Origin of the sequence: Pseudonocardia sp. ICBG1142 (assembly GCF_020496255.1) — a bacterium.
Taxonomy (GTDB): Bacteria; Actinomycetota; Actinomycetes; order Mycobacteriales; family Pseudonocardiaceae; genus Pseudonocardia.
This window is the reverse complement of record NZ_JAHLJC010000030.1, coordinates 848,128-962,374: the sequence shown is the minus strand read 5'-3', so window position 1 is coordinate 962,374 and position 114,247 is coordinate 848,128. Positions and strand designations below refer to the sequence as shown.

The 114,247-nt window shown below is 72.8% G+C and carries 104 protein-coding genes, 1 tRNA gene and 1 pseudogene (2 of these 106 running past the window's edge); 41 read left to right on the top strand and 65 right to left on the bottom strand.

The genetic code is table 11. The features are described 5' to 3' along the window. A protein-coding gene (locus tag KPL59_RS18715; protein WP_226361539.1) for an MFS transporter crosses the window boundary here: on the top strand, window positions 1-1,267 show its 3' portion. 32 nt of this gene lie to the left of the window's left edge; the window shows 1,267 of its 1,299 coding nt (coding positions 33-1,299); its start codon lies beyond the left edge, outside the window; its stop codon occupies window positions 1,265-1,267. A gap of 96 nt (window positions 1,268-1,363) precedes the next feature. Here the strand turns inward: KPL59_RS18715 and KPL59_RS18710 are convergent, their stop codons facing one another. The 4 genes from KPL59_RS18710 to dnaK all read right to left on the bottom strand — a co-directional run bounded on the left by KPL59_RS18710 (window position 1,364) and on the right by dnaK (window position 5,742). After that, window positions 1,364-1,819 carry a heat shock protein transcriptional repressor HspR gene (locus tag KPL59_RS18710; protein ID WP_283160292.1) on the bottom strand — a complete coding sequence of 152 codons (456 nt, stop codon included), beginning with the start codon at window positions 1,817-1,819 and terminating at the stop codon, window positions 1,364-1,366. A 5-nt stretch (window positions 1,820-1,824) separates the two neighbouring features. Beyond that, window positions 1,825-3,057, bottom strand: coding sequence for a molecular chaperone DnaJ (gene dnaJ, locus KPL59_RS18705; protein ID WP_075334008.1), 1,233 nt, complete (start codon window positions 3,055-3,057; stop codon window positions 1,825-1,827). 88 nt (window positions 3,058-3,145) lie between these two features. Next, on the bottom strand, window positions 3,146-3,832 hold the full coding sequence (gene grpE, locus KPL59_RS18700) for a nucleotide exchange factor GrpE (protein WP_226361538.1): 687 nt from the start codon (window positions 3,830-3,832) through the stop codon (window positions 3,146-3,148). Window positions 3,833-3,870: 38 nt separating this feature from the next. Beyond that, complete coding sequence (gene dnaK, locus KPL59_RS18695) at window positions 3,871-5,742, bottom strand: molecular chaperone DnaK (protein ID WP_149665327.1); 1,872 nt, start codon at window positions 5,740-5,742, stop codon at window positions 3,871-3,873. A 206-nt stretch (window positions 5,743-5,948) separates the two neighbouring features. Here dnaK and KPL59_RS18690 point away from each other — a divergent pair, with 206 nt between their 5' ends. From KPL59_RS18690 to KPL59_RS18680, 5 genes and pseudogenes are all read left to right on the top strand, one after another. Continuing rightward, window positions 5,949-6,548, top strand: coding sequence for a DUF3558 family protein (locus KPL59_RS18690; RefSeq protein WP_308187911.1), 600 nt, complete (start codon window positions 5,949-5,951; stop codon window positions 6,546-6,548). An 83-nt stretch (window positions 6,549-6,631) separates the two neighbouring features. After that, on the top strand, window positions 6,632-6,988 hold the full coding sequence (locus tag KPL59_RS18685) for a hypothetical protein (RefSeq protein WP_226361537.1): 357 nt from the start codon (window positions 6,632-6,634) through the stop codon (window positions 6,986-6,988). After that, window positions 6,988-7,305: pseudogene (locus KPL59_RS37745) on the top strand (PPE domain-containing protein); the annotation flags it as partial. The gene KPL59_RS18685 and the pseudogene KPL59_RS37745, both read left to right, overlap by 1 nt. 935 nt (window positions 7,306-8,240) lie before the next feature. After that, a complete protein-coding gene (locus KPL59_RS35830; protein WP_255677190.1) occupies window positions 8,241-8,372 on the top strand; it encodes a hypothetical protein in 132 nt (43 codons plus the stop codon). Then, window positions 8,369-9,190: an ESX secretion-associated protein EspG gene (locus KPL59_RS18680; RefSeq protein ID WP_226351146.1), complete on the top strand. Its 822-nt coding sequence runs from the start codon at window positions 8,369-8,371 to the stop codon at window positions 9,188-9,190. The genes KPL59_RS35830 and KPL59_RS18680 overlap by 4 nt, the downstream gene beginning before the upstream one ends. Before the next feature lie 303 nt (window positions 9,191-9,493). On the opposite strand, the gene KPL59_RS18675 is transcribed toward KPL59_RS18680, so the two are convergent. Genes KPL59_RS18675 through KPL59_RS18645 form a run of 7 tightly spaced genes read right to left on the bottom strand, consistent with a single transcriptional unit; the run spans window position 9,494 to window position 17,525 of the window. Then, a complete protein-coding gene (locus KPL59_RS18675; RefSeq protein WP_226361536.1) occupies window positions 9,494-9,889 on the bottom strand; it encodes a hypothetical protein in 396 nt (131 codons plus the stop codon). A 28-nt stretch (window positions 9,890-9,917) separates the two neighbouring features. Continuing rightward, entirely contained in the window at window positions 9,918-10,943 is a 1,026-nt protein-coding gene (locus tag KPL59_RS18670) for a C40 family peptidase (protein WP_226361535.1), read from the bottom strand. Further along, window positions 10,940-11,542: a hypothetical protein gene (locus KPL59_RS18665; RefSeq protein WP_226351227.1), complete on the bottom strand. Its 603-nt coding sequence runs from the start codon at window positions 11,540-11,542 to the stop codon at window positions 10,940-10,942. Before KPL59_RS18665 ends, KPL59_RS18670 begins: the two co-directional genes overlap by 4 nt. Continuing rightward, on the bottom strand, window positions 11,526-13,436 hold the full coding sequence (locus tag KPL59_RS18660; protein WP_226361534.1) for a hypothetical protein: 1,911 nt from the start codon (window positions 13,434-13,436) through the stop codon (window positions 11,526-11,528). Before KPL59_RS18660 ends, KPL59_RS18665 begins: the two co-directional genes overlap by 17 nt. After that, entirely contained in the window at window positions 13,433-16,573 is a 3,141-nt protein-coding gene (locus KPL59_RS18655) for an ATP-binding protein (RefSeq protein ID WP_374111639.1), read from the bottom strand. The genes KPL59_RS18660 and KPL59_RS18655 overlap by 4 nt, the downstream gene beginning before the upstream one ends. Further along, window positions 16,551-17,243, bottom strand: coding sequence for a hypothetical protein (locus KPL59_RS18650; RefSeq protein ID WP_226361532.1), 693 nt, complete (start codon window positions 17,241-17,243; stop codon window positions 16,551-16,553). The genes KPL59_RS18655 and KPL59_RS18650 overlap by 23 nt, the downstream gene beginning before the upstream one ends. 3 nt (window positions 17,244-17,246) lie before the next feature. Next, window positions 17,247-17,525, bottom strand: a complete 279-nt coding sequence (locus tag KPL59_RS18645; protein WP_020622502.1) for a hypothetical protein — start codon at window positions 17,523-17,525, stop codon at window positions 17,247-17,249. Between the two features lie 512 nt (window positions 17,526-18,037). On the opposite strand from KPL59_RS18645, the gene KPL59_RS18640 reads away from it, so the two are divergent. Then, entirely contained in the window at window positions 18,038-20,521 is a 2,484-nt protein-coding gene (locus KPL59_RS18640; RefSeq protein WP_226361531.1) for a (Fe-S)-binding protein, read from the top strand. 63 nt (window positions 20,522-20,584) lie between these two features. On the opposite strand, the gene KPL59_RS18635 is transcribed toward KPL59_RS18640, so the two are convergent. From KPL59_RS18635 to KPL59_RS18625, 3 genes are all read right to left on the bottom strand, one after another. Further along, window positions 20,585-21,754: a hypothetical protein gene (locus KPL59_RS18635; RefSeq protein WP_226361530.1), complete on the bottom strand. Its 1,170-nt coding sequence runs from the start codon at window positions 21,752-21,754 to the stop codon at window positions 20,585-20,587. A 31-nt stretch (window positions 21,755-21,785) separates the two neighbouring features. Beyond that, window positions 21,786-22,166, bottom strand: coding sequence for a nuclear transport factor 2 family protein (locus KPL59_RS18630; RefSeq protein WP_226361529.1), 381 nt, complete (start codon window positions 22,164-22,166; stop codon window positions 21,786-21,788). 168 nt (window positions 22,167-22,334) lie between these two features. Beyond that, a complete protein-coding gene (locus tag KPL59_RS18625) occupies window positions 22,335-23,099 on the bottom strand; it encodes a transposase (RefSeq protein WP_226359656.1) in 765 nt (254 codons plus the stop codon). A 120-nt stretch (window positions 23,100-23,219) separates the two neighbouring features. Here KPL59_RS18625 and KPL59_RS18620 point away from each other — a divergent pair, with 120 nt between their 5' ends. Beyond that, complete coding sequence (locus KPL59_RS18620; RefSeq protein WP_226361528.1) at window positions 23,220-23,477, top strand: helix-turn-helix domain-containing protein; 258 nt, start codon at window positions 23,220-23,222, stop codon at window positions 23,475-23,477. Between the two features lie 2 nt (window positions 23,478-23,479). On the opposite strand, the gene dcd is transcribed toward KPL59_RS18620, so the two are convergent. Together dcd and KPL59_RS18610 are read right to left on the bottom strand one after the other, a co-directional pair. Continuing rightward, complete coding sequence (gene dcd, locus KPL59_RS18615) at window positions 23,480-24,064, bottom strand: dCTP deaminase (protein ID WP_020621988.1); 585 nt, start codon at window positions 24,062-24,064, stop codon at window positions 23,480-23,482. Between the two features lie 26 nt (window positions 24,065-24,090). Next, window positions 24,091-25,272, bottom strand: a complete 1,182-nt coding sequence (locus KPL59_RS18610; protein WP_226361527.1) for a UDP-N-acetylglucosamine 2-epimerase — start codon at window positions 25,270-25,272, stop codon at window positions 24,091-24,093. Between the two features lie 163 nt (window positions 25,273-25,435). Here KPL59_RS18610 and KPL59_RS18605 point away from each other — a divergent pair. Beyond that, a tRNA-Gly gene (locus KPL59_RS18605) sits at window positions 25,436-25,509 on the top strand. A 92-nt stretch (window positions 25,510-25,601) separates the two neighbouring features. On the opposite strand, the gene KPL59_RS18600 is transcribed toward KPL59_RS18605, so the two are convergent. The 6 genes from KPL59_RS18600 to KPL59_RS18575 all read right to left on the bottom strand — a co-directional run bounded on the left by KPL59_RS18600 (window position 25,602) and on the right by KPL59_RS18575 (window position 31,371). Beyond that, on the bottom strand, window positions 25,602-26,636 hold the full coding sequence (locus KPL59_RS18600; RefSeq protein ID WP_226361526.1) for a tyrosine-type recombinase/integrase: 1,035 nt from the start codon (window positions 26,634-26,636) through the stop codon (window positions 25,602-25,604). A gap of 150 nt (window positions 26,637-26,786) precedes the next feature. Continuing rightward, window positions 26,787-27,002 carry a helix-turn-helix domain-containing protein gene (locus tag KPL59_RS18595; RefSeq protein ID WP_226361525.1) on the bottom strand — a complete coding sequence of 72 codons (216 nt, stop codon included), beginning with the start codon at window positions 27,000-27,002 and terminating at the stop codon, window positions 26,787-26,789. A gap of 12 nt (window positions 27,003-27,014) precedes the next feature. Further along, window positions 27,015-28,694, bottom strand: a complete 1,680-nt coding sequence (locus KPL59_RS18590) for a helitron helicase-like domain-containing protein (protein ID WP_226361524.1) — start codon at window positions 28,692-28,694, stop codon at window positions 27,015-27,017. Next, complete coding sequence (locus KPL59_RS18585) at window positions 28,691-30,280, bottom strand: FtsK/SpoIIIE domain-containing protein (RefSeq protein WP_226361523.1); 1,590 nt, start codon at window positions 30,278-30,280, stop codon at window positions 28,691-28,693. The genes KPL59_RS18590 and KPL59_RS18585 overlap by 4 nt, the downstream gene beginning before the upstream one ends. Before the next feature lie 214 nt (window positions 30,281-30,494). Continuing rightward, complete coding sequence (locus KPL59_RS18580; RefSeq protein WP_226361522.1) at window positions 30,495-30,830, bottom strand: WhiB family transcriptional regulator; 336 nt, start codon at window positions 30,828-30,830, stop codon at window positions 30,495-30,497. Window positions 30,831-30,948: 118 nt separating this feature from the next. Next, window positions 30,949-31,371 (bottom strand): plasmid replication, integration and excision activator, encoded by a 423-nt coding sequence (locus KPL59_RS18575; RefSeq protein WP_226361521.1) that lies wholly within the window; start codon window positions 31,369-31,371, stop codon window positions 30,949-30,951. 114 nt (window positions 31,372-31,485) lie between these two features. Between KPL59_RS18575 and KPL59_RS18570 the strand changes: the two genes are divergently transcribed. The 3 genes from KPL59_RS18570 (at window position 31,486) to KPL59_RS18560 (ending at window position 35,100) form a co-directional block, all read left to right on the top strand. After that, window positions 31,486-31,827: a GntR family transcriptional regulator gene (locus KPL59_RS18570; protein WP_226352839.1), complete on the top strand. Its 342-nt coding sequence runs from the start codon at window positions 31,486-31,488 to the stop codon at window positions 31,825-31,827. A 441-nt stretch (window positions 31,828-32,268) separates the two neighbouring features. After that, window positions 32,269-33,216, top strand: a complete 948-nt coding sequence (locus KPL59_RS18565; protein WP_226361520.1) for a hypothetical protein — start codon at window positions 32,269-32,271, stop codon at window positions 33,214-33,216. A 1,167-nt stretch (window positions 33,217-34,383) separates the two neighbouring features. Beyond that, the gene (locus tag KPL59_RS18560) at window positions 34,384-35,100 is read left to right on the top strand and encodes a transposase (protein ID WP_226361519.1); all 717 of its coding nucleotides are present in this window, start codon (window positions 34,384-34,386) and stop codon (window positions 35,098-35,100) included. Here KPL59_RS18560 and KPL59_RS18555 read toward each other — a convergent pair. Continuing rightward, the gene (locus tag KPL59_RS18555; RefSeq protein WP_226351754.1) at window positions 35,097-36,320 is read right to left on the bottom strand and encodes an ISAs1 family transposase; all 1,224 of its coding nucleotides are present in this window, start codon (window positions 36,318-36,320) and stop codon (window positions 35,097-35,099) included. The two genes, KPL59_RS18560 and KPL59_RS18555, sit on opposite strands and share 4 nt — an antisense overlap. 608 nt (window positions 36,321-36,928) lie before the next feature. Here KPL59_RS18555 and KPL59_RS18550 point away from each other — a divergent pair. The 3 genes from KPL59_RS18550 to KPL59_RS18540 all read left to right on the top strand — a co-directional run bounded on the left by KPL59_RS18550 (window position 36,929) and on the right by KPL59_RS18540 (window position 39,443). Further along, the gene (locus tag KPL59_RS18550; RefSeq protein ID WP_226361518.1) at window positions 36,929-37,393 is read left to right on the top strand and encodes a nuclear transport factor 2 family protein; all 465 of its coding nucleotides are present in this window, start codon (window positions 36,929-36,931) and stop codon (window positions 37,391-37,393) included. Between the two features lie 65 nt (window positions 37,394-37,458). Beyond that, the gene (locus KPL59_RS18545; RefSeq protein WP_226361517.1) at window positions 37,459-37,998 is read left to right on the top strand and encodes a TetR/AcrR family transcriptional regulator; all 540 of its coding nucleotides are present in this window, start codon (window positions 37,459-37,461) and stop codon (window positions 37,996-37,998) included. A 728-nt stretch (window positions 37,999-38,726) separates the two neighbouring features. Continuing rightward, window positions 38,727-39,443, top strand: a complete 717-nt coding sequence (locus KPL59_RS18540; protein WP_226361516.1) for a protein phosphatase 2C domain-containing protein — start codon at window positions 38,727-38,729, stop codon at window positions 39,441-39,443. A gap of 62 nt (window positions 39,444-39,505) precedes the next feature. On the opposite strand, the gene KPL59_RS18535 is transcribed toward KPL59_RS18540, so the two are convergent. Together KPL59_RS18535 and KPL59_RS18530 are read right to left on the bottom strand one after the other, a co-directional pair. Then, window positions 39,506-39,907 carry an NUDIX hydrolase gene (locus KPL59_RS18535; protein WP_226351217.1) on the bottom strand — a complete coding sequence of 134 codons (402 nt, stop codon included), beginning with the start codon at window positions 39,905-39,907 and terminating at the stop codon, window positions 39,506-39,508. Between the two features lie 586 nt (window positions 39,908-40,493). Then, on the bottom strand, window positions 40,494-41,735 hold the full coding sequence (locus KPL59_RS18530) for an epoxide hydrolase family protein (RefSeq protein ID WP_226361515.1): 1,242 nt from the start codon (window positions 41,733-41,735) through the stop codon (window positions 40,494-40,496). A gap of 94 nt (window positions 41,736-41,829) precedes the next feature. On the opposite strand from KPL59_RS18530, the gene KPL59_RS18525 reads away from it, so the two are divergent. Together KPL59_RS18525 and KPL59_RS18520 are read left to right on the top strand one after the other, a co-directional pair. Next, the gene (locus KPL59_RS18525) at window positions 41,830-42,474 is read left to right on the top strand and encodes a TetR/AcrR family transcriptional regulator (protein WP_226351214.1); all 645 of its coding nucleotides are present in this window, start codon (window positions 41,830-41,832) and stop codon (window positions 42,472-42,474) included. After that, the gene (locus KPL59_RS18520; protein WP_226351213.1) at window positions 42,471-42,911 is read left to right on the top strand and encodes a TIGR03618 family F420-dependent PPOX class oxidoreductase; all 441 of its coding nucleotides are present in this window, start codon (window positions 42,471-42,473) and stop codon (window positions 42,909-42,911) included. Before KPL59_RS18525 ends, KPL59_RS18520 begins: the two co-directional genes overlap by 4 nt. Before the next feature lie 67 nt (window positions 42,912-42,978). Here the strand turns inward: KPL59_RS18520 and KPL59_RS18515 are convergent, their stop codons facing one another. The 9 genes from KPL59_RS18515 to KPL59_RS18475 form a co-directional block, all read right to left on the bottom strand. After that, window positions 42,979-44,037, bottom strand: coding sequence for a serine/threonine protein phosphatase (locus KPL59_RS18515; RefSeq protein WP_226351212.1), 1,059 nt, complete (start codon window positions 44,035-44,037; stop codon window positions 42,979-42,981). Between the two features lie 197 nt (window positions 44,038-44,234). After that, complete coding sequence (locus tag KPL59_RS18510) at window positions 44,235-44,609, bottom strand: hypothetical protein (protein ID WP_226351211.1); 375 nt, start codon at window positions 44,607-44,609, stop codon at window positions 44,235-44,237. A 54-nt stretch (window positions 44,610-44,663) separates the two neighbouring features. Beyond that, window positions 44,664-45,296, bottom strand: a complete 633-nt coding sequence (locus tag KPL59_RS18505; RefSeq protein ID WP_075309397.1) for a pyridoxamine 5'-phosphate oxidase family protein — start codon at window positions 45,294-45,296, stop codon at window positions 44,664-44,666. A 77-nt stretch (window positions 45,297-45,373) separates the two neighbouring features. Beyond that, window positions 45,374-46,021, bottom strand: a complete 648-nt coding sequence (locus tag KPL59_RS18500) for a maleylpyruvate isomerase N-terminal domain-containing protein (RefSeq protein WP_226361514.1) — start codon at window positions 46,019-46,021, stop codon at window positions 45,374-45,376. After that, entirely contained in the window at window positions 46,018-46,971 is a 954-nt protein-coding gene (locus KPL59_RS18495) for a ketopantoate reductase family protein (RefSeq protein WP_226361513.1), read from the bottom strand. The genes KPL59_RS18500 and KPL59_RS18495 overlap by 4 nt, the downstream gene beginning before the upstream one ends. A 77-nt stretch (window positions 46,972-47,048) precedes the next feature. Next, window positions 47,049-47,771 (bottom strand): alpha/beta fold hydrolase, encoded by a 723-nt coding sequence (locus KPL59_RS18490; protein ID WP_226361512.1) that lies wholly within the window; start codon window positions 47,769-47,771, stop codon window positions 47,049-47,051. 9 nt (window positions 47,772-47,780) lie between these two features. Next, a complete protein-coding gene (locus KPL59_RS18485) occupies window positions 47,781-48,605 on the bottom strand; it encodes a DMT family transporter (protein WP_226361511.1) in 825 nt (274 codons plus the stop codon). Between the two features lie 67 nt (window positions 48,606-48,672). Continuing rightward, window positions 48,673-49,008, bottom strand: coding sequence for a hypothetical protein (locus KPL59_RS18480; RefSeq protein ID WP_226361510.1), 336 nt, complete (start codon window positions 49,006-49,008; stop codon window positions 48,673-48,675). 284 nt (window positions 49,009-49,292) lie between these two features. Continuing rightward, on the bottom strand, window positions 49,293-51,395 hold the full coding sequence (locus tag KPL59_RS18475) for an Hsp70 family protein (protein ID WP_226361509.1): 2,103 nt from the start codon (window positions 51,393-51,395) through the stop codon (window positions 49,293-49,295). A gap of 242 nt (window positions 51,396-51,637) precedes the next feature. Between KPL59_RS18475 and KPL59_RS18470 the strand changes: the two genes are divergently transcribed. The 4 genes from KPL59_RS18470 to KPL59_RS18455 all read left to right on the top strand — a co-directional run bounded on the left by KPL59_RS18470 (window position 51,638) and on the right by KPL59_RS18455 (window position 56,842). After that, window positions 51,638-52,444 carry a hypothetical protein gene (locus KPL59_RS18470; RefSeq protein WP_075309387.1) on the top strand — a complete coding sequence of 269 codons (807 nt, stop codon included), beginning with the start codon at window positions 51,638-51,640 and terminating at the stop codon, window positions 52,442-52,444. Between the two features lie 123 nt (window positions 52,445-52,567). Further along, entirely contained in the window at window positions 52,568-53,362 is a 795-nt protein-coding gene (locus KPL59_RS18465) for an IniB N-terminal domain-containing protein (protein ID WP_226361508.1), read from the top strand. 175 nt (window positions 53,363-53,537) lie between these two features. After that, entirely contained in the window at window positions 53,538-55,367 is a 1,830-nt protein-coding gene (locus tag KPL59_RS18460; RefSeq protein ID WP_226351204.1) for a dynamin family protein, read from the top strand. Further along, on the top strand, window positions 55,364-56,842 hold the full coding sequence (locus tag KPL59_RS18455) for a dynamin family protein (protein WP_226361507.1): 1,479 nt from the start codon (window positions 55,364-55,366) through the stop codon (window positions 56,840-56,842). The genes KPL59_RS18460 and KPL59_RS18455 overlap by 4 nt, the downstream gene beginning before the upstream one ends. A gap of 7 nt (window positions 56,843-56,849) precedes the next feature. On the opposite strand, the gene KPL59_RS18450 is transcribed toward KPL59_RS18455, so the two are convergent. Continuing rightward, window positions 56,850-57,299, bottom strand: coding sequence for a MarR family winged helix-turn-helix transcriptional regulator (locus KPL59_RS18450; RefSeq protein ID WP_075309379.1), 450 nt, complete (start codon window positions 57,297-57,299; stop codon window positions 56,850-56,852). A gap of 141 nt (window positions 57,300-57,440) precedes the next feature. Here KPL59_RS18450 and KPL59_RS18445 point away from each other — a divergent pair, with 141 nt between their 5' ends. Next, window positions 57,441-58,232: an SDR family NAD(P)-dependent oxidoreductase gene (locus KPL59_RS18445; RefSeq protein WP_226361506.1), complete on the top strand. Its 792-nt coding sequence runs from the start codon at window positions 57,441-57,443 to the stop codon at window positions 58,230-58,232. A 10-nt stretch (window positions 58,233-58,242) separates the two neighbouring features. On the opposite strand, the gene KPL59_RS18440 is transcribed toward KPL59_RS18445, so the two are convergent. Continuing rightward, the gene (locus KPL59_RS18440) at window positions 58,243-60,846 is read right to left on the bottom strand and encodes a helix-turn-helix transcriptional regulator (RefSeq protein WP_226361505.1); all 2,604 of its coding nucleotides are present in this window, start codon (window positions 60,844-60,846) and stop codon (window positions 58,243-58,245) included. Between the two features lie 106 nt (window positions 60,847-60,952). Here KPL59_RS18440 and KPL59_RS18435 point away from each other — a divergent pair, with 106 nt between their 5' ends. Beyond that, on the top strand, window positions 60,953-61,585 hold the full coding sequence (locus KPL59_RS18435; protein ID WP_226351200.1) for a 2-C-methyl-D-erythritol 4-phosphate cytidylyltransferase: 633 nt from the start codon (window positions 60,953-60,955) through the stop codon (window positions 61,583-61,585). Here KPL59_RS18435 and KPL59_RS18430 read toward each other — a convergent pair. After that, the gene (locus KPL59_RS18430; RefSeq protein ID WP_226361504.1) at window positions 61,578-63,224 is read right to left on the bottom strand and encodes a GMC oxidoreductase; all 1,647 of its coding nucleotides are present in this window, start codon (window positions 63,222-63,224) and stop codon (window positions 61,578-61,580) included. The genes KPL59_RS18435 and KPL59_RS18430 overlap by 8 nt on opposite strands. 117 nt (window positions 63,225-63,341) lie before the next feature. On the opposite strand from KPL59_RS18430, the gene KPL59_RS18425 reads away from it, so the two are divergent. Further along, window positions 63,342-63,908 (top strand): TetR/AcrR family transcriptional regulator, encoded by a 567-nt coding sequence (locus KPL59_RS18425; protein ID WP_226361503.1) that lies wholly within the window; start codon window positions 63,342-63,344, stop codon window positions 63,906-63,908. A gap of 7 nt (window positions 63,909-63,915) precedes the next feature. Here the strand turns inward: KPL59_RS18425 and KPL59_RS18420 are convergent, their stop codons facing one another. Continuing rightward, window positions 63,916-65,103, bottom strand: a complete 1,188-nt coding sequence (locus tag KPL59_RS18420; protein ID WP_226361502.1) for a class I SAM-dependent methyltransferase — start codon at window positions 65,101-65,103, stop codon at window positions 63,916-63,918. A 74-nt stretch (window positions 65,104-65,177) separates the two neighbouring features. Continuing rightward, window positions 65,178-66,143 carry an N-acetylmuramoyl-L-alanine amidase gene (locus KPL59_RS18415; protein WP_226361501.1) on the bottom strand — a complete coding sequence of 322 codons (966 nt, stop codon included), beginning with the start codon at window positions 66,141-66,143 and terminating at the stop codon, window positions 65,178-65,180. 475 nt (window positions 66,144-66,618) lie between these two features. On the opposite strand from KPL59_RS18415, the gene KPL59_RS18410 reads away from it, so the two are divergent. Further along, window positions 66,619-68,457, top strand: a complete 1,839-nt coding sequence (locus tag KPL59_RS18410) for an acyl-CoA dehydrogenase (RefSeq protein ID WP_226361500.1) — start codon at window positions 66,619-66,621, stop codon at window positions 68,455-68,457. Between the two features lie 66 nt (window positions 68,458-68,523). On the opposite strand, the gene KPL59_RS18405 is transcribed toward KPL59_RS18410, so the two are convergent. The 4 genes from KPL59_RS18405 to KPL59_RS18390 form a co-directional block, all read right to left on the bottom strand. After that, window positions 68,524-68,949 carry a CBS domain-containing protein gene (locus tag KPL59_RS18405; RefSeq protein ID WP_226351193.1) on the bottom strand — a complete coding sequence of 142 codons (426 nt, stop codon included), beginning with the start codon at window positions 68,947-68,949 and terminating at the stop codon, window positions 68,524-68,526. 97 nt (window positions 68,950-69,046) lie between these two features. Then, entirely contained in the window at window positions 69,047-71,611 is a 2,565-nt protein-coding gene (locus KPL59_RS36570; protein WP_305080554.1) for a VanW family protein, read from the bottom strand. 126 nt (window positions 71,612-71,737) lie between these two features. After that, on the bottom strand, window positions 71,738-72,058 hold the full coding sequence (locus KPL59_RS18395; protein WP_043276256.1) for a co-chaperone GroES: 321 nt from the start codon (window positions 72,056-72,058) through the stop codon (window positions 71,738-71,740). A gap of 196 nt (window positions 72,059-72,254) precedes the next feature. After that, complete coding sequence (locus tag KPL59_RS18390) at window positions 72,255-73,445, bottom strand: ATP-binding protein (RefSeq protein ID WP_226361499.1); 1,191 nt, start codon at window positions 73,443-73,445, stop codon at window positions 72,255-72,257. Between the two features lie 308 nt (window positions 73,446-73,753). Here KPL59_RS18390 and KPL59_RS35825 point away from each other — a divergent pair, with 308 nt between their 5' ends. Beyond that, window positions 73,754-73,888, top strand: a complete 135-nt coding sequence (locus KPL59_RS35825) for a hypothetical protein (RefSeq protein ID WP_255677183.1) — start codon at window positions 73,754-73,756, stop codon at window positions 73,886-73,888. A 164-nt stretch (window positions 73,889-74,052) separates the two neighbouring features. On the opposite strand, the gene KPL59_RS18385 is transcribed toward KPL59_RS35825, so the two are convergent. The 5 genes from KPL59_RS18385 to KPL59_RS37010 form a co-directional block, all read right to left on the bottom strand. Continuing rightward, a complete protein-coding gene (locus KPL59_RS18385) occupies window positions 74,053-74,583 on the bottom strand; it encodes an FxsA family protein (protein WP_226361498.1) in 531 nt (176 codons plus the stop codon). 70 nt (window positions 74,584-74,653) lie between these two features. Continuing rightward, on the bottom strand, window positions 74,654-76,528 hold the full coding sequence (locus KPL59_RS37740) for a dihydrolipoamide acetyltransferase family protein (protein WP_374111638.1): 1,875 nt from the start codon (window positions 76,526-76,528) through the stop codon (window positions 74,654-74,656). Between the two features lie 10 nt (window positions 76,529-76,538). Further along, window positions 76,539-77,507 carry an alpha-ketoacid dehydrogenase subunit beta gene (locus KPL59_RS18370; protein ID WP_051050475.1) on the bottom strand — a complete coding sequence of 323 codons (969 nt, stop codon included), beginning with the start codon at window positions 77,505-77,507 and terminating at the stop codon, window positions 76,539-76,541. A gap of 15 nt (window positions 77,508-77,522) precedes the next feature. Next, window positions 77,523-78,764, bottom strand: coding sequence for a pyruvate dehydrogenase (acetyl-transferring) E1 component subunit alpha (gene pdhA, locus KPL59_RS18365; RefSeq protein ID WP_226361497.1), 1,242 nt, complete (start codon window positions 78,762-78,764; stop codon window positions 77,523-77,525). A gap of 226 nt (window positions 78,765-78,990) precedes the next feature. Continuing rightward, window positions 78,991-79,356, bottom strand: coding sequence for an antitoxin (locus tag KPL59_RS37010; protein WP_308187909.1), 366 nt, complete (start codon window positions 79,354-79,356; stop codon window positions 78,991-78,993). 208 nt (window positions 79,357-79,564) lie between these two features. On the opposite strand from KPL59_RS37010, the gene KPL59_RS18355 reads away from it, so the two are divergent. Genes KPL59_RS18355 through KPL59_RS18340 form a run of 4 tightly spaced genes read left to right on the top strand, consistent with a single transcriptional unit; the run spans window position 79,565 to window position 83,176 of the window. Next, window positions 79,565-80,500, top strand: a complete 936-nt coding sequence (locus tag KPL59_RS18355) for an ABC transporter substrate-binding protein (protein WP_226361496.1) — start codon at window positions 79,565-79,567, stop codon at window positions 80,498-80,500. Continuing rightward, a complete protein-coding gene (locus KPL59_RS18350; RefSeq protein WP_020627782.1) occupies window positions 80,493-81,413 on the top strand; it encodes an amino acid ABC transporter permease in 921 nt (306 codons plus the stop codon). The genes KPL59_RS18355 and KPL59_RS18350 overlap by 8 nt, the downstream gene beginning before the upstream one ends. A gap of 5 nt (window positions 81,414-81,418) precedes the next feature. Continuing rightward, window positions 81,419-82,171: an amino acid ABC transporter ATP-binding protein gene (locus KPL59_RS18345; RefSeq protein ID WP_043282125.1), complete on the top strand. Its 753-nt coding sequence runs from the start codon at window positions 81,419-81,421 to the stop codon at window positions 82,169-82,171. A 39-nt stretch (window positions 82,172-82,210) separates the two neighbouring features. Beyond that, complete coding sequence (locus KPL59_RS18340; protein WP_226361495.1) at window positions 82,211-83,176, top strand: helix-turn-helix domain-containing protein; 966 nt, start codon at window positions 82,211-82,213, stop codon at window positions 83,174-83,176. On the opposite strand, the gene KPL59_RS18335 is transcribed toward KPL59_RS18340, so the two are convergent. The 6 genes from KPL59_RS18335 to KPL59_RS18310 form a co-directional block, all read right to left on the bottom strand. Beyond that, window positions 83,100-83,654, bottom strand: a complete 555-nt coding sequence (locus KPL59_RS18335; protein ID WP_226359215.1) for an SCO family protein — start codon at window positions 83,652-83,654, stop codon at window positions 83,100-83,102. The genes KPL59_RS18340 and KPL59_RS18335 overlap by 77 nt on opposite strands. Next, complete coding sequence (locus tag KPL59_RS18330) at window positions 83,651-85,114, bottom strand: hypothetical protein (RefSeq protein WP_226361494.1); 1,464 nt, start codon at window positions 85,112-85,114, stop codon at window positions 83,651-83,653. Before KPL59_RS18330 ends, KPL59_RS18335 begins: the two co-directional genes overlap by 4 nt. Window positions 85,115-85,241: 127 nt before the next feature. Continuing rightward, on the bottom strand, window positions 85,242-85,823 hold the full coding sequence (locus KPL59_RS18325; RefSeq protein ID WP_226361493.1) for a peroxidase-related enzyme: 582 nt from the start codon (window positions 85,821-85,823) through the stop codon (window positions 85,242-85,244). Window positions 85,824-85,833: 10 nt separating this feature from the next. Then, on the bottom strand, window positions 85,834-86,499 hold the full coding sequence (locus tag KPL59_RS18320) for a response regulator transcription factor (RefSeq protein WP_226361492.1): 666 nt from the start codon (window positions 86,497-86,499) through the stop codon (window positions 85,834-85,836). Then, complete coding sequence (locus KPL59_RS18315; RefSeq protein ID WP_226361491.1) at window positions 86,496-87,809, bottom strand: sensor histidine kinase; 1,314 nt, start codon at window positions 87,807-87,809, stop codon at window positions 86,496-86,498. Before KPL59_RS18315 ends, KPL59_RS18320 begins: the two co-directional genes overlap by 4 nt. Window positions 87,810-87,844: 35 nt before the next feature. Continuing rightward, entirely contained in the window at window positions 87,845-89,824 is a 1,980-nt protein-coding gene (locus KPL59_RS18310; RefSeq protein ID WP_226359218.1) for a serine hydrolase domain-containing protein, read from the bottom strand. Between the two features lie 122 nt (window positions 89,825-89,946). Between KPL59_RS18310 and KPL59_RS18305 the strand changes: the two genes are divergently transcribed. Beyond that, on the top strand, window positions 89,947-90,285 hold the full coding sequence (locus tag KPL59_RS18305; RefSeq protein ID WP_075309341.1) for a hypothetical protein: 339 nt from the start codon (window positions 89,947-89,949) through the stop codon (window positions 90,283-90,285). A 3-nt stretch (window positions 90,286-90,288) separates the two neighbouring features. On the opposite strand, the gene KPL59_RS18300 is transcribed toward KPL59_RS18305, so the two are convergent. From KPL59_RS18300 to KPL59_RS18275, 6 genes are all read right to left on the bottom strand, one after another. Beyond that, window positions 90,289-92,382 carry a hypothetical protein gene (locus KPL59_RS18300; RefSeq protein ID WP_226361490.1) on the bottom strand — a complete coding sequence of 698 codons (2,094 nt, stop codon included), beginning with the start codon at window positions 92,380-92,382 and terminating at the stop codon, window positions 90,289-90,291. 347 nt (window positions 92,383-92,729) lie between these two features. Then, the gene (locus KPL59_RS18295) at window positions 92,730-92,909 is read right to left on the bottom strand and encodes a YbdD/YjiX family protein (protein ID WP_226359220.1); all 180 of its coding nucleotides are present in this window, start codon (window positions 92,907-92,909) and stop codon (window positions 92,730-92,732) included. After that, window positions 92,906-95,089, bottom strand: a complete 2,184-nt coding sequence (locus KPL59_RS18290; RefSeq protein ID WP_226361489.1) for a carbon starvation CstA family protein — start codon at window positions 95,087-95,089, stop codon at window positions 92,906-92,908. Before KPL59_RS18290 ends, KPL59_RS18295 begins: the two co-directional genes overlap by 4 nt. Window positions 95,090-95,337: 248 nt before the next feature. Next, window positions 95,338-97,164, bottom strand: a complete 1,827-nt coding sequence (locus KPL59_RS18285) for a phosphoenolpyruvate carboxykinase (GTP) (protein WP_226361488.1) — start codon at window positions 97,162-97,164, stop codon at window positions 95,338-95,340. Window positions 97,165-97,550: 386 nt separating this feature from the next. Then, window positions 97,551-97,898 carry a hypothetical protein gene (locus KPL59_RS18280; protein ID WP_226361487.1) on the bottom strand — a complete coding sequence of 116 codons (348 nt, stop codon included), beginning with the start codon at window positions 97,896-97,898 and terminating at the stop codon, window positions 97,551-97,553. A 217-nt stretch (window positions 97,899-98,115) separates the two neighbouring features. Beyond that, window positions 98,116-99,735 carry an MFS transporter gene (locus tag KPL59_RS18275; protein ID WP_226361486.1) on the bottom strand — a complete coding sequence of 540 codons (1,620 nt, stop codon included), beginning with the start codon at window positions 99,733-99,735 and terminating at the stop codon, window positions 98,116-98,118. Between the two features lie 148 nt (window positions 99,736-99,883). Here KPL59_RS18275 and KPL59_RS18270 point away from each other — a divergent pair, with 148 nt between their 5' ends. Next, window positions 99,884-100,477: a TetR/AcrR family transcriptional regulator gene (locus KPL59_RS18270; protein WP_020622343.1), complete on the top strand. Its 594-nt coding sequence runs from the start codon at window positions 99,884-99,886 to the stop codon at window positions 100,475-100,477. A gap of 79 nt (window positions 100,478-100,556) precedes the next feature. After that, a complete protein-coding gene (locus KPL59_RS18265) occupies window positions 100,557-101,009 on the top strand; it encodes a hypothetical protein (RefSeq protein ID WP_020622344.1) in 453 nt (150 codons plus the stop codon). A 17-nt stretch (window positions 101,010-101,026) separates the two neighbouring features. Here KPL59_RS18265 and KPL59_RS18260 read toward each other — a convergent pair whose 3' ends face one another. Next, the gene (locus KPL59_RS18260) at window positions 101,027-101,377 is read right to left on the bottom strand and encodes a DUF6802 family protein (RefSeq protein ID WP_226361485.1); all 351 of its coding nucleotides are present in this window, start codon (window positions 101,375-101,377) and stop codon (window positions 101,027-101,029) included. Continuing rightward, the gene (locus tag KPL59_RS18255; protein ID WP_226361484.1) at window positions 101,367-102,056 is read right to left on the bottom strand and encodes a hypothetical protein; all 690 of its coding nucleotides are present in this window, start codon (window positions 102,054-102,056) and stop codon (window positions 101,367-101,369) included. Before KPL59_RS18255 ends, KPL59_RS18260 begins: the two co-directional genes overlap by 11 nt. 252 nt (window positions 102,057-102,308) lie before the next feature. Between KPL59_RS18255 and KPL59_RS18250 the strand changes: the two genes are divergently transcribed. Genes KPL59_RS18250 through KPL59_RS18235 form a run of 4 tightly spaced genes read left to right on the top strand, consistent with a single transcriptional unit; the run spans window position 102,309 to window position 106,830 of the window. Beyond that, window positions 102,309-103,274 carry a glycosyltransferase family 2 protein gene (locus tag KPL59_RS18250; protein ID WP_226361483.1) on the top strand — a complete coding sequence of 322 codons (966 nt, stop codon included), beginning with the start codon at window positions 102,309-102,311 and terminating at the stop codon, window positions 103,272-103,274. Window positions 103,275-103,330: 56 nt separating this feature from the next. Then, a complete protein-coding gene (locus KPL59_RS18245; protein WP_226361482.1) occupies window positions 103,331-104,329 on the top strand; it encodes a glycosyltransferase family 2 protein in 999 nt (332 codons plus the stop codon). Continuing rightward, window positions 104,322-105,134 carry a tRNA (guanosine(46)-N7)-methyltransferase TrmB gene (gene trmB, locus KPL59_RS18240; protein ID WP_226361481.1) on the top strand — a complete coding sequence of 271 codons (813 nt, stop codon included), beginning with the start codon at window positions 104,322-104,324 and terminating at the stop codon, window positions 105,132-105,134. Before KPL59_RS18245 ends, trmB begins: the two co-directional genes overlap by 8 nt. Before the next feature lie 16 nt (window positions 105,135-105,150). Continuing rightward, window positions 105,151-106,830, top strand: coding sequence for a nitric oxide synthase oxygenase (locus tag KPL59_RS18235; protein ID WP_374111637.1), 1,680 nt, complete (start codon window positions 105,151-105,153; stop codon window positions 106,828-106,830). A gap of 21 nt (window positions 106,831-106,851) precedes the next feature. Here KPL59_RS18235 and paaI read toward each other — a convergent pair whose 3' ends face one another. After that, on the bottom strand, window positions 106,852-107,310 hold the full coding sequence (paaI, locus tag KPL59_RS18230) for a hydroxyphenylacetyl-CoA thioesterase PaaI (protein ID WP_226361480.1): 459 nt from the start codon (window positions 107,308-107,310) through the stop codon (window positions 106,852-106,854). A gap of 67 nt (window positions 107,311-107,377) precedes the next feature. Between paaI and KPL59_RS18225 the strand changes: the two genes are divergently transcribed. Both KPL59_RS18225 and KPL59_RS18220 read left to right on the top strand, forming a co-directional pair. Continuing rightward, window positions 107,378-108,022, top strand: coding sequence for an NYN domain-containing protein (locus KPL59_RS18225; RefSeq protein ID WP_043277127.1), 645 nt, complete (start codon window positions 107,378-107,380; stop codon window positions 108,020-108,022). 17 nt (window positions 108,023-108,039) lie between these two features. Beyond that, on the top strand, window positions 108,040-109,365 hold the full coding sequence (locus KPL59_RS18220) for an amidohydrolase family protein (protein WP_226361479.1): 1,326 nt from the start codon (window positions 108,040-108,042) through the stop codon (window positions 109,363-109,365). Window positions 109,366-109,380: 15 nt separating this feature from the next. Here KPL59_RS18220 and KPL59_RS18215 read toward each other — a convergent pair whose 3' ends face one another. Together KPL59_RS18215 and KPL59_RS18210 are read right to left on the bottom strand one after the other, a co-directional pair. Beyond that, on the bottom strand, window positions 109,381-110,616 hold the full coding sequence (locus KPL59_RS18215) for an FAD-binding protein (RefSeq protein ID WP_226361478.1): 1,236 nt from the start codon (window positions 110,614-110,616) through the stop codon (window positions 109,381-109,383). Window positions 110,617-111,296: 680 nt separating this feature from the next. Then, the gene (locus tag KPL59_RS18210) at window positions 111,297-111,773 is read right to left on the bottom strand and encodes a hypothetical protein (protein ID WP_226361477.1); all 477 of its coding nucleotides are present in this window, start codon (window positions 111,771-111,773) and stop codon (window positions 111,297-111,299) included. A gap of 543 nt (window positions 111,774-112,316) precedes the next feature. On the opposite strand from KPL59_RS18210, the gene KPL59_RS18205 reads away from it, so the two are divergent. Further along, window positions 112,317-113,630: an AI-2E family transporter gene (locus KPL59_RS18205; protein WP_226350956.1), complete on the top strand. Its 1,314-nt coding sequence runs from the start codon at window positions 112,317-112,319 to the stop codon at window positions 113,628-113,630. Between the two features lie 45 nt (window positions 113,631-113,675). Further along, window positions 113,676-114,247, top strand: the beginning of a protein-coding gene (locus KPL59_RS18200; protein ID WP_226350955.1) for an SDR family oxidoreductase. The gene runs 1,048 nt beyond the window's last position; 572 of the gene's 1,620 nt are visible here — the first part of the coding sequence; its start codon is at window positions 113,676-113,678; its stop codon lies off the right edge, out of view.

Below are 114,247 nucleotides of genomic sequence, written 5' to 3'. Positions count from 1 at the left end.
TCCCGAGTCGGACCCGCGTCCCCCGACGCCGCTCCGACCGGGCCGGTGGGCCCAGTTCCGCGGGCTCCCCCCGGTCATGAAGCTGCTGATCAGCACCCAGATGGCCTTCAACGTGGGCTTTTACATGGTGCTGCCCTACCTGGCGACGCACCTGGCCGAGGACCTCGGGCTCGCCGCGGCGGCCGTCGGGCTGGTGCTGGGGCTGCGGACGTTCAGCCAGCAGGGACTGTTCGTGATCGGCGGGACCCTGACCGACCGGTTCGGTGCGAAGCCGGTCGTGCTCGTCGGGTGCTCGCTGCGCGTGATCGGTTTCATCCTCCTCGGCGCGGCCGGGTCGCTGCCCGCGGTCATCGGTGGGGCGCTGCTGACCGGGTTCGCGGCGGCCCTGTTCTCGCCGGCGGTCGAGTCGTCGCTGGCGCGGGAGGCCGGGGAGCGGGAGCGCGCCGGTGAGGGCCCGGCGCGGACCGAGGTGTTCTCGATGTTCGCCGTCGCCGGTCAGGTCGGGACCGTCACCGGGCCGCTGGTCGGCACCGCGCTCATGGTGGTCGACTTCCAGCTCGCCTGCCTGGTCGCCGCCGCCGGCTTCGTGCTGGTGGGTCTGGCGCACTGGCGGTGGCTGCCGTGGCGCGAGCCCGAGCAGGCCGGGCAGCCGATGCTCGCCGGCTGGGGCGAGGTGCTGGGGAACCGACGCTTCCTGCTGTTCGCGGTCGGCTACTCGGGTTGGCTGCTCTGCTACAACCAGCTCTACCTGGCCCTGCCCGACGAGCTGGAGCGCGTCGGGCGCACCGCCGCGCTCGGCTTCCTGTTCGTGATGATGTCGGTGCTGGTGATCTGTCTGCAGATGCGGGTGACGGCCTGGGGGAGCCGGATGGGGGCGGGCCGCGCGGTGGTGCTGGGGTTCTGCCTGATGGCCGCGTCGTTCACCGTCGTCGCGGTGGCCCGGCTGCTGCCGGACCTGCCGGGGTGGTGGGCCCTCACTCCCGCGGTGCTGATGGTGCTCCTGCTGACCTTCGGTGAGATGTTCGCCGTGCCGGTCGCGCAGGATCTCGTCCCGCGGCTGGCCGGGGAACGCAGGCTGGGTGCCCACTTCGGGGTGCTCGCCTCGTTCGGCGGGCTGATGGTGCTCGTCGGCTCGACGGGGGTCGGGGCGCTGCTCGACCCCGCGTTCCCGCCCGCCCTGCCGTTCCTGGTCCTGGCGGCGGTGCCGCTGGCCGGAGCCGTGATGCTGGGCCTGCTGGCCCGGCGCGGAGCGCTGACGGCCGCCTGACCGGCTCGTGCACGGGCACGACGGTCGTCGCCGCGCGAGGCCCGGTCCCGCACCCCGGTTCCGACGGAGGACGCCGGGGTGCGCGACGGAGCGGGTTCAGCCGTCGTCGGCCGGGCGCCAGCGCACGACGGCCTGACGCCGGTCCACCGGCACGAGGTCGCGCCGGTAGGAGCGGTGCACCGCCGCGGTGGCCTGCGCAGCGGCGGCGCGGACCGCGTCCAGCTCGGCGGTCACCTCCTCGAGGCGCGCCGAGAGCTGGTCGACCATCTGCTCCAGTTCGATGATCCGCTTGACGCCCGCGAGGTTCACGCCCTCCTCCTGGGAGAGCCGCTGCACCTCGCGGAGCAGGGCGATGTCGCGCTGGGAGTAGCGACGTCCGCCGCCCGCGGACCGGCCCGGGCTGACCAGGCCGATCCGGTCGTAGCTGCGCAGGGTCTGGGCGTGCAGGCCGGACAGCTGCGCGGCGACCGAGATGACGAACACCGGGCTGTCGTGTGCCACGTCGACCGTCGGCGGTTCCTCCCCGTCACGGGGGGTGCGTCGTCCGGACACCGCCATCACCTCCTGGCGCTACCGAGCAGGTCGGCCCGCGGGTCGAACGACGACGTCGCCTCGGCGTAGGCCTCCAGCGCGCTCCTCGCCGCCTCGTCCAGCTTCTGCGGCACCGCCACCTCGACGGTGACCAGCAGGTTGCCCTTCTTCCCGTTCTTGCGTTCGACCCCACGCCCCGACACCCGGAACGTGCGGCCGCTGGTGGTGCCCGGCGGGATCCGCAGCGAGACGGTGCCGTCGAGTGTGGGCACCGTCAGGGTCGCCCCCAGAGCGAGCTCGGGGAAGGTCACCGGCACGGTGAGGGTCAGGTCGTCGGGGTTCTTCGACGACCGCCCGAAGATCCGGTGCGGGGTCACGCTCACGGTCACGTAGAGATCCCCGGCGGGGGCCCCGCCCCGCCCGGGCTCGCCCTGTCCGGGGAGCCGGATCTTCTGACCGTCGTCGACGCCCGCGGGGACCCGGATGGACAGCGACCGGGTCCGGGTGGACACGCCGTCGCCGTGGCACTCGGGGCACGGGTCGTCGATGATGCGCCCGGTCCCGCGGCAGTCGCGGCACGGCTCGGAGAACGAGAACGCGCCCTGGCTGCGGTTCACCAGGCCCTGACCGGCGCAGGTGGGGCAGGTGCGCGGGGTGCTGCCGGGCCGGGACCCGGTGCCGCCGCAGCGCTCGCACCGCCCGGGCGAGGACAGCTTGATGGGCACCGTCGCGCCGCGCACCGCGTCCTCGAAGGAGATGGTCAGGCTGCTCTCGACGTCCTGGCCGCGGCGGGCACCGGCCGTGCCGTACCCGCCCGCACCGCCGGCGCTGTTGCGCGCGGCGCGGCCGAAGATGTCGCCCAGGATGTCGCTGAAGTCGCCCGCACCGGCCCCGGCGCCGCCCGCGCGGCCGGCCTGGCCGAACAGGTCGTTGATGTCGAAGCCCCCCTGGCCGGCGCCACCGGGTCGCGCGCCGCCGGGGAAGCCACCGCCGGTGCCGAACCCGCCGAAGCCGCCGCCACCGGCGAACATCGCGCGGGTCTCGTCGTACTCCTTGCGCTTGGACTCGTCGCCCAGCACGCCGTAGGCCTCGGAGACCGCCTTGAAGCGGGCCTCGGCCTTCTCGTCGCCGGGGTTCGCGTCCGGGTGCAGCTCACGGGCGAGCTTGCGGTACGCCTTCTTGATCTCGTCCTGGGACGCCGTCGAGGAGACGCCCAGCTCGCGGTAGTAGTCCTTCTCGATCCAGTCGCGCTGGGTCACTCCGCCTCCTTTCCGTTCACGCCCGCGACGCGGCGGGAGACCTGTCGTCTCCCGCCGCACCGCGTGGTCACGTCCCTACCCGTCCTGGTCAGGCCGGGTTCTGCGGCTCGCCGTCGCCGGCGTCCGCGCCGCCCGCGGCGTCGGTCTCGGCCTCTGCCTCGGCCTCCGCCTCGGGGCGGTCCTGCACGGTCACCATCGCCGGCCGGAGGACCCGGTCGGAGATGCGGTAGCCACGACGCAGCACCGTCGACAGCACGGTGACCGTGGGGCCGGAGCCCTCGGCCGGCTCGTGCTGCACGGCCTCGTGGAGCTGCGGGTCGAAGGGCTCGCCCTCGGTCCCGAACGGCTCGAGACCGAGCTTCGTCAGCACCGCGGTGACCTTGTCCGCAGCGGCCTTGAAGGGTCCCGTGAGGTCGCCGTGCTGGGCGGCGCGCTCGAAGTCGTCGAGCACGACCAGCAGGTCGTTCGCGAACGAGACCTTCGCGTCCACCTTCGTCTGCTCACGGTCCCGGTCGGCCCGACGCCGGTAGTTGGCGTACTCGGCGCTGACCCGCTGCAGGTCCGCGGTGCGCTCGGCGACCTCGGCCCGCAGCTTCTCGACCTCCGGGTCCTCCCCGTCGGCCGGGCCCGCGACCTGCTCACCGTCCCCGGCCGGGGCCGCCGTGTCGGCGGCCCCGGTCGCGTCGGCGTCGGGACGGACCTCGCCGGTCTCCGGGTCCACCTTGCGGCGGTCCCGGAACGTCACCGGCTCCTCCTGCTTCTGTTCGTCTGCCATGTCGACCGTCCTGTCGTCCCGTGGATGGCCGCCGGCCGTCACTTGCCGCCCTTGGCGTCCTTGTCGTCGTCCACGATCTCGGCGTCGACGACGTCGTCCTGCGCGTCGGAGGCACCGGCCGCACCGGCACCACCCTCGGCACCGGCACCCGCGGCGCCCTCGGCACCGGGCTGCGAGTACAGGGCGGACCCCATCTTCTGGGACTCGGTGGCGAGCTTCTCCATCGAGGACTTGATCGCCTCGTGGTCGGTGCCCTTCAGCGCCTCCTGGGTCTCACCCAGGGCGGCGTTGACCGAGTCCTTGACGTCGGAGGGGAGCTTGTCGTCGTTCTCCTTGACGAACTTCTCCGTCTGGTAGACGAGGGTCTCCGCCTGGTTGCGGGTCTCCGCCTCCTCGCGACGCTTGGCGTCCTCCTCGGCGTGCGCCTCGGCCTCCTTGACCATGCGGTCGATGTCGTCCTTGGACAGCGCCGACCCGCCGGTGATCGTCATCTCCTGGCTCTTGCCGGTGCCCATGTCCTTGGCGGACACGTTGACGATGCCGTTGGCGTCGATGTCGAAGGAGACCTCGATCTGCGGGACGCCGCGCGGGGCCGGCGCGATGCCGGTCAGCTCGAACATGCCGAGCTTCTTGTTGTACGCGGCGATCTCGCGCTCGCCCTGGTAGACCTGGATCTGCACCGACGGCTGGTTGTCGTCCGCGGTGGAGAAGATCTCCGAGCGCTTGGTCGGGATCGTGGTGTTCTTCTCGATCAGCTTGGTCATGACGCCGCCCTTGGTCTCGATGCCCAGGGACAGCGGGGTGACGTCCAGCAGCAGGACGTCCTTGACCTCACCGCGGAGCACACCGGCCTGCAGCGCGGCACCGGCGGCGACGACCTCGTCCGGGTTGACGCCCTTGTTGGGCTCCTTGCCGCCGGTCAGCTCCTTGACGAGCTCGGTGACGGCGGGCATCCGGGTGGAGCCACCGACGAGCACGACGTGGTCGATCTGGTTCACCGAGATGCCGGCGTCCTTGATGACCTGGTTGAACGGCTGACGGGTGCGGTCCAGGAGGTCCTGGGTGATCCGCTGGAACTCCGCGCGGGACAGCGTCTCGTCCAGGAACAGCGGGTTCTTCTCGGAGTCGACCGTGATGTAGGGCAGGTTGATGCTGGTCGAGGACGAGCTGGACAGCTCGATCTTCGCCTTCTCCGCGGCCTCGCGGAGCCGCTGCATCGCCATCTTGTCCTTGGTCAGGTCGATGCCCTGGGAGGACTTGAACTTGTCGACGAGCCAGGTGACGATCCGCTCGTCCCAGTCGTCACCACCGAGGTGGTTGTCGCCGTTGGTCGCCTTGACCTCGACGACGCCCTCGGCGATCTCCAGCAGGGACACGTCGAACGTGCCGCCACCCAGGTCGAAGACCAGGATGGTCTGCTCCTTGTCGCCCTTGTCCAGGCCGTAGGCCAGCGCGGCCGCGGTCGGCTCGTTGACGATGCGGAGCACGTTCAGGCCGGCGATCTGACCGGCCTCCTTGGTCGCCTGGCGCTGCGCGTCCTCGAAGTAGGCCGGCACCGTGATGACGGCGTCGGTGACCTCGTCGCCCAGGTAGGACTCGGCGTCCCGCTTGAGCTTCTGCAGGACGCGGGCGCTGATCTCCTGCGCCGCGTAGGTCTTGCCGTCGATCTCCGGCGTCTTCCAGTCGGTGCCGATGTGGCGCTTGACCGAGCGGAAGGTGCGGTCGGAGTTGGTGACGGCCTGGTTCTTCGCCGACTGGCCGACGAGGACCTCACCGTTGCGCGCGAACGCGACGATCGACGGAGTGGTGCGGGCACCCTCCGAGTTCGCGATCACCGTCGGCTCGCCACCCTCGAGGACGGCGACGACGGAGTTGGTGGTCCCGAGGTCGATACCGACCGTACGAGCCATGGTGACTGCCTCCGAGATGTGTGGGGTATGAGTGCGTCCGGCTCAAGTTGTACCAAACCGGGGAGCAGCTCGCGCATCGCCCTTGAGTGGGCTCTGCTCAACTTGCTCTCGTGGGGGTCAACGGACCACCCGGGAGACTTGTTCCCGGGGGACTCAACTTTTATCCGCGACGTTCACGTGTGCAGGTCCGTGGCGCGGGCTAGCCTGTGGCCGGTCGATCGGCGACGGAGGATCACGTGCTCAGACCCGCTCTCCGTGGAGCACGCGTTGCCGTCCTGCTCGTCGGCCTCGCTCTCCCGCTCGCGGGGTGCCCGTCGGCCCCGAGTACTGCCTCCCCGATCTCCGCGACGCCTTTCCCTCCCCGCCCGGCCACGGTGGACGTGACCGGACGCCATCCGTGCGACCTTCTGGACGCCACACGGCGTGCCGAGTTCGGCTTGGACAACGGGCGCCCCGGCGAGGTGACGGTCGACGGCAGGCGTTCGCCCACCTGTATCTACCTCGGACGGACCGCGAAGATCGACTCCAGTGTTCAGTTCCTGCCGGTGCCCGCAGCCGACCTGGCCAGGGCACCCGGAGCCGAACTCGAAACGTTGGCCGGGTACGGGGTGGTGCGGTCGTCGGATTCCTCCGACACCCTCCCGGCTTGCGACATCGTCGTGGACATCGGCGATGACGTCTCGCTGCGAACCCAGTCCCAAGCTCTATCGACGAATCTCCGTAGCGCGGGCCTGACAGACGACGCCCTGTGCGGCCGTTCCCGTGATCTGGCCAACGCAGTTCTGGCGGAACTCACCCGGCGCTGATCACGTACGTCCGGAGTTCGCTCGTGCGAACACCCTTCGTGGGAAGCGCCGTCGCGGATCGACGACTTCCCTAGCGTTCAGGCATGTCCATCGGCCCGTCCGACTCCTCCTCGGCCACTGATCCCGGTCTGCTGAGCCAGGTCTCTCCCACGACCGTGCTGCAGGTCGGGGAGGCCCTGAAGCATCAGATCGACGACATGCGGTCAGCGCTCATCAGTGCGCGCACGCGGCGGGTCGACCGTTGCGGAGCCGATCCCATATCTGACCTCGCCACTCCGGCGTTCGACCGGAAGTACCAGCAGCTTCTCGAGGTCTACGCAGCCCACCAGGACGAGCTCGAGCGGGCGGTCCGAGACCTCCGAGTCGTCGCCGAGTCCTTTCAGCTGAACGAATCCGACATCGAGAAGACGTTCGGTGCGACGGACCCGGGCCAGTCCTGATGGCATTTCCCCACTACTTCAACTTTGCGGCCAGGACCCTGCAGGAGAAGTACCAGTGGGTCGTCGGCGAACCCGGTTCGCAGGCTGTCGTCGACGCCGCAGACGCGCTCAGGGCCGTCGACAACGACCTCCGCCGTGCCTCCGACGACGCCCGCAGACGCATGGCGGAGCTCGGCATCTCCTGGCAGGGCCCCGCCGCGGCCGCCGCCCAGCAGTCCCTCGACGGCATCACCACCTCGATGACGTGCACCGCCCCCGTCACCGCGAACGGCGCGACCCAGCTGGACGCCTACGGACAGTCGTTCGACCGCACCCAGGCCGCCATCGCCGCTCTGGACCCCACCCCGCCCGGCATCTTCACCAGCGGCGTCCGCAACGCCCACCTGCTGGCGGGCGCCCCGTTGACCGGTCTGGGCGCCACCGTCGCCGACTACGTCACCTCGCTCGAACGCGACCAGCGGCACAGCGAGGAGGCCGACCGTGTGCTGCAGGAGCACCTCGACACCGCGTCGGCGATCGACGACCGCTTCCTCACCGTCGACCCGGCATCGGCCGCGGCGCCCACCGGTGCCGGAGGTCCGCCGCCGAGCTCGAACGGGGCCGGCGGGTTCGGCCCGGCCGCCGTCGGGGACGGCGGCGGAGCCACCCGTGTCGGCGGCGGGGGACCGGGCGGCGGTACACCGGGTCAACCGGGTCCACCGGGTCCACCGGGTGTCGGGCCCCGGCCCGGACCGGGCGGCATCGAGGCTCCCGGCGGGCGGGGAGTCGGCGGGCGGGGGAGCGGTGGGTCGGGAGGTTCGGGTCCCGGCACGCCGGACGTCGGGCGACCCGCTGGCCCCGGCGGGCCCGGGAACAGCGGGGATGGCACCGACCGGGACCGCACCGGGCTGCCCGGACCGGCCGACGTCGTCGCACCCCAGCGCCTCGACCCACCGACGACGCCTGCCCCGGACCCGTACCGGCCCGCGCCACCCCAGGGCGCGTACCCCACGTCGACGGCACCGGGCCCCGATCCGTTCGGCACCCGCGTCGACCTCGGGCGCCGGTTCGGCGAGCGGACCCGGGCGCAGCCGCTCCTCCCGCCGTCGGCCCGTGGCCCCGGGTACGGCGAGCGACTCCCCGTGGGACGGGATCCGGTGGCGGACGGCCGTTCGAGCCGTTCGGTCCCGGCGCCCGGTCCACCGAGCCGGCCTGGTCCGCCCGCCCCGGCGAGGCCACCGGACGGGGCACCGGCCCGAGCGGCTACGGCTCGATGGCCGGCGGCGCGGGCGGCCGCGACGCCCAGGACCACCGCAACCGCTATGTCGTCCCCACCGACGAGGTGTTCGACATCGAGATCGCCGCGACCGACGCCGTCCTGGCCCCCGAGGAGCCCCACCGATGATCGACTGGAACCGCGCCACCGTCCTCACCGCCGCCGAGTTCGACGTCGCCCGGGACCTCCTCGACCTCGGTCGCAACCCCGCGGTCCTGGAGCTGCTCAGCCCCGGGTTCACCGACGTCGAGCGGACCCGCGTCGTACGGGGGTGCCTCGACACCCTGGCGGCGCGGGGCCTGTTCACCGGCACCACGTTCGAGCCGAGCCTGGTCGACGACCTGCGCACGGTCGTCGCACCGGAGTTCCAGCACGACCTCGTGGTCGCACCCCCGTCGTGGCAGCGTGCGCTGGTCGCGCGGCGGGCCGGGCGCGCGGTGCTGGCCACCCGGATCGACGACGACGTCGCGCTCGTGCGCGTCCGGCCCGACGACGCGTCCACCGTCCTGGTCGAGCTGCTCGGCGAGGTCGTCCCGGGCCCCGGTGTCGGGGTGCAGATCCCCGTCGCGGTGCTGGGGGACGCCGTCGAGCGCGCCGACGGCGACGCCGACCGGCTCGTCCACGAGCTCCTCCGGCGGGGCTGCACCGCGGCCGAGGCCGAAGTGCTGCGGCGGATGGGACGGACCGAGGGCGTCGCCCAGCTCGGTGCCGGGCGCAAGGGACCCGACCCGTGCCGCGCGCCGGGTGTCCTGCTGGTGCACGCCACCCCGGACGGCTGCTACGTCCAACGGCGCCCGACCCCGGACGTCGTCGGCGGCCCGCTGCCCGACGACGCCGTGGTGCACGCCGGACCGGCCGACGCGACGTACCTGGTCCGTGAGCTGGACCGGCTCGCCGACGCGGCCCGGCGCCGTCGCGCACCGGTCGGGGCGCACCGGACCTGGTGACGGGCAGCCCGGAACTCGCTTACCGGGTAAGCGAATTCGGCAGGGAAGGTATCCCTGTCGCACCGCGAGATGCAGCTCAGCGGGCCGTGGGGATCGACGATTCCCGCTGAGGTGCATCTCGCCGTCGCCCGGCCACGGACCGCGCAGATCCGCCGGAACCGACCGGCGCAAGCAGCGTGATCGGCACTGCGGCGTGATCGGCACTGCGGCGTGATCGGCACTGCGGCGTGATCGGCACTGCGGCGTGATCGGCACTGCGGCGTGATCGGCTCAGCGGCGTGAGCGCAGCGGGGTCCCGTGAAGTCAGCGCAGGACGACGGTCCCCCGCGGCACCTGCCCCGCCGACGCCGGCGGCACCGTGTCCGGCACCTCCACCCGGACCGGCAGCGACCCGGGGACCACGCGGTCGTCCACGTCGCGGTACTCGAGATCCCCGTCGGGACCCAGCTCGGTGACGTAGCCGTGTGTCGCGAGCTGGGCGTCGTCGAGCTCGGTCAGGGGCTCGGCGCGCACCGCGGACACCGCGTACTCGGGCCAGACGACATCGGGGTAGGCCTCGTGCAGGTCGGTGAGCAGCCCGACGAAGACCTGCTGCCAGCGAAGCGGCATCGACTGGGCCAGTGAGCGCGGCACGACGAGGTGGTCCGGGCAGGCACCGGGCACCGCGGAGTCGAGGTAGTCCGAGAGCGGGGAGCGCATGCCGCCCATGATGGCGCCTCGACCCCGTTCAGGCCGGGTTCGGCGTGGTCCCCGGCCGGGTGGCGAGCGGCACGAGGTCGGCGAAGTCCCACGGGACCGGCTGCACCCGGACGGGGAACTTGCGGTTGGGCGCCTCGACCATCTTCCCGTCGCCGATGTACATCGTGACGTGGTAGATCGTGCTCGGATCCGACGGGTCGTGGGCGTAGAACAGGAAGTCGCCCGGCGCGACGTCGCGCACCGGCAGGTGCCCGCCGGACTTGTACTGGTCGCGCGAGACCCGCGGGATCGTGAGCCCGGCGGCCTCGTAGGCACGCATGAGCAGGCCGGAGCAGTCGTAGGCGTCCGGGCCGGTCGCGCCCCACACGTAGGGCTTGCCGAGCTCGCCGAGCGCGAACCCGATTGCGGCGCCGGCGACGCCCGGGGGCAGCGCGCCGGTCGTGCCGGGGGCGCAGCCGGTCGGGTTGGCGACGTCGCCGATGTTCTGGACCAGCGACGCGGCCAGGCCCTCCCACTTGGCATAGGCGTCCGGGAAACCGGAGCGCTGGACTCTCTGAGCTGCCACTGTCACCGGCAGCGAGTCCCAGCCGGGCACCTCCATCAGCCGCTCGTAGAAGATCCGGCTGCTGTAGGCGGGGTCGGTGACCTGAGCGGGGGTCCCCCACCCCTGCGACGGACGCTGCTGGAACAGCCCGAGCGAGTCCCGGTCGCCGTAGTTGATGTTGCGGAGCGTCGACTCCTGCATCGCCGTGGCCAGCGCGATGAGCCAGGCCTTCGGCGGGAGCTGCATGTCCTTGGCGACCGAGATGATCGCGGCGGCGTTCTGCTTCTGCTCGTCGGACAGCGTCTCGAAGGTGGCTCCCCCGCCGCCGCGGCCGACCGTCGCCGTCGAGATGCCGGTGTCGCACCAGGCCGCGTTCGACCGGCCGCCACCGAGGTTGGGGCTGAACGCGAGGAAGCCGACCGTCAGGAACAGCACCAGCGCCATCCCGATCGCGACGAACGGCAGCAGCAGCCGCAACGGCCGCAGCGCACGCGTCAGCGGGGTGCTCATGCCCGGTCGTAGCGGGACACCTTCCAGCCCGCCTCGGTGTCGACGATCAGGATCCGCAGGGTCAGCGTGTCGGTCGGCACGGTGACCTCGATGCTCTTCGGCGCGACCCGGGTCGGGGTGGCCGGCCCGGTGACCCGGGAGGCGGGCACGTTCGACGGGTCGACGCTCGCGAGCACGCCGAGGAACTCGTCGGTCGTGTACGGCCGCAGCCCGGCGACCCACTGCTGGGAGGTCATGCCGTCGGGGTGGTTCACCCAGGCCGACGCCCACACCCGGGCCGTCTCGAGGGCCTCCTGCGGTGCCTGCGACACCGGCAGTGCCTCGGGGGACAGCTCGGGCACCGGCGGCAGCAGCGTCGGGGTGGGCGTCGCGGAGACCCCGGACGAGCCGCTGTCCCACCGGTTGCCGCCGGAGCCTCCCCCGGCGACGAGCCCCCCGGACGCCGCACCGCCGGAACCTCCGAGCGAGACCAGCCCGAACACGAGTCCGCCCAGGACCACCACCGTCACGGCGAGCCGGACAGGAGAGCGCAGCGGCCACTGCCACACCGCGCGGTAGGCGCCGGCACGGCCGCGGGAGGACCTAATCGGCACGGTCACCGCCGGTGTGCGCCGCTCGCGGGCGGTAGATCTTGTAGACGGGCACGCCGTCGACGAGCTCCGGGGTCACCGGGGCCGGGTCACCGGGGCGGCGGGGGCCCGTGTCGTCGCGGCGGTAGATGGAGCGGTCGTCGACCTCGCCGGGGTCGACCCGCGTCGCGAACCCGGTGTCGGGCCGCCCGGACACCCCGACCGGCAGCGCACCGCGGCGTGGCTCGGCGATCCGGGCCGCCTGGGGGGAGGGCACGTCCGTCGCCGCGCGACGACGGACCCGGGCCCCCGGCCCGGCAGCGGTCTCGGCCTCCGGGCGCACCGCACCCGGGTCGCCGGACCCGCCGTGGCCGCCGCGCTCGGACCACCAGCGGGACTGGCGCTCGTCGGCGTCGTTCGGGCCACGCATCCGGTTCCAGACGCGCGACACCGGGCCGCCGTTGATGCCGGGGACGATCCCGCCGAACTGCTCGCGGGTGAGCGTCACCATCGACACCAGCCGCCGGAACGGTCGCGCGACGGCCCACAGCACGAGCGTGACCACACCGGTGACCAGCAGCGCGAGCCACAGATCGACCCCGGATCCGGGTGCGAACAGCGACACGACCAGCAGCGCGTGCAGCCCGGCCAGCGCCCCGACGACCAGTGTGTTCACGATCGCGGCGCCGCCGATGCGCAGGATCGCCGGGATGACGTCCGGTTTCAGCAGCGCGACGACGGCGATCGCCGGCGCCGTCACCACCATCAGCCGGATGATCAGCAACGCGACCAGCACCAGGACCTTGGACAGCAGCTGGAACAGCGCGATGCACGCGGCCTGGATCAGCGCGAGCGTCCCGGCTCCGATCCGGCTGCCGGACGCCCCGGTGAAGTACGGGTAGCGGTCGCCCATGCGGTCGGCGATCGCGGCGTACTCGCTCTTCTTGCGCTCGGCCGTCTCGCTGGTGTCCTCGCCGCGGTCGATCTCGTCGATGGTGAACGCCTGGGCCCGCAGCAGGTCCCGGCCCAGCTCCTGGGCCTGCGGGACGTCCGGTGCGCCGAACGTCCCGCGCAGCCAGTTCTGGTAGGCCACCTGGTCGACGAGCACCGTGGGGAGGGTGTCGCGGGTGCCGAGCCCGACCTGCCCGAGGAAGCCCTCCTGCATCTGCGTGACGCCGTCGAGCAGCAGGTTGTCCGCCGCGCGGGACCAGTCCACCGGTGCGAGATAGGCGGCGGAGCCGATCATCAGCGCCAGCACCGCGATGCCGGTGCGCTGGGCCTGGCGCGCGAGCTCGCCGCGCATCGCCAGCAGCAACACGATGATCGCGAACCCGAGCAGGCCGAGGCCCACCCAGGTGGTGAACACCGTCTCGTACATCGCCCGGGTCGCGGTGGTGATGACCTGGTCGAGCGGTTCGAACAGCGACCCGCCGTCGGCGATCAGGTAGTGCGCCCAGTTCACCCCGCCGACGGTCAGCTTCGCCAGGTTGAAGACCTGGTTGCCCAGCCAGGTGTCGGTGGTGACCGAGGGGTTCAGCACGCCCGACGCGGCGCAGCCCAGGTCGTAGTTGTGCCAGACGAGACCGGCGTAGCCGACCTCCTCGTAGACGCTGCCTGCCTCCCCGTGCAGCGCCGAGGGTCGGTCGAGCGAGCCGACCAGCCCGGTGCCGGGGCGGTCCGGCTCCGGCGGGGTCTTGCAGTCCAGCGCCTGCGCCATCGCGGGCGAGCCGAGCAGCAGTGTGCCGCCGGCGATCGCGGTGACCACCAGGATCGCCGTCCGCCGGCGACGACGCCGGGTGGTTCCCGGGGGGTCCGGCCGGCGTGCGCGGCGCGTCCTGCGCACCGACACGACGACGGCCGCGAGCAGCACACCCAGGACGACCCAGATCCCTGCGCCGCCGGACGGGTCGAGCCCCGCCGTCACCGTCCGTCCCCGTCGGGGGGCGTGGGCGGGGTGTGGCCGTTCGTGGGAGCAGCCCCGTCCGAGGGCGCGCCGTGCGGAGCCGCGCCGTTCGGGGCCGCGCCGTTCGGGGCCGCGCCGTTCGGGGCACCACCGTTCGGGGGCGTCCCGTTCGAGGGCGCCGCGTTCGGGGGCGTCGCGGCGGGCTCGTCGACGATCCAGTCGTCGTCGAGCTCGTCGAGCAGGTCGAGCTGCTCGTCGTCGTAGAGCTCCGCACGTCCGACGGCGGCGTCGGTCGCGGCGACCGACACGACCTGCACACCACCGGCGCGGATCCCGCCGGCCAGGACCGGGTCGGCCTCGCCGGGGCCGATCCGGGTGTCGGTGGTCAGGTCGATCTCGTCGCCGTCGAGGTCGGGCACCGCCACCGGGGCCGGGGCGCGGCGCGCGGGCAGTGGGCTCGGCTCGTCGGGTGCGGTCATCTCGGGGCTCCCCGGCCCGGTGAGCGCCGGTCCGCCGGGCGGGCGCGGGGCGACGACCCGGGCGGCGTCGGGGTTGGTGTCGAGCGCCTCGCGGACATGTTCCAGGTGCGGCGCCTCCAGGTCGATGCGCACCTTCTCCACACCGCCGTGACCGTCGGCGAATACGAACTGGCGGGGCGCGTCGTCGGGCCGGTCGTCGTGGCGGGGGCGCGGGGACAGCGTCCCGAGCATCTCCTCGTAGCCGACACCGGTGGGCACGCGCAGCAGCCGCAGCGCCTCGGACTGGGCCTCCTCGTCGTCGGTCCGGCCGACGAACACCGCGTTGACCAGCGACGCGAAGCCCGACACCCGCAGCAGGTCGCCGGCCAGCTGGGAGGCGAACAGGGCGCGGACGTTGAACTTGCGGGAGTCGCGGGCGAGCCGGTCGATGAGGACCTTGCCGGTCGGCACCTGGGACAGGAAGTGCGTCTCGTCGAGCGCGACGCCCTTGCGGAGGTTGCGGTCGGCGTCGTAGATCGTGCGCTGGGTCAGCCAGGAGGCCAGGTTCAGCAGCTCGACGCCGAGCGACTCGTTGTCGGTCCACTCCTCGCGCGGGCTGCCCGGGCGCGGCAGCGACAGGCCCTGCATCGTCAGCACGGTGAGCCGGTAGTCGCGGTCGGCCTGCCAGGGGTCCGCCCGGGTCTCGTCGGGGAACAGCAGCGCGGCCTGCGGCAGCTCGCGCCGCTCGTCGAGGAAGTCCGCGACGACGCCGGCGTGGTCCTCGCTCTCGGTGGCGTGCCTGCGCAGCGCGTCGATGACCATGCCGGGGTGCCGGTCGGGCGAGCCGCCGACCTCGCGCACCGCCCGGAGCAGCACGATCCGGGTGTGCGGCTGGCGGGCGATCTCGTAGGGCAGCAGGCCCGACAGCACGTCGAGCACCAGGCGGCGACGGGTGGCCGCGGCCAGCGAGCGCTCCCGCTTCCAGGCGCGCTCGGGGTCCTCGTCGTCGAGGAAGTGGTCAGGGCGCGGCTCGGCGACCACCCGGTACGGGTTGAGGATGCCGGGGTCGGCGCGGAGCAGGTTGATGTGCCGGGAGAACGGCGCCAGCTCCGGCAGCCGGGTCAGCTCCGCGAGCGGGCCGGACGGGTCGAGCACCGTCCAGCGGGCCCCGGCACGCAGCGTCTTGTAGACGACCAGCCCGGTGAGGAACGACTTGCCCGAGCCCAGGCCACCGACGATCGCGGTCAGGCCGGACGCGCGTCGGACCTCCTGGGCCAGCCACGGGTCCCAGGCGACCGGGCGCCGGGTCGCGGTGCAGGTCTCGCCGAGCATGATCCCGCGCCGGTCGCCGACGCTGGCCGTCGCGGCCGGGACCGCCGCCGCGGCCCAGGTGACCGAGCCGCGTCGGCGGTAGGCCGTCGCGGCCAGCGGCTCGCCGGGGATGAACTCGCGGGCGTAGCGGTACTGGGCCTCGGGGTGCTCGATCTGCACCTTGGGCCGGTACAGGTCGACGACCTGCTGGGCACGGGTGGTGGCCTCGGCCTCGTCGCGGCCGGAGACCGCGATCCGCCACCAGCCGTAGAGCCGGGTGTTGAGCTGGGTCAGCCCGGTGGTGAGCTCGTCCTCGACCTCCAGGACCCGGTCGGCCTGGCGCGCCAGCGACATCGGCGGGTCGAGGTCGTGGTCGTGGGTGTAGTGCCGGATCTGGCTGCGCACCTTGCCCATCTGGCGCTGCAGCTCACCGGTGACGTCCTCCGGGCGGCGCACGTAGATCCGCGCGGACCACTCGACCGGGAACGGCAGCCGGTCGGAGTGCTGCATCCACGGGTCGTCGATCTCGGGGATGCGCAGTCCCTCCATCAGCCCGACGCTCAGCACCGCGACGTTGCGGGTGACGGTCTGGCTGCGCATCCGCCCGACAACCTGCACGGTCGGCGCGTACGGCTCCTGGTGGAGGTCGACGCCCTCGGTGAACGCGGCCAGGTCCTCCGGCTCCCAGGTCGACACCCCACGCGGCACCGAGGACAGCCCGCGCGGCGCGGGCAGACCGAGCGCGACGGAGCGGTGCATCAGCCAGGCCATGTCCTCGGCGCTGGCCGGGACGGCGTCGAGCCCGGACCCGGCGACGAGCACGTCGAGGTGGTTCACCTCGGACTCCAGCGCGGCGAGCTCGGCCCGGACCGCGGACGGCACGAGCCGGTCCAGGACGGGCGCGGCGCGCTCCACCCAGCGGTCGATCAGCCCGCGGCCGGAGACCTCGATGCCGAGGAAGACCTCCTTGTCGGCCATCGACAGCCCCATGAGGTGGCGCTGTTCGCCCTCCAGGAAACCGTCCCAGCCGAGCGCGCCGGGCACGTCGGGCATCCGGCCGATCGCGTTCTGGTCGAACGACTCGGCCCACATGTGCACCGGGTACGGCCGGGTGGTGACGCGCAGGTGCAGCCAGCGCCCCTGCAGCTCGCCGAGCTGCGCGGCGATCTGGCGGATCAGCACCTCGCGCTGGTTGTCGCTGCGGAAGCTCCACGCCTGCGCGGCGAGCCGGTACCAGGCCATGACCTGGCCGTTGGTCCGCGTGATGTGGCCGTCGATCGAGCGCAGCGCGATCGACGGGGTGTAGTCCGAACCGCCCTCGCCGGCACGGGCCCGGCCACGCCGAGCCCTCCGGCGGGGGGTCCGCTCAGGTGCGGCCACGGTGGCCACTCCGGCGCCACGGGTCGGGACGGCCGGTGCGCGCGGGGAGGCTCGCCCCACGACCGCTGCCGCTGCCGCGGGCCCGGCGGAAACGGCTGCGCCGCGGCGCGCTCCCCGGCTCCGGCAACGGCGGGACCACGCGCGTGGGTGCCGCGACCGGGGCCTCGAACCCCGGGACCACCGAGCCGGCGGTGTCGGGGACCGACTCCACGAGGGTGCCGGACGCGGGGCGCGGCGTGGCGTCCGCCGCGGTCAACGAGGAGCGGCGGGGGGCACCGAGTGCGCGGGCCCGGCCGCCCGAGGAGGGGGTGCCCGGGTGGGCTCGGGTGGTGTGGACACGCACGTGGGACGCGCGCACCGAGCCGCCCGCGGCCTTGCGCCCGGCCCGCGGACCGGTCACCTCGGCCCAGAACTGGGCGAGCACCCGGCCCAGCGGCCGCTCGTAGTCGATCTTCTTGCCGAGCAGGCGGGTGATCGCGATCGTGCCGACGAGCGCCCAGGCCACGGAGAAGAAGTCCAGCCCGATGCCGAGCCGGCGCTGGACGAACATGATCAGCATCATGACGAGGAGACCCACGCCGTAGCTGACGTAGCGGGCGCGCCAGGGGAACGTGGCACGCGGCGGCCCGAGCCAGACGGCGTCGACGCGGTAGACCTCGTCGTCCGTGCGAACGAGCACGGGTCAGCCCGGGGTCACGAGCAGGTTGGCCAGCGCCTGTCCGATGGCCGGACCGCTGCCGGTCACGGCGATGCCCAGTGCGATCAGACCCACCAGCAGTCCGATGCTCCGCCGGGCCACGCCGGCGTTGTCACCACGACCACCGATCCACAGCAGGATGACGGCGATCGCGAGCAGGATCAGCGGCACGATGTTGTTCGTGATCCAGTCGCGGAGGTTGACCGTGGTCAGCTGTCCGCCCTGGGCGAGTACCAGCTGGATCGCCTCGTACGAGGTCTTCACAGCTCCTCCTTGCGGCAGTCCATTTGTCCCGGTCGCTCCCGCAGGCGAGTAGACCACGAGACCCGTACGTGATCCTAGGGGCTGAGCCACCCGGCCCACGCGTGCGCCACGCTGCGCGATCGGGTCGACACGGTCGGAGCAGTGTCGATCGGGCGTGACTCGTATCTCCCCGGCGCCCCGCCCCCGGCCCGAGATGTCATGGTCGGCCTTGTCTACTGTTCGGTAACAAGTATGGCCCGACCGTGACGGGGTCGGGCGACCCACGGCCGGGCGCACTACCCTTCGCCCGACCGTCGTCGCACCCCACCACACCAGTGCGACGACGAGGTCCGAGGAGGCACTGCGATGACGAGGCCCGTCCGGTCCCGGCGGCACGGTACGCCGTGCGCGCACGACCGCACCCCCGCCTCCGCACGCCCCAGGACCGGTTCACCGTTTCCCGTCCCGATCCGTCACGGCAGCACCACGCTCCGGCAGGGACCGCTGGGTGTTCTACAGGGAGGTTCCTCCAGATGACCTGGGTGCAGTACACGCTCGGCATCATCACGGTGCTGTCGGCAGTGGTCGCCGTCGCGCTCGTGTCCATGACCGTGACCCGGATGGTCCGGATCATCCGGCTCGGTCAGTCCGACCCGACGCGCAACGGCCCGTTCGGGCCGCGGCTCGTGACCATGCTCAAGGAGACCCTGGGCCACACCAGGATGCTCAAGTGGACCAAGATCGGCATCCTGCACTGGCTGGTCATGGTCGGCTTCCTGGGCCTGATCCTGGCGTTGGTCGAGGCGTTCGTGGAGGTCTGGAACCCGACCTTCCACCTGCCGCTGATCGGCGTGTGGTCGGTGTACTCGATCTACGTCGAGTTCCTCGGCGTCGCCACCGTCGTGGGCATCGCCGCGCTGATCGTCATCCGGCAGCTGAACAACCCGCGCTCGCAGGGCCGGATGTCGCGGTTCTACGGGTCGAACATGGGCCGGGCGTACTTCGTCGAGGGCGTCGTGTTCCTCGAGGGCCTGGGCATCCTGGTGGTGCGGGCCGCGAAGATCTCGCTGAACGCCTTCGACGTGCCGGTGTGGTCGGCTCCGGTGTCCTACGCCCTGTCGACGATCCTGCCCGCCTCCACCGCGCTGGTCAGCGTGTTCGCCGCGGTGAAGGTCCTGTCGGCGATGATCTGGCTGATCGTGATCGCGGCCAAGCCCACCATGGGTGTGGCCTGGCACCGGTTCACCGCGTTCCCGAACATCTACTTCAAGCGCAACGACGACGGCTACAAGGCCCTCGGCTCGACCCGGCCGATGATGAGCCAGGGCAAGGCGCTGGACCTGGAGGAGGCCGACCCCGACACCGACACGTTCGGCGTCGGCAAGGTCGAGGACTTCACCTGGAAGGGCCTGCTCGACTTCACCACCTGCACCGAGTGCGGCCGCTGCCAGTCCCAGTGCCCGGCCTGGAACACCGAGAAGCCGCTGTCGCCGAAGCTACTGGTCAACGCCCTGCGCGACCACGCCTACGAGAAGGCCCCCTACCTGCTCGCCGGCGGCAGCCGTGACATGGCGGGCGACGAGGTCGGCATCACCGGCGAGGGCGCCGAGGAGCGGCTCAAGGCCATCCCGGTCGACGCGCTGGAGGCCGCGGGCCGCCCGCTGATCGGCGGCGAGGACGTGAACGGCGTCATCGACCCCGACATCCTGTGGTCCTGCACCACCTGCGGCGCCTGCGTCGAGCAGTGCCCGGTCGACATCGAGCACGTCGACCACATCATCGACATGCGCCGCTACCAGGTCCTGATCGAGACCGAGTTCCCCACCGAGCTCAACTCGCTGTTCAAGAACCTGGAGAACAAGGGCAACCCCTGGGGCCAGAACGCCAAGGACCGCCTGGAGTGGACGAAGGGCCTGGACTTCGAGGTCCCCGTCGTGGAGGGCGAGCTCGACGCCGACACCGAGTACCTGTTCTGGGTCGGCTGCGCCGGCGCGTTCGACGACGGCCAGAAGAAGACCATCCGGGCGACCGCGGAGCTGCTGCACCGGGCCGGGGTGAACTTCGCCGTCCTCGGGTCGGGCGAGACCTGCACCGGCGACCCGGCGCGCCGCTCGGGCAACGAGTTCGTGTTCCAGATGCTCGCGCAGCAGAACGTCGAGGTCCTCAACACGGTCTTCGAGGGCCGCGAGACCGGGACCCGCAAGATCGTGACGACCTGCCCGCACTGCCTCAACACCCTGGGCCGGGAGTACCCCCAGCTCGACGGGCACTACGAGGTCGTGCACCACACACAGCTGCTCAACAAGCTGGTGCGGGAGAAGAAGCTGGTCCCCGTCTCGGCCCCCGCCGCCGACGCCGCCCCGGTGACCTACCACGACCCCTGCTACCTGGGCCGGCACAACGAGGTCTACGAGGACCCGCGCGCCCTGGTCAGCGCGGACGGAGCGACCCTGTCGGAGATGCCGCGGCACGGTGACCGGTCGATGTGCTGCGGTGCCGGTGGCGCCCGGATGTGGATGGAGGAGCGCATCGGCAAGCGCATCAACTTCACCCGCGCCGAGGAGGCCGCCGAGACCCTGACGAAGGCCGGTGGCGGCTCGGAGCCGTCCGGGACGCTGGCGGTCGGCTGCCCGTTCTGCCGCACGATGATGACCGACGGCGTGAACCAGACCGCCGGTGAGGCCGTGCAGGTCCAGGACGTCTCGCAGATGCTGCTCGCCGCGGTCAAGCGGGGCGACCCGGCTCCGGAGCCGGAGCCCGTCGCGGCCGGGACCACCCCCGAGACCACCCCCGAGACCACTGCCGAGGACGCGCCGACGACGGAGACCCCCGCCGTCGCCACCCCGGAGGCGGAGGTCGCTGAGGAGGCCGCCACGCAGGACCCGGCCACCCCGGCCGGCTCGGACGGGGCGTCGAGCACCGGCACCCCGGCGTCGTCGGGCAACGGGAACGGCAACGGCTCGACCAACGGCTCGTCGCCGGAGCAGGCCGAGCAGCAACGCTCGAACGAGAACTGACCCACCACCGACGACGGCCGGGCACCCCGCACGGGGGCCCGGCCGTCGTCGTGTGTGCGGGGGTCAGCAGGGGGCGAAGGAGCTGACCTGGAACGTCGACAGCGTGGTCCGGGTGAGCACGACCCGGCCCAGCTGGGGAGCGGCGGCGCCCCAGGCCGAGCGGCAGGCGTCGACGGTCGTGGTGGCGCCGACCGCCACCTCCGGGTCGGGGCGGCGGTCCGGCTCGGTGACCCCGGCTCCCGCCGGCACCCGGCCGTGCAGCACGGCGACGGCGTCCTCGCAGGTGGGCGCCCCGGTGGCGGCCCGCACCTGGTCCAGCGCCGCGGGCTGCACGAGCCGGCAGACCCGGGCCGGGTTCGGTGAGGCGACACCGGTGTCCAGCGAGACGAGCGCGAGCTGTGGGCGGGCGACGCCGAGATCGGTGCGGAACTGGGTGCCGGCCTGGGCGTCGATCCGGGCCTGGTCCTGGCGGATCTCCGCGGAGCGGAACGAGTAGCCGACCCCGGACACGACCAGCAGGACCACGCCCAGGGCGAGCACCTTCCAGCGGGGCAGCAGCAGCGCCCCGGCGACGATCACCCCGACCGACAGGGCCAGCGCCCACGCCCACGGGTTCTCGCGTGTCCCGTTGACCAGGGCCGCGACGAGCACGACCCCGGCGACGTGCGGTGCCCAGCCCTGCAGCAGCCGGTCCAGCCGCAGCAGGGCGAGCAGGACCAGGGTGCCGAAGCCGAGTCCGACCGGGACCCACCAGCGGTCCGGGTCGTCGAGGAAGGGCAGGAGCAGCAGGGCCGCGCCGGCCAGGCCCAGCGCGGTGGCACCGCGGAGGCTGCGGGGTCGCAGCTTCCGCCACGGGGCCCAGGGGTCGTCGGACCCCGACCCGGGCGGGTCGTCGGCCCCCGGCCCGGGTCGGGAGCCTCCCGTCGCGGGCCCGTCCGGGAGCACGAGAGCACGCGGGTCGGCCTCCGGCGGCGTCCGGGGGTGCTCCGGGGTCGGCACGACGAGCTCGGTCCCGGGCACCGGCGGGTGCACCGTGCCGCGGTCCTCAGCATCGCCCTGTCCGGCGGGACGGTCCGCAGCGTCGCCCGGCCCGGTGGGACGGTCCGCGGCGGCGCGGGCGGGCGGATCGGGGGCGTCCGGCCGGCGGGCGGCGGGGCGGACGCCGCGGTCGGGTCGTCCGCTGCGGCGACGGCCGGTGGCCCACGGGTCCGGGGAGCTGCGGTCGGCGTCCATCACCTCCCAGCGTAGCGAGGCGGGAGCCCGCTCAAGCGCCGAAGAACGCGTTCATGCCCGGCTCGTCGGACAGGAAGGTCTCGATCTGGACGATCCGGCCGTCCCCGATCCGGCAGACGGTGGCGAGGTGCTCGTCGAGCACCCGGTCCCCGCGGCGGGCCGTGTTGTGCAGACCGAGCGCGACGTTGTCGGCGCTCACCAGGACGTGTTCGAGCGCGAAGTCCACCCCGTAGGAGGCGATCAGCGCCGCACGGTCGAGTACCGCCTCGGCACCGTCGACCCGGCCGGAGACCGCGTTGTTCCCGGGCAGGGTCCAGGTGACGGCCGGGTCGAGAATCGCTCGCAGCCGGTCCTTGTCCCCGGTGGTGAGGGCGGAGTGGAACTCGGTGGCGATGTGGTGACGGACGTCCATGGCTCCTCCAACTGTTCAAATCTATTCGAACCGTAGTCCTCGAACCCGGCCGTCTTCCAGATGACCGCCGCCACATCAGTTCGAACGCAGTCGTACCATGGGTGCATGCAGGACGATCCGAGCCGCGATGAGCTGAGCATCGAGACCGTGAGGCTTATTCAGGCTCCGTCAGGTAAGTGTGTAGAAGATGAGTCCGATGACTGCCGAGATTGTCGTTTTAAATGTGGCGTAGGGCCGCCGGTAGTCTGTGTGGAGAACTTTCCACGTTTTGATATGGGCGATGACTCGTTCGATGGTGGCGCGTGTGTGGTTGAGGCTCTTGTTGAATGTTTTTTGCCAGTTGAGAAGTTCCCGGCCGGGTGGTTTTTTGAACGGGGTGAGCATGCCGCGCCCGATGTATCCTTTATCGCCGATCGGGGGGTATGTGGCGAGGTGGTCGAGGGCGCCGGATTGGTCGAGGCAATATAGGTCGTGTCGGGAGCCTGGGGTCGGGTCGGAGATCCACGACAGCTGCCCTTCCAGGGTGGCTGCGACCTGGACGACGACGCCGGTGGTGCGATGCTTGCCCGACCACAGACCCGGCACCGCGGCCCATGACCAGCAGGGCAGCAAGGTTCCATCGATGATGTACTGCCGATCGGCACGAAGCTCCTCTGCCGTCGGAACGACACTCCGCAGCGCCTGTGCCAGCAACGGTGTCACCCCCGTGATCGCTCGACTAACCGTCGACTGCGACACCCCATAGGTTTCCGCCAACTCCCACTGCACACGATTCCCGCGCAGATACGCCAACGTGATCACCACCGACCAGAACAACCCCAGAACCGGCGGCCAAGACAAACGTGCCTCCGTCGCGTCCCGCTGATCCTGCTCATACACTATAGCGACAAGATCCTGAATTTCATCACGCCGGAAACCAGTGGTATAGTACATACTGCGGCAGCCCGTTCATCTCGGATTGATTCGGCAAACCAATATTCGCGATGGACGGGCTGTCGCCCAACCCGACACGCCGGGCTAGATCGTTATTTCACGGGGCCTGAATAAGCCTCCGTGATCGCGGCACTCGACCATCCGGTGCGGATGCGGGTCGTCCGCACCCTGGCCGCCCTCGGCGAGGACGAGACGCTCACCTGCCAGGAGATCCTCCCCGACATAACCAAGAGCAGCGCGAGCCATCACTGGCGGACGCTGCGGGAGTCGGGCGTGATCGAGCAGCGGCGCGACGGCAGGGTGCTGCGGACCCGGCTGCGGCGCGTCGATCTCGACGCGCGGTTCCCCGGGCTCGTGGCGGCCGTCGTCGACGGGTGAGCTCAGCTCCGCCGGGTGTCGGTGCGGTGGAAGCTGCGGAACGCGCGCGACGGGGTCGGCCCCCGCTGCCCCTGGTAGCGCGACCCGACACCCTCGGTGCCGTAGGGCCGCTCGGCCGGGCTGGACAGCCGGAACAGGCACAGCTGCCCGATCTTCATCCCCGGCCACAGGGTGATCGGCAGGTTCGCGACGTTGGACAGCTCCAGCGTGATGTGCCCGGTGAAGCCCGGGTCGATGAACCCGGCGGTGGAGTGGGTCAGCAGACCCAGGCGCCCGAGCGAGCTCTTGCCCTCCAGCCGGCCGGCCAGGTCATCGGGCAGACCGACCCGCTCGAACGTCGACCCCAGCACGAACTCGCCGGGGTGCAGCACGAACGACTCGCCGTCCGGCGTCTCCACCGGGGTCGTCAGCTCGTCCTGCTGCTGGGCGGGGTCGATGTGGGTGTAGCGCGAGTTCTGGAAGACGCGGAAGAACCGGTCCAGCCGGACGTCGACGCTGGACGGCTGGAGCATCTCGACGTCCCACGGGTCGAGCACGAGCCGGCCGGACTCGATGTCCTTGCGCAGGTCGCCGTCGGAGAGCAGCACGCCGACAGCCTATCCAGGGCCGACGGTCACGCCTCGGAGGACTCCTCGGAGTCGGACTCCACCTCGCCGGAACCGTGCCGGCGGCCGCCCACGAGGTCGTCGGGCAGCTGCGGCGAGCGGGTCAGCCCGAACATCCAGGCGATGGCCTGCTCGGCCCGGGCGGCCTCGAAACCGTCCGACGCGGCGGTGCGACGCCCGTGGTCACCGTCGAGCACCTGCGCGACGGCGGCGGCCGTGTCGTGGGCGGCGATGCTGCGGATCGAGTCGCCGGGCTGCGGCACGTTCGGCCCGTCGACCAGCACCGCCAGGGTGCCGAGGCCGGGCGCGTCGACGACGAGCTCGTGATCGTCGCTGACCAGCACGGTCGCCGCGGCGAGCACGGCCAGCTGGTCGGGCAGCGGGGGCTCGGGCACGGCCGTCACCCGGGGGTGGGTGCCGAGCGATCGGGCCGTCTCCCCGGCGGCGAGCGCACCGAAGAGCACGATCTCGATCCGCGGGTAGCGCTCCAGCAGGTCCGCGACGCCGCGCAGCACCGGCGACGACGACGCCCGCGCCAGGTCGACGACGATCAGCCTGCGGTGCTCGTCGTGCACCCGCTCCAGCGCGTCGACACAGCCCTGGTGCTGCGGCCCTGGCAGCGAGTTGATCGTGTCGCCGATGGTCAGCACGTTCGGGCCGAGGGGGCTGCCCAGCGCGGAACCGCTGGTGGTGAGGAACAGCGACGCGAGCTGGCCGATGACCCGCCGGTGCGCCTCCTGCGGGAACAGGCACAGCAGGTCGTCGGTGCCCATGCCGGCCTGCACGTGCACGATCGGGATCCGCCGCCAGAACGCGACCGTCGCCGCGACCTCGGCGGCCAGCCCGCCGCCGTGCACCAGCACCGCGGACGGGTCCTGGTCGACGAGCAGCTGATCGAGCCGGGCGAACAGCGCCGCGGCGACGTCGGCCATGCCGGGCCCGGTGTCCAGCGGCAGCAGGATCGTGATGTCGGTGGGGACGCCGAGCGCCTCGAACGCCTCGTGGACGGCCATCGGGTCCGGCCCGGTGGCGACCGTGATCCCACGGATGCGGTCCGCCGCCGCGACGGCCCCGGCGACCGGGGCCAGCCGTGCGACCTCGGGACGGCTGCCGGCGATGAGCAGGACGTCGTGCTCGTGGTCCGGGGGGAACCCGGACGCATCGACCGACATCGGGTCGAACACCGTCATCGCAGTCACCTTCCGGCCGAGGCTTGACCGACGGTGCCGAGTGTGCGCGGAGCGGGTGGCCCGGTCGAGACATGCGCGCCCGGTGGTCGGTTCGTGCGGTGGCCGGGGCGGGGAGGTCCGTGACAGGTCCGCGGATCGTGGTGCTAGGGTGATCTCGCGACATGCGGATGTAGTTCAATGGTAGAACATCAGCTTCCCAAGCTGAATACGCGGGTTCGATTCCCGTCATCCGCTCCACACACGAAGGCCCAGGTCAAACGGTGTCCACACCGGACCTGGGCCTTCGTCGTATTCAGACTCACTTGGCCCCTGGGCCATCGACGGGCCATTCAGCCGACCGAAACCCAGCTGCCTGTGGGGCCGTCCTCGTCGTCCTCCTGGTCGTCGCTGTCGATCTCCCGGCCCTCGACGAGCGCACTCAACCGATTCGCGATCCGCTGGTCCGCCTCGCTCGTGGCCCGCTGGTAGATCAGGGCCGCGCGCATGTCGTCGTGGCCCATCCGCGCCATGAGGTCCCTGGTGCTGGCTCCGGTCTGCGCGGCGAAGAGGTTGCCGGTGTGCCGCAGATCGTGGAAGTGCAGCCCGGGCGCTCCGAGCTTCCGGACCGTCTCGGGCCACTTCGTCAGGTTGTTGAAATGTGCCCGCCGCAGCGCCCCACCCTTCGGACCGGTGAAAACCAGCGCATCCGAAGCCGGGCCGACGTAGGTCGTCAGGTGCTTGACGATCTCAGGCCGGATGACCGGCGGCACGGAGATGGTGCGGACACCGGCCCTTGACTTGGGCGGGCCGACGACGATCCCTCGGCCCACGACCTCCGTGTGTGCGACGGTGACCCGAATCCAACTGCCGTCCGGTGCGATGTCACCGCGCCGGAGGGCGGACACCTCGCCCCAACGCAGGGTGGCGAAGGCCGTCACCAGGATCATCGCGCGGAGCCGCCGGTGTCGCATGGCGTCGGCGAGCTTGAAGACCTGCGGAACGGTGAGCACCGGGCGTTCGGCCGGATTCTCCCGGTCAGCGCCACGGACCCTGCAGGGGTTGTGAGAGATGACCCCGTCCTCCTGTACCGCTGTATTCAGGACGGCACGGAGCAGCCGGTACGACTTGGCAGCGACCGACTGTGAGACGCCCGCAGCCAGGAGATCGGAGCGCCACTCCCGAACCAGCGCCGTACTGAGGTCGCCGATCATCACCTCGCCGAGGCGCGGAACGACGTGCTTGGTGAGCAGCCACCGGTAGAGCTCCACCGTTCGCGGACGCAGTGACGGACGCTCGGTGATCCACTTATCCGCATAGGTGCCCAGCGGAATCGCCGCGCGCAGCGGGTCCGTCCACTCACCGCGAACCATCTGCGACTCGACCACGACCAGCCACTGCTCGGCATCTCTCTTGCTCGGGAACGTCCGAGGAGCTGACCGCATCCGCCCGTCCGGACCGGGAAAACGAGCCTGCCACCGCCCCGACGAGCGTTCACGGACGTTGCCGAAACGTCGGCGACCAGACTTGCCCGCCACCTACGCAACCCCGCCCAGGTCGCGCCGGATGCTGGCCACGGTGATCGCCTCAACCCGTCCGGCCCGCACGAAGTCCTCCAGGTCGACGACCGCAATCCGGACATGGCTGCCGACCTTGTGGAAGGCGATACGTCGCTCGGCGACGAGGCGCCGGACAAACCGGACCGAGGTATTCAAGTACTCCGCCGCCTCAACGACGGTCAGATATCCGCTCACAGCCGGGGCTCCTCACGCTGCCTGGTCGGTAGTTGCCGAACGCTCGCCATCGAGTGGTGAATCACCAGCTGCCATCAACGCCGCGTCGTAGTCGGCGCGCCATCGTTGGCGTTGGTGGATCGCGTGGAGCAACAGCACGGGGCGGGGTGGGGCATCGTTGTCGCCGGGCCGCACGGGTTCCCAGTCGAAGGGCCCGTCATCGACCGGGTAAGCGGGGGTGATCCCGGCGTGGTCGAGGAGTTGCCGAACGAACGCGCTCCGGTCGGCGCGGTGATCGGAGAGGGTCTTGTTGGACCATTTGCGGGAGACCAGGACGCGGCGTCCGGCGATGCCGAGGTGTTCGGGCTTGTGCGCTGTGCCGGTGCAGTGACCGGGTGTCATCTCGGGGCGGGCGCCCTTGGGTGCGACGGCGTAGAGCAGCCAGATCGGGCAGCGCGGTGAACACGGGGTGATGGCGAGTTCGGCGGTGAGGCGTCGGGCGTGCTCGCGCTGGCGGGTGGTGGCTGATTCGTCGAGTCCAGCGGCGTGGCCGACACTCTTGGTCAGGTATTTGGTGAGGTAGCCGATATGGCGTCCGGCTTCTTCGGTGCCGCCGAGGATGCCTTTGACGTGGACTTGTGGGCCGAAGACCACGGTGTGGGCCGGCATGGTGAGGACCTCGGGGTCGGTGGCCTCGTCCCAGGTCGGGAGCGGTGTGTGGGTGTCGGGGTCGACGAAGGCTTTCTGCCGGTGGTCCCAGCGGGGGAGCTTGTCCCCGGTGTAGACGATGTCGTCGTGGGCGGGCCACCAGACCTGGTGGTAGGTGGCGGCGGTGATCGCGCGCAGCTCGGTGCGGGGGATGGTGCCGCGGATGGCGGTGTGGAAGTGCGGGGCGCCGCGTTTCTGGGGTTCGACGGTGCCGAAGTACTGCACGTCCCAGCCGACACAGCGGCGGGTGTTCTGCCAGAACCGGTCCAGCAGCTTCGGGAAGTGGATCGCATCGCGGGCGGCGCGGCGGTAGTCGTAGGTATCGGGGTCGATCGCGGCGCCGTTGCTGTCGACGCGGCCGTAGGTGTCCAGGGTCAACGTGAGGAAGGTCGAAGGCCGATACTTCCCGCCGAACACCCGTCCGATCGTGCGGTCCTCCACAGGCCGCCGAGGCAGGTTCGGGGCGTCCTGACGACGCCGGGTAGTCCGGCGGATGGCCTTCGGGCGGGGGTCGAGCGGGGCGAGGGGTCCGCGGACTCCGAGGGCGCGGAGTTCGGTGTCGATGTCGTCGACGATCTCGCGTATCTCGTCACACTCGGCGTTGTCTCCGGCGGCGAGACAGTCGGCGTAGGCGGTGTGGAAGTCCGCGCGGGCGGCCATCAACTCTTTCTGCGCGGCCGTCGGGTCGGCAGGTGTGACGGCGGGTTCGTTCTCCAGGTGCCAGCCTTCGCGGCACTGGGTCATCCGCAGCCGTCGGGCCTTGTCTGAGCACGGGCGGCACTGGTCTTCCCTCGTCGACCCACACGGCACCGGCACGACATCAACGCGTCCGCTGTATTGGTCGATACGGCGCATCGCCAGGGGGCGGACACACACGCCGTGGTCCTCGGCGAGCTGGACCGCGACCTCGTGCGACAGGGCCAGCATCGCCTTCTGCGCCCGGGTGAGCGCGTCCTGATCGACCGGCTCCCGCCCCGGCGCGCTGTCGGTGTCGGCGTTGGTCATGCTGCGTCTCCGATCTCGCGGTGGTGGACGGTCGGGTCGGGGAGGGTCAGGACCGGAGCCACTCCGGCGGTCGGGGCGGTGCGGGTGACGAAGGTCTCCAGGTCTTTGACCGCGCCGTCAGACACCCACCCGGCCCGGATACGCAGGGGTTCACGGATGCCGTCGCCGAACAGATAACCCACGCCGGGTTCGTCTTCACCGATCCGGTTGGCCCACGCACCCCGGTCATAAGCGTGATCACCGAGGACCATCGACACATGAGACTTCGAGGCGACGCGCAGGCAGATCCGGCGGGGGAACAACTCCCGCACCGGCACGGTGTCCTTGGTCGGTTCCTGCACATAGCCGCGCACGGTGTAGCCCAACGCGCGGCCCTGGGTGGTCAACAGGGCGACGCGGTCGGTGATCGCCTCACGGGTCTTGCGGTCCCCGCCGTAACGCAACAGCGCGCCGATCTCGTCGAACTCCACGATCTCCAACGGAGTGTCCCGGGTGACGGGGACGAGGCGGGTCGCCCCGGCGTACTCGCGTTTACGGGCCTCCATGCTCTCGACAAGATCATCAAGCAGGGCGAGGGCGTCTTTGCTGGTGACGGCGTAGCGGTGGAACACTCCCCGCCCGTAGGCCAGCTCCATACCTTTCGGGTCGATCCCGTTGACCCGGACCAGACCGTCACCGATCGCCGGGGCGATCGATACCAGCGGCGCCCACATCAACGAGCCCTTCCCCGCGCCGGTGGCCCCCGCAGCCAGGGTGTGCCCACCGATCAACGACTGGTGCCAGTCGGTGCCGTACTCGGTGCGCCCCGACCACACCCGCGACAGGTCGATCGACGCCCCGTCGACAGCGGCCACAGCGTCGAGGCTCGGGGCGCGGACGACGCCCGACAGCAGGTTGCGGCGCTGGAAATCGATCGACACCACATTCGGGGACAACTCCCGCACCTGACAACGCCGCACCCCGCGCGCGACAGCGAGGGCGCGGGTGGCGGTGTCGAACTCTTCCGGGGTCTGCCCGGGCACGAGGCGGACCCGGACCTCGTCCCACGACGGCCCCGACCGGACTCCCAGAATGCGGGGGAGCTGATCAGCCACAGGCCGGGTCCGCGACATCGTTGGGATACGGCGCAACGGATTCACCTGAACAACGGGTGCCCCCACCCGGTCGGGGACCGTCAGACCACAGGACCGCAGCCAACGCGGCATCCGAGGCGCATACAGCGCCCAGCGCAGCCACCACCCCCGCAGACGACGCCCGACATAACGATCGAACGACACCACCGATGTCCACCGCCACACCCCCAACGCGGCAGCGACCGCCGCGATGGTGATCAGCAGTGAGAGCCACCCGAGCAGCGAACACCACACCACAGCAACCACGGCGGTGATCGTGGTGCGCCAATGCCGGACCACCCACACCACGAGGATCACCGTGGCCTTGCAGGTCAGCCACACGGTGACGAACACGACCGCGATCGTCGCCGCACCCTCGGCGATCCGGCCGAAGAACTGCCCCACCCAGTGCAACCCGGCCAGCACGATCAGCGTCACGAGCCCGGCAACAACGAGAGAACCTGTCGTGCTCATCGACGCTCTCCATCCTGTTCCGGGGAACAACGCGGAGCGCACACCACCGGCACCGGCACCGGCACCGGCACCGGCACCGGCACCAACGCGAGCTGATCCCGATGATCACCACACCGCCGCACGCCCTCACCAGGGGGCTCGTTCAGCGGGGTCAGGCACACCTCACACCACACCGCGACCTCCCCAACGACGACGTCTGTGGTCGCCTCGGGGCTCATGCCGCCCACCCCGACACCTGCGCCGCCGCAACGCTGCCCCGACGAGCAATGCGATACAGGCGGTACCGCTCCACCGGAGTCGTGGCCCCGACCACCCCGAACCGGCGCACCGGGTCCTCCACCACCAGAGCCTCCGCCAGACACTCCCGACGGACCCGACACCCAGCACACACCCGCAACGCAGGCTCAACAGCCTCCGGCCGAGTATCAGCGGGGAAGAACAACTCGGTGTCCAGCCCGCGACACGCCGCCCTCTCACGCCACCGGTGATCTTCAGCCGTCGCAGCGAGCCGAAGCCGCGCAGCAGGGAATAGAGAAATCTCAGTGTTCATCTATGCTCGGTGTCCTTCCGAGTCGATCGAGTGCCTGACAGGGCCACAACACGAGGCGAGGAAGACCAGGTGGTGGGGACCCGGTTGCAGCGGGTCCCCACCCCACACACCACCTCGGTCAGGCAGCGTCCTGGTTCTTGCTCGCCTGCCCACGCTGCGGACCGGGAGCACGCATCCCCGCCGCCCGAAAGCTGTACGCCACACGCGGACGCCCCCCGGCCTCCTGTACGTACGGAGTCACCGTCAGCCCGTCGAACTCCACCGGACGAAACGGCAAACCAGCAGCAGCCTCCGGCGGGACCGGCTGATGCGCCGCAGCGATCTTCACCACCACCGTCTTCTCCGAACGACGCGCCTCCGGATCAGCATCCAGCACCGACACCGACCACACCGGCAGCCCGGACTCCTTGTCCATCTGCTGCACCGGACGCCCCGGCGCAGACTTCTCAAAATCCCGCACCGCCTCCACCTCCGACACGATGAACGCCCCCAGCGGGAACACATCACCCATCGCCACCACGAACCTGTTGCTGCGTGCCATCTGGCACCTCCTTGATCATCGACTAAGGTCAGTGTAGATCGATCTATTTTGCCATTCAATCCTCCGGATGAGTGACCTATGTCGCCCTGAGTCGAAACACAGTAGCCTGGAGCGGTGGATGCCATCGCAGGCCGAGCCGCCTACCAGCAAGTCGCAGAGGCGATCAAGGCGGACATCAGGTCCGGTCACCTTCGCCCCGGCCAGCAGCTTCCGAGCAACCGAGCACTCTCCAAGCAGTACGAGGTTGCCCTCGGCACGGCGCAGAAAGCACTGAAGATGCTCGAAGACAGCGACTGGGTCACCGCCACGCCAGCAGTGGGTGTCTTCGTCGCGACTACGCCCGGGCGCGATGAGCCGTCTACCACTCAGGCTCTCGTGGGTCGCATCGAGCGGCTCCAGGACGCCCTGGAGTCCCTGCGAGAGCGAGTGCATCGCCTCGAAGAAAGAGATCGGTGAATAGCATGCAGCGATCTTGCTCCCACGACCGACCGCCACGGCAGTGTCACGCTAGGTGTCAAGACAGTGACATGGTGATGAGCGCTCGTCACCAACGCATCACCACCGAGGCGGCGAGGCCAACGCCGCAATACGCGAGTCCAGAGGAGGCCACTAGTGTCTAGCAACACTCCAGAGTGGGCGCGACGTATTCGCGCCCTTCGCGAGGCCCGTCAATGGTCACAAGCCGAAGCCGCTGAGCAAATGCGGCGCCACACCACTTCCGCTCTACCCGATCCTGACCACTTGCTCAGACGCTGGAAGGCTTGGGAGCGTGGAGAAAACCGTCCTAGCTCTCACTACACCCCCCTGATTGCCGCTACATTGCAAACCGTCTCTACTGCACTGTTTCATGTCGAGAATAACTCCGAGTCCAGCACTGCAATCATCAACGCGACCGGAATGGACACGATGGAAATCGTGTCAAGACTCCAGGCGTCCTCCGTCAACACTGCGACCATCAACGCCCTTAGAATAACAGTCGATCGACTCTGCTCCGAGTATGCTCACAGTCGTCCTGGCGAACTCCTCATGGAAAGTCGCCGATGGCTACGCCGCATCGTTGAAATGCAGGAGGAGCGACTCAGCTTCAGTCAAAGGCGCGAGACTCTGGAACTAGCTGGATGGCTTGCGCTGCTCGTCGGCTGCCTTGAATACGACATGGGCGACCGGCGAGCGGCCGAGGCAACCCGCCGCGCGGCGCTCCACCTCGGCCAGGAAGTTGAGAGCGCCGGTGTCCTGGGCTGGTCCCACGAGATGCGAGCCTGGTTCTCACTGACCTCCGGGGACTACCGAGGGGTTGTCGCAGCAGCACGGTCTGGAGCTGAAGCAGCGGGCAATCATTCAGTCGCAGTGCAGCTCGCCGCCCAAGAAGCCAAGGCTTGGGCACGCATGGGAAATCGAAAGGAGATGGATATCGCACTTGAGCGCGGACGCGTGCTACTGGAATCGCTGCCCTATCCAGAGAACATCGACAACCACTTCGTTGTGGACCCTCTGAAGTTTGACTTTTACGTCATGGATTGCTATCGAAAAGTCGGGGAGGACAGACTTGCGAGCGCGCTCGCGGACGAGGTGATACGCGGTGCTGTTGATTTCAATGGAGCCGAGCGAGCACCAATGCGTATAGCAGAAGCCCGAGTAACTCTCGGGGTCGCAGCTGCACGAGACGGCGACCTTGAAGGAGCTATTCTCCTCGGGCACCAGGCCCTCAACGGCGAAAGGAAATCGCTCCCCTCTCTTGCGATGGTCTCCCAAGACCTCGCTTGCGTCCTCGCTGATCGCTTCAGTAACGCCCCCCAGGCGGCTTCCTATCTCGACCAGCTCCAGGAGATAAGACGTAACCCCTGAGCGAATTTCGAGAGCCCTTCACCTCTAGGTCCTCAGTCCTCGACGCAAGCTTCTGATGACGCACTGCAACGCCCCAGGTCAAGGCACCGTACGCAGCTCCTCGTCATACGCAGCACTGCCGAATCTACCTTTAGGGGATCAAGGCGCCGCCTCCGGCGGCGCGGGGTCGGCCACGCCGCCCCCGCCGCTCGCTCACTACACCTCCGGCCCGTTCGCGGCGGCGGGCTCGGCTACCCGACCCCAAGCCGTCATGGAGGCGCCTTGAACCCCACAGCGGCCCCACGGCACGTTTCCGCGACCGATAGCGCCGCGCGGCGATGCCACTGCACCCCAGCCGCCCGCCACACTGGTCATCACGCCGCCGTCGATGCCCGGACACCCGTCCAGCTGACCTGTAGTCAAGCGCACCACCCCGGGATGCCTCCGGCGGCCGGGCTCCGCCCGGACCCGACACCGCTCGGAGATCAGGGGAAGTGCGGCAGGGCTGGTGATCTCCTCCCGGCACGCCGAGACGGCAGCCAGACCGAGGGGTGAGGCACAAGGCGGGAAGACGTGCCTTGTGCCTCACCCCTCGGCCCGGCAGGGTTCCACCCGCGCCGCGAGGAGATCACCACCAGCACCCGGCGTGGGGGAAAGCCCGGGCCATTCACGGGCCACTACCAGGGAGCAGCAGCGGTCACCGACGGGTTACTCAGACCGGGACGCGGCGCAGGTCAGAGCCGGGACATCGCCCCACACGCTGATTCCCAAGCTGAATACGCGGGTTCGATTCCCGTCATCCGCTCCACACACGAACGGGCAGGTCAGCGGCATATTGCCTGACCTGCCCGTTCGTGTTTCGGTCGCCGTCGCCGGACCCGCCAGCAACAGCGCAGCAACTAGAAGTCAGCGACTCCGGCACGGCCCGTCTTCCGGCCGATCCACGGCACCACGTCTGTGGAACCGGCGACGAAGAAGTCGACGTCTTCCGCGAGCAACTCGGCCAGGCTCTCGGGCGGGGCGTCTCTCCCGGCGAACCTGCGAAGAAGCTCGTCGACAGTGTCCTCAGGAGGCTTATTCAGGCCCCGTGATATAACGATCTAGCCCGGCGTGTCGGGTTGGGCGACAGCCCGTCCATCGCGAATATTGGTTTGCCGAATCAATCCGAGATGAACGGGTTGTCGCAGTATGTACTATGCCACTGGTTTCCGGCGTGATGAGATTCAGGATCTTGTCGCTATAGTGTATGAGCAGGATCAGCGGGACGCGACGGAGGCACGTTTGTCTTGGCCGCCGGTTCTGGGGTTGTTCTGGTCGGTGGTGATCACGTTGGCGTATCTGCGCGGGAATCGTGTGCAGTGGGAGTTGGCGGAAACCTATGGGGTGTCGCAGTCGACGGTTAGTCGAGCGATCACGGGGGTGACACCGTTGCTGGCACAGGCGCTGCGGAGTGTCGTTCCGACGGCAGAGGAGCTTTGTGCCGATCGGCAGTACATCATCGATGGAACCTTGCTGCCCTGCTGGTCATGGGCCGCGGTGCCGGGTCTGTGGTCGGGCAAGCATCGCACCACCGGCGTCGTCGTCCAGGTCGCAGCCACCCTGGAAGGGCAGCTGTCGTGGATCTCCGACCCGACCCCAGGCTCCCGACACGACCTATATTGCCTCGACCAATCCGGCGCCCTCGACCACCTCGCCACATACCCCCCGATCGGCGATAAAGGATACATCGGGCGCGGCATGCTCACCCCGTTCAAAAAACCACCCGGCCGGGAACTTCTCGACTGGCAAAAAACATTCAACAAGAGCCTCAACCACACACGCGCCACCATCGAACGAGTCATCGCCCATATCAAAACGTGGAAAGTTCTCCACACAGACTACCCAGGGCCCCGGCAAAGTCGCTAGATGATCTTGTAGGTGGTCAGTGGTCGATGGGGGTCGCGGGCGTGGTGGCGGAGTGCTGCGGCGATGTTGCTGACGCCGTGCAGGCGTAGCGCGGTGATCGCGAGGTTCCGCAACGCCGACATGACCTGCGGGGCGTGACCGGTGTGGGCGGTGGCGCGGTCTTCGTCGAAGCAGACATCACGGACCCAGTGCAGGCGATTCTCGATCGACCAGTGCCCACGGATCCAGCGGGCGAGCAGTCCTGGATCGGCGTCGGTGCTGGTCAGGCTGGTGATCGCGTAGGCGGTCTCGGTTCTCCACTTCCCGCCAGGCCGCAGTGGGCGACGCCGGCGCACCAGCTTGATCGCCTGGGATGCGTGGGGGAAGAACTCTGCGCCCAGGTCGGGACAGGGGTGCAGGCTGACCACGCTGATCGTGCGGGTCTCGACGCGGCCGTGCCCACGCCCGCGTTGACGATCAGCGACGCCGATCTGGGTCCAGGGCAGCGCCCGTACCCGTGCCAGCAGCGTGGGCTGGTTCGCTTTGATCGTCATCAGGTAGTGCCCGCCGCGGCGGTGTAGGTAGTCGGCGTGGGCTCGCTGGGTGTGCAGAGCGTCCGCGGTGACCAGTACATCGTCGAGGTCGAGGGGGTCGAGCAGCGCGGTGAACGCGGTGATCTCGCTGCCCTTCTCTGCGACCTGAACCTGGCCGAGCACGCCACCGCTGGTCTGGTCGAGCACCGACACCAGATGCGGGAGCCAGACCCTGCCGTCGGCGGCACGGACGCGGGCGCCGCGCAGGGTCTTGCCGTCCAAGGCCAGCACGCGACGCTGTTCTCGCCGGGGTGTGCCCTCCGCCGCCGGCTGGGCGCTGAGCTGGGGCAACACCCAGGACTGCAACGCCGCCTCCAGCGCCGAGGCGTCGACCCGTTGCAGGACCCGGCGGATGGTCGACTCGTGCGGAGCGACCGCGCCCACCCCGAGCACGTCCAGCACGGCGCGGCCGACGTCATGGGCGTACTCGGCGATCGCGGTGAACGACCGGGCCCCCGCCAACACCGCGCACGCCCCCAGTAGCAACACCGCGAGGACACCGTGGCGGACACCGCGTGGTTTCCGCGGGTCCGGCACTCGCGACAGGGCCTCCACCAGCGACAACCCCGCCGCCTCACCGACCGGCGCGGCTCTCCCCGCGTCAGGACCGACCTCCAGGCCTTCCAGAGCAGCAACGATCGGAGACACTGACACTGCGGACACAGGCTTCCTGACGTGAGCAAGGATTCGACACCCTCATGATCACGCCAAGCCTGTGTCCGCACCCACCCCCACCCCCCACATCACCGCAGCTCAGGACCCACCCATCACGACTTTGCCGGGGCCCTGACAGACTACCGGCGGCCCTACGCCACATTTAAAACGACAATCTCGGCAGTCATCGGACTCATCTTCTACACACTTACCTGACGGAGCCTGAATAAGCCTCCAGGTGTCACGTTGCTGTTCCCTTCAGTGATCGACAGCGGTTCGGGCCCCACTGCCGGAACGGCAGGCGCCCACGTTCGGGACGGCGCGGAGCCCCGTCCGCGACCAGGCGCTGCGCCACATCGCCACAGATCGCCGGCCGCGGCAACCGACCGGGCCGGGCCGACCTTCGTCCCAAGACGACACACCGGCGGCGGCCCTCCTCGGGCGCGGGTGGCGCCCCAGCGCAGCACTCGAACAGCCAGGGCCTCACGCCCGGCGCCTCGATACCTCTCGATGCGAGAGCAGAACCCGCACAGGGGCGCCACCCCAGGGACTGTGAGAACCACGCCATCGCTCTGTTATAGGTCAACCACTAATATACGGTCATGGCTCACGACACCAGCACCGACCACTGGACTCCGGCCCAGCACGCACTCGCGGAGCACCTACGACTGCTCACCGCCGGCGAGCTCGACCGACACGCCGCGCTCTTCAGCGACGACTGCGTGTTCACCTTCCCCTTCGCGGAGGGCATGGCCACCGAGCTGCACGGTCGGGAGGCGGTCGCAGCGCACATGCGCAACTTCCCCGAGGCCTTCGACACCCGGGCGGACCCCCCGGTCTTCGTCGAGACGGCCTCCCCCGACGTCGCCGTAGCCACCTTCGTGCTGCGTGGCACGGCCAGGCCGACCGGCAAGCCGGTCGAGCAGCACTGCATCGGTGTCGCGCACACCGATCGCGACGGCCGGATCACGCGCTTCGACGACTACTGGAACCCGCTGGTGGCGATACGGGCCCTGGCCACGGACGGGGCGGGGGTCGACGGCGTGTCGGAGGTCTTCGGACGCTGACGCGCCCGTGCCCGCGACGGGGTCGCTCCCCATCGCGGGCACGACCAGATGATTGACTGGCCGGCATGCCCGCCGCCGGTGACACGAGCAGGAGCGACGAACGTCGGCAGGGCGTCCTCGAGGCGGCGGTGGCCTGTTTCGCCCAGCGGGGCCTCTACGGCACGACCACCCACGAGATCGCCGAGCGCGCCGGCATCTCCCAGCCCTACCTCTACCGGCTGTTCCCCGACAAACCGACCCTGTTCGCGCGGACAGTCGCGCACGTCGGCGACCTGCTCTCCGCCGCGTTGCGTCGCGGTGCGGTGCCCGGTCCGCCGTCGGACGAACGGGCCGACCACCTCCGGACGGCGTTCGGCGAACTCGTCAAGGACCGCGATGTCCTGCGCTTCCTGCAGCAGGCCCACTGCGCCGTGGACGAACCGGTCGTGCGGGACGCCGTCCGGGCCTGCTATGCCGAGCAGGTCACCCTCGTCGCCGAGCTGCTCGACGGGGACGAGGCCGCCGTCCGCCGGTGGTTCGCCACCGGACTGCTGGACAACGTCGTCGCCACCCTCGACCTCGCCGAGGACGACACCCGGTGGGCACGGATCCTGCGGGGCGGGTGAGGAGCGCACGCTCAACCGGTCCGGCGGGCGGACAGCAGCCAGACGGGCAGGAACAGGTGACCCCAACGGGTCCCGTCCGAACTCCGCGCCGACCCCGTCCGGTGCCAGGAGGTATCCGGCGGCACCGTGCAGCGCCGTTCGCTGGCTGCAGGAACGCCTCTGCACGGTCGCACGCCAGTACCGCGCGACCGCCCAGAACGGTCCAGGGCTCCTCGACATCGGTGAGACTGTGACGCGGGTCGGCCAACCGCGCACCAGCCGTGGAGCTACTCGTGGAGCGAACTGGAGAGGTTCAGGCACCGTGGAGCCAGGCGAAGACCCGTGGACGACAGCTCCGGCCCTGCTAGCCGGTGGGGACGAGGGCGCCGGTCGGCCCGTCGTCGTCCTCGTCGCCCGACGGTCGATGCTCGTCGAGCAGCGACGACAGCCGGGAGCTGCACCTGACAGGTGCAAGTCCGGTGGTCGAGTTGCATCGCATTGTGTCTGGCGAGCAGGGCGAGGTGCTGGAGTTCTTCCGGAGCGTCATGGTGGGGGATCGGCACGTGTTCGGCTACGAGTTCGACACCCCGGAGTAACTCATGAAGTTCACTTTTGCCACCGAATCCATGAGGCTTATTCAGGGCCGCCTGGCGGGCTACCTCGCTGCGGTCCCGACCTGGAGAAACACCGCACTTCATGATCACCCTGAATAAGTCTCCACGCCTGGCCGAGTCAACGAGGACTTCGTAATGGCCGGACCGGACTGGGCATTCGTGCTCGACGGAGCTACGGCGCCGGCTGGCATCGACAGCGGGTGCATCCACGACGTCGCATGGGTCGTCCGTAATCTCGCCGCGCGTATCGCCTCGGGGCTCACCCTATCCGCGGACTCGCTCCCCGACATTGTCGCCGAGGCCATCGCGGGGACTTGCCGTGCGCACGCCGACACCTGCGACATCACGAACCCGTCGAGCCCGTCGTCGACAGTCGCGGTCGTGCGCATGCGGAACGGCTCACTCGACTACCTCAGCCTGGCCGACAGTCCCATCGTGGTGGAGAACGCCTCGGGAAAGGTCGACTGCTTCGTCGACGACCACACGGCTCGGCTGCCCAGCTACACCCCGGAAGCGCTGCGGGGGTTGCGGAACAAGCCTGGGGGATTCTGGGTCGCCAGTACCTCGCCCGAGGCGGCGCACCACGCTGCGAGCGGTTCGATGTCGCTAGGTGATGTACGGCGGATCGCAGTTCTCTCGGACGGCGGATCCCGCTACGTCGGGAGGTTCGGACTCGGCACCTGGGGCGATCTAATCGAGGTCTTGGACGATTACGGACCCGTTGAACTAATTCGTCGCATACGAGAGTCTGAATTGCGTGAAACTGATGAGGATCGTGCACGGAAGAAGCTGCGCGGAAAGGTGCACGACGACGCGACGGCGTTACTCGTCACAGGGACATCGTCAACTTGAGTGGTGAGAGGGTCGAGGCCGACTCAGGGGATTATGTCGAATCTCAATCGCTAGGGCTTGTCCTAGCCGATGAGTGAAACGCCATCGTGGACCCGATGTCTGGCGCTGTCTCCGAAGGCGTCAAGAACGCGGATGGCGAAGACGTCAGGCATGCGCTCGCGGACCTCGTCGAGCGTCAGCCACTCCACCCGCCGAGACTCTTCGGACGGTGTCGGGACGCCGCCGATGGGTCGGCATCGGAACACGAGCGCGACCACCCCGAGCGTGAGGTTCTGGTAGACGCCAGTCATCCGCCCGACCTCAACGTGCACGCCGGTCTCCTCGGCGACCTCCCGTCGCACGCCCTCGGCGAGGGTCTCGCCCAACTCCAGGATCCCGCCCGGTGCCTCCCACCGACCGTTGTCCATTCGCTCAACGGCCAGGATTCGGTCGGAGTCGTCGACGACCACACCGGCGACGCTCACGGAGTACTTCGGAGCTGTTCCCACATCTGTCCTCTCGTCGCTCGGGCCGCAGCGTAGTTCGTGTGGGCGGGGGTGGCGGAGCGTTCGGAAGAGGTGGGCACCGCCTGTGCTACGACGCGCTGCCGAACGGGCACGAGGTCGCTACTGCGACCCTGCTACCGAGGGCGACGAGCAACAACAGGCCAGCAACAAGCAGGGGGCAACGGCGGTCAACCACGGTGCATCAACTGACGAAGCTGGGCCCGCTGACCAGGGCGACAGGCGCGATCGTGGTCTTCCCAAGCTGAATACGCGGGTTCGATTCCCGTCATCCGCTCCACACACGAAGGCCCAGGTCAGCGGCAGGTTTCTCGCCGAGCCTGGGCCTTCGTCGTTCCCCGGGAACGGTCCCGCGTGCCATCCCGTGCTATCCGGCTGTCTCATCCAGCGGTCGACGGATCATGGGCATCGCCGTGCGCGGTCGGGCAGGCCCAGAACGAGAGGGGCGGCCTGCCCGCCGATGTCGATACCGGCCATGTCGGCACACCGGGCGGTGTCGCCGTGGTTCGCGGATCACCACAGCGCTGCGGTCACCGCGGCGCCCACGTCACCGCAGCGCGCGGAAGGTGGTACGGATGTCGTCGGTGAGCGCGGCGGGCTGTTCCAGTGCGGCGAAGTGGCCGCCGCGTTCGTGCTGGCGGTAGTGCAGCACCGTGGTGTAGCGCCGCTCGACCCAGCGCCGGGAGGCCTGCACGGCCTCGCCCGGGAAGATGCTGAACCCGGCGGGGACCGGGTTGGCCGCCGGCACGGCGCCGATCACCTGTGCGCCGCTCACGTCGCGCTCGGCCTCCCAGTAGAGCCGGGCGGACGAGGCGCCGGTGTTGGGCAACCAGTACATCATGATGTCGTCGAGGATCTCGTCGCGGTCGATGACCGTCTCGGGCCGGCCGCCGCTGTCGGTGACGTCCTGGAAGAGGGTGTAGATCCAGGCCGCCAGCCCGGCGGGCGAGTCGGCCAGGGAGTATCCGATGGTCTGGGGCCGAGTGGCCTGCTCGCGGGCGTAGCCGTCGAGCGTGGCCCGGTAGCGTTGTGCAGCGGCGATCATGCGTTGTTCGTCGGGGGTCGCGTCGCGTACCTCGGCCTCGGTGGGGAACACCAGCGGCAGGTTGGTGTGGATGCCACGCAGGCCTGCCGGGTTCCTGCGACTGATGGCGTCCACGACGGACGATCCCCAGTCCCCACCCTGAGCGACCCAGTCGTGGTAGCCGAGCCGGCGCATGAGCTCGATCCAGGCGTCAGCGACGCGGGAGGCACCCCAGCCCGTGGTCACGGGCTGGTCGGAGAAGCCGAATCCGGGCATCGAGGGAACGACGACGTCGAAGGCGTCCTCCGCTCGGCCACCGTGGGCCACCGGGTCGGTCAACGGTCCGACGAGGTGACGGAACTCCAGGATCGAGCCGGGCCAGCCGTGGCACAGCAGCAGCGGCATCGCGTCCGGTTCGGGCGAGCGCGCGTGCAGGAAGTGCACCCCCATGCCGTCGATCTCGGTGCGGTAGGAGCCGGTCTCGTTGATGAACCGCTCGGCACGGCGCCAGTCGTAGTCGGTGGCCCAGTGATCGCACAGAGCACGGATCTCGTCCAGTGCGGGGCCCTGGTCGGCGGCGGTCTCGCGGTGGGGCCAGCGGGTGGCGATCAGCCGGTGCGCGAGCTGCTCGAGCTCGGCACCGGCCACCGCGATCGGGAACGGCTGAACCTCCGCCACGAGCGCAACAGCGTGCGCCGGGGCGGCCGTAGCCGGCACGGGTGCGAGCTCCTCGGGCAGCGATGAGGTGGTGATCGGTGACGTCATGAGAGCTCCTCGTGAAGTGGTGCAGCCATCATAGGCACAAAACGGAAGACATCTTCAACTTGGTAGCCGTGGTTCCACTTGGTAGCTTGGCAGAATGGACACGCCCCCGTTGCGACGCGACGCGCAACGCAACCGGCAGCTACTGCTCGACACCGCACACGCCCTGATGGCCCGCAACGGGTTGGGCGTGTCCTACGAGGACATCGCCCGGACGGCCGGCACCGGCATGGGCACGGTGTACCGCCGGTTCCCCGAGCGGGAAGACCTGATGAATGCGCTGTTCGCCGAGCACATCGACACCGTCGTCGACCTCGCCCGACAAGCCGCTCTGACCGAGGACCCGTGGGAAGGTCTGTGCTGGTTCATGACCCGCCAGCTGGAGCTCGAGGCCGACAACCGCGGTCTGGGCGAACTGCTGCGCAGCGGTAACCAGGCCCCGGACCTGGTGGCACGGGGTCGCGACGAGATCACCCCGCTGGCGGCCCGACTGCTCACCAGGGCGATCGATGCCGGGCAGCTACCGCCGAGCGTCACTCCCACCGATCTCGTCGCGGTGCACCTGATGGTCGGTGCGGTGATGGACGCCGCCCGCGAGGTCGATCCGCAGATGTGGCGCCGCGCACTCACCATCGCTCTCGCCGGCCTGCGCACCGCCGAACTGCCGAACGACTCGTCCGCCCCCCACCTCATCGACGGCCTCTACGGCGTCACCCCGACCTCTTCGAAGGACACCCCATGAGCACCACACCCGACTCGGCATCTGCTCTGCCGACAGCCGCGTTACCGGCCAGTCTGATCGAGGTCCTGCGTGCGCCGGCGATCTGCTTCCTCACCACCCTGATGCCCGACGGCTCACCGCAGATCAGCCAGACCTGGGTCGACACCGACGGCGTCAACATCGTGATCAACACCGTCACCACGCACCAGAAGATGCGCAACATCGACCGAGACCCCCGTGTTGCGGTCGGCATCGCCGACCCGGCCTCCCCCGCACGCTCGTGGGCGGTTCGCGGACGCGTCACCTCGGCCACCACCGACGGAGGGGCCGAGCACATCGACCACCTGGCCCACAAGTACCTCGGCCGTCCCTACCCAGGATTCGGCGGCGGCACCGGCGCACAGCACCGGGTCATCCTCACCGTCGCCGCCGACAGCGTGCACTCGCCCCGCACCTGAGACGATTCCGGGCCCCACCGCTGCCCAGCCTGACCTCGACGGATGCTTCTCCGCCCGAGATCGACGCTCACGGCCGCGCGGCGAGGGCCTCGGCTACTCGACCAGCGGGGTAGCGGGCAGCACGGCTCCCGGTGAACAACTCGTAGTAGAAGCCGTTCATGACGGCCGCAACGGGCGCGAGACGGTCGACAAGCCGCGATACCGCCTCCGGAGCCCCTGCCACTCCGGCACCGTCGGCCAGAGCGCGGACGAGTCCGTTGCGCTCCTCGACCGTGCACGCCGGACCCACGCCGGCGAAGGTGGCCACCAACCAGTTCACCAGACGCATCGCGGCGTAGCCGGAGTCATGGGTGCGGTTCTCGTGCAGGAAGCGCGCTTCGGCCTCGGAGAGCTCGAAACTCGGCGAGGTCGCCAGCCCGAAGTCGGCGAAGAAGAGCTGACGCCCGTCGGTGAGCAGGTTTCCGAAGTGGCCGTCGAAGTGATGGATCCCCGCCGCGTTCATGAGCTCGACCGTCGAGAGCAGCTGCGCCTCCATCAGGACAGCCGCAGCCTCGGACGCCACCCGACCTTCCGCCACCTGGGCAGAAAGCCACGCCTCGAGGGTGTACGGCACGAACTCCAGGAAGAGAACCAGACTGGCAGTCGCATCGGCCAGCGCGGCGAGTCGACCGCGTAAGGCGGACGAGCCACCCCAGAACGCCACCTCGCGCTCCATTGATGCTGCGTCGCCCGCCCGCGGACCCACTCCGGGCAGCACCCGCCAGTGGTACAGCAGAGGGAACGCGTCCGAGAGCCCCGAGAGGACCCAGTCCGTCGTCGTGATGCACGCCGCCAACTCGCGCCAGGCACCGAAGCCCGGACTTCCCACGCCGTACTGGCACTTCACGGGCAGCCCGAAGAGGTTCGCCGTCGATTCGACGTTCGACGTCTTCCGCTCGATATCGGTCAAGCGGATCCTCTTCACGAAGACCGGGGTGCGGTCGACCTCCAGTACCGCGGAGGTGCCGCCGATGCCAGTGCCCCGGGGCGCCGCTCGGTCCACCATCGACGCCAACTGACGATCGCTGTACGAACCCAGCTCGGACGACATCCAGCCGTGTCGAGCAAGGCGCTCGCCCTTCGCCATACCCACCTCTCCCCGAGAAGTGCTCATCCGACACCGCTCAGAGGCAGGGGAGTGCCGGTCTCCTCACGGTGCGCCGAGACCAGCACAGCCAGTAGACAGGGGCGGATGACGGTCGCCGCGCGGGAGCATGATCGCCAATTGTGGAGCGCAGAGGGTCGTGGAGTGCACTCCGGACTCCACACCCGGTGATCATGGACTCAGAGCACGGGCGGCACGTCGCGGCGGGCGACCCACCAGGTCACCATCCCGGCGCCGGTGAGCAGCGGGACGAGCACGAGCACCGCGGGACCCGCGAACACCGCGACCACTCCCAGGGTGATCGCCGCGATCCCGGCGCCGAGGCCGCTGGCCACCGCCAGCACCGTGGCCCGCTCGCCGATCGGCTCCCCGGCCACCCAGGACAGGGTGCGGGCCACCCCGGCGACCACCACCGCCAGCACGATCCCCGCGACCACCGCGGCCGGTGGCAGCGCGGCACCCGCCGCGAGCGCGACCGGGATCGCGAGCGCGGTGAGAACGGCAAACAGCAGGGCGCGCAGGGACCGCCGCAGCGGCGGGACGGGGGGTGTCACGTCTCCCCATTGTGCAGGGGTTGACCTGGGGTTTCGATGTAACCTGCGCGACCCTCAGTAGAGCCGGGCCGCGTAGCCGGCGCCGTAGTACTCCTCGATCTTCTCCAGCGGCTCGTCGGGGCGGGCGAGCCGTTTGGCGAGCTGCGCGGTGGAGGGCAGCGCGTCCGGCGCGGGCCAGCTCTCCGTCGCCCACAGCTCGGAGCGCAGGAACGCCTTGGGGCAGTGGAAGTAGATCTGCTCGATCGCGACCTCGCAGGCGAGCAGCGGTCGGCGGCCCTTCACGGCGAGCTCGTCGAAGTAGGGCGCGTCGCGGACGAGGCGGGCCCGGCCGTTGATGCGCAGCGTGTCGTTGCGCCCCGGCACCAGCAGGATGACGCCGACGTGCGGGTTCTCCAGGACGTTGCGCCAGCCGTCGACGCGACCGTTGCCGGGACGCTCGGGGATCGCGACCGTGCGGTCGTCGACGACGTGCACGAACCCGGCCGGGTCGCCCTTCGGCGAGACGTCGCAGGTGCCGTCCCGGCCCGACGTCGCCAGCAGCAGGAACCGGGACGCCGCCAGCCAGGCGCGGTGCACGTCCACGAGGTGGTCGCGTTCCTTCGCCAGGGCGGGTGCGATCGGCTGCCCGGTGATCTGCTGCAGCTCGGCGAGGGTGCGGATCTCGGTTCCGTGCGCGTCGGACGTCATGGGTCGACGGTAGGCGCGGACGGGCGCGGGGCCGAGAGAATTCCGGTCACGGGCCGGGGGACGACCGGCATCACCTGCTAGCCCAGGACGGGCGTCATGCCCGGCTCCCGCCCGGTGGCGGCCAGCGCGAGCGCCGTGTCGTCCTCCCACCCCGCGACGGCGGCGTCCCCGGCCAGGCGCAGCACCGTCTCCCGCACCACCGCGAGCCCGGACGCCGGCGGCGCGGGCGCGTCCGGCAGCACGACGGTCATGTCGAGGTGGTGCACCACGACCTCCACCACCCAGGTCGCGACGAAGTCGCCGACGTTGAGGACGACGCCCTGGAACTCCAGCCGGTAGGGCCGCTCGAGGTCGGCGACGAGCCGGCGCAGCCCGCGCACGGTCGTCGCGACGTGGGCGACCTGACCGGTCGGGCGGGCGTAGGCCGCGGCGACGGCGCGGGCGAAGCGCTCGTGCGCCCAGCCCGGCTGCTCGGACCCGGGCGGCGGTGCGGTCCAGTAGGTCGCGAGGTCGGCGTCGGCGGGACGGTCGGTACGGGCGGGGAACCCGGCGAGCATCTCGACCAGGCCCAGGTGCAGGTGCGCGAGGACGTCGGCGGCGAGCCAGCCGTGACAGCGGCTGCGAGCGTGCAGGTCGGTGTCGTCGACGTGGTCGAGCAGCGCGGACAACCCGTCGAGCGTGTCGAGGAACGCGGGCCGCGCCACGTCCAGCGGATAGGCCGTCACAGCAGATCGGCCCCGGACCGCGAAGCCGGCTGCTCCCCGGCCGCGGCCATCTCCTCCGCCACCCGCATCAGCTCGGTGTTGACCGGCGTCGCGATCCGGTGCGCCGCGCCCAGGGCCACGATCTCGCCGTTGAGGTACTGGGCCTCGATGGAACCGGAACCGCGCCGGAGGCTCTGCCACGACGACGAGCCCCGCCGCGTCGCACCCGCGACCGGCCGCTCGGTGACGATGCCCTCCCGGCGGACGCGGTCGTCGTCGCCGGTCCTGGCGGTGATCCCGGCCGCGGCGAGCACGGCGTGGCCCTCCGCGGTCGCGGCCTCGACGAGGCGGGGGGCGTCCGGGTCGTCGAGCCCGCAGATCGCGTCGACCGCGTTGGCCAGGTTCGTGAGCAGCTTGCCGTACTTCGCGGCCATCACATCCGGGTCGGCGCGGGAGGAGAACCCGGCCGCGGTGAGGTCGGCGACGATCGCCTCGGTGGTCGCGTCGACCCCGGAGGGGAACCGGCCGACGTCGAGCACACCCGGGACCGGCGACGACGACGCGACGACGACACCCGGTTCGTAGTGCTCGGCGGGCAGGATCACCAGCATCGCCTGCACCCGGTCGGTGCGACGCGCGGCGAGGCGCTCGTTGGCGACGCCGTTCTGCGCGCACGCCACGGTGATCCCGGGGGCCGCCTTGAGCAGCGCGGCCAGCGGCGGCGGGGTGTCCTGCGACTTCACGGCGAGGATCGCGACGTCGTCGGAGGTGGGGCGGGCCTCGGCGACCGTGCTCACGGCCTCCACCGGATGGGTGGTCGACCCGTCCGGGGTGTCCAGGCGCAGCCCGTGCTCGCGGATCGCGTCGAGGTGCGCGCCCCGGGCGACGGCGACGACCTCCCGCCCCGCCGCGTGCAGCCGCGCCGCGATCGTCCCGCCGACCGCCCCTGCCCCGATCACCACGTAACGCACGACGACGATCCTGACTCAACCGTCGTGCCGGCGCACCACCGACGGCGGGGCAGTGGGTGCCCGCCGTCGTGGAGGAATCAGACCAGGTGGGTGGCGAGGAACCGGTCGACGGCGGCGCGGCCGTCGGCGACGTGCGGCTCGACCTTCCACTGTTCCACCAGCTCCGCACCCGGCGCGAGCTCGGCGAGCCGGCGCGACACCGGCTCCGGGTGGAAGGCGTCGGTCCCCATGAGCACCAGCCACGGCGTCGTGACATGGGCGAGCGCCTCGTCGGGAACGGAGTACAGCATCCCGCCGCCGCCCCACATGTTCGTGCGGAACGCGGCCCAGTCGTCGTCGGGGACCCCGGGGTGGTCGGCCTCGATCCCGGCGCGCCAGCTCTCGAAGCTCTTCTCGAACAGGTGCTGGTTGTCGGCACGGCCGATGGGCTGCAGCGCGACCGCGGCCCGGACCCGCTGCGGCTCGGTCACCAGCAGGTTCGCGATGTAGGCGCCGCCGATGCACATGCCGAGCACCGCGCACTCGGAGACGCCGAGGTGGTCGAGCAGGGCCAGCTGGTCGGCGGTGTAGGTGTCCCAGCCGTCGTCGCCGTGGACCTCGGCGACCGAGGACCCGGCGTTGCGCTGGTCCATCGCGATGACGCGGTACCGCTGCGCGAGGTGGGTGACCGGGTTCCAGGGAGCGTTGTCCCAGGCCGCGATCGTCGAGTTCATGCCGCCCGGGGCGAGCAGCAGGACCGGGAACCCCGTGCCGTGCTCCTCGTAGTGCAGCGTCACGCCGGGGCGCTCGAAGGAGGGCATGAGCCGAAACTAGGCCACCCGCGGGGGAGTCCGCTTCTCCGGACGGCGTCGCGCCAGGATCGAGGTGCCGTAGACGACGAGCGCCAGCCCGAGCAGCAGCAGCCACCACAGACCGGGGCGGACGGTGTCGTCGAGCAGCGTGATGCCGACCAGACCGGGCACGACGACCTGGGTGACCATGTAGAGCGCGGTCACCGTGGAGACGTCGCCGAGCTGCAGTGCGCGGGCGTAGTTGTACAGGCCGGTCAGCGCCATGCCGACCAGGATGTAGACCAGCGGCTCGCGCAGCAGACCGGCCAGGTCGACCCCCTCGGACACGTGCATCGCGCGGATGCAGACCGAGCCGCCGCCCAGCCCGAGCCCGGCGAGCACCGCCGACGGCCACGGCTTGGTCGAGTTGGTGACCGCCAGCGTCGCCCCCATGAACACCACGAGCGCCGCGATCAGGACGGCCACGGTCGTGCCGTGGCCGGTCAGGGCCTGCTTGCGCTCGGTCCCCGCGCTGCCGGCGACGAACGCGAGCCCGAGGATGCTGGCGCCGATCGCCAGCCGGTGCACCGGCCGCAGCCACTCGCCGCGGAAGTAGCGGGCGTACAGGGCCGTCATCGCGATGGCCCCGGCGAGCGCGGCCTGCACCGCGAAGATGGGGATGTACTGGAGCGCCACGACCATGCAGAGCCAGGTCACGAGGTCCATCCCGATCCCGCCGACGAACCGGGGCCGGGCCAGGACCGCGCTGGTGCGCCCGCCCTGGTTGGCCGCGTCGGCCTGGAGGATGGCGGCGACGGTGCTGCAGAGCATCGCGAGCACCGCGAAGAACATCCCGATCAGCACGGGCGGGCCCGGGTCAGGTCACGGGCGGCACGCGGGAAGATCGGCACCGGCCGATTGTGACGTACTGCTAGCGGGTGCCGGCCGGGCGGGCGTCCGACGGGGCGGGCCGCTGCTCGGGCAGCGCCGCGGGCATCTCGAAGAAGCCGCTCATCAGCCCGCGGCCGGGCTGCTCGTCACGCGTGTCGGCGGCGGCCTGCCAGGGAGAGGTGCCTGCCTGGACGGCCCGGCGCTGGGCCAGCACGGCCCGCGGGCGCTCGGTGAGGACCAGGACGACGACCGTCAGGGCCACCCCCACCAGCAGCGGCCCGCCGACCACCAGGATCGGCCAGCCCACCACGACATAGGCGAGCACCAACGCACCCGCTGCCATGCCGATGACCGCCCCCGCCAACCGCGTCACCACGCGCCCCTCTCACCCGTGCCCCCGAACCGTGACGACCACGGTTTTACCACGTCGGAGGGGGTGGAGACCGGCGGCGCGACGCGGTCGCGCTCACACCTTCGGGCGCGGCCGTATCGCATTCCCGCATGGGGCCGAGCCGGCGTGGGGGCTCCCGTGTCCACGCCGGCCCGGCGGTCCGAATCATCCCGCCCCGGGGTCCTGGCGGGACGGGGTGGGGGTCACTCCGCGCTGTCGTCGCAGCGCACAGCGTGATCGGTGATCGATTTCCTTGTCCCCCAGGATGATCACGCGGCTGCCGGAGCGACGCTCGACGACGGCGCGGGAGCCGTGGTCGTCGGGCCCGGGGCCGGGGTGGTCGGGTCGGTGGCGGGCGGGGTGGTGACCGGCGGGGTGGTCGGATCGGACGTGCCCTCCGCCGGCGTGTTCGGGCCCGTGCTGGTCGCCGGCGGTGTGGTGGCCGGCGGGGGCGACACCACCGGGGCGGACGGCACGGCCGGTCCCGGAGCAGCCGGGGCAGGCGCGGCCGGAGCCGGCGCGGCCGGAGCCGGGGCGCCGGGCGCGGCCGGCGCAGCGGCACCCGCGGCGGGGCGGGCCGCGACGCCCCCGGTGGCCGCGCCACCCGAGGCGCCGGCGCGCGTCCCACCCACGGGGGCGCCCGCGACCGGGCCGGAGGCGGCGCCGGGCGCCGGGGCGGCGCCCGGAGCGACCGGAGCCGGTGCGACGGCCGGTGAGCTCAGCACGGGGGCCGCGCTCAGCTCACCGATCCCCGGGCTCGTCGTGGGCCAGAACAGCAGCGCACCCGCGATGGCGGCGGCACCGGCGAGGCCACCGGCACCGACCATCAGGCGCTGCCGGGTGACCACGCCGCGGCGGGCCGCGCCGGCGGGGGCGTCCCGGGTGACCAGGGTGTCCGGCGCGGGACGCTCCGGGCGGGCGACAGCCGGGGCGGTCACCCGTCCGGCCCCGAGGACCGACGTCCGTGCGGGGGCGGGGGGCTGGGCCGTACGGGTGCGGGGGACCGCGGTCAGCGGGCCGGTCGGCGGCTCCGGGTCGAGCAGGGCGACGGCCGTGCGGTCCGCGGCGGGCGCCTCGGTCCGTGCGGTCCGCTCCCGCTCACCGCGGGTCGGCCACGCCGGGGTGGTCCGGTCGGCGCGGTCGGTGCTGCCGGCGCGGTCGGTGCTGCCGGCGCGGTCGGTGCTGCCGGCGCGGTCGGCGGTGTCCGGCCCGGGCCGGTCCCACGGGCTGCGCCCGGCCGGGTCGACGGGCTCGCGAGGCGTGGGGACACCGGCCAGCGGCGCCATCCGCACACCAGGCCAGGAGGTCCCGGCCCCCGGCGCGACAGCCAGCGCGGCGCCCCGGGCGGCGTCGGCCACCGGGTCCGCGACGACGGCGACCGGGCGGCCCAGTGCCGCCGAGACCGCCTGCACCACGACCGGCATCCGTGCGGCGCCGCCGGCGAGCAGCACCTCGGCGTCCGGGGCGGCGGCCACGACGTCCTGCACCAGGTCGGTGACCGGCTCGAGCAGCGGGCGGGTGAGCTCGTCGAGGTCGGAGCGGTGGATCCGGACCGCGGTCCGCAGGCCGGGCAGCTCCACCGGGACGGTCGCGACCGTGTCCCGGGACAGCAGCTGCTTGGCGGCGCGGCACTCGTCGCGCAGGGAGGTCAGAGCGGCCACGGTCCGCGGGTCGTCGGGGTCGAGCGCGTCGAACGCGGCGGCCGTGGCCGGGGAGGAGGACCGGACGAAGGCGAACACCGCGTCGTCGACGTCGGCGCCACCGGTCCGGCAGGTCAGCGTGCGGCCGACGGCGTCGGGCAGCACCCCGGGTGCGGCCGCGGCCAGCACGGTCGCGGTGGTCCCGTTGCCCCCCAGGTCGACGACGGCGAGCGGCCCCCCGGCCGGCACGACGGCGCGGTGGGCGAGCGCGACGGCCTGCGGCGCGGTCACCAGCGAGACGGTCAGCCCGCGGCGACGCAGGGCGGCGGCCAGCAGGTCCCGCTTGTGCCGGCCCCAGCCCACCGGGCAGGTGATGCCGATCCGGGACGGCGGGCCACCGTGCCGGGTGGACACCTCGTCGACCAGGACGCGCACCAGCCGGGCGCACAGGTCCTCGGCCGCGTAGGCGAAGCCGGCCAGCGACAGCGGTGTCGGGTCCCCGACCCGGTCGAGGAAGCCGCGTGCGACACGGTCCGGCTCGGCCGGGGCCCGGCGACGGGCGGGCTCACCACAGAGCAGGTCGCCCCCGGGCGTCGCGACGAGCACCGCGGGGAGCACGTCGCTCCCGTCGCGGCCGCCCAGCCGGACGGACTCCGCGGCACCACCCGTGCGCAGCACGGCCGCGGTCACCGAGGTGGCCCCCAGATCGATCCCGAGCAGGTACGACACCACTGCTCCCCCCTCGTCGAACCGGCACGCCGGCGTGGTCCTCTCCCCGACCCATCGGCGGGGGCCGCTCCGGCGTTAGCCGGTGCCGCGCAGCGGAACGAAGTGGGGGACCGATCCCCTAACGGCCCCCCGACGGACCCGGAGCGATCCCCGATGGCCGGGCGGCCCGGCGCCCCTAGCTTTCGTCGTCAACACCGGTCGTCGCCGACGGACCGGTCACCCCCCGAGCGACTCCGGAGGCCGACATGGCTGCACACGACATCTCGCTGATCGACTTCATCAAGCTCCTGCTCGGCAGCGGCTCCGAGAGCATCCAGGTCCGCGACTGGTTCAACGACAACCCGAACGCGGTCCTGCAGCACTACGGCCTCGCCGACCTGTCCCCGGAGGACGTCCGCGACGCGCTGGTCATCGCGCAGGACAACGACACCGTGTCCTTCGACCGCCACTACGACACCGGCTTCAACTGGGGCGGCGACAAGGGCGGCTGGAGCGAGGGCAAGGGCGACCACGGCCACAAGGCCGCCGCCTCCCACGAGAACGTGCACGTCAAGGACGTCTGGCACACCGAGAACATCGACGACCGCGACACCATCGTCGACAACTCCGTGAACCAGCACATCAACACCCACGGCGGCGACTTCGACCAGGACATCGACATCCGGTCGACCACCGCCTCCGGTGACGGCGCGGTGGCCGCCGGCGGTGACATCGACGGCTCCACCATCACGACCGGCAACGGCAACGTCGTGGGCGACGGCAACAACGTGGTCAAGGGCGACGGCAACACCTCCGCCTTCGGTTCCGGCTCGGCCACCAAGACCGGCGACATCTCCGCCGACAAGGGCGGCGCGGTCTCCATCGGCGGCAACGCGACCGGCTCGCACGACGCGACCGACTCGTTCAACAAGACCTGGACCGAGACCCACGAGAACACCGAGATCCACGACTCCGGGAACCTCGACGCCAGCACCGAGACCCACACGTCGATCGACGACCACAGCCACACCGACATCGCGTCGCACAACGGCATCGACCTCGCCGTCGGCTGACCCACCGCACCGCCCGGTGACCGGGCCGGGACGCCCCCGACCCCGGCCCGGTCACCACCTCCCGCACCACCCGAACCCTCCGCCGAGCGCGCGAGCCCGGCGGCACCCGCAGAGGAGATCGCCATGTCCGTCGAGAAGTCGCTGATCCAGTTCATCCTGGACCTGCTGAAGGACCCCAAGGCCCTGGCCGAGTTCAAGGAGGACCCGCACGGTGTCCTCGCCCAGTGCGGCCTGTCCGAGGTCTCCGCCGACGACGTCCGCGACGCGCTGGTCCTGGCCCAGGACAACGACGACGTGTCCTTCGACCGCGACTACAACACCGGCGGCGGCCACGGCGGCCACCACCACACCCCGCCGCCGCCCGTGCACCACGGCGAGGACCCGGTCAAGTACATCGACAAGTACGTGACCAACAACCACTACACCTACAACGTCGACGACCGCGACACCATCGTCGACAACTCGGTGAACCAGAACATCGACACCGGCGGCGGCGACTTCGAGCAGTCGATCGACACCAAGTCGGTCGTCGCGTCCGGCGACGGCTCGGTGGCCGCCGGCGACGACATCCGCGACTCGACCGTCACCACCGGCCACGACAACATCGTGGGCGACGACAACAACGTGGTGAAGGGCGACGGCAACACCACCGCCTTCGGTTCCGGCTCGGCCACCAAGACCGGCGACATCTCCGCCGACCACGGTGGCGCCGCGGCCGTCGGTGGCACCGCCACGGGCTCGAACGACGCGACCGACTCGTTCAACAAGACCCACACCGAGACGCACACCTCGACCGACATCGACGACTCGTTCAACACCGACGCGAGCCAGCACACCGACACCGATGTGGACAACCACAGCCACACCGACGTGCTGTCGCACAACGACGTCTCCACCGACGTCCACGTGGGCCTCTGACCCACCGCTGACCCACCGCACTGCTCCGGGCGGAGGAGCAGGTTCGACCGCCCGGACCGACGGCCCCGGCCACCCACCCCGTGGGTGACCGGGGCCGTCACCGTTCGTGTATCCATGACGAGGACGTGACGGATGCCGCCGGGCACCGTCCGCGACGTATCTGGGGGGAGCGGTCGTGGCAGTGCCGGAGGCGGTCGCGCTCGTCGACCTCGCCCTCAAGGCGGTCACTGCCTACGACCGCCCCGACCTGGCGCCACGGCTGCGGCAGACGAAGGCGCGGCTGACCGACCCGGTCGTGCGGGTGCTGGTCGTCGGCGAGTTCAAGCAGGGCAAGAGTCAGCTGGTGAACGCGCTGGTCAACGCCACCGTGTGCCCCGTCGACGACGACATCGCCACCGCCGTGCCGACGCTCGTGCGCTTCGGCGAGGAGACGTCGGTGACCCTCGTCCGCGAGGCCCCCGGGCCCGACGGCGTGACGACCGAGAAGGCCGAGCGGACCGTCGTCGGGCTCGACCAGCTCGCCGAGCACGTCTCCGAGGCCGGCAACCCCGGCAACCGGGCCCGCCTCACCCGCGCCGAGGTCACGCTGCCCCGCAAGCTCCTGCAGAGCGGGCTGGCCCTGGTCGACACCCCCGGCGTCGGCGGGCTCGGGTCCGCGCACGGCGCCGCGACGATGTCGGCGCTGCCCACCGCGGACGCGGTGCTGCTGGTCTCCGACGCCAGCCAGGAGTACACCGCCCCCGAGCTGGAGTTCCTGCAGGCCGCGCGCAAGCTGTGCCCGAACGTCGCCTGCATCGTCACCAAGACCGACCTGTACCCGCACTGGCGGCGGATCGTCGAGCTCGACGAGCGTCACCTGCGCACCGCCCGGATCGACGCCGAGCTGCTGCCGGTGTCCTCCGCACTGCGGCTGCACGCGGCCCGCACCCAGGACCTCGACCTCATCGCCGAGTCCGGCTTCCAGGCGCTCACCAGCTTCCTGCTGCGCAAGGTCGTCGGTGCCGCGGACGACCTGGACCGCCGCTCCACCAGCCAGGACGTCCTCGTCACCTGCCAGGCCCTGGAAGCCACGATGCGGGCCGAGCTGATGTCGCAGAACGACCCGGAGAAGGCCGGTCAGCTCGCCCGCGAGCTGGAGGCCGCGCGGTCGCGCGTCGACGGGCTGCGCCAGCGCTCCGCGCGCTGGCAGACCACGTTGACCGACGGCGTCGCCGACCTCATCGCCGACATCGAGTACGACCTGCGCGACCGGCTGCGCGCGGTCTCCCGCGACGCCGAGCAGCTCCTGGAGGACGCCGACCCGGCCGACATCTGGGACCAGTTCGCCGAGTGGTTCCACAAGCAGGTGGCCCACGCCGTCGCACAGAACTTCGTGTGGACGACCGAGCGGGCACGCTGGCTGGCCGAGCAGGTGGCCGAGCACTTCGCCGAGGCCGTCGACGTGACCCTGCCCGAGCTGCGGGTCGCGGGCGGCTCGGTGGCCGGGCTCGTCGACCCGCTGGAGATGCCCGCGGACGAGAAGTTCGGAATCGGGCAGAAGCTGTTCGTCGGCGCCCGCGGCGGTTACGGCGGCATGCTGATGTTCGGTCTCGCCTCCACCTTCGCCGGGATCGCCCTGCTCAACCCGCTCTCGGTCGGTGCGGGTCTGCTGTTCGGCGCCAAGACCGTGCGCGACGAGAAGAAGCGCTTGAAGCAGCGCCGCCAGGCCGAGTCGAAGAACGCCGTGCGCCGGCACATCGACGAGGTCACCTTCCAGGTCGGCAAGGACTCCCGGGACAACCTGCGCCGGATCCAGCGCGACCTGCGCGACCACTTCACCACCGTCGCCGACGAGCTGTCCGAGGCGCTGAAGGAGTCCGTCGCGGCCGCGCAGACCGCCCTGAAGGACGACGCCGAGCGTCAGCAGCGCGTCGCGGACCTGGAGGCCGAGCTGGAGCGGGTGACCGGCCTCGCCGAGCGGGCCAGGGCGCTGGCCGCGGCCGTGGGCTCCGGTGGTCCGGCGTGAGCGCGCTGACCGAGCAGACCCGCGCGCTGCTGCGCCGGACCCTGGACGCCTACGGCGACTCCCCGCAGGCCGCGGGCTGGCTGCGCCACCACCTCGACCGGTTCGACGAGCCGCTGCGCGTCGCGATCGCCGGGAAGGTCAAGGCCGGCAAGTCCACCCTGCTCAACGCCCTGGTCGGCGAGCGGATCGCGCCCACCGACGCGGGCGAGTGCACCCGTATCGTCACCTGGTACGCCGACGCCCCCGCCCCGGGTGTGCGGATGCACCTGCGCTCCGGCGCGGACCGTCCGCTCACCCTGGCCCGCCGCGACGGCGCGCTGCAGATCGACCTTCAGGGTGCCCGGGTGGAGGACGTCGACCGGCTGCACGTCGACTGGCCGTCGCAGCACCTGCGCCGCACCAACCTGATCGACACCCCCGGCATCGGGTCGCTGACCGCCGACGCGGCCGGCCGGGCCGGGGAGTTCCTCACGCCGGAGGACACCCCGTCGCCCGCCGACGCCGTCGTCTACCTGATGCGTCACCTGCACGCCGGTGACGTGCGGTTCCTGGAGGCCTTCCACGACCGCGGCGTCGCCCGCGCGACCCCGGTGAACACCATCGCGGTGCTCTCGCGCGCCGACGAGATCGGCGTCGGCCGGCTCGACGCGCTGATCTCGGCGCGCCGGATCGCGCGGCGCTACCGCGGCGACGACAAGCTGCGGGGGCTGTGCCAGACCGTCGTCGCCGTCGCCGGGCTGCTCGCCGAGACCGCCCGCACCATGCGGCAGGACGAGTACGTCGCGCTCACCGAGCTCGCCGCGCTCCCGCGTGGCGACGTGGAGGCGCTGCTGCTGTCGGCCGACCGGTTCGGACGCACCGACCTCGACCGGCCCGACGCCGCCACCCGGATCGCGCTGCTGGAGCGGTTCGGCCTGTTCGGCGTCCGGCTCGGGACCACGCTGATCCGCCAGGGCGTGAAGGACCCGACCGCGCTGGCCGACGACCTGGTGCGCCGCTCCGGACTCGACGAGCTGCGCTCGGTGCTCGACACCCAGTTCTCCGAGCGCCGCGACCTGCTCAAGGCCCGCTCCGCGCTGCTCGCCGTCGACCTCGTGCTGACCCGCGAGCCCCGCCCGGCGACGGCCGCGCTGCGTGCCGAGGTGGAGCGGATCCTGGCCGGGGCGCACGAGTTCGTGGAGCTGCGGGCCCTGGCCGACCTGCGCGCCGGGAAGATCGTGTTCCCGCCGGAGGCGCTCGCCGACGCCGAACGGCTGCTCGGCGGCGAGGGCGGCTCGGCGTCGGCCCGGCTGGGGCTCGACGGCGCCGCGGGCCCGCGCGAGGTCCACGACGCCGCCTCCGAGGCGCTGCGCCGCTGGCGGCGACGCGCGGAGAGCCCGCTGACCGGGCGGGCCTCTGCGGAGGCCGCGCGGATCGTGGTGCGCTCCTGCGAGGGGCTGCTCGCCGAGGCGTCCCGCCCGCACGCGCACCACTAGGCGGGGGTCAGGGCGTCGCGTCCAGGGCGTGCAACGCCGCGACCAGCGGGGCCAGCTCGGGTCGCGTCGCCGCGTCGGCCAGTGCCCGTTCCAGCGCCCGGTCGTGGCCCGGGCGGGCGCTCTCCAGGAGCAGACGCCCCTGTTCGGTGAGCTCGGTGTAGATGCCGCGCCGGTCGGTGGGGCACAGGTACCGCTGCAGCAGCCCCCGGTCCTCCAGCCTGCCGACCAGCCGGGTCGTCGCCGACTGGCTCAGCGCCACCACCGACGACAGCTGGGCCATACGCAGGTGGTACCCGTCCTGGCGGGCCAGCGCGTCGAGCACGGTGTACTCCACCACCGACAGCCCGTACGAGCGCTGCAACGCCCGCTCCAGGTCGTCCTCCAGCCGGGCGTGCAGGGCGGCCAGGGTGCGCCACCCCCGCGCCCGCGTCTCGACCGCGTCGTCGTCGAGCGACATGGCGTGCCTCCCCTTCGGGCGTCGGTGCTACGTTGGCGGCGTCAGCAATAACCAGCGTGTGCAACTATCGGCGTACGCCGACTGTTGCACGTGCCGTCACCACGATACGAGACGGCCGCCCCGACTCCTGGAGAGACAGCCATGCACCTCGACCTGACCGGCCGGACCGCCCTCGTGACGGGCTCCACCCAGGGCATCGGACTCGCCATCGCCGTCGGCCTGGCCCGCGCGGGCGCCCGGGTCGCGGTCAACGGCCGTACCGCGGACCGGGTCGACGCGGCCGTCGCCCGGGTCCGGGACGAGTCCGACGGAGAGGTCGTCGGTGTGGCGGCCGACGTCACCACCGAGGAGGGCACCGCGACCCTGGTGGCGGCGCTGCCCGACGTCGACGTCCTGGTCAACAACCTGGGCGTCTTCGGCGCCCAGGAGGCCCTCACCATCACCGATGACGACTGGCGTCGCTACTTCGAGGTCAACGTCCTGACCGCCGCCCGGCTGATCCGGACCTACCTGCCCGGCATGCGGGATCGCGGCTGGGGCCGCGTCCAGAACATCGCCAGCGACTCCGCGATCGTCATCCCGGCCGAGATGATCCACTACGGCGTGTCCAAGACGGCGCTGCTGGCGCTGTCCCGGGGGTTCGCCAAGGAGGCGGCCGGCAGTGGGGTCACCGTCAACTCGGTGATCGCCGGGCCGACGCACACCGCGGGCGTCGAGGACTTCGTGTACCAGCTGGTCGATCCGGCCCTGCCCTGGGACGAGGCCCAGCGCGAGTTCATGCGCACCCACCGGCCGCAGTCGCTGATCCAGCGGCTGATCGAGCCCGAGGAGATCGCCCACATGGTGACCTACCTGGCCTCCCCGCAGGCCTCGGCCACGACCGGGGCCGCGGTCCGGGTGGACGGCGGTTACGTCGACTCGATCCTGCCCTGACCGGGCGGGGTCAGCCGCGGTCGCCCAGGATCCGGCGGAGCTCGTCGAGCAGCTCGCTGCGGCTGCCCACCCCGAGGCGCTGGCGCATCCGGGCCACGTGGTGCTCGACGGTCTTCGCCGAGATGAACAGCGCCTCACCGATCTCACGCTGGGTGCGCCCCTGCACGACGAGCTCGGCGACCTCCAGCTCACGATCGGACAGCAGTCCCGACGCGGCCGGCTCCGGGGCGGCCTCGACGGGCGCCGGAGCCGCGACGGTGGGCTCCTCCGCCACCGGGCGGGGCTCCTCCGCCGGCGTTTGGACGGTCCCCTGACGCAGGTCCGTGCCCGCGGCCTGCAGGGCCCGCGCGCAGGCCAGCAACGCCGACACCGCGCGCCGGTCCCCGGTCCGCAACGCCGCCTGCCCGGCGAGGCGGCCGCCGTCGAAGGACAGGCCGACGGCGTGCAGCCCACGGGCGGCGGCCTCGACCTCGGCCGCGTCGACCCGGTCCTCCAGCACACCCACCCAGTGCGGGGCCGCCGTCGCCATGGCGTGGGCGAAGCGGCTGCCGCAGGCCGCGCGCTGGAGCTCGTCGGAGCGGGCGCGGGCGGCCTCGACGTCGTCGGTGAGGACCGCGGCCTGCAGCCGTGCCCAGTGCAGCGGGGCGGCCCACAGCGCGGGCCGGCCGAGCCGGTCGAGCAGCGCGTCGGCCTCGGCGAGGTGCGGGGCCACCCAGCTCTCCTCCCGCAGCCGCGACGCCGCGGTCACCAGCTCCCCGAGCGGCTGCAGCACGTAGAGGTCGACCGGGTGGCGGACGATCGCCTGCCGGGCCCGCGTCCAGGACCGCATCAGGGCGCCGAGGTCGGACTGGCGGCGGGCGATCGCCACCTGTAGTGCCGCGGCGAGGAACTCGTCGCGCGGTTCGAGGGGGTCGTCGCCCTCGTCGACGGCGGCGAGCCGCTCCGACGCCGGGCCGGTCGCGCCGCGCAGCAGCGCGATCCAGCCGAGCAGCAGCCGGTGCCGGGCCCGGGCGGGTGCCCCGCCGAGCCCGGTCCGCAGGGCACGGTCCAGTACGGACGCGGCGACGTCGAACTCCCCGGTGTGCACGGCCACCAGCGCGGCCAGCGCGGCCGGGGTGTCGGGCAGCAGCGCGGCGCCGTGCGCGGCCTCCAGGAGCCCGGCGGCGCGGGCCAGGCCGGACAGTGCTGCCGTCGGGGAGCCCTCGACCGAGTCGAGCATGCCGCGGGCGGTCAGGTCGTCGGCGCCGTCGACCAGGGTGGGCGCACGGCCGGCGACGAACCCGGAACCACCGCCGTCGCCCCCGACGACGGCGCGGGCCTCCTCCAGCGCCCCGGTCCCGATCAGGACGGGCACGGCCGCCGCGGGCGGGCGCTCCCCGGACACCGCGGCGGTCCACCGGTACAGCTCGGCACTGCGCGCCAGCAGACCCCGCCGGGCGAGGACGGCGGCCGCGACCGACCCGGCCCGGACGGCGTCGGTGGCCTCGACGGCGTCGGTCGCCGACAGCACCGAGTCGGCGTGCCCGAGCGCACCGTCGAGGTCCCCCGCGACGAGGTGGGCCTGCGCGCGGTGCGCGGCGACGGTCAGCGGGGGTGTCCCCGCGGCGACGGCCTCGGCGTAGAACCGGACCGCGTCCGGGCTCTCCGCGCGGGCCGCCTCGGCCGCGGCGGCCCGGAACACCGCGGCGGCACGCTCCCCGGAGGCCCCGGACCCGCGCAGGGTGCGGGCGACGGCGAGCACGCTCCCGCCGCGGTCGAGCTCGATCTCGGCGAGGTGGCGGCGCAGCTCGGCCCGCCGGGCGGGCGCGACCCTGGCTCGGATCGACTCGGCGACCAGCGGGACGACCCGCCCGTCGGGGGTGCAGAGCCCCGCGGCGACGGCCCGTCCGGACAGCTCGTCGAGCTCGGCGATCTCGGCGCCGACGCCGATGCCGGCCGCGTCGGAGATCCCGAGCAGCGGGACGAGCACCTCGCCGTCGACGGGGGCACCGAGCGCGAGCGCGGTGACCAGCTCGACCACCCGTGGGTCCTCGGCGTCGACGGCGTAGCCGATCTGCTCGGCGAGCTGCGGCGGCACCGGCCCGCCGACCCGCCCGTGGGCGAGCAGCCGGTCGACCAGCATCGGGGCCCCGGCGGTGCGCTCGGCGACGACCCGGACGGCCTCGTCGGAGATGCGGACCCCGGCGACGCGGGCGGCCCGCGCGGCGATCCCGGCCGCGTCCAGGGAGCCCAGGACCAGCGGCGGCGCGGCGGCGGCCAGCGTCGCGCCGAGCCGGGCCAGCGCACGGCTGCGCGGCCACGGTCGGAACGCGACGACCAGGCGGGCGTCCAGGCGGCCCGCGTACCCGCGCAGGTCGGCGAGCGCGTCGTCGCCGAGCTCGTGGGCGTCGTCGACGACCGTCACGTCCTGCTCGGCGCCGGCCTCGGTCCACACCCGGACGAGCTCGCGCAGCAGGGTCGACTTGCCCGCACCGGCCGGGCCGGTGACGGCCACCAGGCGCGGCGCGGCCGGGTCCTCGGCGACCTCCCGGACCAGCGCGATCGACGCGGGGGACCCGGCGAGCGGGCCGGTCGACGGCGCGGCAGGGGTGGGAGACGTCGTCGGTGCCGCCATCCTCGTCCGCCCTCCGGGTCACCCGATCGGGTCGCCCGAGCGGGGACGACCGAGGCTATCGGGTGCGGTGTCCGGTTCTTCCGGCGGTCCCGGCAGGATCACCGGAGTGCGGGACCACGTGTGGGCGATCGTGCTGGCGGGCGGCCGGGGGCTGCGCTACGGCCGGTTGAAACAGCTCGACGAGCTGGCGGGGCTCCGGCTGGTCGACCACACCGTCGCCGCCGCCCGGCGCACCTGCGACCGGGTCGCGCTGGTGCTGCCGTCCGGTGTGGACTGGGACGGCGAGCCGGTCGACGCGCTCGCCGTCGGCGGCGACCACCAGTCCGAGTCACTGCGTGCCGGGCTCGCCGTGGTGCCCGGCGACGCCGGGATCCTGGTGCTCGCCGACCCCGCACACCCGCTCGCCGCGGACCGGATCTTCACCGACGTCGTCGACGCCGTGCGTGCCGGAGCGGACGGGGCGGTGCCGGTCGTCCCGCTGCTGGAGGTGGTGCAGCGGGTGGTCGACGGCGTCGTCGTCGAGACCCTTCCCAAGCAGGACGCGGTCATCACCCAGTCACCGCAGGCGTTCCGGGCGGACGTGCTGCGGGCCGCGCACGCCGACGCACCCCGGCCGGTGGAGAACTCCGGGATGCTCGCCGCGCTGGGCCACCGCGTGGTGACGGTGCCGGGGGACCCGGCGAACCTGCACGTGGCGAGCCCGGAGGACCTGGCCGTCGTCCGGCGGCTGGTCAGATGAGCGTGCCGACGTCCTGGGCGATCAGGTCGTCGGTGGCGCGCTCGACGACGGCCGCGATCGTCATCGACGGGTTGCAGGCCGCCGTGGTGCCCGGCATCAGCGACCCGTCGAGCACGTAGAGCCCGCGCTGGCCCTGCACCCGGCCCGCGACGTCGCAGACCGTGCCGATGCACGCACCGCCGAGCGGGTGCCAGGTCGTCGGCACGACGTAGGTGGTGTCGACGAAGGTGCCGCGCACGCCGGTGATGCGGGCCATCCGCTCGTGGATGCGCGAGGTGAGCGGCGCGTCGCCGTCGAGCGGCCACTGCACGACGCCCTCCTGGCGCACCGGGTCCCAGGTGACGCGGCCGCGGCCGGCGCTGACGCCGTAGCCGACGATCATCGTGACGGTGCGGCCGAGCCCGAGCGGCAGCGGCGGCAGCGACGCCTGGATGATCGTGTTCGCCGATGCCGGGTCCGCCCAGTCCTTCGTCCCGAACACCACCGGCCCGCCCTGCACCGGGCCGAAGTCCTCGACGGGGGAGACCCAGGTGCAGATCCGGTCGCCGTTGGTGCCCCAGTTCTCGCCGAGGGCGTCGGGCAGGTCCGGGATCGTGTCGTGCGCGCGGGCGCGCAGCAGCAGCCGGTTGGTGTTCTGCGTCCCCGCGGCGAGCACCAGCGCCGGAGTCGTGATGATCTTCTTCTCCTGGATGGTGCCGGTCTCGTCGATCCGGTCGACGTGCACCTCCCAGCGCCCGTCGGCGGCCCGGATGACGTCGGTGACCTGGTGCAGCGTCGCGACGGTGACCCGGCCGGTCGCCTCGGCCTCGGCGAGGTAGGTGACGTCGACGCTGTGCTTGCCGCCGTTGTTCACACCGAGCGCGCCGTCGCCGTTGGTGTAGGTGGCCTTCATCTCCCCGCGCAGCTCGGCCAGCGCGTAGTCCCAGTCGATCGGCATCGGGATCTTCTCGACCTCGTAGCCGGCGGCCTCGGCGCGGTCCCGGAACACCCGCGACGAGCGGTAGGTGGGGGAGTTGATCAGCTCGTCGGGTGCGGTTTCCAGGCGCAGCATCCGCGCGACCCGCGGGTAGTGCTCGCGGGCGAGCACGTCGTAGTCGAGCTCGCGGGGCATCGTGGCCGCGAAGAGCTCCGCGGACGGCTGCAGCGTCATGCCCTGGTAGATCAGTGACCCGCCGCCGACGCCCGCCGCGCAGAACACGTCCATGCCGTTGCCGCCGACCCGCTCCAGCAGACCGGTGTAGCGGCCGGGGGACAGCGGGACCGCGCCCGGGGTGCTCCGGGTCGGCCGCCCGAGCAGCACCGACAGCGGGTTCGGCGGCCCGTCCAGCGGGTCGGCGACGGTGTCGAGCCAGAACAGCCTGCGGTCGGGATTGGTCAGGACCCGCGGGAAGGTCTCCGCGTTCGGGCCGGTGACCCAGCGCCGACCGCGCTCCAGCACGAGCACCGGCGCCCCGGCCTGCGCCAGGCGCAGCGCGGTGACCCCGCCGCCGAAGCCGGACCCGACGACGACCACCCGGTGCTCCTCGCGGGTGACCGCGATCCGGCCGGGCGCCGCGGCGGCGACCCCGCTGCCCAGCAGCCCGAGTCCGGCGGCGCCTGCCGCGCCGGCGAGGACGGTCCTGCGGCTGATCGTGCGCACGTGAGCCTCCCGTGGGCCGGATGGACACCTGTCCATCGGGTGCGGTGACCGTAGCGCAGTTCCCGCGACCCTCGGTACCGGGTTCGGTACGTCGGGTCGCGCACTACCCTGGACCCGGTGGACGAGGCGATCCTCCGGCCCAGCGAGGTCGCACCGGCGACGCGCACCCGGCTGCTCGACGCGGGTGGCGCGGAGCTCGCCGAACACGGCGCCGACGTGCTCACCGTGCGCCGGGTGGCCCGCCGGGCCGGGGTCTCCCCGGCGACCGCGTACAAGGTGTTCGGTTCGAAGGAGCACCTGCTCGCCGCGGTGTTCGTGACCCACCTGCGCGACGCGCCCGGTGAGGAGCCGGACGACCGGCTGCCGGTGGAGGAGCGCGTCGCCGGCTACGTCGACGGTCTAGTCGCCGCCCTGGCCGGGAACAGCGCACTGGACAGCGCACTGCGCGTGGTGTTCTTCGGGCACGACCCGGCAGCCCGCCGGATCCGGGACTCGGTGATCGACGACTTCCAGGACCGGTTCGACCGCGTCTGCGGTGACGACCTCTCCGGCCCGGCCCGGCGCACCGCGCGGCTGCTGCTCGCCGGGGCGTTGGTGCTCACCGGGATCGGCCTCGACGACCCCGCCGACGCCCGCGCCGAACTCGCCCGCGCGGTGCGCGAGCTGCGCGACGCGGACCGGTGAGCGGGACTCAGACCGCGAGCAGCTCCGTCGACCCGAGCCCCAGCTCGTCGAGCGTGGCCCGCACCTCGCCGGTGTAGACCGGGTTCATCAGCAGCACCGACCGCGGCGGGGAGTCCAGCAGGTCCTTCGGCGCGCGGATCGGCAGCCCGAGCCCGCCCATGAAGCGGCCCTGCAGGCCGGGGTTGATGTCGACGACCGCGCCGACCGCGCCGGTCCCCTCCGCCCCGCCCTCGACGACGTTGAGGAAGGTCAGCCCCTTCGCCCCGCCGCCCCAGACGACCACCTCGTCGCCGGTCGCGGCCCGACCGCCCAGCCACTCCCGCCAGCGTCCGACCTGGTCCGACACCCGGGTCGCGAAGTCCAGGCAGGCGCCGCGCAGCGCGTCGCGCCGGTGCGGCTCCAGCACGGGCGCACTCGGGGTCCCGTCCGGCCCCGCCTCGGCGACGACGTACTGGTCGGCGTAGGTCAGCCGCACCTGCGGGTCGGAGAAGCCGACCCCGGCCAGGAAGGTCCGCATGGTCGCCGGCGTGAAGTAGGAGCAGTGCTCGTACTGCAGGTCCCAGAAGGCGCCCTCGTCGAGGATCCGGCCCAGGTCGGGCACCTCGGCGAGCAGCGCCCGGCCACCGCCGCGACGCAGCCCGGCGTACAGCTCCGCGCCGAAGACGGCGAGGTCGGGGATGTGCTCCAGGGTGTGCCGGCAGACCAGGGCCGCGGTGTCCGGCTCGACCTGGTCACGGGCGAACTCCGCGGGGACGGCGGTGAGCCGGTCCGCGAGCTCGGGCCGGACCCGCTGCGGCACGAAGTGCGGGTCGATCCCGGTGACCCGGCCGACGCCGGCGCCGAGCAGCTCGGCGGCGAAGTCACCGGACCCGCAGCCCACCTCGACGACGTGCCGTCCGGCCAGGCCGAACCGCGCCACCCAGTCCGCGGTGATCTCCGCGGCGTAGGCGGCGAAGCGGGGGGAGTGGTGCTGGGACTCCTCGTGGTCGCCGGTGTAGTCGAGCAGCCCCGGGTCGAAGTCGCGGTTGAACACCAGCCCGCAGCGCTCGCAGAGCACGAGCACCTGGTCACCGGTGGCCACCGACCGCGCCGAGACCGGGTCGGGCAGCACCGCGGTGCCGTGCACCGGCAGCCCGGTCACCGAGAAGAACGGATCGCTCGCGGGCGCGTCGCACGCGGGGCAGCGGTTCAGCACCGGGCGAGACTAGCGGCAGTCCGTCACCCGTCCGTGCAGGCGCTCTCCGCCCGCACGGGGCCCGCGCGTGGCCTTCAGCGGTTCAGCACGCCCTGCGGGTCGTGCGCGTCCGGGACGGGACTGCCGGAGGTCCCGAGCAGCTTCTGCCACTGCGGGTGGTCGACGACGTCGGGCACCCTCTCCACCCGTCGCGCCGCCGCGAGCACCTCGACCGCACGGGCGGCGTCGCCCTCGGCGCCCGCGCGCACCGTGCGGGCCAGCTCCGGCCAGGTCTCCCCGCCGAGCAGGCCGTTGACGTCGTCGGCGCGGTGCGCGCGCTGGAACTCGCTCACCGCGGCCGCGGTGCGGTCGTCGAACCGGCCGTCGGGCTTCCCGGTCAGCGACCCGGCGTCGCGCAGCAGGTACTGGGCTGCCTCGACGATCGGTCCGCGGTCGCCGGTGCGCAGCAGCGGCCAGCTCGCCTTGGTCGCCTCGGTGCGGGAGAGCCGCCTGCCCAGCAGCCCCGCCACCTCACGACGCAGTCGGGGCAGCGCGGCGTAGAGACGGTCGCCGAGGCAGAGGGTGTTGCGGTAGTCGCGGTGGCTGTAGAGCTCGGTCGGGGCGATGCCGTAGCGCAGGCAGATGTAGGCGCAGGTGATGCGCAGCGAGTTCCACAGTGCCGGCGTCGGGTCGACGCCCATGTAGGTGCCCTCGTTCTCGATGCCGATCGCGATGACGTTCTGGCCCGGCGAGTGCGCCCCCTCGACGACGCGGCGGCCCCCGTTGAGCTCACCGAGGCTCCAGAGCCTGCCCTCCAGCACGTGCCCGCCGCGCGAGATGGTGAAGTGCTGCCCGGAGTCGAGCCAGCCGTTGCGGTCCATGTGGTAGTTCTGGATCGCCCTCGCCATCCGGTGCGCGGCGCCGACGCTGTAGTCGGTCGTGTTCGCCCCGGCCGTGTGGTGGACCAGGATCCGGATCGGACGCCGGTCCCAGATCTTCGGCGCGGACTTCGGCTTGCGCGCACCCCACTCGAAGCAGCGCGCGATGAACGGGATCGGCACGCCCTCCGCGAGGGGGCCGGCACCGGCCGGTCCGGGCATGCCGTCCGGCCCCGGGACCGCCGACGGACCGGGCACCGGGTCGGTGGCGGGCGGGGCGGGGCGGGGTCGGTGGCCGGCGGCGGCCCGGCGAACGCCCGGCCGGGCAGGACCAGGCCCGCGCCGACGACCGCGCCACCGACCAGCAGCCCGCGGCGACTCCAGCTCTGCCCCGGCTCGCCCATCGCTGCTGCCCCCCATCGGCCGCACCGAGCCGGTACCGCCTTCGTCACACACGCCACATCCGTCCCGTGCGACTCCGCATTCTCTCGGTTCACGGGAGAAGTACGGCGCGGGCGCGCCGGTCGAGCGCGTCACACAGGTGAGCGGTCCCGACCCGCACCTGCGCCCTTGCCTGGGTTACCCGTCGGTAATACTCTGGAGTCAGTTACCGGCCGGTAAGTCGATCGGCCCTGGCACGAACGGCGCTGAAGGACGGATGGGCCACTACAAGAGCAACGTGCGCGACCTCGAGTTCAACCTCTTCGAGGTGTTCGAGGTACAGAACCACCTCGGGACGGGGCCGTTCGCCGACGTCGACGTCGACACCGCCAAGGGCGTGCTGTCGGAGCTGTCGACCGTCTGCACCGGACCGCTCGCGGAGCACTACGCCACGATCGACCGCAACCCGCCGGTCTTCCACCCCGAGGACCACACGGTCACCACCCCGCAGGAGCTCAAGGACGCCTACAAGGTCCTCTGGGACGGCGAGTGGTGGCGCCTCGGCCTGCCGAACGAGCTGGGTGGCATGGGCATCCCGCCGTCGGTGCAGTGGGCCGCCGCCGAGCTGATGTGCGGCTCCAACCCGGCCATCTTCATGTACATGGCCGGCCCGAACTTCGCCTCGATCCTCCACAAGAACGGGAACGAGGAGCAGAAGCGCTGGGCCCAGCTGATGATCGACCGGGGCTGGGGCGCCACGATGGTGCTGACCGAGCCGGACGCGGGCTCGGACGTCGGGGCCGGCCGGACCAAGGCGATCCAGCAGGACGACGGCGCCTGGCACATCGAGGGTGTGAAGCGCTTCATCACCTCGGCCGAGCAGGACTTCACCGAGAACATCATGCACCTGGTGCTGGCCCGCCCCGAGGGCGCGAGGCCGGGCACCAAGGGCCTGTCGCTGTTCCTCGTGCCGAAGTTCCACTTCGACACCGAGACCGGTGAGCCGGGCGAGCGCAACGGCGCCTTCGTGACCAACGTCGAGCACAAGATGGGCCTCAAGGCCTCCACGACCTGTGAGCTGACCTTCGGGGCGCACGGCACCCCGGCCGTCGGCTGGCTGCTCGGTGACGTGCACGACGGCATCGCCCAGATGTTCCAGGTCATCGAGTACGCCCGGATGATGGTCGGCACCAAGGCCATCGGCACCCTGTCGACCGGCTACCTCAACGCGCTCGAGTTCGCCAAGGAGCGCGTGCAGGGCGCCGACCTGACGAAGATGACGGACAAGACGGCGCCGCGCGTCACGATCACCCACCACCCGGACGTCCGCCGCAGCCTGATGCTGCAGAAGGCGTACGCCGAGGGCCTACGCGCGGTGTACATCTACACCTCGACCTTCCAGGACAGGGTGCGCCTCGGCGACGAGGGCAGCGGGATCAGCACCGAGCTGGCGGAGAAGGTCAACGACCTGCTGCTGCCGATCGTCAAGGGTGTCGGCTCCGAGCGCGCCACCGAGCAGCTCGTGCAGTCGCTGCAGGCCCTCGGCGGGTCCGGCTTCCTCCAGGACTACCCGATCGAGCAGTACATCCGGGACGCCAAGATCGACTCCCTCTACGAGGGCACCACCGCGATCCAGTCCCAGGACTTCCTGTTCCGCAAGATCGTCCGGGACAACGGTCAGGCGCTCGCGCACGTCGCGGGCGAGATCCAGGCGTTCATCGACTCCGAGGCGGGCAACGGCCGGCTCAAGGAGGAGCGTGAGCTCCTGCGCACCGCGCTCACCGACGTGCAGGGGATGCTCGGCACGCTGACCGGCTACCTCTACGCCTCCACCAAGGACGCCACCGAGCTGTACAAGGTCGGCCAGCACACCGTGCGGCTGCTCATGGCGGTCGGCGACCTGCTCGTCGGCTGGCTGCTGCTGCGTCAGGCGACCGTCGCGCTCGCCGCACTGGGCACCGACGGCGTCCCGGCGAAGGACCGGGCCTTCTACGAGGGCAAGGTCGGCGTCGCGACGTTCTTCGCGAAGTCCGTGCTGCCCCGTCTGACCTCGGAGAAGGCGATCATCGCGAACGCCGACAACGCGCTCATGGAGCTCGACGAGGCCTCGTTCTGATCTGGTTCCCATGACGAAGGGCCCCGGGTGCGGACTCCCCGCCCGGGGCCCTTCCTCGTCGCGCCGCTACTGCGCGATGTAGCTCTCCAGCTGCTCACGCTCCTGCTCGAGCATGTCCATCCGGGCCTTGACCAGGTCGCCGATGGACACGATCCCGGCCAGCGCCCCGTCGACGACGACCGGCAGGTGCCGCACCCGGCGGTCGGTCATGACCCGGGCGAGGTCACCGACGCCGTCGCCGGGCGAGCAGGTGACCACCTCGGTGGTCATCACCTCGGCCACCCGCGCGTCGAGCAGCGCGGCGCCGTGGCTGTGCAACCGGCGCACCACGTCCCGCTCCGAGACGATGCCGACCAGCCGGTCGCCGTCGACGACCGGCAGTGCGCCGAGGTTCCGCTCGGCGATCGCCCGGAGCACCTCGACCACCGGGTCGTCCGGCGCCACGGTGCTCACCGCGCTGCCCTTGCTCCTCAGAACGTCCGCGATGCGCATTGGGGGTACCCCGATCCCTCGCTGTCCGACGGCTGGAGGGATCAGGGTACGAATGTGACGTGGGTTACGTCACCCCCTGGACGCGACGATCACCGGATCAGCCGCCGCACTGCACGATCGGCTGCGGGTTGTACTTGACCGTGCGGGTCTTGCTCGTCGTCTCCCCGGTCTGGACGTTGCGCATGGTCCGGGTGTCGGTCGCGGTGAAGCCGGGCGAGCCCTTGCTGGGGCTGCACGGCTGACCGGCCGGGATGTTGACGACCTGCGGCTGGGTCGGGTTGGTCCGCGGTCCGGTCGTCGAGGTGACGTCGTACATCTTCTGGCCGACGAACGAGACGGTGACGTTGCTGGGCGTCCACGCCGTGCGGATCAGCACCGGAGTGGGGCCGTCGTTGCGGAACTTGACGTCGATGAGGTCGTCGAAGACCGTCGCCTCACGGGCCACCGGGTAGCGGCTGATGTAGTAGCTGTGTTCCTTGTGCTCGATGTCGGTCATGCCGGCGAAGTACGAGGCGTTGTACAGCGTCGTCGCGAGCTGGGAGACACCGCCGCCGACGCCGCGCGCCGGGTGGCCGTCCTCGATGATGCCGGCCTCGACGTAGCCGTTGGCGGCGTTGCGGGGGTCGCTGACGGCGTTGAGACTGAACGTCTCGCCGGGCTGCACGATCTGGCCGTTGATGGCCTCGGCGGCGCGCTTGATGTTCTGCCCCGAGTCGGCGGCGAACCCGCCGGTGGTGAACGTCGAGATCTCGGTCGCGTTGCCCAGCGACTGCAGGTCGGCCGTGGTGATCTCGGCCGGCTTGTTCGCGTAGACCGCGGCGACGGTGCGCTCGCCCTGGCCGGTGAGGATCGGCAGCACGTTCGCGAAGGTCGCGTCGTAGTCGATGCCGCGCCCGTCCTGCGACGGGACGACCCGCGGCGGGGTCGCGGCGAAGTCGAGCTGGGCGTCGACGCCGGGCTTCTCGGCGCTCGCCAGCTGCGGCGCCGCGATGTCCTCGAGGGTCTTGTTCGCGATCACCGGCTTCAGCTTCACCGGGCCCTGCGGGTCCGCGGTGAAGCTGAGCGCGGTGGTGATGTCCTCGGGGGTGATGGTCGCGTTCGCGCCCTCGCCGGTGATCGTCAGTGGACCGGCGACGGCGGGCTTGGCGACCTCGTCGATGGCCTTCTGCACGTCGGCCGGGGTGGTGACCGCCTGCTCGACGATCAGCGGCAGCTGCACCGGCTCGCCGGAGGCCCACTGCTCCTCGACGACGCCGACGGCCGCGTCGACGTCGAGCTGCTGGCCCGGCTCCGGCGCGACCGGCATCGGGGTGACGCCCTGCCACTGGACCGAGCCCTCCTTGGGCTCCTTCATGACCAGCGGGGCCATCTGTTCGAGCGCGGTGCGCACGGCGCGGTCGTCGGCGGAGTTGACCACCCCGACCTCGCGGGTGGTGAAGAACGAGGAGATCCGGGTGATCGGGTTCAGCGGCTGCTCGCCCGCCTCGTCGAGGGTGCGCGCGTAGTCGACCTGCAGGCCCGCGGCCTTCGGGTCGATCTCGGAGCGGACCTCACCGGCCTGGACCGGCACCGGCGCGCCGGCGCGCGGCTCGATCGCCGCCTGCAGCGTCTCGGTGGCCTGGGCCCGCGACATGCCACCGATGTGCTGACCGGCGACGACGACGCCGCGCGGCACGCTGCCGGAGCTGAGCACGAGGTCGCCGACGTAACCGAGAGCGAGCACACCGAGCGCGGCGGCCGCGACGATCAGGCCGACCGGGCGCTTGCGCTGCGGGCCGTCACCGCTCTCGCCGTCGCCACCCTCGTCGCCGCCACCCCCGTCGCCGCCGCCGGGACCACCGGGGCCGCCCGGCCCACCCGGACCGGTCGCGGCCGCGGGGCCCGCGGCACCGAACGCGCCGGCGCCGAGGACCGCGGTGCCCGCGCCAGGGCCGCCGGTGTGGATGCGGGCGGTCTGCTCGCCAGCGCCGCCCGTGGGCGGCGTCGCGGACGCGGCGGGGGTGACCCGGGGCAGGACCTGAGTGCGCTGCTCGCTGAGCGGGGGGACACGGACGGTGTCCTGGTCCCGGCCCTCGGGGGCGGCGGGGACCGGGCGGGTCGGGTCCTGTCCGCCGGAGGTCCGGGGGCCGGGCTCCGACGCGGCGGGCGCCGGGGCACCACCGGCCTGCGGTGCGGTCGTGCCGGGATCCTGCCGCGGCGCCGGGCCGGGCTGCGGGGCACCGGTGCCCGGGCGCTGCGGGGGCGGTTGGTGCCCGGCGGGCGACGGCGCGGCCGGGTCGTCCGCGGTGGTGGCCTGTCCGACGACGGTGCGGGCCGCGGGGGACTCCGGCGGCGCCTGCGCGGCGGCCTCGGCCGGATCGGCGGGCCCGGACGCGTCGGCGGCCGGAGTCTCGGCGGCCCGGGTCTCGGCGCTCCGGGTCTCGGTGGCCCGGGTGTCGGCGGCCGGGGCCTCTGCCGCGCCCTGCGGCGCGTTGGTCCCCTGCGCGGCGGCGGGGGCGGCTGTGGTGGGAGCGGCTGCCGCGGGACCGGGCGAGGGACGGCGGGCGGGCATCACGGGGCGACCGGCACCGGCGGCGTCGCCGTTCGGCTGGTCTCCCGGCTCCGGCGCGGCCGTCACCGGCTGCTCGTCCGCGTCGTCGGACGAGGGAGGGCGCTCGGGCATGACGTGGGACTTCCTTTCCGCACTGCCATCGACTCTGTCATCGAGGCCGACGTCGCCGCCTGCGTCGACACCGCCGTCGAACCGGGTGGGCCGCGGGTCCGTGCGGACCGGCGCGACCCGGGGGGATCAGAGGTAGAGACCGGTCCCGTGCTGGGTGGCCTCGGAGGCCACCGCGTGCAGATCCCGCTCGCGCATGACCAGGTGCCCGACGCCGGCGATCTCGACCTCGTACTGGTCCTCCGGGGCGAGCAGGACGCGGTCGCCGGCCTTCACCGTGCGCACGTGCTGTCCCACCCCGACCACCTCTCCCCAGACCAGACGCTTGGCGACCTGTGCGGTTGCCGGGATCACGATTCCGGCCGAGCTCCGTCGCTCGCCGGAACCCTCGACCCTCTTGATCATGACTCGGTCATGGAGCATCTGGATCTCGAGTTTGGGCTCGGCCACCGGGCCGATGCTACGGGTGACCCCTGACGCCCCCGGCAGCGCCCGGGGCGGGCGACAGCCTGCCCCGAACGTGGAACGCCCCGCGGCGCTACCGAGTCGGGGGTCGGGTGGCGCCGCGGGGCTCAGCAGGGGTTTCGCACTGCCACGACGACCCGTTACACCGCAAACAGTTTTCACTCGTCCGGAGCAGCGGGGCTCAGGTGTTGGCGAGCAGGTACCGCCCGAAGTGCGGCACGGTGAAGGCGATCTGCCCGCGCTGGGCCGAGAACACGAGGCCCTTCTTGAGCAGGCTGTCGCGCGCGGGGGACAGCGACGACGCCCGCCGGTCCAGGTGCTTGGCGACCAGCGACGTCTCGACGGGGTGGTCCTCCCCGTCGGTCAGCTCGGCCATCGCCCGTAGGTACTCCCGCTCGGCGGGCGTCGCCCGCTCGAAGCGGGAGCCGAAGAAGCCGACCGCGAGCTCGGCATCGGCCTCGGGGGCGGCCATCTCGACGTCCTTCGCACCGATCGGGCTGGTCGGCGCGGCGTCCCAGGCGGCCTTGCCGTAGGCCTGCACGAAGTACGGGTAGCCGCCCGAGCGGACGTAGAGGTCGTCGAGGGCCTCCTGGTCGAAGGTCGCGTCCTCCCGCTCGGCGGGGGCGATCAGCGCGAAGTCGGCGTCCTTACGGTCCAGCCGCTCGATCCGCGAGTACTTGAACAGCCGTTCCGAGTAGGACTTCGACGCCGACAGCACCGCGGGCAGGTGCGGCAGCCCCGCCCCGACGACGACGAGGGGCACCCGGGCCTGGGACAGCTCGTGGCAGGCGGCGCAGAGCGCGGAGACGTCCTCGGGCCGCAGGTCCTGCATCTCGTCGATCAGCAGGGCGATGCCGGAGCCGACGTCCTGGGCGAGCTCGGCGACCTCGGTGAACAGCTCGACCAGGTCGATCTCGATGTCGCCCGAGTCCGCGCGCCCGTTCTTCACCGGGACGTCGATGCCGGGCTGCCAGCGCTCCCGCAGCTTCGTACCCTCCGGCGACGACCGGAGCGCGAACGCCTTGAGCACCCCCAGCACCTCGTCGATGCGCTCGGGGGCACGGTGCCGGACGGCGAGGTCGCGGATCGCGCGGTGCAGCGCCGCGGACAGCGGACGGCGCAGGTCGGCGTCGGGCCGGGCCTCGATCTTCCCGGCGCCCCAGCCGGCGTGCATCGCCATCGAGCGCAGCTCGCCGAGCAGGACCGTCTTGCCGACGCCGCGCAGCCCGGTGAGCACCAGGCTCCGCTCCGGGCGGCCGCGGGCGACCCGCTCCAGGACGATCTCGAAGGCGTCCACCTCGCGGTCCCGGCCGGCCAGCTCGGGCGGGCGCTGACCCGCGCCGGGGGCGAACGGGTTGCGCACCGGATCCATGCGACGACGGTATCCGCCGATCTTCGGAATTCCGTAGACGACGGCGGCGTGTCGCCTCCCCGCCACCCGGGCGGCCCAGCGACGCCGATAATCACTCAGCGTGGTCACACTGCCCGTCCGGGCCGGTTCCGGCATCGCCCGTGGGGTCCGACGCGAACGCACCGTGCGAGTGCGGCCGGTGAATGCCCGCGTCGTCGTCACGATCCGGTGGCCCATACCCCGCGACCTTCCGCGACCGCTGCTGACCAGCAACACTCTGCTGTGTGCACCACCCTGTCGCACGTGACTACGCCCGGGAGGAGAGCGCCGTGGGTCGACGCCGAGGACGGCACCGCGCCGACCGGATGCATCACTCCACGCTGCGGATGAAGCCGATCACGCTGCGTCGCCGGAGGCTGGAGAGCCTGCGCACTCTGCTCGCAGGAGCGCGCCCCGGCTGGTGAGAGGGACGGCGGGGACGCCCCCGAACGTCCCCGCCGTCCACCACCCCGGCCCGAGGCGTGCTGCGCCCGGCCGTCGCACCCCCTGGTGCCGCCGTCGCACCCGCCGCACGGGGTGCGGAGACCACGTGCGGGGTGCGCCGGACGACCACGGGCCCGGTGACGGGTCAGGCGCGGTCGGGACCGTCCACGACCTCGCCCTCGACGACCGGGCCGGTGCCCGCGGCGGGACCGGCGATGCGCGGGTACACGGTCGCCGTGCGCGGCTCGGTGACGGTCTCCCCCTCCACCACGGTGGCGCCGTAGCGGATCCGCGCGGTGCGCAGACCCGGTGCGGCCCGCTCGGCGGCGCTCACCATGCGACGCCGGACCAGGGCCCGGGTCGGGGGGAACACCAGGGCGAAGCCGAGCACGTCGGTGATCAGGCCCGGCAGGAAGACGAGGATGCCGCCGACGGCGACGAGCAGCCCGTCGGTCGCCTCCTCGTGCGCCAGCTTCCCGCGCTGCACCGCGGTGGCGAGCGCGCGGGCGGCGCGGACGCCCTCCCGACGGGCGAGCAGGAGCCCGAGCACGGACCCGGCGAGCAGGACCAGCAGGGTCCAGCCCAGCCCGATCCACGCGATCAGCCCGGCGAGCGCGACGATCTCGAGCACGACGTAGAGCAGCACGAACGGCATGCCCGTACAACGCACGGGCACGCCGTTCTGCTCCCGGATCGCCCGAATTCCCCGGATCGATCTCCGGGGGCACTCGGATGATCTCCCCAGGTCACCAGGTGAGGGCGACCCCGGGGTCGTGCAGCAGCGCGCCGACGTCGGCGAGGAACCGCGAGCCCTCGGCCCCGTCGACGAGGCGGTGGTCGAACGACAACGCCAGCCGGCACACGGTCCGCACGACCAGCTCGCCGTCGACGACCCACGGGGCGGGCTTGATCGACCCGACGGCGAGGATCGCGGCCTCGCCGGGGTTGATGATCGGCGTCCCGATGTCGACGCCGAGCACGCCGACGTTGGTGATGGTGAACGTGCCTCCGACCAGGTCGGCCGGGGCGGTCCGGCCCGCCCGTGCGGTGTCGGTGAGCGTCGTGAGCGCGTCGGCCATGCCGCGCAGGGTGAGGGTGTCCGCGTCGCGGATCTTGGGGACGACGAGCCCGCGCGGCGTCGCGGCGGCGATGCCGAGCTGGACGCGGGCGTAGTAGACGATCTCGCCGGCGCGCTCGTCCCAGCTGGCGTTGATCGCCGGGGTCCGCGCGGCGGCCAGGCAGGCGGCCTTCGCGACGAACGCCAGCGGGGTCAGCTTGACCCCGGCGAACTCGCGCGAGGCCCGCAGCCGGGCGCGCAGGGCCATCGTCTCGGTGACGTCGACGTCGAGGAACTCGGTGACGTGCGGCGCCGTGAACGCGCTCGCGACCATCGCCGCGGCGGTGGCCTTGCGGACGCCGCGGATGGGCTCGCGGCGGTCCTCGGTGGGTCGGGTGGTGGTGGCGATCGCGCCCGGCCCGGCCGGAGCCCCCGCCGACTCCCCGGCGCCCTGGCCGGCGACACCACCCTGTGCGGCTGCACCCTGACCGGCAGCAGTCTGGCCGGCGGCAGTCTGGCCGGCAGCAGTCCGGCCGGCAGCAGTCCGGCCGGCAGCAGTCCGGCCGGCGGCACTCGGGGCAGCGGCGCCCGCGACAGCGGCTCCGGTGACACCTCCGGCGGCCCCCGCCGCGACGGGGCCCCCGGCGACCGACGCCCCGGCAGCGGACGTCCCGGCAGCGAATGCCCCGTCCTCGGATGCCCCAACATCGGATGTCCCGGCGGCGGATGTCCCGGCGGCGCGGCCGTCGACCGCAGCGTCGTCCCCGGCGTCCGTGAGCCCGGCACCCGCCGCGGCGGCGTGCACGTCCTCACGGGTGATCCGGTCGTCGCGCCCGGTCCCCGTCACGGTCCGCAGGTCGACGCCCAGCTCTCGCGCGAGCAGGCGGACCGGCGGTGGGGCGAGGGGGACCTGCGCGGCCAGCGGCCCGACGACGTCACCCCCGGCCCCCGTGTCGCTGCCCTCCGGCAGACCGGTGGACGTCACGGGAGCGGCCTGCTCGGGCGACCCGAGCGACTGCTGGGGCGACGGGACCGGGGCCGCGCCCGACCCCGATCCACCCGGGCGCCCGGAGCCACCGGCGTCTGCCTCGACGGCGCCGTTCACCGCGACGAACCCGGCGGACGGCTCGGCGGAGGCTGTGGGCGCGACGGGTGCAGCGGGCGCAGCGGAATCGGTGGACGCGGCCGAGGCCGCGGGATCGCGCCGGGGCCGTCGCCGCGCGGAGCCCTGCCGCGGCCCGTACCCGACGAGCGTCGCGATCCGCCCGTCCTTGCCCGCCTCACCGATCTTGGCGCCGGCATCGGCGTCGGATTCGGGCGCGGACCCAGCGGTGTCGATCGCGATGATCGGCGTCCCCACCGCGACGGTCGCGCCAGGCTCGACCAGCAGCTCACCGACCGTCCCGGCCCACGGCGAGGGCAGCTCCACGGCCGCCTTCGCCGTCTCGATCTCCACGATGACGTCGTTGACCGCGACCGTGTCCCCGGGCGCCACCCGCCAGGTGACGATCTCGGCCTCGGTCAGCCCCTCGCCGACGTCGGGCAGCTTGAAGTGCTCACGCATGTGCTCGTCCTCACCAGGCCAGGGAACGGTCGACGGCGTCGAGCACCCGGTCCAGGTCCGGCAGGTACTCCTCCTCCAGCCGCGACGGCGGGTAGGGCGTGTCGAAGCCGGTCACGCGCAGCACCGGCGCCTCCAAGGAGAAGAAGCACTCCTGCTGGATCCGGGCGGCGACCTCCGAGGTCACCGACGCCTCCGGGGGCGCCTCGGACACCACGACCAGCCGTCCGGTGCGCCGCACCGACTCCGCGACCGGGCCGAGGTCGAGCGGGGACAGCGACCGCAGGTCGATCACCTCGAGGTCGCGGCCCTCCTCGGCGGCCGCCCCGGCGGCGTCGAGGCAGGTCCGCACCATCGGCCCGTAGGTGGCCACGGTCAGCGTCGAGCCCGGCCGCACCACGCGCGAGGCGTGCAGCGGGAAGGCCGAGCCCAGGTCGGTGGCGGCGTCGAGCTCGCCCTTCTCCCAGTACCGGCGCTTCGGCTCGAAGAAGATCACCGGGTCGTCGGAGACGATCGCCTGCTGGATCATCCAGTGCGCGTCGGCCGGGTTCGAGCAGGTGACCACCTTGAGGCCCGCGACGTGCGCGAACAGCGACTCGGGCGACTCGGAGTGGTGCTCGACGGCACCGATCCCGCCGCCGTAGGGGATCCGGACGACGACCGGCACCGGCACCCGGCCCTGCGTCCGGTACCGCAGCTTCGCCAGCTGGGACACGATCTGGTCGTAGCCGGGGAAGACGAACCCGTCGAACTGGATCTCGCAGACCGGGCGGAACCCGCGCACCGCGAGTCCGATCGCGGCGCCGATGATCCCGGACTCCGACAGCGGGGTGTCGAGCACGCGCTGCTCGCCGAAGTCCTTCTGCAGCCCGTCGGTGATGCGGAAGACGCCGCCGAGCCGGCCGACGTCCTCGCCCATGACGAGCACCTTGGGGTCGCGCTCCATCGCGGCACGCAGCCCGTCGTTCAGTGCCTTGGCCATCGTGGTCGGCACGGATCAGTCCTCCTGGTCGGCGAACGACGCGTGGTAGGCCAGGAACTCCTCGCGCTGGCGCTCCACCGTCGGCGACGGCTCGGCGTAGACCTGGGAGAACATCCGCTCCGGGCCGGGCTGGGGCATCGCCCGGCAGAAGGCCCGCATCCGCTCGCCCAGCGCGTCGGCCTCGGCATCGACGGCGTCGAAGAAGTCGGCGCCGACGCCGTGCCGCCGGGCCAGGTGCACCCGCACCCGCTCGATCGGGTCCTTGAGCTTCCACAGCTCGACCTCGTCGGCGAGCCGGTAGCGGGTCGCGTCGTCGGAGGTGGTGTGGGAGTCCATCCGGTAGGTGAACGCCTCGATCAGCACCGGGCCGTTGCCGGTGCGGCACTCGTCGAGCGCCCAGCGGGTGACGGCGAGGCAGGCCAGCACGTCGTTGCCGTCCACCCGGACGCCGGGGAAGCCGTAGCCGCGGGCGCGCTGGTAGAGCGGCACCCGGGTCTGGCGCTCCGCGGGCACCGAGATCGCCCACTGGTTGTTCTGGCAGAAGAAGACCAGCGGCGCGTCGTAGGCGGCGGCCCAGACGAAGCCCTCGTGCACGTCGCCCTGGCTGGTGGCGCCGTCGCCGAAGTAGCAGATGGTGGCCTCACCCGTATCACCGTCGGCGGTGCCGACACCAGCGACACCGTCGGCGGTGCCGACACCAGCGACACTGCCGCCCACCTTGGACTCGAAGCGCTGGCCCATCGCGTAGCCGGCGGCGTTGAGGCACTGGTTGCCGATGACGATCGTGTACGGGTGGAACCGGGTCGCGACCGGGTCCCAGGTGCCGTGGTCGGTCCCCCGGAAGATGCCGAGCAGCTCGGTCGGGTCGACCCCGCGGCACCAGGCGACGCCGTGCTCGCGGTAGCTGGGGAAGCACATGTCCTCGGGCGCGAGCGCGCGGCCGGACCCGACCTGCGCGGCCTCCTGGCCGAGCAGCGGCACCCAGAGGCCGAGCTCGCCCTGCCGCTGCAGGGAGTTGCCCTCGCGGTCGGCGCGCCGGACCAGGACGAGGTCGCGGTAGAGCGACCGCAGGTCCTCGGCGGTGATGTCGGCGGCGTAGCGGTCGAACCGCTCGTCCGGCACCCGCTCGCCCTCGGGGGTGAGCAGCTGGACGAGCTCGGGCCCGCCCTCGTCGACGCCCTTCAGCCCCGCGACGACCTGGTCGTGGCTGGGCCGCGACCGCGGATCGGTCGGTATCCACGCCTGGGGTTCGTCCACGGCAGACCTCCTCGGTCGCACCGGGCGGGGTCGCGCCCGGGAGCGTCGGCTCCGGGCCCGTGCGGGTGGTGCGGCCCCGGGACGCGCAGGCGCGTCACCGCCGATCCTGGCACGTCACCGGCCCCGAGGAGAACCGGTGCCCCGCAGGTCGACGCCTGGACGACGGACCATCGGACGTCCACATACGACGGTCCCGGCGCCCGGCCGGGACCGTCGTGGAGGGAGGTCAGGCGCCGTGCGGACGCTCCGGGTTCGGCGGCGGGAACGCCGGGGGCTGCTGCGGGGTGCGCTGCGTCGGCGCGTCGGCACCGCCCGCCGGGTACGGCGGGTTCCCGGCGACCGCGCGGGGCGGGGCGGGCGGGGTGGTGCCCGGCGAGCCGAAGCCGTAGCCGGGCTGCGGGATGCCCGCGGCGTCCTTCGCCTTGCGGGCGGCGCCGGCGATCTGGTTCGTGTACTTGCCCTTGGTCTGCTTGTCGACGAACTGGGCGGCGGAGTCGAGGGCCTTGCCCGCCTGGTCCGGGTGGGACCGGGCGTAGCGGCGGGCGGCCTCCACCGCGCCGGCCAGGACGGTGAGCCTGCGGAACAACGACATCGTCGAGGACCTCCGTGACGGTGGGGCGCCGCGTCGGTGCCGCGACGCCCGGTCGTCGCACCAACAGTAGGCGAACGTGCGCGGACCGGCGCGGGCTCGCGGCGTCATGGGACGAGCACGTAACGGATCGGCCGCCAGGCGGCGGGAACCACTCCCCAAGTGGCAGGATCCCCGCCGTTCGACCCGGCATCATCTGGAAGGCAACCGCATGACGACCGCGAGGACCCGCAGTGTCCGCTCCCTGACCGGGATCGCACTGACCGCACTGACCGCACTGGTCCTGGCCGGCTGTGGTGCCGGCGGCGACGGCAGCGGGGGAGGCGGCTCCGCCGGAGCAACCGGTACCGACGCCCCGATCCCGGCCGTCGCCAAGGACGACCGGCTCGCCGCCCTCGTCCCCGACGAGGTCAAGCGGGACGGCACGTGGGTCGTCGGCACCGACCCGACCTACCCGCCGAACGAGTTCACCGCCCCCGACGGCACGACGATCATCGGCATGGACGTCGACCTGGGCACCGCGGTCGCCCAGAAGCTCGGCCTGACCGCGCGGTTCGAGCAGAGCCAGTTCTCCGGGATCATCCCGGGCATCACCGGCGGCCGCTACGAGGCGGGCATCTCCTCGTTCACCGTCAACCCCGAGCGCACCCAGGTCCTGGACATGGTCAGCTACTTCTCCGCGGGCACCAGCCTGGCGACCCGCAAGGGCAACCCGGACGGGATCGACCCGAACGACCTCTGCGGCAAGGCGATCGGCGTCCAGCAGGGCACCGTGCAGGTCGAGGACGTGCAGGCCCGCACCAAGAAGTGCACCGACGAGGGCAAGCCGGCCATCCAGATCACCGAGCTGCAGGCACAGACCGACGTGACGCTCGCGCTGAACTCGAACCGGATCGTCGCGATGCTCGCCGACTCCCCGGTCGCCGCCTACGCGCAGACCACCACCAACGGTGCGGTCGAGGTCGTCGGGCAGCCCTACGACACCGCGCCGTACGGCATCGCGCTGAAGAAGAACGACGGCCAGTACGCCCAGGCCGTGCAGGGCGCGGTCCAGTCGCTGATCGACGACGGCACCTACAAGCGGATCCTCGACAAGTGGAACGTCGGCAACGGCGCGATCCCCACGTCCTCGGTGAACGGTGGCTGAGCCGGCGACCACCGGCGCCCGACCCGAACCCCGCGACGCGATCGGGGTCCGGCACCCCGGACGGTGGATCGCGATCGCGGTGCTCGCGGTCCTGGGCGCGATGCTGGTCAACTCGCTGCTGACCAACGAGAACTTCGGCTGGCCGGTGGTCGCGCAGTACCTGTTCGCCGGCCCGGTGCTGAACGGGCTCGCGAACACCCTGGTCCTGACCGTCCTGTCGATGCTGATCGGCATCATCGGCGGGATCGGGCTGGCGGTCATGCGGCTGTCGCCGAACCCGGTGCTGTCCGGGGTGTCCGGGGTCTACCTGTGGCTGTTCCGCGGCACCCCGCTGATCGCCCAGCTGCTGTTCTGGAGCTTCCTGTCCTCGCTCTACCCGAACCTGTCGCTCGGCATCCCGTTCGGCCCGGAGTTCGTCGTGTTCGACACGAACTCGCTGATCACGCCGTTCCTGGCGTGTCTGCTGGGCCTCGGCCTGAACGAGGCCGCGTACATGGCCGAGATCGTGCGCGGTGGCATCCAGTCGGTCGACCAGGGTCAGAGCGAGGCCGCCGGAGCACTCGGCATGACCCGCGCGCAGACCCTGCGCCGGGTCGTCCTCCCGCAGGCGATGCGGGTGATCATCCCGCCGACCGGCAACGAGACGATCGGCATGCTGAAGACGACGTCGCTGGTCGTCGTCATCGGCTACACCGACCTGCTCACCTCGGTGCAGCGGATCTACTCGACGAACTTCCAGACCATCCCGCTGCTCATCGTGGCCGCGGCCTGGTACCTGCTGCTGACCTCGCTGCTCACCGCGGGGCAGCGCGTCGTCGAACGTCGCTACGGCCGCGGCGTGGCCGGTGCGGTCACCGAGGCGACCCCGCTGGTGCGGCTGTTCTCGTTCCGGACCGGAGGGAAGACCTCGTGACCCCGATGGTGCGAGCCGAGTCGGTCGGCAAGAGCTTCGGCGACGTGGAGGTGCTGCGCGGGGTCGACCTCGTCGTCGAGCCGGGGCAGGTGTGCTGCGTGATCGGGCCGTCCGGCTCGGGCAAGTCGACCCTGCTGCGGTGCATCAACCACCTGGAGACCATCGACACCGGACGGCTGTGGGTCGACGGCGAGCTGATGGGGCTGCGCGAGGAGAACGGGAAGCTCTACCGGCTCCGCGACTCCGCGCTCGGCCGCCAGCGCCGCGAGGTCGGCATGGTGTTCCAGCGGTTCAACCTGTTCCCGCACCGCACCGCGGCGGAGAACGTGATGGAGGCGCCGGTCGTCGTGCGCCGCGAGTCCCGGGCGGCCGCGCGCGAGCGGGCGGTCGAGCTGCTCACCCGGGTCGGGCTCGGCGACCGCGCCGACGCCTACCCCGCGCAGCTGTCCGGCGGGCAGCAGCAGCGGGTGGCGATCGCCAGGGCGCTGGCGATGCGGCCGAAGCTGATGCTGTTCGACGAGCCGACCTCGGCGCTGGACCCGGAGCTGGTCGGCGAGGTGCTCGACGTGATGCGCGAGCTGGCCCGCGAGGGCATGACGATGGTCGTCGTAACTCACGAGATGGGTTTCGCCCGCGAGGTCGGCGATGCGCTGGTCTTCATGGACGACGGCCGGATCGTCGAGTCCGGTGACCCGCGCGCGGTGCTGTCGGACCCGAAGGAGGAGCGCACCCGCGCGTTCCTGTCGAAGGTGCTCTGAACGGTCGGGCGCAGGCCGCGGCCGGGTTAGCATCCGGGGATGTTCACCGCGGTGGCCTCCTCGTTCGACGAGTGGAGCGCGATCGCGGACACCGGTTTCGTCCCGCTCCGGGTCCGGCCCCCGGCCACGGGTCCGTCGGGGTTCCACGGCGAGATCGCCGGGTGCGCCGTCGACGGCCGGGTGGGCGTCTCCCGGATCGCCGCCGACCCGTGCCGGATGACCCGGTCCGGGTCGGTGGACGACGCACCGGACACGCTCTTCCTGTCGATCCAGCACAGCGGCGCGCTGCGGGTGGCCCAGGCGGGGCGGGTCGCCCGGGCCGTCGCCGGGGAGGCCGTGCTGTACCGCAGCCGGGACCGGCTGTCCCTGGTCTGCGAGGAGTCCACGTCCTGTGTGACGGTGCAGGTGACCGGGGAGTGCGCGGAGCTCGGCGGGACGGCCGTCGCCGCGGGGCTCGCGCGGACGATCCCGGCCCCGACGCCGGCGCTGCGCGTGCTGGCCGCGACGCTCGGCCCGCTCGGGCGGGCCGCCGGCGACCTGGGCCCGGTGCCCGCCGCCCGGATGTCGTCCGCCGTGCTCGAGATGCTCGGCGCCCTGCTCGGCTCGCTCGGGGGCACCGAGACGCTCCCGACCGGCCCGGTCGCCCTCGCCGCGACGATGCAACGGTTCGTCCTGGACCACCTCACCGACCCCGGCCTCTCCGTCGACACCGTCGCCCGGCGCTTCGGGGTCTCCGGCCGCTACGTCACCCGGGTGTTCGCCGAGGCGGGCCACCCGCCACCCGCCACGTTCCTGCGCGAGGAGCGGCTGCGGCGGGCCGCCCGGCGGCTCGACGGGGAGCACCGCCCGACGATCGCCGCCGTCGCCGCCCGGTGCGGGTTCGCCGACACGACCACCTTCACCCGGGCGTTCCGGCGCCGGTACGGAGTCACCCCGGGAGCGTGGGGCCGCCCGGGCGAGCCGCCCACCGGGCCGGCCCGGGGGCCCGGGTCCCCGCGGCGGTGAGCACCGTGGCGAGGTCGGCGGCGATCCCGGCGGCGTCGCGGGTGTCCGGCCAGAAAAGGACCGGGACCGCGGCGGGGTCGAGCAGGTAGGTCATCGCCGTGTGCGCCACGTCGTAGCCCGTCGGGGTGTCTCGGCGGCGGGCGAAGACCCGGAACGCCGCGGCCGCGTCGGCGGTCTGCTCCGCGGTCCCGGTCAGCCCGGTGAACCGGGGGTGGGTGGACCCGAGGTGGCTCCGCAGCCGGTCCGGGGTGTCGCGCGCGGGATCGACCGTGACGTAGAGCGGGACCACGACGGCGGCCGCCCCGCCCAGCCGGTCGAGCACGTCGTCGAGCAGGGCCAGTGCGCGGGGGCAGACCACCCGGCACGCGGTGAACCCGAACCGGACCAGCTGCCAGCGCCCGCGGTAGCTCGCCTCGGTGACCTCGACGCCGTGGTGGTTCACCAGCGAGTAGGTGGCCCGGATCGGCGGCCGGGTCACGGCACGGCCACCAGGTCGAGCGCGGGGCCGTCCGGCACGTCCAGCACCGACGGGGCGCGCGGGGTGAGCTCGGTGCCGCCCAGCCGAAGCCGGGCTCCGGCCGGGAGACCGGCCAGGGTCACGGTGTCTCCGCCCGGGACGGTCCGGTCGCGGCGCAGACGGGCGTGCAGCACACCGTCGACGACCTCGGCCCGGCTGACCTCCACGTCGCGGTCCACCACGGCGAGCCGGGGCGCGTCGTGGTGCCCGGGGGGCCAGGGATCGCGATAGAGGCCGCGCAGGCCGTCCTCGACGTTCAGCCGCGCGTAGCCGAGCAGGACGTTGCCGGTCATCGGCTCCACCTCGGTGCGCCGACCGTCGGCGTCGCAGGGGGTGTCGTCGCGCGGGTAGTAGAGGCCGCCGTCGCGCCGGGCCGGGGCCATGAACCGGTCCGCGTGGGCGAGCAGTCCGTCGAGGGTCTCCCGGTCGCCCATCTCCGAGGCCCAGGCCGCGACCCAGCCGAAGTCACAGGTGTCGGACACGATCGGCTGGCCCATGACCTGCCGGGCGGGTGCGGAGGGCACCGAGAGCGTCCCGTCGGGACCGGGGGTGAGGAAGTCGGCGACCTGGCGCGCGTAGTGACGGCGCACGAAGTCGCCGTTCCAGGTGTTCATCAGCGCACCGCACCAGGCGTCGACCCAGGGGGAGGGCTGCTCGTTGGGGCGTACCTCGCCGGTGTCCTGGGAGATCATCATGGCGTAGTGGCCGGAGCCGTCCAGCCGGCCGAAGTCGGCCCAGGCCCGCTCGTAGCCGGCCACGACGTCATCGGCGCGGGTGCCACCGGTGATCTGGTCGTGCAGCCGGAACCCGATGATCGCGGGCTGGTTGCAGATCTGGAACACGCAGTTCGGCTCGCAGGCGACACCGAGGTAGCCGCTGTCCACCATCAGCCAGTACAGGTGCTCGGTCAGGGAGTCCCGGTCGTAGGTGAACCGCTTCTCCGGCCCGCCCCAGAAGAACGACCAGTGCCGGAACGTGAGCGAGCCGGGGGCGGCGAAGTGGTCCGAGCCGAGGAGCTGGTCGTGCAGCGCGGCGCAGGACTGCACGTACGCCGAGTACATGATGTTGTCCCGGGCGACCGGGTCCCACTGCTCGGTGTAACCGTCGGAGAGGTGGGCGTTGAAGACCGAGCCGCCGCGGGAGACGTCGCGCCAGTAGAGCCACACCTCGGGCAGGAGCAGCTTCTCGACCAGCCTGCGGATCGTGGGGCCGAACAGGCCCGGTGCCGCGGGCAACCGGTGCCGGTGGGTGAGGGCGAGCCCGTAGACCATGTAGGCGAGCTGGAAGCGGTAGCCGCCGAAGTCGTCCTGGCTCACGCCCTTGCCCTGCATCAGCGACCAGTCGTTGGGCAGCTGCCGGGACAGGTTGTCCCAGTGCCGCAGGTGGCCGAGCTGCTCGCGGGTCAGGACCCCGTGGGACATCGCCGTCCTCCTCCCGGCGACCGCCCGCACCGCGGCCCGCCGTGGAGCAGTCTGGGCCCGCCCCCCGGGAGCCGGGCCGTCGTTCCCGGACCCGATGGGGGCGTTGCGGGAACATCGGCCGCGGCGCTCAGCTCCGGGGGATGCGCCCCATCAGGAAGAACTCCGGGTTGGGGCGCAGCGCGGTCAGGTGCGCGAGCCGGTTCGACATCGCGAACAGGGCGGTGATCGCGCCGACGTCCCAGATCTCGTCGGAGGTCAGGCCGGCGGCGCGGGCGTCGTCGAGGTCGGCCTCGGTCAGCGACTCCGAGCTCCGGGCGACCAGCAGGGCCAGGTCGACGATCGCGCGCTCGCGCTCCGACAGCTCGACCGCGTAGGGGTTGGTCGCAACGCGGTCGGCGATCTCCGGGTCCTTGTACCGGATCCGGAGGATCGCCCCGTGCGCGACGACGCAGTAGGTGCAGTTGTTGGCCCCCGAGGTGGCGACGACGACCAGCTCGCGTTCGGCCTTGGACAGTCCGTCGTCGGAGTCCATCAACGCGTCGTGGTAGTCCAGGAACGACCGCAGCTCCCGCGGGCGCCGGCCCAGGGCCCGGAACACGTTGGGGACGAACCCGGAGCGCTCGGCGATCGCGCCGATCCGCTCCGCCAGGTCCGGCGGAAGCCCGTCGAGGTCGACGTGCCCGAACCTGCTCACCTCGTGCTGTGCCATGTCCCGGACGTTAGTCGGGATCGGGCGCCGCGACCCCCGTCCGATAGGCCCACACGACGGTCTGCAGCCGGTCCCGGGTGCCGATCTTCGCCATCACCCGGCCCAGGTGCGACTTGACCGTCGACGTCTCGACGACCAGCTCCTCGGCGATCTCGGCGTTGGAGAGCCCGCGGGCCAGCATCCGCACGATCTCGGTCTCCCGCGGTCTCAGCGGGGCGACCCCGCCGTCGGGCGCGGTGTCCGGGGCGGGGCGGCGCCGCGCGAACTCGGCGATCACCCGGCGGGTGACGGCCCGGTCGATCAGCCCGTCGCCACGGGCGAGACGGCGGACGGCGTCGACGAGGTCGTCGGGGTGGGTGTCCTTGAGGACGAACCCGCTCGCGCCCGCCTCCAGCGCGCCGAACACGTAGTCGTCGAGGTCGAAGGTGGTGACGACGAGGACCGCGGGGACCGGGTCGTCGAGGCCGGTGATCTCCCGGGTCGCGACGAGCCCGTTCCCGCCGGGCATCCGGACGTCCATGCAGACCACGTCGGGCCGGTGCGCGCGCGCCAGCGCGACCGCCTCCGGCCCGCTCGCCGCCTCGCCGACGACCTCGACGTCGCCGGCCAGCTCCAGGAACATCCGGAACCCGGCCCGGACGACGGCCTGGTCGTCGGCCAGCAGCACCCTGATCACGCGCGTCCTCCTCCGGTCTCCGGGCCGGGGTCGTGCGGGACGACCAGGCGGACCTGCCAGCCGCCGTCGTCGGTCCGGACCGCGGAGAACGTCCCGCCGACCAGCTGCGCGCGCTCGCGCATCCCGGCCAGCCCGAACCCGCGGGTGCCCGGGGCGTCGGCGGAGGGTGCCGGGGTGCCGCGCGCCGGGCCGTTCACGACCTCGACGGTGACGCGGTCGTCGGCGTGGGTCACCGTCACCCGGACCGGGGCGCCGGGGGCGTGCTCACGGGCGTTGGCCAGTGCCTCCTGCACCACCCGGTAGCAGGTGACGTCGGCGACCGGGGACGGCTCGCCCGGGTCCCCGCGCCGGACCAGCTCCACCGGACCGCCCAGCTCCCGGGCCTGCTCCACGAGCCCGTCGAGCTCGGCGAGGCCGGGCACCGGGGTGTCGGCCTCGGCACCGCCCGCCCCCGGCTCCCGCAGCGCCCCGACGACCAGACGCAGGTCGTGCAGGGTGCGGCGACCCTGCTCCCGCAGCCGGGACGCCGTCCGCCGCGCCTCGTCCGGGTCCCGGTCCACCAGCCGCTCGACCACCGCGGCCTGCACCACCATCGCCGACAGGTGGTGCGCGGCGACGTCGTGCAGCTCGCGGGCCATCCGGGCCCGCTCCCGGGCGACGGCGGCGTCCGCCCGTTCCCGGTACGCCGCGACGACACCGGCGGTGTGCACCCGGTCCAGCTCGGCGTAGCGCCGCCGGGTCCGGAGGTACACACCGAGCAGCAGCGGGCCGCCGTAGACCAGGAGCGCCGACAGCACCTGCGAGGCGGCCAGTCCGCCCGCGCCGAGCAGCGCGTCGCCGGACGGGCGTACCGCGATCCCGGTGAGCACCACGGCCGTCTCGACGACCGCCGCGGCGCCGACCAGGGCCCCGGCCCGGCGCGCCGGGAGCCGCGACCCGCAGGTGCCGGCCGCGATCGCCGTCGCCGGGCCGCGCAGCGCCGCACCCACCGGCATCAGGACGACGTTCACCAGCCCCAGCCCGACCGTCAGCGCCAGACAGACCGCGGGGGCAGTGCGGCGCAGCGCCAGCAGCAGGTTCTGCACGGTCACCACCCCGAGTGCCAGCGCCACCGTGCCCGGCGCGAGACCCAGCTCCGCGGCCGGGCCCGGTGCCAGCACCACCGGGGTGACCACCGCGAGCGTCCCGGCCGCGACGAGCACCGCCAGCGCGGCGTCGCGGCGTCGCGGTCCGGCCAGGCCGAGCGCGGTGAGCCGGGCGTCGAGCCGTTCCGCGACCGTGCGGGGTGGCGGTTCGGGGTGCGGGTGCATGGGGTCTCCGGCCTCGGGTGGGGTGATCGTAGGGCTCAGTAGGTGAGGCTCGGCAGCAGCAGGCCCGCCACGACCGCCACCACCGCGATGCCGGCCAGGGCGAGCAGCAGCATCACCCGGCCGGTCACCGACCACGCACCGGCCCTGGCGCGCAGTGCGGTGACCACCCCGGCCGCCGCGACGGGCACGCCCACCACCCCGATCCACTGGAGCACCTGGAGCCCGCGCAGCACCGGGAGCGGCACCTCGCCCAGCGACGCAATCGTGAGCACCGAGACCACCCAGCCCGTGAGCGCGACGAGCGCCGCGAGCGCCGCAGCCCGGGTGAGACCGTGCGCGACCCGGTCGGCCCGCGGCCGGGTCGCGACGACCACGCCGTACCGGCGGCGCCACAGCGCCCCCGCCGGCCGGGCGACGAGCGCACCGAGGAGCACCACGACCGAGCCGGCCAGCACCGTGCCGAGCAGCGCCGCGTCACGCAGCGGGCCGACCGGCAGCTCGGTGAACGCCGCGTCGTGGCCCAGCGCGGTGACCCGGCCGTCGGCGTCGGTGCGCACGGCCAGCAGCCGCTGCCCGCCGACCTCCCGCCACAGCCCGGGCCGGACCTCGGCGTAGGCGGCAGGGCGGACGTCGTTCGGGGCGGGCGAGACCAGCAGCGTGCCGTCCGGCCGGGCCACCACGCGCATCTGGGCCAGCAGGTTCATCGCCCCCATGAAGGTGCTCTCCGACCGCCGGGCCGACTCGTAGGTCCCCGCGATCGCCGCGGCCCTGGCCGGGGTGCCCGCGTCCGGAGCCGGCGCCGGGCCCGCCGGACCGGGGAGGTAGCGGTCGGTGAACCCCTCGGTCACCGCGCGCCGCAGATCCAGGGTGTCCGCACCGCCGCGACCGCTGCTGTTCGTCGTGACGAACACCCCGATCCGCTCGGCCGGGTACAGCTGCAGGTGCGAGTGGAACCACTGGGTGTCGCCGCCGTGGCCGAGGACGAGGTGGCCGTTGCGGCTCTCGTCGAACAGCCCGAGTGCCATCCGCGGGCCGTCGGCGAGCGCGCCGAGGGTGTCCGGGCCCAGCGCCGGGCGCTGCATGAGTGCCCACGCGGCGGGGGAGAGCAGCGGGGTCGAACCGGGTGCGCCGAGCAGGGCCGAGGCGAACCGGCCCATGTCGGCGGCCGACGCACTGAGCGACCCCGCCGGGGCCGGGCTGACGAACTCGAACGGCATCGGCGGGGCGTCGACGCTGGTGTGGCCGTCCGACATCGCCGCGGCGGCGGCCGCGGGCAGCGGCTGCTCGAAGGTCGCGGTCGTCATCCCGGCGCGGTCGAGCACCTCGCGCTGCACGTACCGCTCGAAGGGCTCGCCGGTGACCCGCTCGACGACGTGCCCGGCCAGGCCGTAGCCGTAGTTGGAGTACGACGGCACGGTGCCGGGGGTGCTGACCTGCTCGGGCGGGTCGGTGGCGAGGAACTCCCGCAGCGACGGGCCACCCGGCCCGGTGCGGATGAGCCCGCGGATCTGCTCCTCGAAGCCCGCGGTGTGGCTCAGCAGGTTCCGCAGTGTCACCGGGCCGCGGGGCATCGGCACGTCGATGTCGAGATGGCGGCGGACGTCGGCGTCAAGGTCGACCAGGCCGCGGTCGGCGAGCTGCAGCACGGCGACCGCGGTGGCCACCTTCGACACCGACCCGACCCGGAACAGCGTCCGGGCGGGGTCGACCGGCCTGCCCGGTCCGGCCGAGCCGTAGCCGCGGGCGGCGAGCACCTGCCCGTCGCGTACGACGGTGACCGCGGCCCCGGCGATCCCGCTCCGGTCGAGCGCGGCGGGGACGAGGCCGTCCAGCCAGGCGCCGACGTCGGCGGCGGTGAGCGGGGCGGTCGGGACGGCCGTCCGCGGAGCCGGGTCGGGGGCCGGTGCGGCCGGGGCCGCACAGCCACCGACCAGGGCCGCGACCAGGAGGACGAGCAGGGCGACGGTGGCGGCGCTGCGGCGGGGCGGGCCGCCGGTCCGGCGTACGGTGATCATGTCGTCGAGCCTCGCCGGAACGGGCCCCCGGAACATCGGGCGCAGGTCGGCACTGCGGCCTACGACCTCCGACGGAGACGGCTCTTCCGCACCCGCGGCCCGATCCGGGACCATGTCGCGCCATGGGAGTCCCGGAGCAGGTCCGCACGCAGCTCGCGACCTGGTGCACCGAGCAGGTACCCGACGGCGAGAGCGACCGGCGCCGGATCGCCTACACCACCGCCGGCAACACCGTCACGATCCTCGACCGGCGGCCGCCCGCGTTCCCGGAGCTGGGTGCGGCGTGGTCGTCGACGGCACTGGCGCAGCTGCGGGTCGACGACCCCGGGCCGGGCAGCTGGACGCTGTACCGCGTCGCCGACCCCGGTTCGGGGCAGCGCTGGCAGCCGGCGGGGCCGCCGGACACCGACCCGTTCGTGCTGCTCGCGCGGGTCGCCGAGACGCTCCGCGCGAGCAGCTGACGCTCAGTCGTCCCGGCCGCCCGTGACCGCCGGGCGCGGGCCCGGTGCCATGGCCGACGGCGTCGACGGGCGGGACGGCTCGTCGTCGTGCGGGGTCGTGTCCGACCCGCGCGGAGCCGGGCGCGGCGCGGGCACCGACGGGTCGACGGTCTCGTGGGCGCCTGCCTGTCCGGCCTGCACCGGGACGGTGACCGGGACCTCCGGTGCCTCCGCGGCCGTCCGGGCGGCGGGGACCGACGGCAGCGTGGGCACGTCCGGGGCCCCGGGGCCCGGCCGCACGGCGGCGGTGCGGTCCCCGGTGCCGCGCAGGAACCGCGCCGAGGCCTGGTTCAGCACCTCGAGCAGTGTCGTCCCGGAGGAGGCGGCCCGCGGCTCGTCCCCGACGACGGCGAGCATCCGCGGCGCCGCCGCGGTCAGCAGCAGACCGTCGGCCTGCATCGCGCCCGCACCCAGCACGACCACCAGGTCGGCGGTGTCCGCCGGGGGCAGCGCGCCGAGGACGTCGTCGAGGGGCTCGCAGACGACCAGGCCGAAGCCGGGGACGCCACGGCCGGCGTCGGCCGCCCAGGTCTCGGCGAGCTGCGGGTGGGTCCGGGCGAGCTCGCCGAGCAGCCGGTCCAGCTCGTCGCGGTCGGCGACCTCGCGCCGGGCACGGTCGAGCTCCTCGAGCGCGTCGGCGTAGGCCTGCGGGTCGTGTGCCCGCAGCGCGTCCACGACGGCGTCGTGCTCCGGCGCCCGTGCCCCGTAGGGCACCCGGTCGGCGCAGGTGGCGGCCAGGCGTTCCAGCTCGTCGGCGGCCTCGGCGGGGTCGCCGTGCTCGGCGTAGTCGACGATCGCGCGGGCGACCCGCTCGGCGGCGGCCAGGTCCGGCACCGAGACCGGGGAGTCCTGCTGCAGGAACAGCACGTCGTGGCGCAGCGCGCCGACCGACCGGGCGGTCGCCGCCACCCGGTCCAGGGTGTCGGTGAGCGCGGGCAGCTCGGAGGGGTCATGTGGGATCGGCAGGCCCAGCACCGCGCACAGCCGCGCGATCTCGTCGTCGCGGCGCGCCAAGTCCAGGTGCCGGACGATCGCGACCACGTGGTCGTAGGTCTGCGGGGCCTCCCCGCCGACACGGAAGCGGCGCAGGTGCGGCTCGGCGTCCTTCTGCTCCTGCGGGCGGAAGTAGGACCGGGTCCGGCCGCCGGAGTCGAGGAAGTCCAGGTAGCGGCGGACGAGGTCGGCGCCGCCCTGGGGCAGCGGCTCCACGATCTCGACCGTGGGACCGGCGGCGTGCCGGGCGCGGTCGTCGCGCTGGCGGGCCGCGTGCCCCTGCAGCGCCTCGAACTCGGCGCGCAGTCCCTGGTGGACCAGGCGACCGACGACCTCGCGCAGCCGCTCGGCGTCCGGGGCCGCGGCGATGGCCTGCAGCGAGCCCAGGACGCACCGGGAGACCTGGGTGACGGCCCCGCGCCGGGCGGCGTCGAGATCGCGCAGCAGACCGGGGACGATCCGGGCCTCGCCGGTCTCGGCACCGGCCACGACCCGTGCGGCCCGCTCGCAGCAGCCCGCGACGTCGGCCGGGTCGGGCATGCCGTCGGCGTCGGGGAGGCGCTGGCCGCGCCGGGCGGTACGGTCCGCGCCGACCCGGGCCAGCAGGCGGCGCAGCCGCTGCAGCTCGCGGACCGGCAGCTCCGGGAACGAGGTGGCGACCCGGCCCTCCACGCTCACCGGCAGCGAGTCGTGCACCGCGGCGACCCGCTCGGCGGACGCACCGGTCAGCAGTACGCGCATGCCGTAGCCGGTCAGCTCGGCCAGCGCCCTGGCGAGCTCGCCGGGGCTGCTGTCGGAGAGCACGACGAGCGGCTCCTCGGCCACCACGCCGAGCAGTGTCGACGGGTGGGCGGGGTCCTCCTCGGAGCGCGGCGGGGCCGCGGCCCCCAGCGCGGTCGACAGGGTCCGCAGACCGGCCGGCACCCGGCCGGCGCGCAGTTCGGCGGTGATCCGCGCCGCCGCCGCCCGCGGTGCCCCTCCGCCGCGGCCGGCCGACGCCAGCCCTTCGACGAACGCGACGAGCGCGTCGATGTCCGTGTCCTCGGACACCCGGACGTCCAGCATCTCGTCTCACACCTCCGCCGTACCCGTGTCGTCGCCCCGGGGACGACGTTCACGGTGTGTATCGCCGTGGACGGCCCGGTGTTCCGCCTCCGCCGTGATCGTCCGGCCGGGACCGGCCGGCCGCCGTCACGAGGAGCGACGGAGCCGTGTCCCGTTCGGGGTACACGGCGGGTGCGGGATCGCCGTTCGGACGTCCCCGATTTCCCGCGAAAGGCTACCGGTCAGGGCTCTACGCTGGGCCGATCTCGTCGAGACCGGGCAACGTCGCCCCTTTCGGCGTCCTTCGCTGTCCACACTGAGCGACCGAGGCAGTTCAAACACTGCCCCATTGGAGTGAATTTACCCGATCAGCAACAGCGGGCGGAGGGAACACGGTCCTGGCGGTCGGTCCGCTCCCGCCAGAACTCGCGCTCACCCAGCACCGGCGCACCGGGGTGGTGGGCCGCCCGATGGGCCAGGTACCGCTCGTAGTCGCGCTCCCCGGCGAGCTCGCGCAGGAACGTCCAGAACGCCCGGAGCCGGCTCATCCGGAGCCCCCGGCCCTGGCGAGCTCGCGTTCGGAGCGGGTGGGGATCAGCCCGGCAGGGGCCTGGATCCGGGACTCGACGTACGGGTCCTCGGAGCCGCCGGGCAGCGGGCGTCCGCTCAGCGCGGCGACCCACACCCGGACCGAGTCGGCCAGGACGATCACGATGAGCAGCGCGAACAGGGCGGTGAGCACGGTGTCGACGGTCGTGTTCACCACCACCTTCTGCATGGCCTCGACGGTCCTGGCGGTGCCCAGGCTCGTCTTCCCGGCGTCGAGCGCGGCCTGGTACTGGTCGCGCTGGGCCCAGAACCCGAGCTTGGGGTTGTCGGAGAAGATCTTCTGGTAGCTCGCGGTCAGGGTGACGACGGCGTCGAACACCAGCGGGACCAGCGTGATCGGTGCGTAGCGGGCACGGCCGGAGCGGATCAGCAGCGTGGTGCAGACGGCCAGTGCGACGGCGGCGAGGAGCTGGTTGGCGATGCCGAACAGCGGGAAGAGCTGGTAGATGCCGCCCAGCGGGTCGTTGACGCCGGCGTAGAGCAGGTAGCCCCATGCCCCGACGATGACGGCGCTGCAGATCCAGGCGCCCGGCCGCCAGCTGGTGTCGCGGAAGCGCGGCACCACGTTGCCGATCGTGTCCTGCAGGATGAAGCGTCCGACGCGGGTGCCGGCGTCCACCGTGGTGAGGATGAACAGCGCCTCGAACATGATCGCGAAGTGGTACCAGAAGGCGCGCATCGCGTCGCCGCCGAAGACCTGGGAGAACACCGTCGACAGCCCGACGGCCAGGGTCGGCGCCCCGCCGGAGCGGCCGACCAGTGTGTGCTCCTCCACTGCCTGCGCGGCCGCGGTGAGGTCGGCCGGGGAGATGGTGAACCCGATCTGCGCCACCGCGGCGGAGGCGGTCTCGACGGTCGGCCCGAGCACCGTCGCGGGCATGTTCATCGCGAAGTAGAGGCCGGGGTCGAGGATGCAGGCCGCGGCCAGCGCCATGATCGCGACGAAGGACTCGGTGAGCATCGCGCCGTAGCCGATGACCCGGATCTGGGACTCCTTCTGGATCAGCTTCGGCGTCGTGCCCGAGGCGACCAGGGCGTGGAACCCGGACAGGGCACCACAGGCGATGGTGATGAAGACGAACGGGAACAGCGAGCCCGCCGCGACCGGGCCCTGCCCGTCGGAGGCGAACCGGGTCAGCGCGTCCATCTGCAGCGACGGCCAGGCCAGCAGGATCGAGGCGGCGAGCAGCACGACCACGCCGACCTTCATGAACGACGACAGGTAGTCGCGCGGCGCGAGCAGCATCCAGACCGGCAGCACCGAGGCGGCGAAGCCGTAGACCACCAGCGCGAGGGTCAGCTGGTTCGCGGTCAGGTGGAAGACCTCGCCCCACGACGAGTTCTGCACCCAGCCGCCGCCGACGATGGCCAGCAGCATCAGCGCGACGCCGAGCACCGAGACCTCGATGATCTTCCCCGGGCGCAGGTAGCGCAGGTAGAAGCCCATGAACAGGGCGATCGGGATCGTCATCGCGAGCGAGAACGTGCCCCACGGCGAGTCGGCCAGGGCCTGGACGACGACCAGCGCCAGCACCGCCAGCAGGATCACCATGATGGCGAGGACGGCGACGATGGCCGCCGTCCCGCCGACCGGCCCGATCTCCTCGCGGGCCATCTGGCCGAGGCTGCGCCCGCTCCGGCGGGTGGAGAAGAACAGCGTGACCATGTCCTGGACCGCGCCCGCGAACACGACCCCGACGATGATCCAAATCGTGCCGGGCAGGTAGCCCATCTGTGCCGCGAGCACCGGGCCGACCAGCGGGCCCGCGCCGGCGATGGCCGCGAAGTGGTGACCGAACAGCACCCGCCGGTCGGTGGGCTGGAAGTCCTGCCCGTCGTCGAGACGTTCGGCCGGTGTGGCGCGGGTGTCGTCCACGCGCAACGCGCGGTGGGCGATGAAGCGGGAGTAGAAGCGGTAGGCGATCGCGTAGGAGGCGACGGCGGCGAACACCAGCCAGGCCGCGGAGATCTCCTCGCCGCGGGTGAACGCGACGATCGACCAGGCGATCGCGCCCACCACCGCCACCGCGACCCAGATCGCAATCTGCCTCGGGTCGCGACGACGGGTCGTGCCCGTCCCCCCGGTCCCCGGTTCTCCCGGTCGCTCCGTCGTGACCATGCCGTCCCCCGCTCGTGCACCGTGCGCGACCGACGCCGTCGTGGGGCCGGCCCGATCGGGAACGTTACGTCGGGCAACGTTGCCTGTCACCGGTCCGGGGACGCCGTTACCGAGTCTCGACCGGCCGCGTCCTTCCCGATCCGGGGACACCCACCTCACGGGCCCCGTGCAGGCGCAGCACGGAGCCCCCGCACACCGGACGGCGTGTGGGGGCTCCGTGGGTCTCGCGCGGCAGGGGCCGCGGTGGGTCAGGCGCCGAGGCGCTGCTTCAGGGCCTCGAACTCGTCGCGGATCGAGGTCGGGAGGTTGTCGTCGCCGATCTTGGCGAACCACTCCTCGATCAGCGGGATCTCGGCCTTCCACTCCTCGACGTCGACCGCGAGGGCCTCCTCGACGTCGGCGCGCTCGGCGTCGACCCCCTCGAGGTCGATCTGGTCGACGGTGGGCACGAAGCCGATGGGGGTGTCGACGGCGGCCGCCGTGCCCTCCATGCGCTGGATGCACCACTTGAGGACGCGGCTGTTCTCACCGAAGCCGGGCCACAGGAAGCGGCCGTCCTCGCCGCGGCGGAACCAGTTGACGTAGAAGATCTTCGGGAGCTTCTCGGCGTCGGCGCTCTTGCCGAGGTTCACCCAGTGCGCGAAGTAGTCGCCGACGTTGTAGCCGAGGAACGGCAGCATCGCCATCGGGTCGCGCCGGACCTGGCCGAGACCGCCGGCCGCGGCCGCGGCCGCGGTCTTCTCCGAGGACATGGTGGCGCCCATGAAGGTGCCGTGCTGCCAGCTGCGGGCCTCGGTGACCAGCGGGATCGTGGTCTTGCGGCGGCCACCGAACAGGATGGCCGAGATCGGCACGCCGTTCGGGTCCTGCCACTCCGGCGCGACGACCGGGCACTGCGCGATCGGCACGGTGTAGCGCGAGTTCGGGTGCGCGGCGTCGGTGCCGGACTCGGGGGTCCAGTCGTTGCCCTTCCAGTCGGTGAGGTGCTGGGGGTCGCCCTCCAGGCCCTCCCACCAGACGTCGCCGTCGTCGGTCAGCGCGACGTTGGTGAAGAGCGCGTTGCCCTCCTCGATGGTGCGCATCGCGTTGGGGTTGGTCTTCCAGTTGGTGCCCGGCGCGACACCGAAGAAGCCGAACTCCGGGTTGATGGCGTAGAGCCGGCCGTCCTCACCGAAGCGCATCCAGGCGATGTCGTCACCGACGGTCTCGGCGCGCCAGCCGGGGATGGTCGGCTGCAGCATCGCCAGGTTGGTCTTGCCGCAGGCGCTCGGGAAGGCCGCCGCGACGTAGTAGGCCTTCTCCTCCGGGCTGATGAGCTTGAGGATCAGCATGTGCTCGGCGAGCCAGCCCTCGTCGTGGGCCATCGCCGAGGCGATGCGCAGCGCGTAGCACTTCTTGCCGAGCAGGGCGTTGCCGCCGTAGCCGGAGCCGTAGCTCCAGATCTCCCAGGTCTCCGGGAAGTGGCTGATGTACTTGGTCTCGTTGCACGGCCACGGCACGTCGGCCTGGCCATCGGCGAGCGGGGCGCCGATCGAGTGCAGCGCCTTGACCCAGCGGTCACCCGCGACGTCGAGCAGCGGGACGACCTGCGCACCCATCCGGGTCATGATCTTCATGGAGATCACGACGTACTCGGAGTCGGTGATCTCGATGCCGATCTTCGGGTCGTCCGAGTCGGTCGGCCCCATGCAGAACGGGACGACGTACATCGTCCGGCCCTTCATCGAGCCGCGGTACAGCTCGGTCATGGTCCGCTTCATCTCGGCGGGGTCGGCCCAGTTGTTGGTCGGGCCCGCGCCGCGCTCGGTCTCGGTACAGATGAAGGTCCGCTCCTCGACCCGCGCGACGTCGTCGGGGTCGGAGGCGGCGTAGAAGGAGTTGGGTTTCTTCTCCAGGCGCGTGAGGGTCCCCGCCTCGACCAGCTGGTCGGTGAGCCGGGTCCACTCCTCGTCCGAACCGTCGCACCACACGACGCGATCCGGGGTGGCCAGCTCGGCGATCTCCTGGACCCAGGCCGCGACGCCCTGGTTGGTGGTCGGTGCCTTGTCGGTGCCCGGAACGGTCGCTGCAGTCATGTCGTCCTGTTCTCCTCGCCGGCCCCGGCCCGCCACCGGGGGAACTACGACGAGCCCGCGACCGGAGTCGGTGACGGGCCCAGACGGGAAAAGGTGGTTTCCGAGGCTACCTGCGAAATAGTGCGCTACCCACGGGTGGAGTTGAGAGGTCAGGCACAGCACCGATCATGTAAATCGATCCAGTACGCGCTGGACGACGGCGATGTCCGCCCAGGTGACAGCCATGTCACACGAACGCAACCTGTTCCCGGTGACAGATTCGCCGACGGTCCGTGACATCGGCACGCACATTCTCGGAGAAACGTCGCCGAAATTCACCCGCAGACCGGAAGCAACCGCTTCAACGCGTTCTCGGAACGCACTTAGGGCTTTCGAGAACGGAAGGGTCAGCGCACGGTTGCGACGGAGCGCGCGAGCTCCGGGACCATGATCGGCAGCCGGTGGGCGGTTACCTGCCAGTACCGGGCGGCGGGGTCACCGGCCCGCCAGGCGTCGGCGAGCCGCACGACGGCGTCCGGGTCGATCACCCGGCGCGGCCGGGGCCGCATCCCGCAGCGCTCGCGGACGCCGGCGTCGAGCGCGCGCCAGGCGTCCTCGGCGGTGGTGTGGATCGAGACCTCTGGGCGACCGGCGACGGCACCCCCGGCATCCGGGCCCCCGGGGTCGGGTTCCACGACGTCGCCGGGGTGTTCCCCGAGCACCAGGGTGTAGGCGCTGACCACCTCGTACGGCACGGCTGTCTCCCGTGTGGAGTCGGCACCGACGACCGGCACCGATCGTCGGTGCCGGTCGTCGCGGACGAGCCGTAGTGAACCAGCCGGTGCACACCGGATCCGCCGAACGAGCGTCCGACGGGGCCGCGCGCCGCCGGAACCACTCGTCCGGGCGGCCGGACGGTCACCCGTGACCGTCACGGGTGGTCACTCGTCGCTCACACCCCGCGACGAGCGGTCAGTGGCGGGCGCCCGCGGGCTCGGCGTCGGCGTCCACCGCGGAGGCACCGGCCGCCAGGACGTCCCGGTGCGCGCGGCGCAGGCCGAGCCCGGCCGTCACCAGCACCACGGCGACGACGACCGCCGCCGTCCCGGACGCGACGTCCACCCCGTGCACGAACGCCTCCCGTGCGGAGGCCAGCAGGGCCGCGGCGGCGTCGGCGGGCATCGTCGTGGCGACGTCCGCCGCCCCGCCGAGGGTCTCCCCGGCCGAGGACGGCGTCCCGTCGGGGAGCACGACGCCCGCCCGGTACACCGCGGACAGCACCCCGCCGATCAGTGCGGTGCCGAGCACCGCACCGACCTCGTAGGCGGTCTCGGAGACCGCGGCCGCGGCACCGGCCTTCTCCGGCGGGGCGGCCGCCAGGATCGCGTCGTTGGTGACGGTCTCGGACAGCCCGATCCCCGCGCCGATCAGCACAGCGGCCGACATCAGCAGCACGACGGCCGAGTCCACCTGCAGGAACAGGCAGGCCACGTAGCCGGTCAGGACGAGCGCGAGCCCGGTCGCGACGAGCTGGTGCAGCGCGAACCGGCGGGCCAGCCGCGCGGCGGCGAGCCCGGCCACGACCGTCACCACGAAGCCCGGCAGCAGGAGCAGGCCCGCCTGCAGCGGCGAGTACCCGACGACCAGCTGGAGGTACTGGGCGGAGAAGAACAGCAGCCCGGTGAGGCCGAACATGGTGGTGGCGTTGGCCAGCGCGCTGTGCCGCAGCACCGGGCGGGCGAACAGCTCCAGGTCGATCAGCGGGTCCAGGCCGCGCCGCACGCGTCGCCGGTAGTGGGCGAGGAACGCGGTGCCCGCGCCGACACCCACCAGCACCGACGCGACGACGGCGGGGGTCACCCCGCCCGCGGACCCGGCCAGCTTCAGCGCCAGGACCAGCGGTCCCATCGTCAGCAGCGACAGCACCACGCCGACCAGGTCCAGCCGGCCCGGCTCGGTCTCCCGCGACTCCGGCACCACCAGCGGCGCGACGACGAGCAGCAGCGCCATCGGCGGCACGCTCATCACGAAGATCGAGCCCCACCAGAAGTGCTCGAGCAGCAGCCCGCCGACGATCGGGCCGAGCGCCGCGCCCGCGGCGAACCCGGTCGCCCAGATCGCCAGCGCGAGCCTGCGGTGGGTCCGGTCGAGGAACACCGACCGCAGCAGCGCCAGCGTGGAGGGCATCAGCATCGCGCCGAACACGCCGAGCAGGGCGCGCGCCGCGACGAGCTGGGCGGCCGAGGTCGCGAACGCGGCGAGCAGCGAGACCACGCCGAAGCCGGCGACGCCGATCATCAGCAGCCGGCGGCGGCCGATCCGGTCACCGAGGGTTCCCATCGTGACCAGCAGCCCGGCCAGCACCAGCGGGTAGACGTCGACGACCCACAGCAGCGTCGCCGCGTCCGGGCGGAGCGCGGCGGAGAGCTCCGGCAGTGCCACGCCGAGCACCGTGTTGTCGATCGACACCAGCAGCGTGGGGATGGCGAGCACCGCGAGTGCGAGCCAGGCGCGCAGCCCGGGCAGCGGCGCCACGTCCGGCCCGCCCCTGTCCCTCGCCGCGCCCCGTGCGCCGACCTCCGGCCGTGACATCGCCGTTCTCCCTTGCACTCGTCGTTCCGTCGGGCCCTGATCCGGACGCGTCTTTACCGTCCAGACGGTACATCTTTATACCGTCCAGACGGTACAGTCCATTCCCGGCCGGGACTGTGAGGCGGGGCACGGGCACTAGGCTTCGCCCATGGCGTCCCAGTCCGAACGACGGAACGCGGGGACACGGGGACCGGGCTCGACCCGCGACCGGGTCCTCGACGCGTACGAGACGCTGCTGATCGAGCAGGGCCCCGGCGGCGCGACCCTCGACGCGGTGGCGGCGGCGGCCGAGGTGTCCAAGGGCGGGCTGCTCTACCACTTCAGCTCCAAGGAGGCTCTGGTCAGCGGCCTGCTGGCGCGGCTGCGCGAACGCAGCGCCCGCGACGCGGAGCTCATGCGCTCGGACGCGGCGGGCACCGTGGCCTACTACCTGCGCACCTCGGTGCCGGGCCACGAGTCGCCGGTCGGACTGACCCGCACCTACCTCGCGACCCTGCGCGTCGCCGACGGCAGCACCTCAGGGGAGGCCGCCCGGACCGCGCTGGCCGACGTCGACGCCGACGGGCTCGCCGCGCTGTCCGAGGAGATCGACGACCCGGTCCTGGCCTGGCTGGTACAGCTCGTCGGGGACGGCCTCTACCTGCGCACCCTGACCGGCGCGCCGCTCACCGGCGGGGTCTCGACCGAGGAGCTCCTCGACACCCTGCGGACGCTGCTGGCAGCCCGTTCCCGGCCCGGGTGATCCCGTCGTGCACAGAACGCGTGGAACCGGTCGCGCGGGGTAGTCTCCTGTCCTGTACTCGCACGGGGAGGGGCCCACTGTGGAGGGAACCGGCGGCTATCTCGCGCTGGTCGTGGTCGGTGTCGCGATCACGGTCGGGGTCGGTCAGATCCTGCTGCGCACCGGGCAGCCGTTCCTGGAGGACGTCTTCCAGAGCAAGGAGACGTCGCACTCCATCAACCGGCTGCTCGTGGTGCTGTTCCATCTGCTGACTCTCGGCGTGCTGGGGATGATCTCGGTCATCGACATCGACAGCATCACCGGCGTCCAGCAGATCGTGTTCAAGATCGGCGTCGTGCTGCTGGTCGTCGGGATCGCCTACGGCATCTCGATGCTCGTCCTGCTCCGCATCCGCGAGCGGCGGCGCCAGCAGAAGGTGTCGGCCGACATCGACCGCTCGATCGCCGAGCAGCGCCGCGGCGTCGGCCGGTTCCGGCGCGGCGCGAACACCGACAGCGAGGGCCGCACCCCGGCCGAGCAGCCCGAGGACTGACCCCGGGCCCCCGGGACTCAACCGGGGGAGCCGGGCAGACCGGTCACCACGTCGGCGAGACCGTCGCCGTCGAGGTCGGTCCAGAACTCCGGGCCCCGCTCCGTCTCGACGACGAGGGTCTCCGCGACGCCGTCGCCGTCGCCGTCCCGGGCGGCCGGCCCGGACACCGGGACCGACCCCGCGACACCGGGCCGGGCCCGGGGCACCCGCACCCACCAGGGGACGGGCAGCGCCGCCGCGACCACCGCGCCCGCCAGCACCGTGCTCCCGACCGGCACCGCGCTCCCGATCGGCGCCGTACTCCCGACCGACACCCTGCTCCCGACCCGCACCGCGTTCCCGACCGGCACCGGCGGCTCAGTGCGCACGGGCCGGCTCCCCGGGGCGGCGCGACGCCCGCCGCGGTACGGCCGGGCCCGTCGACGACCGCTCCGCGGCCGCGATCCACGCCGCCAGCTCGCGGTCCGCGGCGGTCAGCACCGCGTCGCGCACCCGCCGGGCCAGCGCGCGGTCGCGGGCCGAGCGCACCGCCCGCACCCGGGCCGCGACGAGTGCTCCCGCCAGCAGGACGAACCCGGCCAGGGCGAGCGGCGCGCCGGGGCCCGCGACCGGGAGCAGGCGCCCGACCGCCAGGAGGATCGAGAGCACCGACACCGCCGACCCGGACAGGACCGCCCCGCGCTCCCGGCCCGGTGCGACGGCGAGCGCCCGGGCCGCCGCGGCGGTGAGAGCCCGACCACCCGACAGTGACGCACCGTGAGTGATGTGCGTCACCCCGACGCCCTGATGTCGTAGCGCGGTTGCGGCCGCACGGCGGCGCAGGACCGGTCCGCTGCGGCGCGCCCAGGCGTCGTCGAGGGTGCGGGCGGGACCGTCGAGCGCGGCCGTCCACCACCGGAGGTCGCCGGCCCGGCCCGCGCGCCGGACCGAGTGCGCCGCCAGGCCGTCGACCTGCACCGACAGTGTCGCGAGAAGATCGACACGGGCCTGGTCGAGCGCGGTGCGCAGCGGCGGCCCGATGCTGCCCGAGGGTGGTTCCCGGTCCATGCCCGCCAGTGTCGGGTGGGCCGCTCCGGGGCGGATCCGTAGGACTGCGCAGCGGACCCGGGTGATCGCCGTCCCCTTTCATGGGCAAGGGTGAACCGCAGCGTGGACACGGACGAATCAGCCGACCGGGGCAACCCCACGGGCCCGAGGGACGTCCACTGATCGGGCAACACCCAAGACGCCCGACACCAGAACCGCAACCGGACCGTGATCGCGTCGTTGGACGAGTAAGCGGACCTGTATGGAGGAAGTGTGAGCGCCGTTACGCCCGCCCGCCAGACCGTCACGCCCGATGCGAGCGCCCCCGCGCGCCCCGGGCGTCAGAACGGTGCCGGTGCCGGACAGTCGCCGTTCCCGGCGAGCCCTGCCCGACCCGGCGGGCGCGCTCCGCTGGCGTCGCAGCCGGAGGGACCCGAGGGCTTCCGTCGCCCGCGGCCCCGCCCGGCTCCGCGCCGCAGCGCGAACCCGGCGGTGTCGGTGATCGTGCCGACCCGCAACGAGGCCCGGAACCTGGAGATCGTGCTGCCGGCCATCGCCGCGGTGCGGCCGGCCGTGCACGAGGTCATCGTCGTCGACGGCAACTCGACCGACAACACGGTCGCCGTCGCGCGGCGCACGCTGCCCTGGGCGCGCGTCATCACCCAGACCCGCAAGGGCAAGGGCAACGCGATGGCCTGCGGTTTCACCGCCGCGACCGGTGACGTCATCGTCATGTTCGACGCCGACGGCTCGGCCGACCCGAACGAGATCCCGGCCTTCGTGAACGCGCTGGTCAAGGGCGCCGACTTCGCCAAGGGCAGCCGGTTCTGCAAGGGCGGCGGCTCGGACGACATCACGCTGCTGCGCAAGTCCGGCAACGCCGGGCTGAACACCGTCGCGAACCGGCTGTTCGGCACCAAGTACTCCGACCTCTGCTACGGCTACAACGCCTTCTGGGCCGACCTGCTGCCGCAGCTCGAGCTCCCGGACCCGGCGGCGCCGCAGCCCGAGGACGGCTCGATGCTCTGGGGCGACGGTTTCGAGATCGAGACCGTGCTGAACTGCCGCGTCGCCGCGGCCGACCTGACGATCACCGAGGTGCCGTCGGTCGAGCGGGAGCGCATGTTCGGCGAGACCAACCTGCGGACCTTCGCCGACGGCACCCGGGTGCTGCGTACCCTGATGGCCGAGCACCGTCGCATGGAGCAGCGCCGCAAGGCGTCCGGCTACGCCCGCTGACGCTGCTCGTACCGGCCGCCCCCGCCGGTCCGCAGCACCATGAGGAGCGATTGCACGTGAGCGCCCTGCCGACCGCCACCGTGGTCGTCTGCGTCTACACCGAGAAGCGCTGGTTCGACATCAAGGCCGCCGTCGACTCGGTTCTCGACCAGGACGTGACCCCGCTGGAGACGATCGTCGTCGTCGACCACAACGAGCGCCTGCGGGAGCGGGCCGAGCGCGAGTTCGGGCCGCTCGGGGTGGTGGTCGTCGCGAACGAGAAGAAGCAGGGCCTGTCCGGCGCCCGCAACACCGCGGTCGAGCTGGCCTCCGGCGAGGTCGTCGTCTTCCTCGACGACGACGCCGCGGCCCGCCCCGGCTGGCTGCGCGCGCTCCTCGCCCCGTACGAGGACCCGGACGTGATCGGCGTCGGCGGGATCGCCCACCCGAAGTGGCCCGACGGGCGTCCGCGGACCCTGCCCGGTGCCGCCCCCGAGGACCCGAACGCCACCGGCGAGCTCGACTGGGTCGTCGGCTGCACCTACACCGGCCAGCCCACCGAGCGGGCGGAGATGCGCAACCTCATGGGCTGCAACATGTCCCTGCGCGCCGAGGTGTTCACCCGCGTCGGCGGGTTCGCCGAGGACATGGGCCGGATCGGCAAGAACCCGCTTGGCTGCGAGGAGACCGAGCTCTGCATCCGGGCCCGGCAGGCCTACGTCGCCGACGGCCGGAACCCGCGCATCCTGTTCGAGCCGCGCGCCGCCGTCGACCACCGGGTGTCCGACGACCGGGTCTCCTGGCGCTACCTGCTGCGCCGCGGCTGGGCCGAGGGCATCTCCAAGGCCGCCGTCTCCAAGGTCGTCGGGACCGGGGACTCGCTGTCCGCCGAGAGCAGCTACACGATGAAGGTGCTGCCCGCGGGAGTGCTCCGCGAGGCGAAGGAGCGCAACGCCGACTCCGCCGTCGCGATCGTCGCCTGCCTCGGCGTCACCACCGCGGGCTACGTCCGCGGCCGGCTGCCCGGCGCCACCGCCCACGTGCGGCTGCCCGCGAGCCGGAACACCGGTGCCTGACCGGGCCACCGCCCCGGAGGCCCCGCACCCGCACGACACCCGGATCCGCTCCTACGTCCACCAGCGCGTCCGGCTCTCCGAGGGTCAGCAGTCCGCCTGGGACCGGCTGTGGTCGACGTGGGGCGCCGAGGTCGACGACGTCGTGGCCGCCGGGGTCTGGGACCCGGCCGCGATGTTCGGCCGGACCGCTCCGGTCGTGCTGGAGATCGGGTCCGGCATGGGCGAGACGACCGCGCCGCTCGCGACGGCCGAGCCGGAGATCGACCACGTCGCGGTCGAGGTCTTCGAGCCGGGCCTGGCCCAGCTGCTCATGCGGATCGAGCAGGGCGGCCTGACCAACCAGCGGCTGCTGCGCGGCGACGCCGTGGAGCTGCTCACCCGGGTCGTGCCGCCAGCCTCGCTGGACGGACTGCGCATCTTCTTCCCCGACCCGTGGCCCAAGCGGCGGCACCACAAGCGCCGGTTGATCCAGCCGGACTTCGCCGCGCTGGCCGCGTCGCGGCTGCGCCCGGGCGGCCTGCTGCACCTGGCGACCGACTGGCCGCACTACGCCGAGCAGATGCGCCGGGTGGTCTCCGCGGAGCCGTCGCTGCGCCCGGACGACCGCTTCCCGCTCCGGCCGGACGGCTGGCAGGACCGCCCGTCGTGGCGTCCGGTCACGAAGTTCGAGGACCGGGCCCGGCTGGACGGACGACCGGTTCGTGACCTGCTGTACATCGCCGACCACACCCATGGTGCCGGTGACACACGGAGAGTGACCGACTACGGTCAGGAGCACCCCCGACCCGGATCCCCACCCGAGTGACCCCCGAAGGACGCCCGTGACGACGGTGGAGCACGGCAAGAACTCGCACCCCGCTCCCGCGGCACCGAAGCGGCCGGTCGACCGACCGGCCGGCTTCCGGCCGAGCCCGACGCCCCGCCCGATGACGGGCCCGCCGTCGGGCGCTCCGTCGGGTCCGGGTCAGGGCCCTGGCCAGGCGCCGGGGGAGTCCGCCGGGGAGCGGTCCGGACGGTCGGTGTCGATGGTCCCGCTGGTCGGGCCGGTTGAGGGTCCCGTGCAGGCGACCACCGCGCTGGCGCGGACGGGGGTGGAGGCGACGACGGTCGTCGACCGGCCCTGGATGCCCCCGACGGCGCCGTGGGAACGGGGTCCGGCCGGTGAGCAGGGGCCGCCCGAGTCCGCGCAACGCCCGACCGCGGGAGGCCGCGAGCACCTCCTCACCCGGGTCGACGGCCCGGGCGCCGCGACCACGGTCGTCCGTGTCACGCCGCCGGCGGAGAACCGGGTCGCACCCCCGGCGGAGGCCACCGGCGGCTGCCCGGTCACCGGGCACGGCCGCTCCGGCGGCCATCCGCCGCCCCCCGGCGTCGCCGACGAGCAGGATCCCGCCCCGGTCGACCCGGCCGCGGCCGAGGAGTTCCTGCGCCAGGTGTACGCGGAGACCGAGCCGGGTGTCCCGCTGGCGGACCGGCTGCGCCAGGTCCGTGCCGAGATCGACCGGTCCGGCACCTACACCCACACCATGCACGAGCTGGTGTTCGGCGCCCGGGTGGCGTGGCGGAACTCCGCGCGCTGCATCGGGCGCCTGTACTGGCAGTCGCTGCAGGTCCGCGACCTGCGCCACCTGCACGACCCGGCCGACATCGCGCAGGAGAGCGTCGGGCACCTGCGCGCCGCCACCCGCGGCGGGAAGATCCGCTCGACGATGACGGTGTTCGCGCCGGACGCCCCGGGGCGTCCCGGCCCGCGGATCCGCAACGACCAGCTCGTCCGCTACGCCGGGCACCGCAACCCCGACGGCACCGTCACCGGGGACCCCGGCCAGGCCGACTTCACCGACCACGTCGTCGGGATGGGGTGGCCGCGGCCGCAGCCGGCGGGCCGGTTCGACGTGCTGCCGCTGCTGATCACCGGCCCGGACGGGCGGTCCCGGCTGTTCGACGTGCCGCCGGACGCCGTGCACGAGGTCCCGCTGCGCCACCCGGAGCACCCGTGGTTCGCCCGGCTCGGGCTGCGCTGGCACTCGGTGCCCGCCATCAGCAACATGCCGCTGGAGATCGGCGGGGTCGTGTACCCGGCCGCCCCGTTCAACGGCTGGTACCTCGACACCGAGGTCGGCGCCCGCAACCTCGCCGACACCGACCGGTACGACCTGCTGCCCGAGATCGCGAAGCGGCTCGGGCTCGACACCCGGTCGGTGCGCACGATGTGGCGGGACCGGGCGATGGTCGAGCTGGTCCGCGCGGTCACCCACTCCTTCGACGCCGACGGCGTCACCATGGCCGACCACCACAGCGAGGCCGAGCGCTTCATGACCTTCCTGGCGAAGGAGGAGGCCGCGGGACGGCGCTGCCCGGCCGACTGGAGCTGGATCGTGCCGCCGATGTCGGGCTCGCAGACCCCGGTCTTCCACCGCTACTACGACGAGCCCGACCCGGAGCTGCGGCCGGCGTTCCTGGAGCCGCACGGCCTGCGGCCCCGCGACGACCAGGCCTGATCCAGGGCTGATCCAGGCTGGTCAGCGCTGGTCGGGCCGGGCGGTGACCGGGCTCAGACCCGGTACCTGCCGGGTGCGGCCCCGGAACTCGGCGACGACCGTCCCGTCGGCGGTGCGGACGGTGACGTCGTAGAGCCCGGACCGGCCGCTCGCGGCGCGCTCGACGGCCTCGGCGGTGAGGGCGTCACCCTCGCGCGCCGGGCGCAGGAACGCGATGTCGGCGCCGCTGGCCAGCGCGGAGACGCCGTGGGAGTTGCTGGCGTAGGCCATCGCGGTGTCGGCGAGCAGGAACAGGTAGCCGCCGTGGCAGACGCCGTGCCCGTTGACCTGGTCGGGACGGACGGTCATCCGCGCCGTCGCCCGCCCGGGAGCGACCGCGACGACGTCGACGCCCGCCGAACGGCTCGCCCGGTCGCCGTCGCGCATGATCGCGGCGGTCCGGGCGGCGACCTGCTCCGGCTCGGCCGGTGGGTTCTCCATGGGGACAGTCTCACCCGCCTGGGCGCCGGGCCGGGCCGGCGGGGCGGCGACGGCTAGGCTCCCCGACATGAGCAGCGGGACGGGGCAACACGGACGCGGCGTTCCGACGGGTCCGCAGGAGCGCGTGCTGCTGGTGTGGGACGCGCCGAACATGGACATGAGCCTCGGTTCGCTGCTCGGCGCCCGCCCCACCTCGGCCTACCGCCCCCGTTTCGACGCCGTCGGACGCTGGCTCCTGGACCTCGCCGGCCCCGAGGCCGAGGCCGAGGCGTGCGTGTTCACCAACGTCGCCCCGGGCAGCATCGACATCGTCCGGCCCTGGGTCGAGGCCCTGCGCAACGTGGGCTTCGCCGTCTTCGCCAAGCCGAAGACCAGCGACGACTCCGACGTCGACGACGACATGCTCGCCCACATCGGCATGCGCTCGGCCGAGGGCAGGCTGCGCCACGTCGTCGTCGCCTCGGGGGACGGGCGGGCGTTCCGGGAGCCGCTGGAGAAGCTCATCGAGGGCGGCACCGACGTCACGGTGATCGGCTTCCGCGAGTACGCCGGGTTCGCGCTGGCCTCGGAGACGCTGTCGTTCCTCGACCTCGAGGACATCGACGGCGTGTTCCGCGAGCCGCTGCCGCGCGTCTCGCTGGAGACCCTGCCCGACGAGGGCGCCTGGCTGCCGCCGTTCCGGTCGCTGCGCTCGCTGCTCGACCGCCGCTGACGCGGCACGACGACGCCATGACGGTCCTCCAGCGGCTCACCGCGCCGGTCGCGCTGCCCTGCACGCCCGGCTTCCCGGTCGTCCGGGACGCGGTCCTCGACGTCGACGACACCGGCCGGATCGCGTTCTTCGGCGCGGCCGCCGACGCGCCGGCGACCGACGCCGTCGTGCGGCCGCTGCCCGGGCTGCTCCTGCCCGGCCTGGTCAACACGCACTGCCACACCCCGATGTCGCTGCTGCGCGGGATGGGTGGCGACCTGCCGCTGATGCGGTGGCTGACCGAGGTCATGTGGCCCGCGGAGGGCCTGCTGACCGAGGACGACGTGCACGCCGGGATGCTCGCGGGCTGCCTGGACCTGCTGCGGACCGGCTGCACCACCAGCGTCGAGATGTACTTCTTCACCGACGCACTGGCCGACGCCGTCCGCACCGCGGGGTCGCGGGCCGTGCTCACCCCGGGGATCATCGCCGCGCCCGGCTGGGACCGGCTCGGGACCTGGGAGCAGATGCGCGACGACGTCTCCGCCCGGATCGACGCGCACGGCCTCGTCCCCGACGACGACGGCCGGATCGAGCTCGGCTACGGCCCGCACTCGGCGTACACGCTGCCGCCCGGTGCCCTGGAGTCGGTCGCCGCGGCCGCCCGCGAGCGCGGAGCGCTGCTGCACACCCACGTCGCGGAGTCCCGCGGCGAGGACGCCCACGTCCGCGAGGCCCACGGCTCCGTGCCGGCGATGCTCGACGCCGGCGGCGCGCTCGGCGGGCGGGTGCTGGCCGCGCACTCGGTGCACCTGTCCGACGACGACATCGCCGTCTACGCCCGGCACGGCGTCGCCGTCGCGCACTGTCCCGGCTCGAACGCGAAGCTCGCGGCAGGCACCGCCCGGCTGCTGGACCTGCGCCGGGCCGGGGTCCGGGTGGGGCTGGGCACCGACGGCCCCGCCTCCTGCGACGACCTGGACCTCTGGCACCAGGCGCGGCTGGCCGGGCTGCTGGCGCGGGTCGGGGCCGACGACGCCGCCGCCCTCACCGCCGCCGACGTGCTGCTCATGGGCACCGCGGACGCCGCACACGCGATCGGCCGCGACGACCTCGGCGCGCTGGAGGCCGGGCGGCGGGCGGACGTGGTTCACATCGACACCGACGACTCCGCGTTCGTCGCGCCCACCGACGACGCCCAGCTCGTGTCGAACCTGGTGTGGGCGGGCGGCTCCCGCCTCGTCCACGACGTGTGGGTGGGCGGCGAGCAGGTCGTCGACGCGGGCGAGCCGACCCTGGCCGACCGCCGCGCGTCGCTCGCCGCGGTGCGGTCGATCTCGGCGCGGCTGCGCGAGCAGCTCTGATCGGTACCGCCGCCGTCAGCGGCCGAGTACCGCCGCGAGGTGCGGGTCGGTGAACCGGCGGTCGGGGTCGAACCGGTCGCGGACGGCCCGGAACGCCTCCCACCCCGGGTAGGCGACGGCGAGCTCGTCCGGCCCCCAGGCGTGCCGGGTGGTCCAGCACGGCCGCCCGTCGGCGTCCTCGCAGACCGCACCGGCGAGCCGGCGGACCGGCTCCTCCGCGGGTCCGCGGGTCCGCAGCCGCAGGTAGGCGGTGTCCCGGCCGGACGCCGGGTGCAGCAGACCGGTCTCGGCCCGGCCGGTGCGCACCCGCACCGGCCGCAGCTCCCGCCCCCGCGCGGCGACGGCGGCCCCCAGCTCGCGCAGGACGGTCCCGAGGGCGGCACGCGGCACGGCCCACTCGGACAGGTCCGGGTCCCACGGCTGCGGGTCCGGCAGGACCTCGTGCGGCGGCCCCGCCGTGCCGGGCGCCCAGCGCTGCGGCGGCGGCCACCCGGACCGCAGACCCACCCCGGAGGACCACCACGACGACGCCAGCCGCGACACCGCCTGTCCCCAGCCGGCGCGCTCGACCGGACCGGTCGCCTCGGGCTCCGGCTCGGCCCAGCGCAGCACCGCGGACCCGGCGTGCACCGACGGGCCGATCGCGATGTCGCACTCGGTCCAGGCGTGTTCGACGAGCAGGTCCTCGCCGAGCACCTCGTCGATGCCGACGGCGCGCTCGTGCACCTGCAGCCGGGTGAGCGGGACGGTGCGGAGCTCCAGCGCGGTCGCGATGCCGAGCGCACCGAGCCCGCAGCGGGCGGCGTCGAGATCGGGCCCGGTGACGTCGCGGACGGTGCCGCGGCCGTCGACCAGGCGGACGGCGCGGACCTGGTCGGACAGCGAGCCCTCGGCGTGGGCGCCGCCGTACATGCCCAGCCCGGTGGCGCCGCCGATGGTGGCGCGGGGCGCGTCGGGCACGGTGGCCAGTGCCCGGCCGGCGGCGGCGAGGGCGACGCAGAGGTCAGCGACGGTCTCCCCGGCCCGCACCCGCACGGTGTCCTCGCCGATCTCGACGACGCCGGTCAGCGCGGACACGTCGAGCAGCACGTCCTCGGTGCGGACGAGGGGTCCCGGGGCGCGCCCACCGGCGCCGGTGGGCCGGACGGTGGCGCCTCGTTCCGCGGCCCGTCGCACGGCCGTCACGACGCCGGCCTCGTCGAGCGGGCGGTCGGTGCGCCGGGGGCCGGTCGCGGCGGGATCGGTGCTCATCCCTCGCAGGGTAGAACGCCGGGGGTCACTGTGCGGAACGATTCGTGCACGCGTCGCGGTGCGTCGTACGACTGTCCGGTGGGGCGATGGTGAACGTGGTGACGGGTGTGCCGGATGGGACGACGGAAGCTGCGGCGAATGCCCTCTTGTGACCCGGACGGCCGCCCGATACGGTCACACTCCGTGGTGATCATGTCGCCACGCGAGTCCGGGACGAGGGTGTCCCGCGCTCGGCCCCGTCGTCCGCCCCGTCGTCCTGCCCGGAACCGCGCTCCCCACGGCTCCGGTCGGCTCGACGGCGTCACCGGCGTCGCGCGCGCCGCGCCGGTGGCCTCCGCACGCGCGAGGGCCGGGTCGGTGGTCGGCTCCCTCCGACCATCGCCCCGGCCCTCGCCTTGCGTGCTGACGACCCAGCTCCCCAGCCGGTCGTCACCTCATCCCGCGGTCCCAAGGTGCGTCCGCGGGATGTTCTGGTGCGTCCTCGGCGCTCCCGGTCCCCACCGGTCCTGCCGTGCGGCCGCACGCCCGTGGCGTGCGACTACTCCCCGGGACGCGCCGGGGGTGTCGTGGTTGCCTCGCGTGCCGATCCGACCCCGATCCGGTGCCGAACGGCCGTACCGCGCTGCCCGTACCGGAGGAACGGCCGGGCCGGACGGCCCGCGATCCGCCGCTCCGGCCGCTCAGGCCGAGCGGGTCAGCCGGTGCCGCCCGGCACCGCCCAGCAGGTCGGCGATCGCCGCCCGGTCCGCGGCACGCTCGATGTCGCGACGGCGGCGCAGCATCGCCATGGCGGCGTCACCCGGTGCGTTCCAGGCGCTGTCGCCCTGCTCCCGGGCCGCGTGGCCGGCCGGCTGTGCCGGGACCGGTGCGGGCTCGGAGTGGAACGCGGCGACCGTGTCGCCGGTCGGCCGGACCGCGCCACCGCGGCGGGTCGTGCGGACGGTGTCGCGGTGCACGCGACGCACGGCGTTGCCGGCGTCCCCGCTCCGCCGGCCGTCCCGCCAGCCCCCGACCGTGAGGGCGTGGAAGATCGGGGTCTCCTCCTGGATCTCCTCGTGCGACTCGTGCCGGCCGGGGAACGGCCAGCTCTCCTGCGCGGCGCGTCGCGCCCGGATCGACGACTCGAGGCCACCCGCAGCGTTGTCGAACTCGTACACCCGCCGTACCTCCTGCTCGCCTGAGATGTGAGGACCCACGGCCTGGTCCGTATCGCGTACATCTCGTACCGCCGTTCAGCCCACTCACCCGGTCAACGGGTGACACCTGAGTGGGGAAACGGGGGTGACAGTTCTCGTGGCGATGCCCCCTCGTACGAGTGGCGCGACCCGTCGGAGACTCTCCGTGTTGTCTACGGAGAGTGTTCATCCGGACTCCTCCTGGAGCAGTCGGTAGCCACGGTCCAGGTTTCGGGGCGTCGGCGGATGTCGGCGACGGACTCTCGCAATAGGCCCGGTGGCCGCGATTCGGCACGTCGCGGCCACCACGCGGCGGTGAGTGACCATCTCACCACTCCGTCGTGCCGAGTCCGGTCCGCGGTGTGTCGACTACACGGGTGTAATTCGACGGAGAGTGACAGAGCGGCGAGCCGCTGCTCCGTCCGATCCGATGCTGGACCGACCGGGGTGGGGTGCGCGGAGGGCCGGGCCGTCACCGGTGCGTGCACCGAGCCGCACCGGCCGGTCCGCCGTACCGTCCGTGCCATGACGGAGCGGACCGGGCGGCCCGCCGCTCCTGCCGGGGGCGGCATCCCGCGCCCGCGGCACGACGACGACCCTGCCCATCGCACACCTGACGACGACACGCACCCCGACGACACCGCCGAGCACCACCGCGCCGCCCTCTCCGACTCCGGGGCCGGGTCGCACCTCGCGGACCCGGTGGCGCGGGCCGCCGGACCACGCCACCGCCCCACGCCGCCGGCGGAGATCCCGCGCCCGCTGCGGATCGCCTCCGAGGCCGTCGCCCGGATGCTCGTCATCGCCGCCGGGCTCGCGCTGCTGGTGTTCCTGGTGATCGAGCTGCGGGTGATCGTCGTCCCGATGGCGATCGCGGTGCTGCTGACCGCGCTGCTCGCCCCGCTGGTCCGGTGGCTGCACGAACGGCGGGTGCCCCGCGGCATCGCGACGGCGCTGGTCATGGTCGGCGGCCTGGCCGCGCTCGGCGGGCTGCTGACCGCCGTCGTCAGCACCCTGGTCGACGGCACCGCGCAGGTCGTCGCGGAGGTCACCGACAACGTCGGCTCCCTGCAGGGGCTCGCCGACGCGACGCCGTTCCGGATCGACGTCGGCGTGCTCGGCGACCAGGTGCTGCAGGCGGTGCGCGACAACCAGCAGACGCTGACCTCCGGCGCGGTGACGACCGCCGCGACCGTCGGGGAGATCCTCGCCGGGTTCGCGCTCTGCCTGTTCGCGCTGATCTTCATGCTCTACGACGGCCGCCGCATCTGGGGCTTCGTCCGGCTGCTCACCCCGCGGGCCCGCCGGTCGCGGGTCGACGTCGCCGCCCGGCGGGGGTTCGCCTCGCTCGTCGGCTACGTGCGGGCGACGGTGCTGGTCGCCGTCGTCGACGCCCTCGGGATCGGCCTGGGCCTGTGGGCGACGGGGGTGCCGTTCGTGCTGCCGCTGGCCGCGCTGGTGTTCCTCGGCGCGTTCGTGCCGGTCATCGGGGCGGTGCTGACCGGCGCCGTCGCTGTGCTGGTCGCGCTGGCGACCGAGGGACCGGTGACCGCACTGATCGTGCTCGGTGTCGTGCTGGCCGTGCAGCAGCTGGAGAGCCATGTGCTGCAGCCGCTGCTGATGGGCCGGGCGGTCCGTCTGCACCCGCTGGCGGTGGCGCTCGGCGTCGCGGTCGGGGTGGTCGTCGCCGGGATCGCCGGCGCGCTGCTCGCCGTCCCGCTGCTGGCCGTGCTCACCGCAGCGGTGCGGTCCCTGGTCGCGTCGCGCGAGGTCGCGCCGCGGGCGGTGGACCCGTTGCGCCCCCGCGAGGCGAACCCACCGCCCGCCCTGCCCGGCTGAGCGGCACGCCCTGCCGCACAGGGCCTGCGATGGGACGATCGCGACGTGCGCTATCTCGTGACGGGTGCGACCGGCTACATCGGTGGGCGGCTCGCGCCCCGGCTGCTGGGCCGCGGTCCCGAGCCCGACCTCGTCCCGGACCCGTCCGCGGGCCCGGTCCACGTGCGCTGCCTGGTCCGCAACCCGGACAAGCTCGCCGACGTGCCGTGGGCCGCCGACGCGGAGATCGTGCAGGGCGACCTGCTCGACCCGGACAGCGTCCGCGCGGCCTGCGAGGACGTCGACGTCGTCTACTTCCTCGTGCACTCGCTGTCGGACTCCGACTTCGCGGCGACCGACCGGCGCGCCGCGCTCATCCTCGGTGAGGCGGCGCGGGCGGCCGGCGTGCGACGGATCGTCTACCTGGGCGGACTGCACCCGGACACGCCGCCCGGCGGGCTGTCGGCGCACCTGGCGTCGCGGGTGGAGGTCGGCGAGACGCTGCTGCGCTCCGGGGTGCCGACGGTCGTGCTGCAGGCCGCGGTGATCCTCGGCTCCGGGTCGGCCAGCTTCGAGATGCTGCGCTACCTCACCGAACGACTGCCGCTGATGATCACGCCGCGCTGGGTGCGGAACCG

What these genes read in the sequence shown, in the direction of transcription:
- grpE (WP_226361538.1), bottom strand. Translation starts at nt 3,832, where the DNA reads ATGGCAGACGAACAGAAGCAGGAGGAGCCGGTGACGTTCCGGGACCGC.
- dnaK (WP_149665327.1), bottom strand. Translation starts at nt 5,742, where the DNA reads ATGGCTCGTACGGTCGGTATCGACCTCGGGACCACCAACTCCGTCGTC.
- KPL59_RS18685 (WP_226361537.1), top strand. Translation starts at nt 6,632, where the DNA reads ATGTCCATCGGCCCGTCCGACTCCTCCTCGGCCACTGATCCCGGTCTG.
- KPL59_RS35830 (WP_255677190.1), top strand. Translation starts at nt 8,241, where the DNA reads ATGGCCGGCGGCGCGGGCGGCCGCGACGCCCAGGACCACCGCAACCGC.
- KPL59_RS18680 (WP_226351146.1), top strand. Translation starts at nt 8,369, where the DNA reads ATGATCGACTGGAACCGCGCCACCGTCCTCACCGCCGCCGAGTTCGAC.
- KPL59_RS18675 (WP_226361536.1), bottom strand. Translation starts at nt 9,889, where the DNA reads ATGCGCTCCCCGCTCTCGGACTACCTCGACTCCGCGGTGCCCGGTGCC.
- KPL59_RS18670 (WP_226361535.1), bottom strand. Translation starts at nt 10,943, where the DNA reads ATGAGCACCCCGCTGACGCGTGCGCTGCGGCCGTTGCGGCTGCTGCTG.
- KPL59_RS18640 (WP_226361531.1), top strand. Translation starts at nt 18,038, where the DNA reads ATGACCTGGGTGCAGTACACGCTCGGCATCATCACGGTGCTGTCGGCA.
- KPL59_RS18635 (WP_226361530.1), bottom strand. Translation starts at nt 21,754, where the DNA reads ATGGACGCCGACCGCAGCTCCCCGGACCCGTGGGCCACCGGCCGTCGC.
- KPL59_RS18630 (WP_226361529.1), bottom strand. Translation starts at nt 22,166, where the DNA reads ATGGACGTCCGTCACCACATCGCCACCGAGTTCCACTCCGCCCTCACC.
- KPL59_RS18625 (WP_226359656.1), bottom strand. Translation starts at nt 23,099, where the DNA reads ATGTACTATACCACTGGTTTCCGGCGTGATGAAATTCAGGATCTTGTC.
- KPL59_RS18610 (WP_226361527.1), bottom strand. Translation starts at nt 25,272, where the DNA reads ATGACGGTGTTCGACCCGATGTCGGTCGATGCGTCCGGGTTCCCCCCG.
- KPL59_RS18590 (WP_226361524.1), bottom strand. Translation starts at nt 28,694, where the DNA reads ATGACCAACGCCGACACCGACAGCGCGCCGGGGCGGGAGCCGGTCGAT.
- KPL59_RS18585 (WP_226361523.1), bottom strand. Translation starts at nt 30,280, where the DNA reads ATGAGCACGACAGGTTCTCTCGTTGTTGCCGGGCTCGTGACGCTGATC.
- KPL59_RS18580 (WP_226361522.1), bottom strand. Translation starts at nt 30,830, where the DNA reads ATGAACACTGAGATTTCTCTATTCCCTGCTGCGCGGCTTCGGCTCGCT.
- KPL59_RS18575 (WP_226361521.1), bottom strand. Translation starts at nt 31,371, where the DNA reads ATGGCACGCAGCAACAGGTTCGTGGTGGCGATGGGTGATGTGTTCCCG.
- KPL59_RS18565 (WP_226361520.1), top strand. Translation starts at nt 32,269, where the DNA reads ATGGACACGATGGAAATCGTGTCAAGACTCCAGGCGTCCTCCGTCAAC.
- KPL59_RS18560 (WP_226361519.1), top strand. Translation starts at nt 34,384, where the DNA reads ATGTACTATGCCACTGGTTTCCGGCGTGATGAGATTCAGGATCTTGTC.
- KPL59_RS18550 (WP_226361518.1), top strand. Translation starts at nt 36,929, where the DNA reads ATGGCTCACGACACCAGCACCGACCACTGGACTCCGGCCCAGCACGCA.
- KPL59_RS18545 (WP_226361517.1), top strand. Translation starts at nt 37,459, where the DNA reads ATGCCCGCCGCCGGTGACACGAGCAGGAGCGACGAACGTCGGCAGGGC.
- KPL59_RS18540 (WP_226361516.1), top strand. Translation starts at nt 38,727, where the DNA reads ATGGCCGGACCGGACTGGGCATTCGTGCTCGACGGAGCTACGGCGCCG.
- KPL59_RS18530 (WP_226361515.1), bottom strand. Translation starts at nt 41,735, where the DNA reads ATGACGTCACCGATCACCACCTCATCGCTGCCCGAGGAGCTCGCACCC.
- KPL59_RS18525 (WP_226351214.1), top strand. Translation starts at nt 41,830, where the DNA reads ATGGACACGCCCCCGTTGCGACGCGACGCGCAACGCAACCGGCAGCTA.
- KPL59_RS18520 (WP_226351213.1), top strand. Translation starts at nt 42,471, where the DNA reads ATGAGCACCACACCCGACTCGGCATCTGCTCTGCCGACAGCCGCGTTA.
- KPL59_RS18515 (WP_226351212.1), bottom strand. Translation starts at nt 44,037, where the DNA reads ATGGCGAAGGGCGAGCGCCTTGCTCGACACGGCTGGATGTCGTCCGAG.
- KPL59_RS18505 (WP_075309397.1), bottom strand. Translation starts at nt 45,296, where the DNA reads ATGACGTCCGACGCGCACGGAACCGAGATCCGCACCCTCGCCGAGCTG.
- KPL59_RS18490 (WP_226361512.1), bottom strand. Translation starts at nt 47,771, where the DNA reads ATGCCCTCCTTCGAGCGCCCCGGCGTGACGCTGCACTACGAGGAGCAC.
- KPL59_RS18470 (WP_075309387.1), top strand. Translation starts at nt 51,638, where the DNA reads ATGGCTGCACACGACATCTCGCTGATCGACTTCATCAAGCTCCTGCTC.
- KPL59_RS18465 (WP_226361508.1), top strand. Translation starts at nt 52,568, where the DNA reads ATGTCCGTCGAGAAGTCGCTGATCCAGTTCATCCTGGACCTGCTGAAG.
- KPL59_RS18450 (WP_075309379.1), bottom strand. Translation starts at nt 57,299, where the DNA reads ATGTCGCTCGACGACGACGCGGTCGAGACGCGGGCGCGGGGGTGGCGC.
- KPL59_RS18445 (WP_226361506.1), top strand. Translation starts at nt 57,441, where the DNA reads ATGCACCTCGACCTGACCGGCCGGACCGCCCTCGTGACGGGCTCCACC.
- KPL59_RS18440 (WP_226361505.1), bottom strand. Translation starts at nt 60,846, where the DNA reads ATGGCGGCACCGACGACGTCTCCCACCCCTGCCGCGCCGTCGACCGGC.
- KPL59_RS18410 (WP_226361500.1), top strand. Translation starts at nt 66,619, where the DNA reads ATGGGCCACTACAAGAGCAACGTGCGCGACCTCGAGTTCAACCTCTTC.
- KPL59_RS18405 (WP_226351193.1), bottom strand. Translation starts at nt 68,949, where the DNA reads ATGCGCATCGCGGACGTTCTGAGGAGCAAGGGCAGCGCGGTGAGCACC.
- KPL59_RS36570 (WP_305080554.1), bottom strand. Translation starts at nt 71,611, where the DNA reads ATGCCCGAGCGCCCTCCCTCGTCCGACGACGCGGACGAGCAGCCGGTG.
- KPL59_RS18390 (WP_226361499.1), bottom strand. Translation starts at nt 73,445, where the DNA reads ATGGATCCGGTGCGCAACCCGTTCGCCCCCGGCGCGGGTCAGCGCCCG.
- KPL59_RS37740 (WP_374111638.1), bottom strand. Translation starts at nt 76,528, where the DNA reads ATGCGTGAGCACTTCAAGCTGCCCGACGTCGGCGAGGGGCTGACCGAG.
- KPL59_RS18370 (WP_051050475.1), bottom strand. Translation starts at nt 77,507, where the DNA reads ATGGCCAAGGCACTGAACGACGGGCTGCGTGCCGCGATGGAGCGCGAC.
- KPL59_RS37010 (WP_308187909.1), bottom strand. Translation starts at nt 79,356, where the DNA reads ATGTCGTTGTTCCGCAGGCTCACCGTCCTGGCCGGCGCGGTGGAGGCC.
- KPL59_RS18355 (WP_226361496.1), top strand. Translation starts at nt 79,565, where the DNA reads ATGACGACCGCGAGGACCCGCAGTGTCCGCTCCCTGACCGGGATCGCA.
- KPL59_RS18345 (WP_043282125.1), top strand. Translation starts at nt 81,419, where the DNA reads ATGGTGCGAGCCGAGTCGGTCGGCAAGAGCTTCGGCGACGTGGAGGTG.
- KPL59_RS18340 (WP_226361495.1), top strand. Translation starts at nt 82,211, where the DNA reads ATGTTCACCGCGGTGGCCTCCTCGTTCGACGAGTGGAGCGCGATCGCG.
- KPL59_RS18330 (WP_226361494.1), bottom strand. Translation starts at nt 85,114, where the DNA reads ATGTCCCACGGGGTCCTGACCCGCGAGCAGCTCGGCCACCTGCGGCAC.
- KPL59_RS18325 (WP_226361493.1), bottom strand. Translation starts at nt 85,823, where the DNA reads ATGGCACAGCACGAGGTGAGCAGGTTCGGGCACGTCGACCTCGACGGG.
- KPL59_RS18315 (WP_226361491.1), bottom strand. Translation starts at nt 87,809, where the DNA reads ATGCACCCGCACCCCGAACCGCCACCCCGCACGGTCGCGGAACGGCTC.
- KPL59_RS18310 (WP_226359218.1), bottom strand. Translation starts at nt 89,824, where the DNA reads ATGATCACCGTACGCCGGACCGGCGGCCCGCCCCGCCGCAGCGCCGCC.
- KPL59_RS18305 (WP_075309341.1), top strand. Translation starts at nt 89,947, where the DNA reads ATGGGAGTCCCGGAGCAGGTCCGCACGCAGCTCGCGACCTGGTGCACC.
- KPL59_RS18300 (WP_226361490.1), bottom strand. Translation starts at nt 92,382, where the DNA reads ATGCTGGACGTCCGGGTGTCCGAGGACACGGACATCGACGCGCTCGTC.
- KPL59_RS18295 (WP_226359220.1), bottom strand. Translation starts at nt 92,909, where the DNA reads ATGAGCCGGCTCCGGGCGTTCTGGACGTTCCTGCGCGAGCTCGCCGGG.
- KPL59_RS18290 (WP_226361489.1), bottom strand. Translation starts at nt 95,089, where the DNA reads ATGGTCACGACGGAGCGACCGGGAGAACCGGGGACCGGGGGGACGGGC.
- KPL59_RS18285 (WP_226361488.1), bottom strand. Translation starts at nt 97,164, where the DNA reads ATGACTGCAGCGACCGTTCCGGGCACCGACAAGGCACCGACCACCAAC.
- KPL59_RS18275 (WP_226361486.1), bottom strand. Translation starts at nt 99,735, where the DNA reads ATGTCACGGCCGGAGGTCGGCGCACGGGGCGCGGCGAGGGACAGGGGC.
- KPL59_RS18270 (WP_020622343.1), top strand. Translation starts at nt 99,884, where the DNA reads ATGGCGTCCCAGTCCGAACGACGGAACGCGGGGACACGGGGACCGGGC.
- KPL59_RS18255 (WP_226361484.1), bottom strand. Translation starts at nt 102,056, where the DNA reads ATGGACCGGGAACCACCCTCGGGCAGCATCGGGCCGCCGCTGCGCACC.
- paaI (WP_226361480.1), bottom strand. Translation starts at nt 107,310, where the DNA reads ATGGAGAACCCACCGGCCGAGCCGGAGCAGGTCGCCGCCCGGACCGCC.
- KPL59_RS18225 (WP_043277127.1), top strand. Translation starts at nt 107,378, where the DNA reads ATGAGCAGCGGGACGGGGCAACACGGACGCGGCGTTCCGACGGGTCCG.
- KPL59_RS18220 (WP_226361479.1), top strand. Translation starts at nt 108,040, where the DNA reads ATGACGGTCCTCCAGCGGCTCACCGCGCCGGTCGCGCTGCCCTGCACG.
- KPL59_RS18215 (WP_226361478.1), bottom strand. Translation starts at nt 110,616, where the DNA reads ATGAGCACCGATCCCGCCGCGACCGGCCCCCGGCGCACCGACCGCCCG.
- KPL59_RS18205 (WP_226350956.1), top strand. Translation starts at nt 112,317, where the DNA reads ATGACGGAGCGGACCGGGCGGCCCGCCGCTCCTGCCGGGGGCGGCATC.